Genomic DNA, 81954 nt, shown 5'->3' with positions numbered 1-81954 from the left:
CTCTCTCTCTCTCTCTCTCTCTCTCTCTCTCCTGCCTCTCAGATGCTGAACCATGCTCGCAAACGAATGGGCTGAGCCGATAAGAGTGCGCCGCCTTTTGGAGGCACCCCGAATTGCTTGCTAGGCTGCGATTTGCCGGGCTTCCCATTCATGTCGCAGATCATGACCGCAATGACCTAGCAAGACCTCGCTATATTGCCAGACCGGTGGCTTCAAGTCCGCCGGACGGATCGGACTTTTGAGCTCGTCATTCGAGGCCGGGCGAATCTAATAACGGCGTGCCGGGTCAGCAACCGGGACGGCAGATAGAAGGCGTTTGGTTTAGGGTATTGTACGTTCTCGAAAATTGCCTGCCGCGGTTCTATCTCGACAATCTCGCCAAGATACATCACCAGAACGCGGTGGCTTACGCGTTCGACGGCTGCAGTGTCATCTGAAACAAAGACATGGTGATGGAAGCTGTCGTTTCCGGTCGGGCCGACATAGGCTACGCGGATGGCCCCTCAGATCGCCCCGGCTTTCTTTTGGAAACCCGCTCGCTTGCCGCAATCGTCGCTATACGGATGGGACACAGGCTGGCCGGTCTCGAGCGGATTACCCCTCAGGATTTGGCTGGCAAACGGATCATAAAACAGGAAACAGGCACACTGTTCGCCATGCGGGTCGAGGTGGCCATTGGCGGTATCCCCCGTCGTCCCTTTCCTCGAAGTGAACTTGTCGCATGCGGCATTCAGTCTGGTCCGCGAGGGCGCGGGGATCGCAATAATCGATCCTGCCGCAGCCATCGAATTCAAAGACAGGATCGTGCTGCGGCCATTCTCGATATTTATCGATGCGGGGTTCCTCGAAGTCCGTTCAGTGAACGGTGCTACCTCTATAATCGTGGATCGTTTCGCAACTGAATTTTGGAACTTTCATGACGCCTTGATGGCACAAAGCTGTTTGGTAAGCTGACCTGTTCTAGCACTACTTTGGCGAAAAGGTTCGAATGTGTGGAACATGTCCGTCGACGTGAATTCTTCCAGACTTCGAGGGGCTGAAGCCCGCCAGGAGTGTTGCGTTACTCAGCAAGTAAGTACGGAGAAGCAAGGGGTCACTTTGTCTTTCTTGGAGCGATCAAGCATCTGACGGATTATTATCGGCCTACCTATCATCCCCACGTGTTGGCTGCCCGTGGCGATCTGGGCATCACGCTGCCGATCTCAGGGACAGGCTACGCGCTCGAATTGATTTCCTTTGTCACATTATCGATGGGCTTCTTGATCTGCTGCGTCGGCTTGGCAGTAGTCTACGGCTCGACGCCGAACGAACAAAGATTTTCGTTGATGAACTAGATGACTGCTTGAAGAGTCGGGCCATCAGCACCTTCCTGAAAGAAGCCGAAACTTTGCGCAGAATCTTGTTGCGTGGGAAAGTTCACGGGGCTCCGCTCACGAGCCTTCGTTGTATTAGCCATATCGATGCGGCCTTAGCATTTGCAATTGTCGCCTCTCTCCTTCATCTACTCATGTAGCGCTACTTACAATCGGAAATTGGATACGAGAAACAGGTAACAGGCTATTGCTGCAGGCACCGCCAGACCACGACGCCAGTCGCCGGTCCGCAGTTAGCGGGAATAGCGACCGAAGGCCCGAAACGTCTGCCCAAATCTAGCCCTTTTTTGCTAGGACTTTGAGAAAAGGTGGCAGGATATATCGAGGTGTAAAATATCATTTAGGTATTAATCATAAAGAGTTACTTGATGTTTTATTTTTCCGCTAATCGGTTCATTTTCAGTTATTCGTACCCGCTAGACTGGGTGCCGTACAGTTTTACAATAATTAATCCGAGCCCAAATCTGAGAAATTCACATACCCTACCTGGAGTTCTAGGTGCGCGGCATAAGAATCTAGCAAATTTGGAATATTCGCTTAATTTATCTAAGATTGACCTGTTTTCCGAATTATTAGAGATATGTTCTCTTAAGGGATAATCCAGTAATTGAGACTTTGTGCCAATCCATTTTGTTTTGATTGTCTTGTAAAGTTTTTCCTTTCGACCCGTTATCACGGATTGAAAAATCAACGCTTCACTCCTTTCGACTTTTTTAATGCGGTTTCTAAATTGAATTTCTAATCTTTGAAAATGGATATTTATGCTATATGACTTTATCGCCGCGAATAACTAAAGGAGATTTAGGCGGAACTTTAGGCGCTCATTTCGCGATTGGCCCACGGATGATGTAAAACACTACCTAACAAATTTGGAAAAAACACCAACCACCGACAAAGTCGGTCCAAAGTCGCATCCACTGAATTATTCACTAGTCTTTTGACGGGTGAAAATGTGCTTTAGGTCCACTAATTCCACTGTTGAGTAGGTAACGCCTCAATATATGGAAATTGCCTCCTAATTTCTCAATTCACTCTTTCGGCATTTTGAGCGGACTCCTATAAGTATTATAACCTCTGCCCTCACACTCGCCATCGAAACATCGAGCAATGAGTCATTCTTGGATAGACTTAAGGGGCAAGCCCGCCGGAAGCGTAAAAAATTTAATAGATCATCAGAAAAATTTGCTTAAGGGCACTTGGAGTAGCGAATTTCAAATTCCGGATACCAGCGAAGTTGTTGAGACAAGCGAGTTATACTTTCTATACGGGCCGAGCGAATTGCTCACAAATTTCAATGAGCAAAACGGTTCTCTCCTGATGGATGAAAAAGCGACGTGGGGGGTGTCTAACGTGGCCCCCTGGCAGTTGGAGTTAGACTTCGTGACTGCAAACCACTTCACAACCTACTTTGCGCTGTTCAAGAGCAACCTGTTCACGGCTGAGGATCACGAGTTTGTCAAACACTCGCGCTGCGCGGTCGAGGTCAGATATCCTGTCGTCGCGGTCGGGTCGCTCCCGTAACACGCGATGACAAACTCAAATCTAGGTCGCAGTACCATCAAGCGCCACCCCTCAGCAATGAATCTCTTGTTATCTAGCTTATTTACGTCATTTCGTGACTGTACCGTTTTTACTTAAATGTTGTAATGTTGCCTCCTTAATAATAATCGAATTAATAATATTTGAGTACGCCATTTTAGATATTTGCAGGTGAAGTTAATCGAAATTCCTACAGAAATATTTTGTAAAAATGTTGCGTCTTTATTATAAAAATCTAAAAATTATCCCATCGTAGATAAGTAAAGATTTTAAATTGTTAAATTGCAAGAATTAAGAAAGAAGGGCCTCCCCGATTTCGACATTGAGAAATAAATTGGTAAAATTCAAACACGAGGACAGTAAAACTGGTGAAAATGTGGAATTGAAAATTGATCTGATAATGTCCAGTATCCTCGCTTTCATCTTACACATTACGTTCGCTATTATCATCCTCTTTAGCGTAATTTGCCAGCGTGGTGTAGCATCCGCACCCCCGGCAATTGCCGATTAAATGAGACTTTTCACATCGATTTTTAGTCAATATTTGGAGGCCACTTCCCGACAAGCGTGAAAGCTTTCGGCTCGCTTTTGACATTTGTGCCAAACTTTTCTTCTGTGGGTCCCTGCCGCCACGACTTTTTGTATGTTTAAGAAGCGAAATAATGCGTGTGGGATCCACGCCGTAATTTTCACGCGGAGACGCGTTACGCAAAGTCAAGCACTCAATTATGTGTAGGGTCGGGGAGACAAGCGGTGCGTGTATATCCTTGCAATTTTCAAATTATTGGTCTTGTCCTTTTGACTTGGGGTGAACCGAACGCCTCGATATTCCCACGTAGAACTTTAATTATTCACCTGAATGATTAATGCGGCGCCGGACCCCCATTTGTTCAATTGTTTGGGAACGAGCCCTGTTAGATATTCAAGTGACAATAACTCACAACAATCCCGAGCCGTACCAATTATTGGCAGCAATCATGTGGCTCACCTTTACCACTATAAGTACGCTTCATTCTCAGGAGCCTTAAGAAATTAAGTTCTCTACCTTTGTAGAAAAAATACCACAAGTATGGGCTATACACGTCCCGTTTTCCAAATGATCGATTTGCGTGATGTAAGCGATCATGCCCTTGCAAAGTCCGCTCTAATCGGAGCGGAGGCAGTATATCGTGAATTTGTGGAGAAAACCCTAGCCAGCGCCCAAAAATCTTGGGTTGACTCGCTGAGGCGTCATGACGATCCGGACGATGCTGTTGGCATAATCCTAGCGCGATTTGCAAAAAGTCCCTGTCTGCACGGGCCGAGGCTGGAGCGGTTTGACACAATCTTTACCGATCATCCTCTCCTTTTCGTTTATGGTCCTCGCGAGAAGATTATACAATATACGAGAAATTCCCTCATCTCCGTTCATGCAACGATTGGCCTTGTGGCATGTTCCGTAGCGCCGTATGCTGAGGGTGTTACGTACCAGAGCCTACGCTATAGGCATAATCAGATATCCCCAGGTTCCTGCCTTTTTGAGGATGCTTTAGAAGCTTATATTGCTTTTTTCCCAAGCAGGTCATTTCTGGAGTTGCCCTGTCCTGTGTTTGAGGTCCACAATGGTTATGTTCATAAGTACTTCGCCCTGCAACCCGGACACCGCTTTTGGTGTGAAGTCATAGCGGTTGGTTTGGCTTTTCCTCCCGCGGGTACGGAAAGACCAGTTAACAAGGCAACCCATGCGAAAAATCGCCCTCGGGGGCGGCTGTGTTGTTGCATCAGTTAAGAAGAGATATCTGCAGCCCTACATGGGAGAGCCAAGGCGGCATTCCCGAGAATAAAGCCAGAAGGTTGACTCAAAATCAGTATCCCGATCGAAAGCATCTTATCAGAGTATATGGGGTTTGCGCTATAATATTCTTAATGCATGCCTATGTAATATCATAGACTTGTTTATTTTCTGTCTTTCTGCTGTGAACGTTGTTTTTATGTTTGAATAAATAGTCTGTAAAATATTGAATTAGTTTTAATGATGAGTATTGTTCTGATTCGGCTTAATCGTATTACTGTCTCAAGACACATAATCCAATATTTCGTAACAGGCTACAAGAATACTACACGCATGCACCAGATGTTGCAAAAAAGTCAAATAAGCCACTGTATTGTGCTCATAAAATCAAACCATTTACGTGCAAATGTCTATAAATGTAATAAGCCGATAGAAAAAAATGTGATTAGCACAAAGTAAATCGTGTATTTCTCGACATAATGGTTCCTTCAAGGCCGAACTTTGAGCCTTTTAATCTCCTATCCATTGGCGATTGTCGAGAAATGTGCTTCATAATCGGGTGTATTTGCTCGCTATATCGTATTTATATTCGAGATAATCTCCTCCTTTATCAGGAGATCTGGGTAAAATATTGGGTGAGCAAATTTAAAGAGGGCGAACTGAAGAGCGAGATCGCCGCGATGTATCTCCGTTTTCCATTTCCGCATCCGCTGGAGATTCAGTCCCCCGTTTATCCGGAGGTGATCTGTAGCAACGCGAAGCCGATTTACATCTATTCCTCAAGGGACGCCGTACTGAGCTATGTGCAATCTGGGGATGTCTGCCGATTTGGTAAGACAAATGTGCTTGCATGTACATTGGCTCCATACCAGTCAGAAGTCTCAATCAAAACAGTACGACATTTGTTCAAGTGTTTACGCCGTGAAAATTGTTTTGGGGACGACTCCGGTGAGGGCGATTTGAGTCATTTTGTGGCCATCCTTCCCACTACCTCTTTCCGGGATGGGCCGCGGTTTCACCTCGGAGGCCAAACTGTTCAATTTTTTTGGAGAGAGGGAGGTGTGGAGTTCCGCCACGACATTCTTGCGTTTGGCAAAGCGTTATTCATTGGAAAGCTGGCCGACGGATTGTCATGCGACTGGAATTGCGCGGGGGAGGATTCCTGTTTGGAACGTGGTGAGACTGCTTCATGGAGAGGCAAAATTCCAATGACCGTTCGAGAATCGAGAACACCTGATGCTTGGCGTGTAGAGGGCATGAGATACGGATTTGTCCACCCCGTGCGTCCTTCAAATATGACTCCAATGCACGATTATTCTTGCCAACCACTGCTTTCCGGAAATTTGGAGCCGAGTGTTCGTCATAAAGCTTGGAAGCGCTTCATGAAAAAGATTCAGGAAAAACGCAGATCCTTTTCAAAATTGTTTTCTCTTTGATCAGAGCAGTAGGGAATGTATTTTGTTTGAGAATGACGCTGGTTACGCTTTCGATTTTGTCAGTTTCAATAATAAGTTTGTGATATCTGAAATGTAATCAGAAGTATTAAATGAACCAGAACTTAATATTTTGAACTTTAAGTTTACTAAATTATGAAAATCACGGCATATAAAATATATGTCCCAATTAGTTTAGGATTTTTATCAACGACGCTTAAATTATTTATCGGGTCACTACGCATATTGTGATTAGAAATATCAACGATACGAAGTATTCGTAGAGCCACCGATAATTTATTTAACAGTACATAAGAAAAACAAACGTTACATGAATTTCTGAAACAACACAAACACAGATAAAGCCACACACATTTATGACATAGGCAGAGATTATTCAATATTGCGTAAGATCACGCGATTTCTGGCAGGAGCATGTCTTCAACTCAGCCCAAATGGCAGTTGAAATACTGGAACCGCCCCATATGCAGGAGCGGATCATTCATTGTTTGTTTGGTTGCCTTTGCCAACATGGGAGTCCAAGGTTTCAGGCAAGCTTCGGCAATGAGAGGGCCAACGATCTTCAGGATTTCTGGGTCTATGCCCGAAGCGTCGAAGTCCTTGGTATCAAGCACGTGAAAGCTTACCGGATAGTTTTTGGCTGCTTCCTCAAAAAAAGTCTTGACATCGAGCATGCTACCCCGGCTCCCTCCTCCTGGGACGGTGAGAATATACCGCGCCTTCGTACCAGGACGCACTGTCTCCACGACACTGTGGAAAAAGTCAGTGGCCCCAACAACATGCACGTCGAACCCGAACCTCTCCTGCAGAACGCAAAGCCCGTAAGCGTGCGGGACGAGTAGGTCAGATCCTGAGGCTATGAAATAAAGGGGGGTATCACTCTTGAAGTCTTCAGCAAATGCCTCTCCAGCCAACACACACTTCCTTGCAGCATGGAACAATGCCACCGGTAGCGCTTTCAGGGATGATGCCAGGGCTGGCATAAAGCTCCAACTTTCCTTGATTTCCAAAATACCGCCAGTAAATGACGCCATTAGCATGTGGGTAGCATGGAAAGCCTGGGTTGTTTCCCCGGTGAAAAATGCACTGTGACCATGTGAGGCGAGCGGGGTATCTTGAGACTTCGTGAAGACCACTGTTTTACAAGGCTTGTCCTTCAGGCGCTTCGCCGCTTCTACAGTTTCTGGAGTTTTCCCGGACTTTGATGACAGGATAATTAAAGTGTCTGCGGCATCAGCGATTGATGTGTTGGCTTTCAGTAGGTCCACGAATCTCGAAGCGGCGTGGCTAATGAAGCAGAGGTTTTGCGCAACCTCGTCAGTATACGCATTCAAGCTTTTTCCGATTGCCAACCCAGCACCAGCAGATACGAAGAACACCTGCCTCAGTCCATTGGCGGCGAGGCGCCGCCCGGCTTCTGCGACATTTCCAAGCTGTTTGATCGTAGGGTCAAGTTCCTCAGCGATCTTGGCTGGTTCGATCGACAGGGGTGTGTAGAGCATGTCCATCGAGATGAATTATGCAAAACAAATGCTCGTGTAATATGTTGTTGATTTGTGGGAGTATAATAGACAGCGAGGCTATTTATCCTTTTTAGAAACGCGAAAGACGTCACATTGAGCGTCACACGCATTTTTTTCTTGCTGTAACACGTTGGTTTAGTTCACTTTTGACTAGCGAGGCTTGGCGTGTCAGAGCATCTATTCAAAAGTCACTAATGGCTGCGGATCAAGGAAAAGTAAGATGGAAGGAGAATACGAGCAACATGTAGGCCCGGATAGTATGTCCCACACGCCGAAATCAACGACAAAAATGGTAGAAAAATATCAGTTAACTGAGATACTTACGTCATGGCTCACGTGCTGATTGAAAAATAATTAGTATAAACAAGGACGGCAACAACAAAAACCAAAACAACTATATTCATCAATCTTATCTAGTTCTCAAAAAAATCATATCTTCACACGTGAAAATGCCAATTTCTCAGGCCTACCTTGGCTCTGCAGAGCCCCCAAGTGGAATCAAAAGTTTTTACTTCATCCGACATGGCACGACCGACCTCAACGAGAAGGAGATGGTCGTTAACGGCGAGAAGCACTGGGGCGTGCAAGGTTCGGGAACGAACATTGGTCTTAATGAAAAAGGGGTACGCCAGGCTCTGTTGGCCGGCAATGTTCTTCGGACCCTTCCAATAAGCAAGGTTGTCTGTTCACCACTTTTACGTGCACTTCAGACTGCCTTCATCGCTAATCCGGGTTGTCCCACCTTTCAGATTGAAGATGATCTTCAAGAGCGGGATTTTGGTGAACACGAAGGCGGCTTTGGTCCGCTTCAGATGTTTGAGGACGACTATCCCGATTGTGAACCTACTGAAATCTTCTCAATCCATGTCGCCAAGGCTCTCAAGCATGCACGTAAAGAAAACGTGCTTCTCGTCGCCCATGGAGGTGTGCTGAGGGTTGTCGCGGCACTGCTCGGGGTTGCTATAACTGATGAGCATACCGACAATGGGCGTGTTCTACATTTCAGTCTGGATGCCGGAAACTGGTCTGTGCGTGTAATCCAAAGTCGTGTAGTTATGGTCACTGGCGCAACTCGCGGCATCGGCAAGGCCATCGCGCAAGAACTTATTAGGCACGGCTATCGAGTGAGTTTGGGTGCCCGCAACGTACAAGATCTGGAAGCAGTTTTTGGCGACCAGAACGAAGCTCTTCACTATGCATGTTTTGATGCACTGGATCACAGCTCAATGAAAGATTGGGTGAGCACGACCGTCGCGAAATTCAACAAGATCGATGGATTAGTCAACAATGCTGGCTGTGTCGATCATGTTGACCTCGAGAAAGAGATCAATGTCGAGATGCTTCAAAAGCAATGGGATATCAACTGCGTGGCCCCTCTAATCATGACAAAGCTATGCATGCCTTATCTGATTGAATCTGGTTCTGGCCGCATCGTTAATCTCAACTCAATGTCTCGCCAGCGTGGGTTTAATTCCTTTGTTGGCTACAATGTGACCAATCATGCATGTGGGAGCCTAACACAGATTATCAATCATATCGGATTGGACCATCGTGTAGGAGCAATTGATATATGCCTAGCTGTTTCCGCTACCAACATGAGTTCTTTGACTGATACGGTTGGGCCTGAGCATATCGCAAAACTCATCCGCGAAGAAATTGAGCGTCCCAACATTGCATTCAACTGATGAGCTTCTACTATGTTTGTGAAATAATTGCGCATTATGTGATTTGCGTTGGGCTGCAAGCAATATTGTGTGTATTTCTGATTATGTATTCCTGCCTATGTAATTGCGAAGTTTCAATTATTATATGATATTGTCTTGAATTTCAGTATTTTACGAATTCAATAATTTTAATTTCAAAATATCACTGTAGTATTGAAAATTACAAACATAAAAATTTATTTAAAATATAACAATAAATTGCAGTGTTTTATTATTTTGAAAGGTCAAGGTAAATCCTTGTGATATTCTACAAAACGCGCAGGGATAATAAAGGTCTCAGTAGTATTACTGAGCAATATTGGGGCGGTGTCAGTCCCTAGCCAACTGAAATGGTGTGATTATCTTGCATCCTTTATCCACTACGATCCCCGTGTCACCATAGCGTGCTCCGCCAACACCGTATTCATAGACTCCCGGCTCAATAGCAATCATGTCACCTTCCTTAAGTACTGTTGGGTCCCCGGCTTTGATACGAAATCCAACGCCGCCAGAACCAATTGACCGCCCAGTGCCATGCTGCATTCCTTCCTCATAGCCATATCGGACAATAACATCCAATGCGGCGTTGTGCACTTCTCCCGCCGTCACACCCGGACGGACTGATGCCCAAGCCGCCGCCGAGGCCTCACGCGCTGCTTTCAAGATTTTTTTTACAGCTTGCGGCAATTCCAGTGTGCCAACGACTACGGGTCGGTCAAAGCAAATTTCTTGCCCAAGAAATGTCGGCGTGCAGCAACAAATTTGGACTAGGTCGCCTTCCCTCATAATGCGTCCAGCAGCTACAGAATGCGCATGCGCTGAGCGCTCGGGCCCGCTACCCATAACAGTGAAGCTGGAACCGAGGGGTGAGTAGTTCACATCTCCCTTCAAAAACTTGGCCACGCACTCTGTTGCAGCGCAGTAGCCTTGGAGAGCCGCCTGCCACTCAGCGATACCTGGTGTGATCGCATCCAAGATTGCCCGAAATTTATGTACGGCAACTTCGGCAGCTTGCGACAACCGGTTCATGGCCGCTGCATCATTGAAGCGGCGAATATCTCCGACTAAGTCTGAGACATCCGAGATACCTATAGGATGAAATTTTTTAACGAGGAGATCGAGATTTAGGGCAGTGATTGTATCACAGTCGATACCAATTGTTGCTGCTTGTGGCGCCGCTTTTTTGATTCGATCGGCGATAGCATCTTCAAATGACCTGAATAATCCAGGTTCTTCCCAGTCCCCCCATTCTGCAATGACCTTCTCGGTACATTTCTTGCGTATCACAACTGCTTCGATACGAGGCGAGACAAACACTGGCTCTGAATCTGGAAGTACAATAAGGAAGACTGGCCTTACGTCTGGGAGGCCGTCCAATCCTGAAAAAAAACGATGGCTAGCCGAGCCGTGCAACAAAATAATTTCCAGCTTAATCTTTTTCATCTCGGCTTGGAGACTAGCGACGCGGTTGCGGTAGTCCACTCTAGGTGAGGAGAAACTGTTTTCGGTTGCAGTAAAACTCTCTTCGCTTAAACGGTTTGAAGATAGAGCCATGTCTTTGAGGGATATTAACAAATATAAGAGGTATTTGTAAGAAGGCAAGTTTGTTTGCTTGAGTTGGATTTGATTGCATAAATTGGTTAAGGTCTATTTATAGGTGTAGTAAAAGGCTATGGATTGTGGGCCACGTATTCTACCGCCACTCTCTAAAGTCTATGGATCTTTTTTAAACGAGTGCAAAAAAGTTTACGAAAGCGGCGTGAAAGCAGCCTATAGCTGAAGTTTGAACGCTTTGCTTTGTCATATTGGTTCTGAACGCAAGCACTGACGTATTACTTTTGGAATGGCATGCTGTAGCCGATTAATTTATTTACGTATCCATTTCACAAGCGCTTGTGTCCTTCCCTGATTGGCGCTGAGTGGCAGGATATATGACGGTGTCGTGTCCGTGCAAATGTTCGTTGATGCGAAAATTTGTCTATGCTCTTCCTGTGGATGGGAAGTTGGAATGTCCGCGGGTTTGCAAAGTAGAAATGTCCGCATGTCACCACACGCAACACCGACCAGCCCCGATCTGAGCGGCTGATCCCGCTTGCAAGATCAGATCGGGGCGGGTGATTGACACACCTCTTCGGCTTTAGCTTTGAGACGCCTCACTCCGCAGCCGGCTGTTGCGACAGTGCTTTCTTTCGCCGCGCAATCACAACCGGATCGGTCGTGAAGTCTTTCCGACGACCAGGTCCACGAGCGCGTTTGATGTATCCATTCTTATCGCTGTTGTTCTTCACGTCAGGCGCCGGGCGCTCGTCCTGACGCTCCTTGATATATGCCAGGACATCACCGAGCCGCCTGTTCTCGGTGATCGCCGCATGCGTTACCCGCTGGTCCTTGTCGAACACCTGATAGGGCAGGGAATGTCCCTTCCATCGCACATCCAGCCGACCGTCCGCATAGGCATAGGTCTCGACATAACGGCCAACCAGGCCACGCGTCACCGCGGTCTCCTCCAGCATGATCCGCTTGCGCTCGAACGAAAACGTCAGCTGCGATCCGACATAGCGCTGCTCGCGCTTGCACAGGATCTCAGTCAACCGATCCGGCGCCAGATTCAGCGGCCGATGCAGATCGTCGGGACGGGCAGGGACGATTGCAAAACGCGCGTTGTAGTCCTCTATGAAGCCCGGCAAGAACGCATTGCCCGCCTGCATGCTGTCGATGCCAGAAAGCCTGAGCTCCTTGACCAGGCGATCCTGCAGCGTCCGGTTCATCCGCTCGACCCGACCCTTGGCCTGGCTCGAATTTGCACAGAGAATCTCGATGTTTAGCTCGCAGAGCGCACGCCCGAACTGGGTCATGCCCTGACCACCCCTGGCATCCTTCTTCGCCACCCGGAACACTGAATGCTTGTCCGAATAGAAGGCAACCGGCGCGCCATGACGCTTGAGATACAGCTCCAATGCCTCGAAATAGCTGAAGGCACTTTTTCGGAGCGCACGAAGCGCAGCTGCATCAACCTGCCGGTCGCATCGTCGACAAATACCAGCAGCGAGCAAGACGGTCCGCGATCCTCGAACCAGCGATGCTCCGAGCCGTCGATCTGCACCAGTTCGCCATAGGCTTCTCGCCGTAACCGCGGCTGATGAAACGTCCGGCGCTGCTTGCGCGACAGCCAGGGGCCGGCATCAGTCATCCAGCTGCGCACCGTCTCGCGCGATACACGCAGTCCATTGCGCTCGGCCAGCTTCTCCGTCGCCAATGTCGGCCCGAAATCCGCATAGCGTTCGCGAACCAGCGTCATTGCATAATCGCGAACCCCGGCGCTGATCCGGTTGTTCGACGGCCGACCGATTGCCTTGTGCCGGATCGAAGCCGCCCCGCCAGTCCGCATGCGCTCCAGCAGCCGGCGCACCTGGCGCTCGCTCAGATCAAGCACATGCGCCGCCGATACCGTGGTCATCCGGCCGGCAACCACCTTCGACAAAATCTCGATCCGTTGCAGATCGCGCTCGCTCATCGCTATCAATCCCATCTGCAATCTCCCAGGCATCGTTAAGGCCCGGGGAGAGTGACATTCCAACTTTGAAGAATCAGGACACTTCAACTTTGCGGCTACACTTCCTGTCGACGTAATATCGATTATGAGATAGCGTTTTCCAGCCGCTTCACGTTCGGTGCAATGTAGTTTCAAATCATACGCGTTAATTTTCACTGATGGGTTGGAGGAGCAACTGGTCGTTGCCAGACCGCGCCGACGGCGTTTCGGATCATACCTGGGGAAAAATAAGTCCGGCACCGAGAACCTAATCAATCGCGATTTCCATGCAAAAGCGCCGAACCTGAAGTGGCTGACAGATATCACCGGGTTCAATATCCCAGCCGGGAACGTCTACCTTGCGCGCATCATCGACTACTTCGACGGAACGGTCATCAGTTGGTCGATTGGATCGCAACCAGACGCGGGGGAATACTATGCTTGATGCAGCCATTGAGACCATGACAGACGGCGAGGAACGACCAATCGTCCATTCCGCTCGCGGAGCTCATTATCGCTGGGTCGGCTGGCTAATGCGGATTAGCGAAGCAAACCTAATTCGCTCAATGCCCCGAAGGACTGCTCACAAGATAACTTTGCTTGTGAGGTCTTCTTCTGCCGGATGAAAACAGAGCTCTTCTATCCCCGAGACTGGAAGGCTATTAGAATCGAACAGTTCGTTGCCGAGATAGACGCTTATATCCGCTGGTACAATGAGAGGCGTATTAAGATATCCCTGGGATCACTCAGCCCGATCGAATATCGAAGAAGTCTTGGCCCTAACTTGTAAAGCTGTCCAACTTTTTATCCACACCCCCTCCGGGTCAGTTCTCAATGGCAATCAACAAACTTGCCGCAAAAGCAACGCAGTCGGCTCGAAGATCGCACGCCTGCTCAACGACAAATGCAACCCACGACAAGAACATCAACTGGCGAGGAAAGAGGTCTACTATGAACCCAGATATTTGTTGAACAGGCAGAACGTCTGACCGTCCCACCAAAGAAGTTTGACCCGATCAGCGCGCTTTTCGCGGAAACCAAAGATCGCGCCGATAGACCATCAATGCCACTCCGCATGTCGGTCACTCCGCAGGCCAGACAGACCCCACATTTCCCGATGGCCCGATCATGCCGCCTCCGCTGCTAGCGGCTACCGCCGGCGAATTCCGACGGCAGCCACATCGGCTTGGGAAGCCTAAGTTTCTTCCGCGGAGGTGTCCAAAACTCCAATCATGGTCGGAGCGCCAGCGACTCTCTTGCGCCACAGCATGACCACGATGCCGACGACGATAAAGGCGCACGTCACGCCTAGGAGAACCGCGGAAACGGCGGCGGATTCTGGACTTGTGTTGAAGCGGATCCCTTCCCACAATTTTCTCGGCAGTGTCTTGACCGAAAGGTCACTAAGAAAGATCGATGCCACCGATTCATCAAATGAAAGGAGAACGGCAATCAGTGCGCCGATTGCAAGACCAGGTAGCAACAATGGGAAGACGATCGTACGAAAAACGCTCCAAGGGTTTGCTCCGAGGCTTGCCGCCGCGAGCGAAAGCCTTGGATCGATCGAGCTATAAGTCGCCGATGCTATAAGATAAACGACGGGGAAGATCAGCACCGTGTGTGCTATGATGATACCTATTTCCGTATCCACAAGCCCAACCCGTGCGAAAGCAAGATATGCGCCAAGCGCGAATACGACGGCCGGGACGCTGAGGGGAGCTTGCACCAAGGCTTCTAACACCCCCTGAAGTATAAACTTCTGCCGACCGAATCCGAGCACGGCGAACGTGGCAAGCACCAGGCTGAGCAAGCAAGTGGCTACACCAATACGTAGGCTCGTAACTGCCGCGCTAGTCCATTCTGAACTGCTGAAGATGGTCTCGAACCAGCGCAACGAATAGCCAGGAGGCGGAAAGATGAGTACGTCGGCCGAGCTGAACGATACCGGAAAGAGAACAACGAGCGGCAGGAGAATGAAGATTGAAATCAATGTAAGATAAACTGGTTCAAACAAGCGTGCGCCGTTCGACAACAGTGTCGAAAACTGAAACCGAGCAGAGGGTAATGCCACAGGACGACGTAGAAGATCCATGTCCGCGTGCCCCGCTGACGGCTGCGATCGGTTCGCAGGCGACGAGCCTGGCCTTTGCCAACGAGAGAAGAAGCTCAAACCCCAGCTCAACAGGGCGACGACGATTGTCGCGATCAACGCGAGTGTGATGCCAAGTGCTGCGGCGAATGGCCAGTCTGCACCAGTCTCGATCTCCGACTGGATTACTTGCGCGAGCATTTGCTGGCGTTGATTGCCAAGGAAGGCCGGCGCAATGAAGCTGGCGATGGTGAAGAGGAAGATGATGATGACGCCTGATTGGATTCCACGTATCGAGAGTGGGATGACGATGCCAAACCAAGCCCGGAGCGGGTTCGCGCCAAGAGTGTTGGCTGCCAGCAGGACGCGGCCGTCGATGCGACGAAGCACTGTTACAAGGGCGAATGCCATCATAGGAATTGAAGAGTGAACCAAAGCGAGGATGACCGCAGGTTCGCTGAAGAGGAGCGGCAAGGGTTCCGAAATAAGACCAAGACTAAGCAGCGTCCCGTTGATAAGCCCACGCTGGCCTAGGATTGCCAGCCACGCGAAGGTTCGAACCAGAACGCTGCTCAAAAACGGAACAAGGACCAGCAATCCGAGAAACATCGCCTTAAATCCCGTCGCCCGGCTCAGGAGCCACGCCAGCGGAAAGGAGACAACGAGTGTTATCGCAGTCGCTTCAAGGCTGATCCGCACCGTCGTCCAAATGATTTTCAGGTATACCGGACTTTCGAAAATCTTGAGAAAACGCCCGGCGGCATTTCCGCCGAACGCAGAGGGCACGATGTAAAGCAGTGGCAGTGCGAATGCGACGAGGAGGAGGATAAACACCGGAGCAAGTAGGAAGAGTCGCTCCCAGTCTCTTGAAAAATTTCGCGTCATCGTCGTTTGCTCCTGCCTTAAACCGATCAGTTCATTATGTATGTGGACCAGCGAGCCTTCACTGCATCACGATTGTCGTTCCACCACTTTGAATCGAGGATTGCGCCAAGCTTCGCATTCTCCGGGTAGCTTGGGAGGTCTTTTGCGACCGCAGGATCGAGAAGCTTAAGCGCTTCGACATTGGTTGGACCGTAGGGGATGTTTCGTGTCAGCTCCGCCTGGTTCTCGGGCTGAACAGCAAAATTGATGAATTTCATCGCTTCATCCTTGTGCGGAGCACCTTTCACGACGACCCACCATTCCGTATCGGAGACGGACGCGTCCCAACCGTAAGCCCAGTTTGCCCCGGCCTTGATCGCGTTATTCACTCGGCCGTTCGGGATGTAGGCCAGATCGATTTCACCCTGCTGGATCAGCGCCTGGGTGTCAGCGGCACCCTTGTAGGCAACGATCTGCTCTTTGACACGGTCGATCACCTTGAGTGCTCGGTCGACGTCCAACGGGTAGAGATCGGCAGCCTTGACGCCGTCGGCGAGCAGGGCAAATTCAATCGTGTATTCGGGCTCTAGCGGAACAGCACGACGAGCTTTCACCGAGGGATCGAAAAACTGCGCCGGCGTAACGCCATTCGCAAACTTCGCCTTGTCCCAGGAAAGGTTCATGCCGAATGTGATATAGCCGATGCCGTACTTGGTGCGGAGTTCGGCGGGGACACCGTCGGCCTTGATTACGTTGTAGTCGAGCGGTTCGAGAAGGCTGTCCTTGGCCTCGTTCGCATGTGCCGAACTTTCAGCGGACACGACATCCCACGTCACATTACCGCTCTCAACCATAGCCTTGACCTTCGCGTAGGCTGAACCTGTCGTGGCAGTGACCTTTACACCCGATGCTTTGTTGTAAGGCTCGAAAAAAGCCTTTGTCTGAGCATCCTGAAAAGTGCCACCGTATGAAGCAACTACCACTTCGGCAGCGGATGCTGCGCCAGCAAGAAGAAAGACGGCCGCAGCTGCAAGCCAAATCCCAGTTTTTTGTTTGATCGTTCCCACAGTTTCTTCTCCTCTAACATTCCGCTTTAGGGTCATCCTTCAGTCGGAAGAACGGCGACGGACGCTGGAGCCCAGCGCGCGATTACGCTTTTTCCGGGCTCAAGGCTTCCGGCCAAAAGGTCTCCTCGCATGACGTTGGCAAGCAGCGATTGCCCGTCAGAAATTTGCAGTGCTACGCGCCACCCGGATCCGAGATAGGTGATGTCGCGAATTGTTGCTGGAACCGCGAAGCCTTCGTCCGAATTTGCTTCGGCGACTGAGCGGATAGAAACGCTTTCCGGTCGGACCACAATATCGAAAGGCGTCTTAGCCGGGGACGGCAGCAACTGGCGCCCCCCTGCGATCTCGTATCCTCGGCCCTCGTCCAGGTTTGTAACCCGGAGGATCGAGCAATCGCCGATGAACCGTGCAACAAAATGATTGGAAGGCGCTGCGTAAATGGTCTCAGGATCGGCTACCTGAAGTAGTTCACCGCCCGACATGATTCCAATCCGGTCAGCCATCGCCATGGCTTCCGACTGGTCGTGGGTAACATAGATGACGGTGATGCCGAGTTCGTGCTGGATGCGCTTCAGCTCGTGCTGCATCTGGTCACGAAGTCTCCGGTCGAGAGCTCCGAGCGGTTCATCCATGAGCAAAATATCAGGGCCGAAGACCAGTGAGCGAGCAAGTGCCACACGCTGCTGTTGTCCTCCAGACATCTGTATAGGATATGAAGCCCCGCGATCTGTCAGGTTGACGAGACTGAGCGCCGCTTTTACGCGCTCGTCTCGTTCACTTCGTCCGACGCCGCGCATCTTGAGCGGGTAGGCGACATTCTCGGCTGCGGTCATATGCGGGAACAAGGCGTAGTTTTGAAATACCACGCCGATGCTGCGGCGGTGCGGCGGCACCTCCGTCACGGAAGTGCCGGACATCAGCACCTTGCCTTCGCTCGGTTGGTCGAAACCCGCAAGCAACATGAGAAGCGTAGTTTTGCCGGAACCACTTGAGCCGAGCAGTGCGAAGAATTCGCCCTTTGCGATGTCGAGGGTGACGCCGCTCACCGCAGTGACCGGCCCATAGCGCCGGGTGACACGATGGAAGGAAACGGCGGGGAGCGACTGGTCTGTCATTAGATGTCCCTGCCCAATTCAAGAGGCGTGAGCGGCTCGTAGCCCGTCTCCGTTACAAGGATGGTGTCCCCAAAACGGGCGCCGCCAACGCCATCGACGTAAACACCAGGCTCGATGCCCAGCAACATGCCGGCTTCGAGAACCGTCGGATCGTTGGCCTTGATCTCAGGGAATTCGGGATCTGACAGGCCGATACCGCGCCCAGTGCGATGCTGCATAGCGCCGCCGTATCCATGGCCCTCGATAACCGCGACCGCAGCGGCGTGGACCTCGCCAGTCGTAACGCCGGCACGAACTTTCGCCAGCGCGGCTTCTTGCGCTTTGCGTGCGACATCGACAATCTTGCGAAGATCATCCGAGACTTCTTCTGACCCCACCTTCAGCGGTCGATCGAAACATATTCCGTGGCCAAAGAAGGGGCGGCCGCAATAGCAAAGCTGTACGACCTCGCCTTCGCGCATTGGGCGACCCGCAGCAACAGCGTGTGCACGACCGGAACGGATGCTACCGCAGCCCATGACGTGGATGCCCTGCAGAAGCGGCGAATGGTCTTCGTCGCCATTCCACCATTCCGCTGCGCGTTCCATCGCGGCCGTGCGCGATGCGAGCGCAACTTTCCACTCCGGAACGCCAGGCCTTACTGCATCTCGGCTTGCCAGGAACTGGTGTGCTGCGATATCGGCGCTACGGCGAACAACGTCAATCGTTGCCTGATCCTTACGTCGGCGCACCTCGCGGATGATGTCAGTAATATCGACGATTCGATCGCGACCGAGAGCATCGCGAACCAGATCCAGGCTGCGCGCGGAGGTGGCGTCAAAATCTACGCCAATCTTGCGTGCTGTTGGGGCGACCGCCTCGATATGCTTTGCCAGAGCAGCCGAAAAGGACATTGGCGTCTTGGCTGGCTCTTCCCACTCAACCCATTCGACGGCGACCGGAACGGTACACTGCGAGCGAATTTCAGGTGCTTCGATGCGTGGAGAAATGAACGCCGGGTTGCCATCCTGAGGGAAGACGAACCAGATCGGCCTCACGGATGCGATGCCGTCGAGCCCGGTAAAGAAGCGATGGTTGTCGAAGCTCGACAATGCGAGAACGTCAATGCCGTTCTCCTTCATTGCGGTTCTGGCGCGCTCTATGCGCCTGGTGTAGTCGGCTTCGTTCGGAAATGTCAGTTTGGAGTCTGCTGGGTTTTCTGTCATGGCGCTCTCACAAAGGAATATCGCGGGTGATAGGACGGGCGTGACCAAAGGCACCGCGCGTCCCGCAGATTAGCGCAGAGTATTGGGCTGCGTCTTTACCGGCTTCTACGAGTGGAACGCCGTTCAATACGCGGCATGCCAATCTGGCGACAAATGCATCGCCTGCCCCGAGGGTGTCGACGGCATCCACGGGCACTGCGGGTACGAAAAGGGCTTCACCCTTATAGGATACGGTCGCCCCTTTAGCTCCCTGCGTAATTGTTACGAGCTCGACTCCGGCAGAATGGGCGATATCGAGGACCCGGGCGATTTCAGTCTCGCTCGCACCCGAGCGCGAGAAGGCCGCAACCTTCACGTAGGGCAATACGCTCGCCGCATAATCCAGATCACGATCCGAAAAATCGAAGGAGATCGCAACCCTTTCGCGGATTTCGGGAAGCTGGCCGTCTAAGCGACTCGTCTCACCCGTATGAGCCAGATCAAAACCTGCGAGGTACTCAAGTTCAGCACTATCGAGCTGGAGCATCGACACGCCCTTTTCGCAAAGGCCCCATTTCCGATTGTTGCCGTCGTCATCCATGTGAACGGTCGCAAAGGCATTGGGGCCGTCCTTGACACGCAGATGTGTCAGATCTACGCCTTCGGCCTGGAGGCTCGACCGGATCAGATCACCATCCGAGTCCGTCCCGATAACTCCAAGGTAGGCAGCATCCATTCCGCTGCGCGCGGCATGGACGGCGAAATTCACCGCATTGCCACCGGGAAACATCAGCTTTTGATTATAATATCGGTCGACCACATTGTCGCCGACGCCACAAATACGCATGTCGCTGCCTCAGTAGGTTGTTTTGAACATGTAGCGGCGGTCTGTCAGCAGGTGCCCGGTGACAGCTTGATAATGCTCGGCGAGGCGCTTCGAGAGCGTGGACAGAAGCAGTGGAGAAATCTCACCGCGCATTGACGCGGGTACACCCGGCAAGGTGTAGTCTTTAGAGTCGACGACAAGGCAGCGCTTGGTGTTCTTGTTGAGGAACGTTTCAACACGATCGATCACAGCACGGGTGTCGTCTTCGCCCTTGAACAGCAGGACTGGCGTATCAGGCTGAACGACTTCGAAAGCACCGTGGAGAAATTCGTTCGCATTGAACCAGGATGCATGCTTCCACTGCATTTCCATCAGGTAGCACATCGCAAACCCGTAGCCCGCACCTTGATTTGGTCCAGCGGAGAGGACATAGGTGAATGGCTCGGGACCAAAGGTTTTGGCGATTTCATGCAGATGAGCCTCTGCTTCTTGGATTGCCTTCTCGAAAGCGGCCGGCACAGCGGCATAAGCCTGGTCGATTGTCGTGAAATCGAGTTTAGAACCAGCGGCCTTCAACAGCGCCGTGACCATCAGGCCGATCAGAACCTGCTTCGGAGCAAGGATCGTGCGGTCGCTGTTATAGGTGAAGACCTCATCGCATTCAGCAGCAAGGTTGGTGGTCTCGTTCTTTGTGAAGCCAATAACGTGAGCGCCGGCGGCGCGCGCCCAGCGGGCGGCTTCGATCGTCTCTCCAGTCGTGCCGTTATGGGAGGCGACCAGGACAACCGACTTTGGACCGAGCAATGCAGGGCGACGGCGATTAAACTCCTCGCTGTTGAAAATGAACGTCGGGAATTCAGCAGCACGATCTGCAAGGTATGATGCTGCCGAGAAATCGTTGTAGGAGCCACCGCAACCAACAAGGAACAGGTTGCTCATGTTCTTGGCTGCTGTCTGTGCCACGCTAGCGATACGTTCACGCTGCGCGACCGCCGCCTCTGTGATGCGGCGGAAATCGACGTCGGGCGAAACAAGGTTTGGATAGTTTGTCATGATGCTCCTCATATGGCGGCGATGTGTGATACCGCTCTCATGTGATACCGCTCCCATATTTTGCTGGCCGCTGTCAAGAGATTTGTTTAAGGTGTCTTGGTCTGATACGAGACGATCTTCCTGACCTTCGAGGCGACCATGAAATGAAAGAAAATGAACGCGTAGGCAGCCAGCCGACAATCGATGATGTGGCACGGGTTGCAGGTGTCTCTCGAGCCACTGCTGCGCGCGTCCTGGGTAGTTACGGCTATGTTGGAGCCGACACGCGCAAGAAGGTATTCGCCGCAGCGAAGAAACTGGCTTATCAGCCCAATCAACTGGCCCGAAGCATGGCGACAGGGCGTAGCAAGACGATCGGTGTCGTCATTGCCGATATCGAGAATCTCTACTTCGCCCGCGCGATCAGAGCCATTACTGACACCGCCAGTGCCAAGGGTTTCGCTGTCATTCTAGCGACGACTGATGAAGATATCGCGCTTGAACGTGAGGCGGTGCGTGTTTTGCTATCCAAGCGAGTCGATGGTCTTATCGTATCGCCGACGTCCAGCATCGATGTCGATCATCTAAAGCGTGCCAGGGACGGCGGTTGCCCGCTGGTTTTGCTTGATCGCCGCGTGCCCGTCCTCAATGCAGATACGTTTGCAATCGACAACTATGGGGCGGCCCACCAAGCGGTTGCATCGCTAATTGCAAAGGGGCACCAACGCATTGCGCTCGTCTCAAACGCTCCGTCTCACGGAGAGAAAGAATACCTGATTTCGTCCGTTCGTGAGCGCATCGACGGTTATCGTGCCGCTTTGCACGATGCAAACATCGAGATTGACCCCAACCTGGTGGTTCTCGGCGGTTGGGACATTGAGAAGTTGGCTGAGAAGGTCCGTAGGCTCTTTGATACACCGGACCGTCCCAGCGCGGTTCTTGCCACAGATAGTTCTGTGGCGCTTGTTTTGTTGAACGTTTTCAGAAATTTACGATTGGTTATCCCGGATGAAGTCTCGCTCATTTCTTTTGATGATGCTGATTGGACGGCGGCGGTAACACCTCCTCTGACCGTCGTCTCGCAACCGATCAGAGAATTGGCAGCTGCCGCCACCGAGGATCTTATCGCTCGGTTAACTGGAGAGACAACTGAAACAAGTCGGGAGACGCTGCTCCAGGCGACTCTGGTCGTGCGGGACTCTGTGAGCACCGCTTCAGCGCAGCAGCCATCGGGTAAGGTAAAACGACCCCGGAAGGCGAGCAAATAATCAGCCCTGCATTACGCATCTGCGTGTATAGGTTTAATCTTAAGCAACGTTGTCGTTTCGGCCATGATTATGTCGTCGTCTGAATTACAGGCGTGGCCTCCACTGTTTGCGCCTTCCGGTCCCTGTCTCTTCGATATGGGCGGGCAAAATGTCGCTCAAGTCGGGCTCCGAGAGCAGAGATACTCCAGCAAAGCGCGAAATAGACAACGAGAATGGCGCCATAAACGAGATAGGCGGGGCTACCTCCACGTGAGATGGTGGTCTGCTCGATGAGGATCTGGGCCGAGCGAAGCAGTTCGTTCACACCAAGTACTGATCCTAGAGAACTCGCCTGTACCAGACCTGTAACGAGGCTGACATAGGGCGGCAGAATGATGGGCATAGCCTGTGGTAATACGACGAGGAGTAGCCCTTTCCAACTGCGTAAGCCGGAAGACAATGCCGCCTCTCGCTGTCCTATGGGCACGGAGAGCAATCCGGCACGGATGATGTGCGCCCCGTTCGCGCCGCCCCAAACGGAAACACTCAGAGCGCTCGACCAGAACGGGTTCAACGAAAGCCCTGCATGTGGAAGCACGAAGTAGACCATCAGTACGGTAACCATCAGCGGGATGTCTCGAAGGCACTCCACCAGACCGTAAATCGGGCGACTGACCCATCCGGTCTTCACGGAAAGTCCGGTCGCGAAGATGACGGCGAAGAAGGTGCCGCCCAAAATCATGACACCGGAGAGAAGCAGGGTGTTGAGAATACCGTCAAGCAGGAAGGACTTGAATTCGAGAAGCAGCATTTCTTACCACCCGCCAAAGGGTCTGTTGAGGCGGCGTTCGACCATGGAACCGACGCCGGATGCGGTAAAGACGCAAAGCAGGTAGATCACGCAGATCGAGGCAAACATCTCAATCGCCCGGAAATCATAGGCGATCCTGTCGACGGCGACGAAGGTGAGTTCCACGAGGCCGATTGCCTGCAGATAAGCGGAGTTCTTGATCGTAGCGACGATCGTATTCATCGAAGATGGCAGCGCGGCGCGCGCGGCCAGCGGCAGCACGATGAAAACGCCGTAGTGCCATCGTTTAAGGCCAAGCGATGCCGATGCATCCTGCATTCCCCTGTCTACCGCCGCCAAACCTGCGCGGAAATTCTCGATCTGGAATGCACTGGCCCAAGCCGTGAGCGCGATCACGCCGGACCAGAATATGCTGAAACGCAAGCCGAGGCTGGGTAGACCATAGAATACAAAGAAGATTTGAACGAGGAATGGCGTGCCGCGTATGAACTCCACATAGGCGGTGACGGTATATTCCAGTGCCTTCACGCCACTTGTCCTCATGATCGAGCCGATCACGCCGATGATGCAAGACAGCAGGATCGCGATGAAACTGACGAGCAGCGTCATCCTGAGGCCGGACATCAGATCCGGCAAGGCTTCGAGAATATAAGCAAAATCCATAGCCACCATCCGTATTCGCGTTAACGGTGAGCGTCGGCCCCGGCCGCGATGGCTGCCGGGACCTCATCAGGCGTTCACTTCGTGGCGGGCGGATCCGACTCGAAGGACTTGATCATTTCAGCGGCGACGACCGGATCCTTGACGTAGGTCGGAACGGTCTTCGAGTAGAACTTTTCATCCTTCAGCTTCTTCAGCACGCCGTTGACGAATGCCTTCAGCTCATCTTCTCCCTTGCGGATGCCGACGCCGTTGAAGCCGAGGTCAACAGGCTCTTCGAGCGCGCGGAACTGGGGATAGCTGCTGGCAAGCGTCGCGATGGTGATGGCATCCCCGACATAACCGTCGGCGCGTCCCTGCTGAAGGGCCTGAAGATTATCGGCATTGGTGTTGAGTTGAATAAATTCGAGCGTCGGTATGCGCTCCTTGAGCCATTTCAGCTGCGAACCGCCCTTGATGATGAGCATGGATTTGCCATCAAGATCGGCCAGCTTCTGGACCTTGCTTTCCTTCGGGACGATGACGCGGCTGCTGCCCCAATAATAGATGTTGGAATAATCGATGACCTGCTCGCGCGACGGCGTTTTGCCGAGTGTCGCGATGATGAGGTCGATCTTGCCGCCGGTCAGCGACGGGATACGGGCATCCGTCGCGACGCAGCTCAATTCCGCCTTGTTGGCTGAACCGAAAGCGGCAATTCCGATTTGCTTGGCAATATCGATCTCGATGCCGGCCGGCTTGCCATCGGTGCCGGATGCGCCGAACGGCGGCGAGTCGCATTTTACGCCGATGCGGATTATGCCGGCGTCCTTGATGGCCTTGGGCAGAGTTTGGGCGGAGGCAGGTGCTGAGGCAAGCATTAGGGCGGCAATGGTCCCTAGAGCTGTTGCCGTGCGCGAAATCATACTGATTGATTTGGTCATAGCTGCGGTTCCCTTTGTTTCATCGTTGTTGATCGAACGTTTCTCGTTCTTGTATTTTTGCCGCACCTTTCCTCGGATGGGGAAAAACCTGTTGCCGACACGGCTAGTGCAGAATTTGCTTCAAGAAAGCTCTTGTTCGGCTTTCCTTCGGAGCGCTGAAAAATTCTTCCGGGGATGCGACTTCGACGATCCGGCCCGCGTCCATGAAGACGACCCGATCCGCGACCTGGCGCGCAAAGCCCATTTCATGGGTCACGCACACCATGGTCATGCCGTCGTTAGCAAGCTGCGCCATCGTGTCCAGCACCTCGCGAACAAGTTCAGGGTCGAGCGCGGATGTCGGCTCATCGAAAAGCATGATCTTCGGATTCATGCAGAGCGAGCGGGCGATTGCTGCGCGCTGCTGCTGGCCGCCGGAAAGCTGGCTTGGGTAAAAGTCGGCCTTGTCAGGAATGCGCACCCGTTCCAGATAGGAGCGGGCGACGGCCTCCGCATCTTTTCTGGAAACGCCCTTCACCCAGCGTGGCGCCAGCGTGCAGTTTTCGAGCACGGTCAGGTGCGGATAAAGATTGAAGTTCTGAAAAACCATGCCGACATCCTGCCGGACGCGATCGATATTACGCCTGTTTTCCGTCAGCTCAATGCCATTGACGACGATGCGGCCCTTCTGATGCTTTTCCAGATGATTGATGCACCGGATCATGGTCGACTTGCCGGAGCCCGAAGGCCCACAGACCACCACCTTTTCCCTGCGACTGACTGTAAGGTTGATGTCGTACAGAACCTGCAGGATGGAGAACCATTTGTCGACGCCTGAAAGCTCGACAGCAACGTCCGTATCGTTCATGCCTGGAGCACCTCCTTTGCCGCCATCCATTGGTCTAATCCTTTGCCCTCAGGAAGGCAGCGCCCGATCCTGATCCGTGAAACGGGACGGGCGAAATTTTGCCAGTAGCGGACTTGACTGCCCTGTCACGATCTCACGGGCAATCAGCTCACCGGTAATCAGGCCGAGCGTCGCTCCGCTATGGCTGAAGGCGACGAAATAGCCCGGAATGCCCTCCAGAGCGCCGATGACCGCCTCACCGTCTCCCGGCACTGGCTTGGGTCCACAATGGTAGCTTTCAAGCTCCAGCTTCGGATTGCCTTCTAGAACGCGCGAAGCTTCGGACAGGAGACGGTCGATCATGTCCTGTTTTATTTCGTAGCTGCCATTGGAATTGCGGTTGAGCGCAGCTTCCGACCATGCAGAATCGCAAACGATAGAGCCGTCAGGCGTAGGTCGCAGCGCGACATTCGGCGTATTGAGCACGGCACGAACGGCATGACTGAAAGGCTTAGATTTAACGAGAAGCGTGGTCGGCGTGCCATCCGCGATAAAATGCCCGGCGTCCTTCACCATGCTGGGCACCGCCGAGCCAGTCGCAACCAGAATTGCATCTGCTTCGACAAGCAGGCCACTGGCCGTGGATACACCCGTTGCACGGCCGCCCTTCACATCAACACTCGCCTTGCCAGCATCAGTGATCACCTTACCACCGAGCGTCTGAAATTCCTGTAACATCAGTTCGATCAGCGAAGGCAGATCGACCCAGCCCTCCCCCGGATTGAAGATAGCACCCTGACGCGAGATCGCGCCGGCATCGATGCCGGGCGTGACCTTGGCCACATCGGCTGGATCGAGAAGCTGGCAGTCGTAACCGATCGACTGTTCATATGCGAAGGCTTCGGCAATGCGGTTCGACGCATCGTCCGCATCCCACGTCAAACCGCCTTCGAAGCGCAGCCACGGAGCGCCTTCGTTGCGGCTTGCAAGAGTACGGTAACGGTCCATGCCGATGATCCGCAAACGGTGATAGTCCGCGGACCGGAACCGCGCCGAATTGAGCCAAGATAGCGAGCGCCCGGAAGCTTGGCTCGCAAAGCTCGCCTCGGTCACGAGCGTTACTCGAACGCCAAGCCGCGCAAGATGCACTGCTGAAGATACGCCGAAAATGCCACCACCTATTACGGTGACGTGTTGGCTAGAGGACAAGGCTGCCATCCGCATGTTCCTTCAACTGAGTCTTGAGACCGGTTTCATTTGTCAATGCGCGATTCTTGACGCTCATTGGCATTTTGCTTATGTGTGAGAGCATGGCGGGAAAAGTGATTTCGAAACGGCTTGTAACTGTTTCTGACGTGGCGCGGAGCGCGGGCGTCTCCAAAGCGACGGCAGCCCGGGTTCTCGGCAACTACAGCACCGTGAGTACGGAAGTTAAAGACAAGGTTCTCGAAGCTGCGAAGAAGCTCGGTTACCAGCCGAATGAACTTGCGCGCAGTATGACGACGGGTAAATCGAACACGATCGGCGTCATCGTCGGAGACATTGAGAACCCGTATTTCGGTCTGGCCGTGCGCGGCATTAGCGACGCGGCCGCCAGCGCGGGGTTCGATGTGGTCCTTTCCAATTCGGGAGAGGATCTGACGCGGGAAAAGGCTGCGGTGCGTGTGTTGCTCGGCAAGCGGGTAGACGGTCTGATCGTGGCGCCGTCGTCCTTCAAGGATGTTGAACATTTGCATGAAGTACAACAGTCCGGCAGGCCGCTTGTGCTTCTCGACAGGACCGTTCAGGGTCTCAGTGTAGATGCCGTCGTCGCTGACGATCGCCAGGCTGCTTTGACCGCTACTCGTACTCTCATTGATGCAGGGCACCGCAGGATTGCCTATATCTCAGCTACAGTTTCAGACGATCCTGTCTATCGCGGACTGCATCAAATCCATCTCAGCACCGTCATGGAGCGAATTGAGGGCGTCCTCGAGGCAAGCCGTGCGGCGGGCATTGAAAGTCCTGAGCAGTACATTCGCCTGAGTGTGGGCCGCCGTGGGAAGGGCGAAGCTATCATAGCCGACCTCCTCCAAGGTAAACAACGGCCAACCGCTATCATAGCTTCCGACAATCTGGTGGCGTTGCAGGTCTTCAAGACGTTGCATCAGCTTGGGATGAACATTCCTGACGACGTTTCACTCATCGCGTTTCACGATGCCGACTGGACGAGTGTTACCAGTCCGCCAATCACGGTCGTGTCTCAACCGGTCTACGAATTGGGCTTTGAGAGTGCCCAGGTTCTTCTGCAACGAATTACCGACCCGAGCGAGTCACCACGCTGCCGCGTTCTCTCAACCCATCTGATAATCCGGAAGTCCGTTGCAGCACCGCCATATGTCTGATTGGGACGATCGATGCTTGCGCGATTTGCAATAATCGACAAAATGATGGAGTGACCGCGCTCCAAGGACAGGGGGGCGGTCGCTCCATTTGGCATCAATTTTATTCGACTTCGACGTTCTCGACGGTGAACCCTGATTGGAATGTCAGGAAGCCAGGAATGTTGGTGAAGCCCTTAACCTTCTTGTTGAGACCAAAACTCTGGTCACGCCACATCAGGTAAACGAACGGCGACTGTTCGAGCGCACGATCGACGAACTGGCTGTAGATTTTCTCACGCTCGACGGGGTCAAGTGTAACGCGGCCTTTATCGAGCAGATTGTTGATAACCTCGTCGTCGAAATAGGCCGAATTATTGAGCCGCACAAGTTGTTGGCCACCGTAGAAGAAGTTACTTAGCCAATCTGGATCGGCGATATCGCCTGCAGTGCCGGCGACAAGGAAATCGTAGTCCCCCGCGTTGTTCTTGGCGATGCGGCCGGACCAGTCCGGCAGGTCAAGCTTGGTCTTGATCCCGATCTTTGCGAGTTCGGCCTGAACCGCAATCGCCGTGTTGTTGTGGAAGCCGTACTGCGATGTGGAAAGCAGCCTAGCTTCGAAACCGTTCGGATAGCCCGCCTTTGCCAACATCTCTTTCGCCTTGGCGGGGTCGTATTTGAAGAAGTTTGCCTTATCCTTGGAATAGCCCATGTAGCCTTCCGGAATTGCGATGCCATAGAGTGGTGTGCCGCGACCGTTGAAGGCGGTGTTGATCACCGTGGCACGGTCGATTGCATAGGAAATTGCTTGGCGCACTTCCGGCTTGGAGAACGGCTCGAACTTGGTATTGAACTGAAGCATCATAAACGGGCCGGTGGTGCTCGCCAGCTTCAAGTCGGAGCTTCCCTCGATCGATGCGGCATCCTTCCACGGAACATAGTCGATGATGTCGACGTCGCCGGATTTCAGCGCGTTCACACGTGTATTCTCGTCACCGTAGAAGACGTAGTGGACGTCATCGAGATGCGGCTTGCCCTTCTTGTAATAACTGTCGAACTTCTCAACGGTCAGTTCACGACCGCGTTCCCAGTTGACGAACTTGAAAGGACCGGCGCCAATTGGCGCGGCATTCGGATCGCTGCCATGCGCCTTGATCCAGGCGGCCGGAATAATCGCAGATTCCGGAAGAGCCAGGTAATGGACCAGCGGCACAAAGGGCTTCGAGAGCACAAGCTTAACTGTCTTGGGATCCGGCGTCTCAATCGACTGGATGACGCCGAGCTCATTTCTATAGGTCGCCTTGCTGTCCTTGGCAGTCACGCGCTCGATGGACGCCTTGACATCCGCTGACGTGACCGGAGAACCGTCGTGAAACTTTGCGTCTCGGAGCTTGAACGTATAGGTCAGCGCATCCGGGGAGACGTCATAGCTTTCCGCCAGTTCGGACGAGAGCTTTCCATCCGGACCATAGTTGAAGAGGCCGCGATGGATTGCTAGCCTTATCGTGCGCGCCGGCGCGCCGGCATTGATCGTGCTTTCAAGCGTCGACGGTTCGCCGGATAGGCCGAAATACAGCGAACCGCCATCTGCGGCAAACGCCTGTTGAGCGAAGACGCCCGATGCAAGGGCCAAAGCGACCCCGAATATCTTCCCTTTCATGCTGTACCCCTTTTTTACTTGTCTTGGTTGATGCGAGATTTCCATGTCCGTTACTCCTCCCTGAGTCGTGGATCGAGAATGTCGCGCAGCCGGTCGCCGACCACATTGATGGCGAGAACCGTCATTGCGAGAAGAAGGGAAGGCCAGATGACGTACATCGGGTTCTGGCTAAGGTAACCGCGCGCCGTCCCAATCATCTGGCCCCAGGAGGGCTCAGGAGGCACGATGCCAAGGCCGAGGAAGCTTAGGCCGGATTCCAACAGGATGGCGGCTGCTACGGTCAAAGTTGCCTGCACGACCAACGGAGACAGGATGTTTGGCAAGATCGCGGTCAAGACTACCCGCCGGGTGGAGGCGCCCATCGCGTGCTCCGCCTCCATGAACGCCATCCGTGAGACCTGGAGGGTTGCGGCATGTGCAACGCGGGCGAAATGTGGAATGTAGAGGACACCGATCACCACGGCGAGGCTCAGGACGCCGCTTTTCCAGAAACCGACCGCAAGCAGCGCGAGCAGGATCGGCGGAAAGCTCAGCATGATATCGACGCCGCGCATGATCAGAAAGGCGGTCAGGGGCCGGCCATAAGCGCCAGCGATGCCGATGAAGGTCCCAAAAAATCCGGCGATCAACGTAGCGCCAAGCGCGACCATCAGCGTCGGTTGGACACCGATGAGAAGGCGGCTCAAGAGATCGCGGCCAAATTCGTCGGTGCCCAACCAATGAGCCACCGAACTGCCTTGATTGACGCTCTCTGGATTGAGAAGGAACGGGTCTTGCGGCGCAAGCCAGTTGCCGAAGATGCCAATGAACATGACAACAACGAGAAGCAGAATACTGGCAAGGAAGGCCGGCTCGCTGCGGGTGGCGCGGAGAATTGCCTCGGGGATCAAGAGCTTTTCCTCCGTATGCGGGGATCGAGCAAACTGTAGAGCAGTTCCACGATCAGGTTGATCAGTATGAAGGCAGCGGCGATGGCGAGCATCGAACCCTGAACAAGCGGATAGTTGCGGGCCGACACCGCTCCAACAAGAAGCGTGCTCAGCCCCGGCCAATTGAACATGGCCTCGACAAGAACCGTTCCGCCCATCAGGTTGCCGAGCTGCAGGCCGATGATCGTGACGATCGGAATCGCTGCATTTCGCAAAACGTGCTGCCAGATGATCCGCCGCTCCGGCATGCCCTTGGCGCGCAACGCTCGCACGAAGTCGCGGCCGAGAATTTCCAGCACCGAAGAACGCGTCATACGGGCAATCGACGCGGCGAGGCCAAAGCCCAGGGCGAAGGCCGGCAAGGCCAACTTACGAAAATGTTCAAGTACGTTTCGCGAGATATCCGTGTAACCGCTAGCCGGAAGCCAGCCGAGCTTGACGCTGAAGAACAACACCAGAAGCGTGCCAACGATGTAAACGGGCACCGAAATGCCGATCGTTGCGATCGAAGTCAGCACCGTGTCGCGCGTGCTTCCGCGCTTCAGGGCTGCTGCAATGCCAATTGGAACGCCGATTAGCGCTGCAATGATGATCGCCGCGAAGGCGAGTTCCAGCGTGCGCGGCAGATTCTGCATCACATAGTTGGCGACCGGATATCCATTTGTCAGCGATTTGCCGAAATCGAGATGCAGCGCATTCCGCAGCCAAACGAAATACTGCGATATGACCGGCTGGTCGAGGCCAAGCTGAGCTCGCATCGAGGCGATCGCCTCTGGCGACGGGTTGCTATCAGCGCCGAGCAGCAGGAGCACAGGGTCGCCGGGCATGATGTACATGACGGAGAAAATGAGGGTGGCGACGACAAGAAGCTGAATGAAAGCCGTCAGCAACTTTCGTGCGACCAGGAGCAGAGCTCCGACCGAGGCACTCATGCGCCCTCCTTTCCACCGAGTGTCGAACCGACAGTTGGTACGGCCTCGAGCAACATGCGGGTGTAGGCATCCTGGGGATCACTGAAGACTGCGGACGTCTCGCCGGATTCGACGATCCTGCCTTTCCGCATCACCGCGACTGTATCGCTGACATATTTCACGACAGAAAGATCGTGGGAGATGAAGAGATAGGTCAGGTCGAATTCTGCCTGCAGATCTTTGAGGAGATTGAGCACCTGGGCCTGGACGGATACGTCGAGCGCGGAGACAGCTTCGTCGCAGATTACGAGCGATGGGTTGAGAGCAAGCGCACGCGCGATGGCAATTCTCTGCCGCTGGCCGCCAGAGAATTCATGGGGGTACTTTTGAGCAGCGGTTGCAGGCAAGCCAACGGCTTCGAGCAACGTCCGAACTCGCGCTTGACGCTCCGACGCATCACCGTTGGCGAATATCACCATTGGCGCCTCCACCAATTGGGCGACCGTCTGGCGCGGGTTAAGCGAACCGTACGGGTTCTGGAATACCATGGCGATCTCGCGCCGGAACGGCAGCATGTCCCTGTCAGAAAGCCCTGCTATGTCTTTTCCCTTGAACAGGATCTTCCCGGAATCAGGCTTAAAGAGCCGGATAACGGCGCGGGAGAGTGTGCTCTTTCCGCAGCCGGATTCCCCGACGAGGCCAAGCGTCGTTCGCGGCGCGACCGATAGGCTCACTCGATCGACGGCACGCATCTCGACGGGCATGGCAAGAGGCGAAGGTTTCAGCCAATAGGACTTGCAGAGATCACGGATTTCAAGAAGGGGGCGGTCAGCCTCGATCGGGATTGGTCCAGAAGATGCAGGACGGCGACGCGGTTCCGGCCGGACACTGCGCGCCTTGCCCGTTGAGTCGCGCTCGATCACTGGCAGCCGTTCGGCATCGCCACCAAGCGACGGCATAGAATCGATCAGCGCCCGGGAATAGTCGCTTTGAGGCCTGGAGAAGAGATCGGCGGTCGTCGCCTCCTCCATCTTGTCGCCTGCATACATGACGACGACACGGTCAGCCACTTCGTAGATGACACCGAGATCATGCGTGATCAACAGGATGGCAGCGCCTACATCTGCATTCAATTCGCGAAGTAGTTCGAGCACCTGCTTTTGGACCGTTACGTCGAGCGCTGTTGTCGGCTCGTCGGCGATAATGATGTGTGGCCGGCAAGCGACAGCCATCGCGATCATGATGCGCTGGCACTGACCGCCGGACAGCTCGTGAGGATAGGAGCGCATGGCGCGATCGGGATCGGGGATTAGCACTTTTTCCAGAAGTTCGCGGGCCTTGCGGCGCGCATTCCCGCGACCGATCGGCTCATGCAAAAGAATCGCCTCAACGATTTGGTCGCCGCAGGTGAAGATCGGATCGAGCGACGCTATTGGATCCTGGAAGATCATAGCAATATGGCTGCCACGCAGCCTGCGCAGCTCTGCCGACGACAGTTTCAGGATATCGACGCCGTCGACCAGAACCTCGCCACCGGTGACCGCCGCGTTCGGTGGCAGAAGGCCCATGACTGCGAGCGATGTGATGGTCTTTCCGCTGCCGCTCTCGCCCACCAGGCCGAGGATTTCGCCCGGTCGGATGGTGAAATCCATATTGCGTACGGCCGACCTCAGCCCCGTACCGGTCTTGAAAGCGATTGAGAGGTTCTTGACTTCGAGCATCCGACCTCCTCTCACACGTGTTCGTTGGTTGCGATGGGAGCGGCATGACCGAATGCTCCCTCGATCCCGCAGATCTCGGCTGCAAACTGGCTGCCTTTGTTCATCGCAATCGAGATGGCATCCGCAGAAGGTCGGACGCCTCGCGTCCAGCCGGACGCGAGTAAAGAAAGAAGTGTTGCCGTGATGAAGGCGTCGCCAGCGCCAAGTGTATCAACGATAGCGGCAGGCTTTGGCAGAACCGAAACGAATGCCTCGCCATTGTAGGCCGTGGCGCCGTCCGGCCCGAAGGTAGCCAAGGCTAGGCTGCATCCGTTGGAAACGGCTTCGCGAAGAGCTGCAATTCCGCGTTCGCGGCCTACATCGCCGGCAGAGATTGCTGCAAAATCGAGATGCGGCGTCAAGGTGCCGATCAGCTCATCCACCTGCCAGCGATAGGAAAAGTCATACGAGAGCAGAGCGCTGGCGCCATTCAATGCTCCGAGATGTGCATTCAGGTAGCTGTAACAGCTCGTATGCACGAGGTCGAAATGGGACACATAGTTGAGGTCAGTATCACACGGCGTGAAAGGGTTTTCACGCGCGACACCGCCCTTGTTTGAGAAAATGAATTCACGATTTCCGTCAACGACGTGGACGTCCGCATGCCCGTTCTCACGTTCGACAATCCGGCAGAATGACGTCTGTATCGCAAGGCCTTGAAGTGTGGCGCGAACATGCCTTCCGGCGGCGTCCGTGCCGAACGTTCCAAGAAAAGCCGCTTCGGCGCCGAGCCCGAGGACCTTGAGGCTTGAATATTTTTTCTCTTCTTTCATCTTTCCCCGACCGCCTTTTCTGTCATGCGGTTTGATTTGGATGAGACGTCCGCCGATGCATTGCTTTACTGATGCGGATTCTCGCATCGGGATCGAGCACGACATGGACGGACATCTTCGTCATCAGTAATCGACTTTCCACATGTAGCGACGAACGCTGAGCGGATGCTCGCGCAGCACCGAAAGCGTGTGGGCAAACCAGTACCAGGTGACGCCGATCACGAAAGGCGAGAGGAGCGGCGAAACGTCTTCGTAGCGGCCGGCATCGAACGTGATGATCTTGTCGGTCACGCGGCGAGTGAATTTCAACGCTCGCTGGTCGATCTTGCGGTTCTCGCCATTGTCCATCAGGAAGACGTAGGCCATGTCGGCATCCGCCACCTCGTAGGGGCCATGACGGAATTCGCCCGAATGGATGTCGGAAGCATCGAGCCACAGCATCTCGTTAAAGATACAGATCGAATACTGGTAATTGAGCGCCGAAAGAATGCCGCTGGATAGCACGTAGTAGATGTTCTCGTCCTTGTAACGGCGGGCGAGTTCCATGCCGCGCTCGCGCTCGGCATCCTTGATTTCGTGCAGCCTGGCAGGCATCGCTTCGAGATCGCGGACGAGCTGCGCGCCGACCGGATTGCCGAGATGCTGAAGTAGATGCGCGGCGAAGAGATATGCCACCAGCGTCTTCGGCATGCCCGGCAGTTCCTTGCTGTAGGGCAGCAGATAATCGCAAATCTTGGCCAATCCGCTTTCGGTTCCCGAAGTCAGCGCGACCGTGACTGCGCCTGTCGTCTTCGCCCAGCGTGCGGCAACCAGCGCGTCTTCGGTTTCGCCGTTATGCGAGGTGATCAGCACCACCGCCGTCTCATTGACAGGCTTGGGACGGCGCGTTTCGAGCTCGGTGGAGTTGATGCGCTCGATGCGCAGGTCGCAATACTTGTCGAGGATGTATTTGACCGGTTCGATGTAGGAGTTCGAACCGCCTGAGCCTACAAGATAAACGGATTCGATCTGGCGCGCGGAAAAAACGTCCTTCACCAGCTTTTCCGCGACCGGATTGCCATCCCGGAACGCCATTTCAAGGACGCCCTTCAGATAGTCCCCTTCCAAGTAATTCGGGTTGGGAGCGGACTTGATCTGTTCGTCGCTCGGCGTCAGGTTTTCGAGAGCCATAATGTTCATTCTCCGTGTGAATTCAGGACGCGCTGCCGAAGCCGCCGCCGCCCGGTGTCTGCAGGAACAGGCTGTCCCCGCGGTTCATGAGGATGTTGGTGATCGAGATGTCGTATTCCTTGACGGCGCCATCGGCCGTCGCGAACTTCAGCCGAGCGACCTCTCCCTGGCCGCCGCCGAACACGCCGTCCGCGGGGGTGCGAAGACCTTCGCAGGACGCGTTTGCCCGCACGCCGTCGGTCATGGCGACCACTTCCCGGACGATGCCCATGCCGCCGGTTTGCTGACCTTCGCCGCCGGAGCCGGTGGCAAGCGCGTAGCGACGGACCATCAGTGGATATTCGATTTCGAGCGCTTCGGCAGGCAGGTTGGAAGTGTTTGTAATGTGGACCTGAATGCCGTTCATGCCGTCGTGCTCGAGGCTGGCACCGGCACCACCGCCGACAGTTTCGAGATATACGAAGTTGCCTTCGCGTGTCTTGTGCGGACCAAAAAAGATCATCGTCGCGTTCATGTCGGCGGAAGAGGCAAAGACCTTTTCCTTCGGCAGGAGATCGGCGAATGCCTGGAAGATGGCGCGCACGACACGCTGGCAGCTCGTCGAGCGGATGCCGACCGCGGCCGGGAATTTCGGGCGAACCAGAGTGCCCTCTTCCGCGATGATCGAGACCGGAAGGGCCATGCCTTCGTTCGGCGGCAGAGACGGATCGAGCAACGCCTTGATCGTGTAGTAGCAGGTGGCGTCGAGGGCGGTCTTCGGGATGTTGACCGCGCCCCGCGCCTGAACGTCCGTGTCGGTGAAATCGAAGGTGATGCCGTCGCCTTCCACCTTGATGGCAACCTGGATGCGGCAGGGATCGAAACCGACCCCGTCGCCGTCGATGAACGCCTCACCGGTATAGATCCCATCCGGCATTTCCTGGATTCGCTTGCGCAGGCGGCTTTCCGAATAAGCGATCAGATCGTCGATCGCTTTCTCGATCGTGGCAATGCCGAACTGATCGGCGAGCGCTACTAACTTGCGCTCGCCGATCTCGTTGGTGGCGATCTGTACCTTCAGGTCCAGAATGCGCTCCAGCGGGTCGCGGCTGTTGGTGCTGATCAACCTGACGATCTGCTCGTCCAACACGCCCTCACGAGCGATTTTCAGCACCGGAATACGGATGCCCTCAGCGAAGATGCTCGTCTGGCTCGGATCGCAGGAGCCCGGAACACCGCCGCCGACATCCGAATGGTGGCCGAGATTGGCGGCGAAGAAGCAGAGCCGGCCTTGGTAGAAGACGGGTGTCAGGATCGAGATATCCGGCGTGTGCGAACCACCGGCAAGATAGGGGTCGTTGCAGATGAATGCGTCACCCGGCTTGATATCCTCGAGCCTGTAGTTTTCGAGAACCGCCGCGACGCCTCCCTGCAGGGAGCCCAGATGCACCGGGATATGCGAGGCCTGGACGATGAGGCGGCCACGGCCGTCGAAGAGGCCGACGGAGCAGTCCTTGCGCTCCTTGATATTGGTCGAGAAGGATGAGCGCACGAGGCTCAAGCCCATTTCATCCGTAATCGACATGAACCGATTGGAGTAGACCTCCATTTCGATGGTGTCGAATTCGCGCGGTGGTTTGACGTGCTGCTGCATCACGCACGGTCCTTCACAAAGCTAAGAATGATGTTGCCATAGGCATCGACGACGCCGGACTGGCCTGGGAGGATGTAGGTCGTGGAGGTGAGTTCCTCGACGATCGCCGGACCTGTGAAAGTCTCGCCCTGCGGCATGGCCGGACGTTTATAGACCGGCACAGTCTGCCATCCCGCCTGCGGATCGATATAGACCTCGCGCTCACCGACGATGGCGTCCTTCATGGAGCCTGCGGCGCCGTCGACTGTCTGGAGCGGCCGGCCGGCATGGCCAATCGCCTGGACGCGCAGGTTGACGATCTCTACCGGATGGTTTTCCAGCGCGTACCCATAAACGACACGATGGGCTTCGGCGAAACGAGTGGTGAAATCTTCCGCAGTGGACAGAATGCCCTCGACGCGGATTTCGTGGTTCTGTCCAGCATAACGGGCTTCGGCAATATGCTGGAGCGCACGCTTCTCGTCAGGGATGGTTTCTGCTTCCAGCCATTCTTTCGCCTGCAGCTCCAGGCCCTGGAGAGCCGATGCGATATCGAGCCAAGCCTCGCCCTGTGCCCACTTGATCTGCGTCGAGACGAAGTCGCGCGTTACATCCGACAGAAGCACGCCGCGGGCGCACATCGTGCCGGGAGATTCCGGGATGATGACGGTTTTCAGGCCAGTTTCCGCGGCCACGAGTGAGGAATGGAGCGGGCCAGCACCGCCGAATGCCATCAGCGCGAAGGATTTGAGGTCATGCCCCTTATCCATCGAAACCGCGCGGATCGCGCGGGCCATATTGGCGACCGCGATGCGGATGATGCCCCAGGCCGTGTCTTCGACCGACCGCCCGATCTGCGTTGCGACTGCACCGATGGCCCTGAGAGCCGCCTCGCGATCGACCGGCATGGCACCGTCGAGAAGTGCGACTGGGTTGAGCCGCTGCAGGACGATATTGGCATCCGAGATCGTCGCGTCCGTGCCCCCCTTACCATATGCGGCAGGTCCCGGCACGGCAGCCGCGCTCTGCGGGCCGACTTTCAGGCCGCCGGCATCATCGAGCCAGGCGATCGAGCCGCCGCCAGCGCCGATCACATGCACGTCGACCATCGGGCAGCGGATAGAGTAACCAGCAACATCGCGGTCGGTGGAATAGGCCGGCTTGCCATTGGCGATCAGCGCGACGTCGGTCGAGGTGCCGCCGACGTCATAGGTGATGATGTTGGGGAATGAGGCTGCCTTGCCCACCAGCGATGCACCGACGACGCCCGCGGCCGGACCGGAAAGGCAGGTACGGACCGGATAATTGCGGGCAGTCTCGGTGGACATCAGGCCACCGTTGGAATGGATGGTATAAGGCTTGGCTTTCACGCCCGCCTTGCGCGACCGGGCCATGAACCGTTCGAGATAGCCGTCCATGCGCGGCATGAGATAAGCGTTCATGACCGTGGTGGAGATGCGCTCATACTCCCGGAACTCCGGCAGAACATCGCTTGAAAGAGAGATGAAGACATCCGGAAGGTGCTGGCGAATGATCTCGGCGGCGCGTTGTTCGTGAGCTGGGTTGCGGTAAGAGTGGAGGAAGCCGATCGCGACCGCCTCTACGCCCTCTTCCTTGAACCGTTTGGCGGCCGCTTCAACACCGGCATCGTCAAGGGGCACGATGACCTCGCCGGCAGGACCGAGACGTTCGGCGACTTCAAGACGCAGCGGGCGCACGACCAGCGGATCGGGCTTGCGAACGCTCATGTCGAAAAGGTCCGGGCGGGTCTGGCGGCCGATCTCAAGCACGTCGCGAAAACCTTCGGTTGTCAACAGGCCGGTTTTGCCGCCGCGACGCTCGATAACCATGTTTGTCGCGACCGTGGTGCCATGACCGAAATGCACCACGTCGGACGATTGAAGCCCACGTTTGCCGAAACCGGTAATGCCGATCTCGATCGCTTCCGACGGATCATGCGGTGTCGAGGACACTTTGAAGTGACGCATGCCGCCCGTTTCGTCGTCGAGGACCGTAAAGTCTGTGAAGGTTCCGCCGACATCAATGCCGACCCTGATATTGCCCATGATGCTCTGGTCTTTGCGCTGTGGCCTTGGCTTCATGCCGCTGCCTTGCCTCTCATGACCACGATCTAAAAACACCTATCGCATCTAGTAAAATTCAATTATTCAAGCTTTCCATTCCAAAATGGAATATGCGAGGAGAGCGATATGAGACGGATCAAACTCAGACATCTCGACACTCTTGCCGCCTTCATGAAAACCGGCTCGGTGACGGAGGCGGCGCTCGTACTTCACACCACTCAGCCCAACGCCAGCAAGTCGCTGAAACAGCTTGAGGATTTCGCGGGTGTACGACTTTTCGAGCGGAGCGCTGGACGGCTTCGACCCACTCCCGAGGCGGAACTGCTTTTTTCACACGCAGCACGTCTCATGGACGAGCTGACCGTGTTCGAAAACCTGTCGCTTGATCTGACGGCGATGACGCAGGGCTATGTCAACATAGGTATTTTGTCGGCTTTCAGCACCGCCCTCATCCCCATGGCGATCGAGCGTTTCAACGATCTCTATCCTGGAATTCAGGTACAGGTGGACCTGCTCGATTCCGACAAGATCCACACCTATGTCAGTCGCGGGAATTACGATTTCGGTCTGGTACACCATCCCGAGCACGAATCCGACTTGATGACTCAGACGCTTAAAACCTCATCCATGGTCTGCATCATGCCGCCGGACCATCCGCTTGCGAAACACCGGATCGTTCTGTCGAGCGACATTGCCGACCAGCCATTTGTGACGTACCCACGGTCGGTACCGTTCGGCGCAGCGATCTTCCGCTCTCTGTCCGACGAGGGCGTCAAGCCATCAAATACCCTGATCTCGAACCAGAGCCAGCTCATTCGCCGCCTTGTGGAGCGTGGCCGGGGCGTGGCCCTCGTTGATCATTTCTCTGTGTGGGATGCCAACGAGCTGGACCATATCGTGGTGCGTCAGTTCGAGCCGCGCATTCCAGTCTCAGTCGGCATGATTATCCCCAAGCGCCGGCCTCTCTCGCTGGCAGCGCAAACCTTCGTTGGAATGTTAAAGGAAGTGCTGGAACAGGATCCCGGCTGAACCAGGCAGCTCTATTCTCAAACAGAATAGCCCCGCCGCCTCATGCAGCATTCATGAGCCCCACTGGCGTAGTCGGCAGAGAAACCTGTTACTGCCTGCCCATCATTTTTGCCGCCCAGTCTAAATCTCCTGCGCGAGCCAACGAACCATGTTGACCATCAGCGCGTCGTAACCGTCCCAACGCATGAATTCATCGGAAAGCCAATGCGGTGCAATGTCGGTCGTCCAAGCCAGTGTTCTTCCTGATTCATATTGGCGGACCGACAGCAGCGGAAGTTTCTGCCCACGGCTTTCGCAATGGACCAAATTTATCGAGCCATCATCCGACCGAAGCTGAACGCGGTTGAGCCCGAGAACATAGGGAATGCTTGCTGGTACCCCGGAAAGAATAGGGTGTTCGCCTTTCTCAATAATCGGGTCGAGACCTTCTGGCGCCTCCAGTCCGTCAGGGCCGGCGTGGAGCGTAACGGGAAGAGCCTCTTCAATCGGGGTACCGTGAAACATAGCCGAGCCGTCGATGCCTTGATAGGAGGTGTATCCTCCAGCCATCATTAGGCCGCCACCACGCGCAGCCCACTCGCGGAGCAGTTCCAGGCGATTGACCGATCTTTTGCCGATGCGTGTTTCGGGAGTGTATAGCAGCGAAAGCGCCCCAACATCGGAAATTATAACGGCGGCATATTTTTCGAGCTCAGAGAAAGTTTTCGGGAACTCCGCTTCGCAGCGTTCTCCTCCGATTTGAACAACCGTTATTCCGTTGTTCGTGAGGGCTTCGACAAACCTCACCGCGCCGTTCGAATAGCGGGCGGAGGCTCGCACTTCCAGCCCTTTCGATGAAAGAAAGGTTGTGTGGAATGATTCGCCGGCAAGCAACACTGGCTTCATGAGGAGGTTATCCTTAACTGGAAAGGGCGCGGGATGCTGCCCAAGTGAAGATTTGAATTGTTCTGAGAGCGGTCTCAGATTCGGGTGAAGGTGTCAAGAATCTTTGTTGACTGCAACATGATCGCACGCGGGATCACCGTCTGGTTGTCAGGCGAGGCTTGACGGCGATCTAGACCCCGAAGACGATGCCCACACCAACTACCGATATGCTCCTGGAAACACGATATCCTGATCGACAAGGACATTGAATTTGTAGCCAGGCCGGATTTCCAGTGTCGGCTGCACATCCATGTTTTTCTGTATGGTCCGATCAGCAACCCGCCCGAAGGTCTCCGCGAAATTCCGCCTCGCTGCATCTGACGCCGTGTCTTGCGTTGCGAGCGTCGAACTCTGTGGCACGGACATGTCGATCCCGGTCCCGATCAGCGCAATCATCACCGCCGAGCCGAAGGTTTTCAGATAGTGATTGTTCACCTTGTCCTTGAAGCCGCCATAGCCTTCAGCATCGGTCCCTGCCATGCCGCCGATCTGCAGTGTCGATCCATCAGGGAAGATAATATCGGACCAAACGACGAGAATGCGGCTCTGGCCAAACGAGACCTTGCTGTCGTAGCGGCCGAATAGCTTCGTGCCCTGCGGGATCAGCAGGCGATGTCCGGTCGCGCTGTCATAGACGTTCTGGCTGACCTGAGCAGTGATGCGGCCGGGCAGGTCGGAATTAATACCAGTAATCAAGGTCGCCGGGATAACCGAGCCCCGTTTGAGCTCATAGAGTGACTGCTGCGGGACAACACGGTTCGGCAGATAGCCGAGGTCCTTGAGGTCCGTGTTGAAGAAATCCTCCTTGCTCTTCTGCCCATTGGGATCAATGTTCTGGCCGCCGAGGCCGGCACGCAAGGCGGCGGCATAGAGATCGGAAGCGCCTGCCGTCGTCGAGATCGCAGTCGATGTATTGGCGGCCGAAGTATCGTCTGTTGCCGTACGTGCCTCCAGCTTGCCGCGATCGATGGTGAGCGGCGCGTCATAGGCAGCATCGTTCGCCTGGAGCCTTGCCATGCGCTGGCGCTGTCTCTCCCTGAGATATTGCTCCTGTTGCTCGCGCTCGAGACGCGCCCGCCAAACCGCCTCCGGCTCCAGTTCCTGTCCGCGACGCTGTTCCTGCCGCTGCTCCGGCGTCGGGGTGAGCGGATTGCTGACGTTTTCGTCCACCTGCTTCGTCTCGACAGGTGTCGGCTGAAACGTCGTCTGCTGCTGCGGTTCGCCGATAATACCGTCGGTGACGCCGCGCTTGATCTGATCGGCAAAGGTCGAGGCGGGATCGCCGGAACTGGTGTCCGGGCCGGCATCCTTCCCAAAATAAAGCCCGCGCGACGCGAGCCCATAAAAGATGATGCCGAGGAAGGCGAGTGCCAGCACGATGACGACGACGATCGGCAGGCGATTGATCCGGCGGATGCCCGATGCCGCCTGACTGTTCTGCGCGCCGCCGAGTTTGAGGGATTGCACCATGATCTTCTCCCTCACCCGCGCCGCAGCAGCGAAAGCGCGCTCATCGGCGTCGCTCCGGTCGACGTCACCGTGTAAGCGCGGCCGAGTTCGACGCTGTTGGTCGAGAGGCGCGCCAGCACTTGGCCCTCGAATGGCATGATCACATAGGCAAGTGGGACGACGGTCGTTCCGCTATCCGTCTTCTGGTCGGTGACGACGGCATAGCCCCATCCCTTCAGGGCCGCCTCCAGTGCCTGCCCGAAGGGTGAGGTATCCGCCTTCAGGGCAACGGTTGCCTTGCCCGGCCCGATCTGTTCGGCAAGGCGGCTGACCATGTCGCCTGCAATGGCGCTCGCCGCCGGGCTCAAGATTTCGGGCGGCGCGTTGCTGGTGACAAGACCTTCTGTGTCGATCGATTGGCACCCGGAAAGGAGGATGGCGAGGATGCAGGCGGCAGCAAGGCCGGGTATACGGTTCAGGGGGCGTCGAATGAAGGCAAGAATCTTCATCACCGCCCTCCCCTGCTGATCGTCACCTTTTGTTGTTTCCAGCCGACGCCCGAGACGAGCACGGCGCGGTCGATATTGTAATCCACCACCATCACATTGTTTTTCATGCGGTAGTTGACGATACGGTTCTGGCCGCCGGAAACGACAAAGAGAACCGGCGCGTCCTGACCCGAGATCGACCGCGGGAACTGGATGTAGGTTTTCAATCCGTCCGAATAGACCCGTGTCGGCCGCCAGCCGACACTGCCCGATATGGAATAGGAAAAGCTTAAGTGCTCCGCTGGTACCCCGGCGCCGGGGATCGTACTTGCTTCAAGCCGCGCGTTGACGTCGGCAAGTTTCGAGGAAACATCCTCGGGATATTCGAAGCCGACGCGGGCCATATATTGCGTTGGATGCGACTTGAGCTGGATATGATATGTCCGCCGGGATGTGGTCACCACCATTGAGGTGACAAGACCGGGCTCTGAGGGTTTGACGATCAGATGGATCGCCTGACCACCGGCAGCACCCGAGGTCGCCGTCTCGACCTTCCAGCGCACCGTATCGCCGACCAGCACATCGCGCACCACCTCGCCGCCCTGAAGTTCGATATCGCAGACCTGCAACGGTGAGCAGACGACCGATGGCTGGATCTCGCCGTAAAGAAAGATCACCTTGCCATCGGCGCCTTTGGTGACCAGGCCTTTCGACCCGCGCCATTGGGTCGACAGCCCAATGCCTTTCGCCTCGTTGGCGGTGACACCATCTGCGGCAAGCGCAGTCAGCGGGCCGAGGACGGTAAAGGGGGCGATCGCCAAAACCAGGAGGCCGATGGCCATGGCAGCCCGTTGTCTTCTGTGTCTGATATTCATGCTCGGGCCATGCCTTTCAAAGCTGTGCTGTCCAGTCGAAGTCGCGGAGATAGAGACCGATTGGATTGAGACGGATGACGCCCTCATCCTGGGGCGGCGTCAGCGTCACAGTGGCGATGCCGCGGAAGCGGCGTGTCGCCGTTTCCTTGCCTCGCCGATCGCGCTCGAATTCGGTCCAGTCAACCTGATAACTCTGGTTCGATAGCGCGACGATATTGTTGACCTCGATGGCCACGGTCGCGGTCTTCGCCTTTTCGAACGGCGAGTTCGAGCGGAACCAGGCATTGACTTTTTCGGTAGCCGGATCGGATGTCCGCAGCAGCCCGTAGGTCCGGTCGATATATTGTTTCTGGACGACGGCGTCGGGCGTGACGGAGCGGAAGTTCGAGACGAAACTGCCGAGCGTGGCGCGCACCACGCGCGGATCAGCATATTCGATCTGTTGCGGAAAGCCGGCATTGACGGCTGTCCCGAGCTTGTCGACCTCGACGATATAGGGGATCAGCTTCACCTGCGTGCTCTGATAGAGGGCATAGCCGAAACCGATGACGGCCACGGTCATGCCGGTGATGCCGACGATGCGCCAGGCGGCGGCCGCTTTTACGTATGAGCCGTAGCGTTCGTTCCATTCGTTGCGCGCAGCGATATAGGGGTTGTCTGGTGGAGTGGTTCCAGCCATGCGCTGTCAGCCTCTTATTTCTTGTCATTGATCGGCGGTGGTGGCGGCGGTGTACCGGGCCGGCCGGATTGCTGGTCGAGCTTGGCGTTGGCGAGGCCGAGCATCGAACCGGCATAGGCGCCGGGCGAGCCGATGGCCTTGTCCTTAGCAGCCGAGCCAACTGCGCCGGCCGCTCCCCCAATGCCGGCTTCCAACCCGCGCATGGCGGCACCTGCCAGTGACGCTCCCCCTGCCCTAGCCGCACTTGCTGCCTCAAAGCCCCGGTTGGCCGCGCCGATCGTGAGGAACCCGGCGCCGAGTGCGGCAGAGGCAGCTTGCCCACCGTGACGAATGGCTTCCATGCCGCCGCCCACCGATGCGCCCTGGACTGCGCCTTGCAGGATGGGCGGCACATACATGGCGATGACGAACACCACGACGGAGATACCCGCAATGGCAAGCGTCGTGATGAACTGTTCGGAGGTCGCCGTCGGCGCTTCGGCAAGACCGAGCAAAATATCGGAGCCGATCTTGGCGATCATCACCAGCGCCATCAGTTTCATGCCGACCGAGAAGGCATAGACCAGATATTTGACGGCAAAATCCTTGGTGTAGGATGAGCCGCCAAGCCCGAGCATGATCATGCCGGCAAGCAGACCGACATACATCTCCACCATGACGGCGACGAAGATTGCCGCAACGAGCGAGAAGGACACGACGACGACGACCATGGCGAAGACGGCGGCGATCGCCAGTGCATTGTCCTCGAAGATGCCGAACGTCGCCAGCTCCGACATTTTCGTCGCAACGCGGATTCCGGCATCAAAGATATTGGCCGGTGAGGCTGAACCGCCGCCGGCGCCGATCTGATAGAGGCTGTCGACCACGGCCTTGGCGAACGCTGGCCCTTCGTTGAGGACAAAGGCGAAGAGACCGATGAACATGATGCGCTTGACGAGTTCCGCGAACCAGCTGTCGAGCGAGGCTGCATTGATCGCCAGCCACACAGCGGCAATCCCGACCTCAATCCCGGCGAGGATCCAGAACAGCGACCGCGCCGCGTTCATCACGGTCGTTTCCCAGCCCTTGGCAGCGATGACGACGGAGTTTTCTAGGGTGGTCAGTACCTGACCCTGTTGCGCGAGGGCGGGGGTGGTTGCGATCAGCGCAACGCCGATCACTATCAAAGCAAGTTCAAACTTGCGGGAAGGAGGCGCCGCTACCATCGTGGCTTCATCTCCTGGCCGCCGCGAATATCGCGGGTGGTATCACCGCCAAAGAACTGTTCGCGATGTTGGCGCTTTTGTGCATTGGAAGAGGGACCGGTTGCGCCTGCACCTGAACCGGATACCGAGGTGGGCTGGGGCTGGATCAGCCTCCAGCTCACGGTGCCACCAGCAGCCAGGATTACTGCCACCACGAGGATTATGATCAGACGCGGGCTCACCACCGAGGCTCCATCGTTTGTCCACCGCGGATGTCATGCTCGCTTCCGCTGAAGAATTTTTCCCGGCGCGCTTGGGCGAGATCCTTTTGCGCCTGCTCCGACTGGAACCAGGTGCCCATCATGGTCATCTGCTGGGAAACGAGACCGCGAAGCTTTTGCATCTGCGCTACCTGCTGGGCGGCAATCTGGTGGCCGACCTGCAGCGCCTTCATCTGGCCGTCCGATGATTTCGACATGGAGCGCAGAGACGACATCGTGCTTTCCTCGCTGGAGAACTGCTCTGCCGTCAGGTTCGCGGCCTTCAGCGTCCCGGCGATCGTGTCGCGATTGGTGTCGGACCAGGTCTGGTAGGTCGAGGAAAAGCTCGCGCCATCCGGCAGGTTACCCTTCATCTCGGAAAAACTCTGGAAGCGCTGCTTCAGCACATCATCGATGTTGCCCATCGAGAAGGCGACGCCCTGCCCCTGGGTAACGACGTTTTGCAGGTTCTGCAGGTCGCTTTCGACCTGGCCCCAGATATGGTTGGGCAGCTGCGCCGTGTTCTGCAACATGTTCTGGTAGATCTTGAGTTGGTTCTGGATCTGCTCGGCCAGCTGTGAGATCTGCGTGATTTGGTTGTTGACTTGGTCCGCCGATTTGCCGACCAACGAGATGAGTTCGGCGTTGTTGGCGAGCTGCGTCCATTCGGTCGCCTGACCGGTCACGCCACCGGCATGGACGGGAACAGGGAGAGTCCAGGAGAACGTAGCGACCGCACTGAGTGCGACGCGCAATATCCTATTCAACCGGGAAGAGCTTATCGGCATGGGCGATCCCCCTTTGCTGGAGCCAATGAAGAGGCCAATTTGCCCCGTGTTCGGAATGCAGGGAGCGGATCCGTTTCAGGTCTTCCTTCCCGGATGCTCCGACGAAGGAGAGCGCTACCGGTCCGAGCGCCATGTCGAACAGGCGGCGGCCTTCGGGCGAGACGACATAATAGTCCCGCTTCGGAATGGCGGTTGCGACGATCTCGATCTGCCGCTCGTTGAAGCCGATGCGCTCGTAGAATTCTCGCGTGCCGGGCTCGCGGGCCGCCCCGTTCGGCAGGCAGATTTTCGTTGGGCACGACTCTTTCAGGACATCGATGATGCCGGAGCGCTCGGCATCCGAGATCGACTGTGTGGCGAGCACCACGGCGCAGTTGGCCTTGCGCAGCACTTTCAGCCATTCCCGGATCTTGTCGCGAAACACCGGATGGCCCAGCATCAGCCAGGCCTCATCGAGGATGATCAGGCTGGGCGCACCGGTCAGGCGTTTTTCGATACGGCGGAACAGATAGGTGAGAACGGGAACGAGATTGCGCTCGCCCATGTTTATCAACTCCTCGATCTCGAAGCACTGGAACGCGCCAAGCGCCAGACCGTCCTCTTCGGCGTCGAGCAACTGGCCCATCGGACCATCGACGGTATAGTGATGCAGCGCGTCCTTGATCTCGCGCATCTGCACGCCGGAAACGAAGTCCGACAGCGAGCGGCCGCGGGATTCCGCCATCAGCGCCAACTGCCTGGAGATGGCGTTGCGATAGTCCGGGGTGATTGTCACACCTTGCAGCGCCACCAGTATCTCGATCCACTCGGAGGCCCAGGCTCGGTCACCGTCGCTCGACAGTTCGGCGAGCGGGCAAAAGGCAAGCGCCCTCACCGCACGACCAGCCGACGGGCCGATATCGCCGATCTGATAGTGATCGCCGTTGAGGCCGAGCGTCAGCGGCAGCATCGAGCCGCCCTTGTCGAAGGCGAACACCTGGGCATCGGCATAACGTCGGAACTGCGCGGCAATCAGCGCCAGCAGCGTCGATTTGCCGGAACCGGTTGGGCCGAAGATCAGCGTATGTCCGACATCGTCCACATGCAGGTTCAGCCGGAATGGTGTCGAGCCGGATGCCACCTGCATCAAGGGTGGCGAGGTCGGCGGATAGAATGGGCAAGGCGCGTTCGGACTTCCGGACCAGATAGAGTTCAGCGGAATGAGGTCGGCAAGATTGCGGGTGTTGACCAGCGGCTCGCGGATATTGGCATAAGAGACGCCGGGCAGGCTGCCAAGAAACGCATCCGTGGCGTTCAACGTTTCGATCCTCGCACCAAAACCTTCGGCCTGGATCAGACGGCGGATCGCCTCGCACTTTTCCTGGAGGCGGATCGCATCTTCTTCAAAGATCACGATGACCGGCGTGTAGTAGCCATAGGCGACAAGCTGCGAGGAGGCTTCGGCAATGGCGTCCTCAGTTTCCGCCACCATCAGCATGGCGTCCTGATCGACCGAGCGTGATTGCGTCTGGAACAGCTGGTCGAAGAACGGCCGTACCTTCTGCTGCCACTTCTTGCGGGTGCGCTCAAGGCGCGCCCTTGCTTCCTCAGCATCGAGGAAAACGAAGCGGGACGACCAGCGATAGGTCAGCGGCATCAGATCGAGCGCGTTGAGAATGCCGGGCCAGCTTTCCGCAGGCAGGCCGTCGATCGCGACGACGCCAAGAAAGCGATTCTCGATGAGCGGCGTCAGCCCGTGCTGGAGTTCCGCCGTCACCAGCCAGTCGAGATACATGGGGATTTCCGGCAGGCGAACCGGATGGTTCTCACCGGTGACGCAAAAGCGGATGAACTGGAAGAGCTCGTCATATCGGGCAACACGAAAGCCACCGCGCTCCGACGTCTCGCGTGTCATCATCCGGCGGATGGATACGACATTGGCGAGATACTGCTCAACCTCCCGGATTGAGGAGAGAAAGCTGTCCAGCGCCTTGTCGGCGTGAGTTGCGGACCGGCTGGCGGTGTCCGAATAGATATAGCGGGTCAGGCCAGAGCGGCGTGGCTCCGGCGGCCGCCAGGTCAGGATCAAGGCATGCCGGCTCTCGAAATGCCCTCTTTCCTTCTGGAAATGTGCCCGTCGTTCCGCATCGATAGCGCGGGTGACGAGATCAGGAAAATGGCAGTCGGGCCGTTGCGGGTAATCCGCGGTCGGCACCCGGACGGCCTCGACCTGAATCATCCAGCCGGAGCCAAGCCGCGACAGGATCGCATTGATCTGGCGAGAGACATCGTTGCGCTCGGCGTCCGTCGAGCTTTCGCTGTCAGGGCCGGCAAAGTACCAGCCGGCCATCAGCGAGCCGTCCTTCAGCAGGATGACGCCGTTATCGACCAGACCAGCATAGGGCACGAGATCGGCGAAGGATGGCCCGGAATGACGGAAGGATTTGAGGACGACCATCTCGACCCCTTCAGAATTTGCGCCACGGCGACGATGTCGCGCGGTAGAATGTCTTGTAGGAGATGTGGCGGACATAGACGCGCCGCATCAGCGGATCGGCCTTGGCCATCATGCGAAGCGCTGCAACCGCGACCAGCCAGATCGCGATCCCGAACAGTGCTGCATACCAGGTCAGCACCACGAAGATCAGGATGATGGCGGCCAGCGCCGTCAGCAACACCAACTCACGATCGGCGCCCATCAGCAGGTTCGGACGTGATAGCGCCCGATGAACCCGCGACCGCACGAGAGCCGAGCCAGATTCAGCCACGATCCCCCTCCCCTCTTTCAATGAGCGTGGCGGAGGGTGAATAATCGAACCGGTTAGCCTGCGAATGAAGCTCGCCGATCGACGCCCCTGTCGCGCCGAACAGGGCGACGATCTGCGTGGCGCCGAGCAACACGCCACCGACCAGCGCGACGTAGCAAAGCCGTCGGGCAAAGTCGTTCAGTTCGCCGCCGAAGATCAGCATCGCACCAGCGATGGCGACGGCCGCAAGCGCGATGAAGCCGGCGACGGGACCGGTAATCGACTGCTGGATCTGCTGGAGTGGGGATTCCCATGGCAGACTGCCGCCACCGGAAGATGCCAGTGCCGCATCCATTGAGCCGAACGAAACGAGGGCCAATGCTGTGACTGTGAGAATGAGATGGGTCTTACGCGACATGGCTGTCCTCGTCGATCTGGGCGTAATGTTCGGTCTGGTAGTGGCTGTTGCGGTATCCTTCGATATGGATGACCTCGCGGACCCGCCTCCCCTTCCCCGTGCGTTCGATGGAGACGACAAGATCGACGGCCTCGCCGATCACTTCCTGCATTGGCTGCTGGCTGGCTTCCGCCGTCAGTTGCTCCAGTCGCCGTAGGGCCGACATCGCCGTGTTGGAATGGATCGTTGTGACTCCGCCGGGATGGCCGGTGTTCCAGGCCTTCAGCAGTGTGAGTGCCGCGCCATCCCGGACCTCCCCGACAATGATGCGGTCGGGACGCAGTCGCATCGTGCTTTTGAGGAGCCGCGCCATGTCGACCGTATCGCTGGTATGCAGTGAGACAGCGTTCTCGGCGGCGCACTGGATTTCGGTGGTGTCTTCGAGAATGACCATGCGATCGTTCGGAGCGGACGCGACGATCTCGCCAATGATCGCATTGGCGAGCGTCGTCTTGCCGGAGCCCGTCCCGCCTGAGATGACAATGTTCATGCGGGAATCGATCGCGCTGCGGATGGCGGAAGCCTGGCGCTCGGTCATCACTTTCGACGTCACATAATCGTCGAGCGGTATGAGGCGCGACGCCCTCCGCCGGATCGTGAATGCCGGCCCGGATACGATCGGTGGCAACAGGCCCTCGAAACGGTGTCCGCCGATCGGCAGTTCGCCAGAGATAATCGGTCGCTCGCCGTCTGCCTCCGACTGCAGGGCATGAGCGACACTGCCGATCACGACTTCGGCGGCGGCAGGCGTCATTGCGCCGGCTGATTCGACCCCATGACCGAGCCGCTCGATAAACAGTCGACCATCGGGATTGAGCATGATCTCGACGACCGTCGCGTCATCAAGGGCGACGCAAAGCTGGTCGCCGAGCGCGTCCTGGAGTTTGCGGACAAGGCGCGGATGGGAGCGAAGCTGGGTCACGCTGCGCTCCTGAACGGTCGGCCGTCGTCGTCTGCGATGATTGAACGGTATCCCGGCGGGCAGACCCGTTCGAAGCTCATTCGGTCGGCAGGCAAACGTCCGGCGATGGCGACGGTGTTGCCGATCGCGACGGGTTCGCCAAGTCGCGTCATCGGCCAACCGGCGCGCTTCAGGATGCGCTCGAAGCGGAGATCGGTGGCCGTGACGATTTCACTGTAGCCGCTCGCGATCGACCATTCGATGATACCGGCGAACAAGGTGAGCGTCGCAAGATTCAGTGTGCTCCCCTCCCTCTGTAAGACAAGTGAGGTATCGACGCAGAAGCGCGAACTCTCGATCATGCCTGAATGCCCCCCAAGCGAACCCGTATCGAGAAGCTGGGGAAAGGTTTGCTCCAGCATGGTCGGGCCAGAAGCTGGAAGAAGACGAACGCAACCTGCGACCTTTCCACCGTCGGCAATTGCCAGAAGATAAGTCGGGCTGCAATCATCGTACTGGTCACGCTCCTCTCCCACGGTGATGGAGACGTCCCAGGCGAGACGTCCGCCAAATACCGTCGCGCGAAGACGGTGCATCTGTCTCAGGAAGTCGCGATGGCGGTCGTATTTCTCGGGCGCGACGGTCAATATCCGCATGATGATCTCCGCATGAACAGGTCGTGTGAAAGGAAATCACGCCGCGACGCGTGTGCCTATGTGCAGATCTGCACCTAAGGTGATTCTAGCGAGTCGCTGGTCCGGCTCTTAGAGTGTGAGCGTGTGGTGAGCTAGGCGGAGGAGATTCATGTGCAAATCTGCATGTCGTCCCAACGAGATCGACTTGCGCAAACAGGTGTAAGTGACAGATTCAAATCAAAGAATCGGGATAGGTCTCTGACACAACGAAAACGTGTTAACTATTGATTAACTTTAAATATCTTGCAAACCGTGCTGGAATCGGTTGTGCTATCCACGATAAATAGGTGTGTTTACGAAAATTACCGTGTGTACGAGAGGAAGTCGTGGAAAATCCGGCTCAGCTTCAAAAGGCTATTCATAAACTGATCGCGGCCCACGCGCGAGACCTCTCCGGTGCGCTGCACGAACATCGTGTAAAGTTGTATCCGCCAGAGGCGCGGAAAACCTTGCGTTCCTTCTCCTCGACGGAGGCTGCGAAGCTTATCGGTGTCAATGACGGATACCTTCGTCACCTCTCGATCGAAGGGAAAGGCCCTCAGCCCGAAATTGGAAACAACAATCGTCGCTCCTATAGCGTCGAAACGATTCAGGCCCTTCGAGAATATCTTGATCTAACCGGAAAAAACGATCGGCGTTATTCCCCCAAACGTTCAGGTAAAGAGCATCTGCAGGTCATCACCGTTGTCAATTTCAAAGGTGGCAGTGGCAAGACCACGACAGCTGCGCACTTGGCGCAATATCTCGCCCTGAACGGCTATCGTGTTCTTGCCATCGATCTTGATCCACAGGCCAGTATGTCGGCACTACACGGGTTCCAGCCGGAGTTCGACGTCAAGGACAATGAGACGCTATACGGTGCGATGCGCTATGACGCTGAGCGTCGCCCGTTGAAAGACGTGATCAAGAAGACCTACTTCGCCAACCTCGACCTGGTGCCAGGAAACCTTGAGCTGATGGAGTTCGAACACGATACAGCAAAGGTCTTGGGCTCGAACGATCGGAAGAACATCTTTTTCACGCGCATGGACGATGCGATTGCTTCAGTCGCGGACGACTACGATGTCGTCGTCGTGGATTGCCCTCCACAGCTTGGCTTTCTCACCATTTCCGCTCTCTGTGCAGCGACCGCCGTTCTCGTCACGGTTCATCCGCAAATGCTGGACGTCATGTCGATGTGCCAGTTTCTTTTGATGACGTCGGAATTGCTAAGCGTCGTCGCCGATGCAGGCGGAAGCATGAATTACGACTGGATGCGGTACCTTGTCACTCGCTACGAGCCAGGTGATGGTCCTCAGAACCAGATGGTGTCGTTTATGAGGACAATGTTCGGCGACCATGTCCTAAATCATCCAATGTTGAAAAGCACAGCTATCTCCGACGCGGGGATTACAAAGCAGACCCTCTATGAAGTCAGCCGTGACCAGTTTACGCGCGCGACCTACGACAGAGCGATGGAGTCGCTGGACAATGTAAACACTGAAATCGCACAGCTCATTCAAAGCGCATGGGGGCGCAAATGAGGACGCTCGCATCTCGCGTAGAAGCGCAGAAGTTGTCAGCCGGAAACTTTCGGGAAACCGCTTATTGTGGGGCGGCAATCTCGACGCCCGAGGGGGCTACTAATGGCTAGAAAACACCTGTTATCAGATCTCGCTGGACCAAAGTTGCCAGCCGGAAACTCTGAGGATATTGCCACCCAGGACGCCGCCACTCCGCAGTATTCTCCGCGTGGTGCGATCGGTGCTGTTTCGCGTTCCATCGAGCTTTTAAAGTCTCAGTCCCTTATGGAACTCGATCCGGATCTCATTGACGCGCCGCTTGTGGCCGACCGGTTGGAAGAATCTCCCGAGCAGTTCGAAGAGTTCGCTCGAAATATAAGGGAGCACGGTCAACAGGTCCCTATTCTCGTGCGCCCTCACCCGTCTGTTGAAGGTCGTTACCAGATTGCCTACGGACGCCGCCGACTGAGAGCAGTGAAGGCTGCCGGTATCCAAGTTAAGGCCGCCGTTCGCACCCTGTCGGATGACGAGTTGGTTCTGGCCCAAGGCCAAGAAAACAGTGCCCGGCAAGATCTTTCGTTTATCGAGCGCGCCCTATACGCCGCAGAGCTTGAAGCTGGTGGATTTCAGCGGCCAGTCATCATGGCGGCCCTCGCCGTTGATAAAAGCAATCTTTCCCGCTTGATCCAAGCTGCGAAGCAACTTCCAGCAGATATTATTCGCTTGATTGGAGCTGCCCCTAAAACAGGTCGGGACCGTTGGTACGAATTGTCAGCCCGTCTGGGACAAGCTGGCGCATCGGAAACTGCCCGTACATTGCTCAATGACGATGAGGTGAGAAGATTGAATTCTGACGAGCGTTTCGCTCGGGTATTCGAAGCTGTCACCCCTAAGAAGCCAAAGGCAGTGAAGACTGAGGTAGAAGTTTGGAAAGCTGAGGACGGCACGAAGGCCGCTCGTTACAAGCAAGACAAGCGTACCCTGACGTTAATGATCGACAAAAAGGCCGCTCCGGAATTTGCGGACTACCTGATGTCGGCGCTCCCAGAAATCTACGCTTCGTTCAAAAGGTCGAAGCAGTAAGGCGAAACGGAACCAGGAAAGGAACGATAGCGCAAAGAAAAAGCCCTCCGAAACGGTGTTCCAGAAGGCCTCTCTCAGTTTGGTCGCTTAGAGAATCGCATTTTCCGGAATCCCAGTCAAGAGTCAACGCCGTCCCGGCGTAGCCTTTTCTTTGCCTTTTGAAAGGTGAGAGAGATGGAGACTAGACATGTAACGACGCCCTTCGGGCGGCGGCCGATGACGCTTGCCTTGGTTAAACGGCAAGTGGCCACAAACGAGATCAAGGCTGGCAAAACCGTTGAGAAATGGAAAGTCTTCCGTGATGCCTCGGAAGCGAGAGAAGAGCTCGGCCTGCAGTCGAACAGCCTCGCTGTGCTCGACGCTCTTCTGAGCTTCTATCCGGAAAACGAATTGCGCCAAGACGCGCAGCTCGTCGTGTTTCCGTCAAACGCTCAATTGATCCTTCGGGCTCACGGCATGGCGGGCGCTACGCTGCGTCGTCATCTAGCGCTTCTGGTCGATGCAGGCCTGATTGTCCGCAAGGATAGTGCCAACGGAAAGCGCTATGCGAGAAAGAATGGCGCCGGCGAGATTGAGAGTGCGTTTGGTTTCGACCTCTCGCCAATCCTTGCCCGGTCTGAAGAGCTTGCTGTCATCGCGCAGAAAGTCGTCGCAGCGCGCTCAGCGTTCCGCAAGGCGAAAGAGAACCTGACAATCTGCCGCCGGGATGTCCGTAAGCTCATCACTGCAGCGATAGAGGAGGGGGCTGACGGCGACTGGTTCGCCATCGAGGCTATGTACATCGACCTCGTTTCCCGCATTCCACGCCACCCGACCACCGCTGACATCGCCAATATCCTTGATGAACTCGAACTCCTGCGCGAGGAGATCCTTAATCTGTTGGATTTGCAGTCGAATTCAAAATTTAATAGCACCAATGATGCTCAAATTGAGCAGCACTTACAGAATTCAAAATCCGAATCCTTCCATGAACTTGAACCTAGCTCTGAAAAAGAGCAGGGAGAAAAGCCGAACAAGAGACGCGGATCTCAAACTGAGACGTTGAAGGCCTTCCCTCTGGGTGTTGTGTTGAAGGCATGCCCGCAGATCATCGATTATGGTCCGGCCGGCACTGTGGGTGGCTGGCGGGATCTCATGTCGGCCGCGGTTGTGGTGAGATCGATGCTGGGCGTCAGCCCGTCGGCTTATCAGGAGGCCTGCGAAACAATGGGACCTGAAAATACAGCGGTGGCAGTCGCCTGTATCCTGGAGAGGGCGGGGCATATCAAATCCGCCGGTGGCTATCTGCGTGATCTCACCAACCGGGCAGCGCGAGGGCAGTTTTCCCTGGGGCCGATGGTGATGGCACTGCTCCGGTTAAGCGGGGAAGCTGGAAAGCAGTCTGCGTGAATGACCATTGACAGAAGGTGGCTCGAAAATGGCTGAACTCGAAACGGCAAAGACGAGTGTTGTCGAATTCACGGCTCCCCCGTTCCATTCAAAGCTTTGGCGAGGTGTCTGGTTTTCAACGATGAGAGCGTGAAGCGACTGATATTACTATAATATCCCCTCTCCCGTTAAAAGTTTCCGGCTGGCAACTTTCTGGCAGAAGAGGAGCAGAAGCCATGGAACAGTCTTCGTCGAGGAAGAGAATCTAATAGAGCTGTCTCGTAAACATTGCCATTTGGGCAACATCAGAGCGCGCCAGCGAATCGAGCAGTATACCTTGAAGGGGTTAACTAGAGGATTGGTGAAGGGACTGTTCGGGCGCAGAAGCCCTAGTGGGGTTCTGCAAACAAACATCGACGATGGCGCCGCTGACTTATTGCCACTTGTCGGCCTGACCAAGCGAAGGGTGAGGGTCACCGCCGAGTAGAGGGGCTCCGCCAGAAGCTAATCTAAAGCCTGGGGCTGCCTAGTAGTTCGCTGTGTAGCGCTATCGTAGTAGCTGGAGGCCTGCTGCACCGATCTGCGCTGACACTGCTCCATGGCTTCGGGGTGCGGGCGAAGGCGGTCATCTGTTTGAGGAAGATCCGACGAGCTTGATACTGTTCGGTGAGACTGTCAGTATCCCCATCATGATCTCCGCATGAACAGGTCATGCGAATAGAAATCATGACACGACGCGTGTCCCTGCTTGCAAATCTGCACTTCGCGCCGCGTAGCACCGACAAAGGGGATCGGTCTAATTAACAGATAGGCTTTAAAGGATCGGCTTTTAATGTGATTTCTATTGAAATGCGTTTAACCTAGGAGTAACCAAAAGCGCCTTGCAACCTCACCCGCACTGGGTAATCGTCACGGATAAACGGCAATACGTGCCTCCTAACCGTGACAAGAGATTACACCGTGAGCAAAGCCGCTGCCATACTCCGAAATGATCGCCCGTCGGCAGAGGTTACCATTGGTGGGCATGCTGAGCAGCTCAGCTCTCAGCTTCACGCGATGAGCGAGGCTCTTTTTCCGCCGGCCTCGCACAAGAGCTTGCGTAAGTTCACGTCGGGTGAAGCCGCACGCTTAATGAAAATATCTGACTCAACCCTTCGGAAGATGACACTGGCAGGCGAAGGGCCGCAACCTGAGCTCGCCAGTAACGGGCGGCGCTTTTACACCCTCAGTCAGATAAACGAAATCAGGGGAATGCTTGCCGGATCGACGCGAGGTCGTGAAAGCATTGATTTTGTGCCTCATCGCCGCGGTTCTGAGCATTTGCAAGTTATTGCTGTAACCAACTTCAAAGGTGGTTCTGGGAAGACGACGACGTCCGCTCATCTTTCACAGTATCTGGCGTTGCAAGGATATAGGGTTCTCACCGTTGATCTCGATCCGCAGGCTAGTCTTTCAGCACTCCTCGGCGTTCTACCAGAATCTGATATCCGTGCGAACGAAACGCTCTATGCTGCTATTCGGTATGACGAGACACGCCGTCCGTTGCGAGATGTTATCCGACCGACGTATTTTGACGGTCTTCATCTGGTTCCTGGGAATCTCGAGCTCATGGAGTTTGAGCATGCAACGCCGAAAGCCTTGTCTGATAGAGGTACGCGGGACGGATTGTTCTTCACTCGTGTTGCCCAAGCCTTTGACGACGTCGCCGACGATTACGATGTGGTCGTTATTGACTGCCCCCCTCAGCTTGGTTTTCTGACGCTCAGCGGGTTGTGTGCTGCGACATCAATGGTAATCACCGTACATCCTCAGATGCTGGACATCGCGTCTATGAGCCAGTTTCTCCTTATGACACGCGACCTTCTGGGCGTGGTGAAAGAGGCGGGCGGAAACCTCCAGTACGATTTCATACGCTACCTCTTGACGCGCTATGAGCCTCAGAACGCGCCGCAGACGAAAGTGACGGCACTGCTCCGCAACATGTTCGAAGATCACGTCCTTACAAATCCCATGGTCAAGTCGGCAGCGGTGTCTGATGCCGGTTTGACCAAGCAGACACTCTACGAGATAGGGCGAAAAAATCTTACTCGATCAACCTACGACCGGGCGATGGAATCTTTAGATGCGGTGAACTCGGAGATTGAGGCTTTGATCAAGATGGCGTGGGGGCGGGTCTGATGGTAGCATTCGCGTTCCTCACAGATCTGTTGGGAGCTCCCAACCAAGAGCTTTTGCAATCAAAAATGCGACGGCACGACGGCAAGCCCAAGAGGATGATGTCATGAGTCGCAAAGACGCAATCGATACGTTGTTCCTAAAGAAGCAGCCTGCGACCGATAGAACATCAGTCGACAAGTCAGCCGTTCGTGTCCGTACCGGAGCGATTTCGGCCATGGGTTCGTCTTTGCAAGAAATGTCCGAGGCAGTAAAAGCTGCAGCTCGGCTGCAGGAGCAACTGGCTGCGGGCGAAGCGGTCGTGTCCCTGGATCCATCCATGATCGACGGCTCGCCGATCGCGGATCGGCTGCCCGCGGACGTGGATCCGAAGTTCGAGCTGCTTGAGGCGAGCATTTCGCAAGATGGACAGCAGGTGCCGATTCTCGTCAGGCCGCATCCTGAGGCTGCCGGTCGATATCAAATCGTATATGGAAGGCGTCGGCTGCGCGCAGCGGTAAATCTGCGGAGAGAGGTTTCTGCAATTGTCCGAAATCTCACGGACCGTGAACTGGTCGTGGCTCAAGGCCGCGAAAATCTTGACCGTGCTGACCTATCATTCATTGAGAAGGCTCTCTTCGCCCTGCGCCTTGAAGATGCAGGATTTGATCGGGCCACCATCATCGCCGCGCTTTCCACTGACAAAGCCGACCTCAGCCGCTACATAACTGTAGCGAGGGGAATACCGCTGAACCTCGCTACACAAATTGGTCCAGCGTCGAAAGCTGGTCGATCGCGTTGGGTCGCACTCGCCGAGGAGCTTGGGAAGCCCAAGGCAAGGGAAGCAATCGAAGCGGTGCTTAGTTTAGAGCACTTTAAGCACTCCGATAGCGACGCCCGCTTTACCCTCATTTTCAACGCTGTTTCAAAGCCGCCCGCTACCGCTAAGGTTCTAAAAAAAGTAAGGGCCTGGAGCACGCCAAAGGGGAAAAAGGCCGCGACGATTCGGCAAGAAGTCGGACGAACGGCGCTGATTTTCGACGAGAAATTGGTGCCAACCTTTGGCGAATATGTCGCTGACAAGTTGGATAGCCTGTATGCCCAATTCCTTGAAACAACCGGAGGAGGAAAGCTCGACCAATAGCCAAGGTTTCATCCAATTCAAAGCTTTGCTTGATTAAGATGGATTGGCTCTCACAGCAAAAGAAAAAGGCCCCCGAAACAGCGTTCCAGTAGACCTCCTCTGTAGTCTAGCAGCTAAGAGAATCGCATTTCCAGGAATCGTAGTCAAGGGACCCGTAAGGGAAAGCGTCATTTCGACGGGCGGATTTCTATTGCCTAGCAAAAGGTAAGAGGAAATGCAGACGCATATCTCAACGACGCCCTTTGGGCGGCGGCCGATGACGCTCGGCCATCTTGCAAGTCAGATGGCAGCAAGAGCGGTCGCATCAGACGTTATTGCCAACAAATGGCAGGTTTTCCAGCACATCCGTGAATCGCGGGAACTGATCGGAGCCACCGACCGCTCACTCTCGATCCTTAACGCGCTGTTGACATTTCACCCAGAGATCACCTTGACTGGTGGCGCCGAACTGGTCGTATGGCCTTCTAACGAGCAACTGATGGCTCGCGCCAACGGCATGCCCGCCACGACACTGCGCCGGCATCTTGCCGTACTGGTCGACTGCGGGCTCATCATTCGTCGCGACAGCCCCAACGGCAAACGGTTCGCTCGCAAAGGAAGGGGAGGAGAGATCAAGCAGGCCTATGGCTTCGATCTGTCGCCGATCGTGGCGCGGTCCGAAGAATTCCGAGATATGGCTCAGGAGGTACAAGTTGAAAAGACGGCCTTCCGAGTGGCGAAGGAGCGTTTGACCCTTCTTCGCCGAGACATCGTGAAAATGATCGACGCGGGCATCGACGAGAGCGTACCGGGAAATTGGGGAAGATTTTCACAGACCTATCAGGGGATCATCGGCCGGCTGCCACGTTCCGCGTCTCGCCAGATTACCGAGAGTATTGCCTTGGAGCTCGAGGAACTCTGCACTGAGATCCGTGACGTATTGGAATTGTTTACGAAATCAGTGATTCTGAACGCCAATGAGTCCCATTTCGGTCGTCACATACAGAATTCAAAGCCAGACTCTAAATTTGAATCTGAATACGGTACTAGAAAGGAAAAAGAAGCGGGCGGCAGCGTTGCGGAAACCAAAAACGGGCGGAGTTCGCCGCAACGCGAGCTGCCATTGGGAATCGTGCTGGATGCCTGCCCCGAGATGCAGGAACTGGCTCAGGGAGGGACAATCCGACATTGGCGCGATTTGCTGGCGACGGCTGAGCTTGCCCGGCCGATGCTGGGGATTAGTCCGAGCGCCTGGCAGGAGGCCCGCGAAACCATGGGCGAGCAACACGCGGCGATCACGCTGGCTTCGATCTATCAGCGGGCCGGTCAGATCAATAACGCCGGGGGCTATCTGCGCAGCCTGACGGAACGGGCCAAGGATGGGAAGTTTTCGACCTGGCCGATGGTCATGGCGTTGCGCCGGGCGAAGCTGGACGATCAGAAGAATGCAACCGGCGTTGGGAAGCCGCGAACTGTTGAGGAGGTCGAGGATGACAGCCGCCTCCACGTTTCGGAATCGCTGCACAAAAACCTGAGAAAGCCGAGATCATGGTAATCCCCTCGCTAATCAGCCGCCGAGATGTCGACGTCAGTGATCAACCCGGAACGTCGGGCGCGATCGATCAGGTTCTTGACGGATGTGGCTTTTAGCTCCCGACTTCATTTGAAGCGCTAAGCTAAAATTCCCATACCAAAAATTTCCGCTTACGACCTCATGCGGGGGAGGGAGGGGGCCGGCTAAAGCCCTGATGCCTTGGTCAAATTCACGCGGAAGCGATCACGTCGTCTCTGATATCGGCGGGTCATCTCTGCGGACGCGTGCCCCAGTTGCTTCTGGACGTACCGCTCATCGACTTCGGCAGAAGAAGCGAGGCCAGCACGAAGGGAGTGACCGGAGAACTTAAACGCACGCTCGATCTCGCTGAGATCACCGCGAACGCCGGCCGCCATCGCGGCCCGCTTCACTAGCCGAGCCACTTCCTTGTCATTCAGCCGTTCTGGCCCAACTGCTTTGCCTTGTCCCGTCACGCGACGGAAGAGGGGACCGTGCGCAAGCTTGGCGAACTTGATCCACATCTCGATCGCGGCGACCGGGCAGGTCGTATCAGACGAGCCGCGACCCACCTCAACCTCTCGCCATCCGGCTTTGCCGCGCAAGGTGACGAGCATTCCCTTGTCGAGGATTTCGATCCAGCCGCGCCCATCTTCGGTCTGGTCTGCCTTCAGATCAAGGCCAACGAGCTCGGAGCGACGAAGACCACCGGCAAAGCCGACCAGCAACATGGCGCGGTCGCGCAGGCCGCGCAGCGAACCGCGATCGAGCGTCTCGACCATAGCGATGATATCTTCAGCCATGACCGCTTCCTTCTGGACCGGTGGCTTGGCGTGGCTATTGCGAATGCCGGCCATCACGGTGGCGATATGCCGGTCTTTGCGATCGAGCGAGAGGCCACGCTGGGCATAGTTCCAAGAGAGCGAGGAGAGGCGGCGTTCGATGGTCGAGACTGAGTTCGCTTTTGCACCCCGTTCAGCCGTACCGGAGGCGCAGGCGGTAATATAGAGCCCAACGGTTTGCGGGTGTGGCGGGAGCGGAGCCAGATTGGACCGCCGACACCAGGCCGCAAAATGCTTCCAGTCCGATGCATAAGCCTTGCGGGTATTGGCGGAACTGGCGGCTTCGACATAACCCCGGGCGCGATCAGCAAGACCTGCGAGATGAGCTGGCGTCTGATCCTCGCCGACGAGAGAGGGGAGGGGGCTATCGCCAGACACCTCCGGCGCGGAAACATCAAACCCGGGCGCCATGCTGAGAGATGGCGCTGAGGTCTCCTCGACGTGAATTTCGTTGTTTTGCTCGATGATTTGGGCCATTTCTCTATAATGAGCATTATGTCCGATAATGCAAGATTATCGGACATAATAATACGCCGACATGCTGTGCGGTTTTATCCGATATGGCTGGATTAAACCGCTCTCTTGGTTTACTCTCCTCGGCATGGACTCGTTACCTATCATCACAGAACCCGCCTCAACATGGTCGCCCCGCCTGCCGCGTTGGGTCGTGGCACGCGGACAGGATCTGACCGACTCAGATGTAGCCTTCTCTGCCGGTATCGCTCTGAAATCACTCGATGATCTCATCCGCTTATCCCCGCCATGGCTCGACTGCTGGCGCGATCGCCATGCACTCAAGTCCGCCGCTGTCGCTGCCAAAATGCTCGGCCGAAGCGAAGAGGAAGACGCGCTTCGCGACGCCGTCTTGTTGACCTCTGCGGGAGACGATCCAGGCCCCGCTGGAAGGCTGTTTCTCGCCACACGAAAGCTGGCGCGCCGGTCCGGGGCCATCAACACCTCTTTCGTCAAGCAAATCGCTGACCTGTTAGCACTTCGGTGGGACGATGGCCTTGCGGCGATCCCGGATTTGACCGATACCGCCATCCAGTCCGGGCGAGCGGCACCCTTTGCTGTGGCGGACCTTATATCGGCGATCTCTGCTGTTCGCCCGGATGCAGAGGTGCTGGGGCTAGTGCTGGGTGAGGCTGTGCTCGCGCATAAGCTGAGTTGGCTGAAACCCGTACCTTTGCTGTTGCCGGAACGCTACGGTCCAGCATTCCGCTCGATTGGTGGCAGAGGCCGCGTCCATCCCGGCGAGCCGGCGTACCAGAAGGCAATTTGCCTGGCGCTGGTGAGTGGCGCTGACACAGCCCTGCGATCTGCCGCCGAGGTCGACCGACGGGCCGCACGGTTGCTCACTGTCGCGCCGAAATTGCGTACGAAGGGGGCCGAGCCCGTCATTCGTAGATTGCTGACGGAAGATTCCGTGTCGATCTCGGCACTCGGAGGCAATCTGTCGCGATGGGCGGCAACCCGACTGTTCGAGCGCCTCGAGAGTTTTGAGGCGGTGCGTGAGCTGTCGGGCCGATCATCGTTTCGGATTTATGGCCTGTGACCATGGAAGCGAGCTCACCGAAATCAGGCCGTCGTCCAGCGCAAGATCGACAGGATATTCTGTACGATCGCGAGCTGGAAGATCTACCGCCAGAACTGCGCTGGCGGGAATGGATGATGCGGGTCGAGGCGGTGATCTTTGCCTCGGCCGAGCCGGTTTCCCGCGAGACGCTGGCGCGGGTAGTCGGTAGGGACTGCAGCATTGATCTGCTGATCGACGATCTCGTCGAGGAATTGTTAGATCGTCCCTATGAATTGGTGTCGGTCGCTGGAGGATGGCAGCATCGCACGCGGCCACGCTTTGCCGAAACGATCCGGGCGTCTTATGCACCGACGCGGGGAGGAGCGGCGGTGCTGTCAGAGTTCGATGCGATGGTGTTGATGGCTGTGGGATACTTCCAGCCAATCACCCGTGGAGAGCTCAGTAAGATTTTTGGCAAGGAAGTAAGCCGCGATACCATCGGCAGTCTTCGGGGCGCGGGCCTCATAGGTTCCGGACCACGCAGTCCGACGCCCGGTGCGCCCTACACCTACGTGACGACGAAGTACTTCCTGTCAGCCTTCGATATGGAGACGTTGCGTGATCTCCCAAACATCGAAGCGCTGGAGGACGCGGGATTGCTCAGCAGATACGCCATACAAAGCGAAAGTGCGGCATCTCAAATCGCGGAAGCAGATGAGAGCCTTATGGAGTGATGCCAACGGCGTTTAACAGCTTGGTTCGGTGGCGCGACCGTGCCTCATTCCAGATTGAGCGATTGCTTGATTTCATCGATACGCTTTGATGCTTCCGCCTTTGTCAGGTCCTCGGCGTAGGTGTCAGGCTTGGGTGCCTGTTCCGACAGGGTCTTGAGATAGGACCCCTGCGCGCCGGTCACTGGCTCATCGCCGCTTACCCAGTCGTCCGGATCCTTTTGGGTGTTGGACGTGGTGTCGGTTTTAGGATTATCAGTCATAACGTTCTCCTGAATTTGTTCTCTAAACGTTCCTTCCGCGTCTTGGTTCGGTGTGCTTTTGAAGCCGAGTGCGGAACTCAGTTGCCGCTTTTTGATCCTCCAATGCCGACAAAGTGCGACCGCGGGATGGAGAGATCGAATATGCCAGTCATAGCAACTGCAGCCTGGTCTATCCCGAAAATGGTGGGCGCTCGCTTTGCCGCAGAGGGAAGTGGGTTGGCCAGATATGCGTCCGTGTTCAGTGGCGTAGAAATTAATTCGAAATTCTACCGATGGCATAAATCCTCCACCTTTGCGCTGTGGGCTGAGGCCGTGCCCGACAATTTTAAGTTCTCGGTCAAGATCCCCAAGGACATCACGCATACCCGAGCAACGAAGGATATTGAGGAACCGCTCGCCACCTTCCTTGAAGACATCGCTCCTCTTGGTCACAAAGGCGGCCCGATGCTTTGTCAGTTGCTACCGTCGTTAGCGTTCGACCCAGAGCAACTGGATCGAACATTGCAGGTGATGCGGGAGGCCGATCCGGGGCAGATCGTTATAGAGGTGCGGCATAAAAGCTGGGCATCGGTCGAAGCAAAAGATCTGCTAAAGACATACGCAATCGACAGGGTTCTTGCAGACCCCGCCACGGTTTGGCCGGCGGACGATTTCGCCGAGCCTCCGCGTTATGTCCGTCTACACGGTAAGCCAAAGATCTATTATTCAAGTTACACGGAAGACGAGATAGAAGCGTTTTCGAACTTGCTCGCCCCAAACAGTTGGTGCATTTTCGACAATACGGCCTCCGGGGCTGCGATCGAGAGCGCGCTGATCATGCTTGAGAAGCAATGAACCTATTAGGGACCGACAGCTCAGCGGATGGCGCCGCAGCATTCGGGAGGCGCAAAACAACGCATGAGTGAAGAGCCATGAACCCCGTTATCGCTCCAGCCGTACAAGAGGCGTTGCTAAACAATATGCTTCATCGACTTATGCTAGCTACTTTGTCATCTTCGTGCTACATAAAGCAATGTATTGCCGTACGAAGGTGACAAATGCCCACTCCTCATCAGCCGTCTGCAGCTGTACGGCGTTCTTTGCGAAAGCTCGGCGCGGACATTCACGACGCGCGCCGACGCCGTAAGTTGCCGATGGCTGTTGTGGCAGAGCGAGCCTTTACCTCTCGCTCGACGTTACAAAAGATCGAGGCGGGCGATTCGAATGTCAGCATCGGTATCTATGCCGGGGTCCTTCAGGCTTTGGGACTGCTCGAGGGGCTGAGCAAGGTTGCTGATATTGGTAACGACAGTGTCGGGCAAGCGCTTGCCAGTGCTGATCTGCCAAAGCGTGTCCGTTTAAAGCGCGTATCAGGATCTTCTTCCGATGGCTGATTTTGAAGTTCTTATCGATCTCGCCGCATGTACGCGGCGCGTTGGGCTGGCAAGAAGCAATCGCATTCGAGGCTCAGAAACAATCATGTTCGAGTATGATGACGCTTGGCTGAAAGACGCTGATCGTTTTTCGCTCGAACCTGCGCTTTCGCTGACCCGTGGTGCCTTCGCGCCACCGGCAGGGTTTGCGACCTTCGGGTCCATCGGCGACTCGGCTCCGGATACGTGGGGTCGGCGGTTGATGCAACGTGCCGAACGTCGTAGCGCAGAGCGTGAGGGGCGGGCCGTCCGCACCCTTTCCGAGAGCGACTACCTGCTAGGTGTCGCAGACGAGACCCGGCTTGGCGCACTCCGGTTCCGCTGGGTCGGAGATGAGGTGTTTCAGGCGCCCATCCAGACCGGGGTCCCGGCCATAATCGAACTCGGCCGGCTTGTGCAGATCACCGAACGCATCCTGCGCGATGAGGAGACCGACGAAGACCTTCAGCTCATTTTTGCACCCGGATCCTCGCTCGGTGGTGCCCGACCGAAAGCCTCTGTCGTCGATCAACATGGCCATCTGTCCATAGCCAAGTTCCCGAAGGAAACCGACGAATACAGCATCGAGACCTGGGAGGAGGTCGCACTCAGGCTGGCTGAGAAAGCCGGTATTGCAACGCCGCAACATCAGCTCGTCGAGGTCGCGGGCAAAGCCGTCATGTTGTCTCGACGCTTCGACCGCAACGGTGCCATCCGCATTCCGTTTCTATCAGCGATGGCGATGATGGGTGCCAGGGACGGGGAGCGCGGCAGCTATCCGGAAATTGTAGATGCTATTGCTGAGCACGGCGCGCGGGGCAAGGAAGACGCGCACGCTCTCTATCGGCGCGTGGTCTTCAATGTGCTAATCTCCAATGTCGATGATCACCTGCGTAATCACGGTTTTTTATGGTCGGGCAAGGCGGGGTGGTCGTTGTCACCGGCCTACGATCTCAATCCCGTTCCGACCGACGTCAAGGCGCGGGTATTGAGCACCAATATAGATCTTGATGAGAGTACCTGCTCACTCGATCTTCTGGAGGCTGCATCGGAGTATTTCGCACTCACCCTAGCTCAGGCCCGCGGCATCATCAGAGACGTAGCGACCGTCACCGCGACCTGGCGCGATACAGCCAAGGCCGTCGGTGCGCGCGGCAGCGAAATCACCCGAATGGCCAGCGCCTTCGAGCATAGCGACCTTAACCGAGCGCTCACTGTTTGATATAGTATTTATGGTGATGGATATCCATTAGAACTTAATATATTCAAGAGCTATATAATTATATATTAAATTTCCTGTAGGTTTTATATATAGTATCTACCATCGATAAGGAGTAATTAACGATGGTTATACCAACAACCCACAACCATACCATGTGATGAACTGCGATATTCCTATAGAGTTCCTATAGAAAATCATTTACCATGATTTCAATGGCTTACGATCTTGCAAAAATTAGCATGTCAGCCCTGATGCGGCCGGCTTTCGACGCGGGAACTGCTCTGACGCGTTTGGACGAGCGGATCGCCCGTTCACCGGTCGGCGCCGGCTGGATCGAACGCCAAAACTTCGCCGACGCCTGTGCTTCCCTCTGGATTGACGGCGAACTCGTCCATCTCGAAGACCTCGTCCTTCACGATGCGACCCGCGATATCCGCACACCCACCCATGAGCTGACAATCGCCCGCGACGTGCTGCGCACCCGTCGACGGATTTCCGGACAGTCGCCCGACTGGGCACTATCGCCGGAAGGCATTCGCACGCTCCGGCAGACATCGGAGAACGCCTCAACCGGCGATGAGGCGGCAAGAACCGCCAGCGTCATGCGGCCCGCGGTCCCGATCGATGAGGAAGGGGAGGGGGATGATGGTGATCAGGCGGAGAATCTCCCCGGCGTCGACTATGCCGCTATCGATGCGCTGCTGGCCCGATCGGAGGCGGCGATAGAGCACGCGAGGCGTCCCAGGCGTGCCGGCGATAACCGTGCTGCCGAAAAAGATGCGTTGGTTTACGATCTCGATTGGGACGAGGATGCCCGGCTCGACGAATGGCGCGGCGTGTTGCGCCAGGCCGAAACCCTGCCGGCGATACTGCAGGCCATCGTCGCCCTCGATGCCTGGAACGAACTGTCCGTGCTGCAGCACGCGTCCTGGCTCGGCCGCCTGTTGTCTGCGTCGATCCTTCGGGAAGCCGGCATCACCAGCGGCTCCCATCTCGCCGCCATCAATCTTGGCCTGAAAACCATTCCCGTGGATCGGCGTCGGCATCGCGACCGGGAAACGCGACTGCTGTCCATTGCTCATGGTTTGCTGGCGGCCGCAGCGCTTGGGCTGAAGGAGCACGACCGGTTTGGCGAAAATCATGATGGAGCGCAAACTGGCGGGAAAACGGACGTCGTCAAAACTACCAGAGCTGATCAAACTGGTGATGGCAAAACCATTGGTGTCGGCCGGGATGATTGCCAAGGACCTTGGCGTCACGCCGCGGGCGGCGCTGCGGATCGTCGAGGAGTCGGGCTTGCGTGAGATGACGGGGGGGGGAGGTTTCGGGCATGGGGAGTGATCTAGTGGGCCAGCCCGTTTTGTACGTCCGAATCCCATCAAATGTGGGACCTCGGGCGTTGCAAACGCAATTGCGCTCGGGTAGTCCAAAAACGTTAGAGTTATGTTCAACTTTTGTTTGCAAAACTGGTCCTATGCTGCCTCGCGATTACAGACTGCACGAGCTAAATGAGGACGAGTTCGAAAGACTCGTCGTCCGCATTTGCGTGCGTTGGCTCGGCGAGGGTATAACACCCTTTGCCCGGGGACGGGACGGCGGCCGTGACGGAAAGTTCCACGGGACCGCCAACAGCTTTCCAAGCACTGCTTCACCGCTGTCTGGGCATTTCGTCTTGCAGGCCAAGCATGTTGCTGCGCCAAACAAATCCTGCTCCGATCTCGATTTCGCAGGGCTGCTTGCGAAGGAACACGAGAAGGTCAAGCGCCTCAATGGCGAGGGCATCTGCGATCACTACCTCGTTTTCGCCAACCGAAAATATACGGGCGGCGCGGATGAGAAATATATGAAAGATCTCAAGGCGCTTGGTGTAACTTCCGCCCACATCATTGGGGTCGAGCGCCTTCATCTAGCACTCGACGATTATCCTGATATTCGCGAAACACTGCCGAATCTGCTCGATCCTTCGCCCTTTCGCTTCAATCCAGACGATCTGGCTGAGGTAATCGGCGCACTCCATTCCTACACCACGGATGACGGGCAAAGCGCCTTTGAGAGTGCATTCGACTTTGAGAAGTTGAAAATGCCGTTTAAAAACAAGCTCAACGGGGTTTCGGACGAGTATTATAGCCAAGTCATCGTCGCACAATCCATGCCGCATTTCGAGCGAGTGGCCCAATTCCTCCAAAATCCGAGGAATGACGAGTTCGCAGCGCTGTATCACGACGCCGCCGACGAGTTGAAGCAGAAGATCATCGCAAAGCGCGCCCAGTTCGGAGCGTTCGATGACATCTTCCTGTTCATGTATGAGCAAATTCAGCAGAAACGGGACGTTTTGAAGGGCAAGCGACGCCTGATTTCGATCCTGCTGCACTATATGTATTTCAATTGCGATATCGGGATCAAGCAGCTGGAGGAAAACGAAGATGTCGTCCATGCTGACGCCTAAGAAGCACCTGAACCTTGATACTTCGCTGCTACGCGTGTTCTCGCTTGTCCTAAAGGAGCTGCAAAAGCGTGGCGTTTGCGAGTTCGAGAAGCTGCGCGGTGTTGTCATCCGGCGGGTTGGCCCGGACGGCGAACTTTCCTTCCTCCCCGCTCTCGACCTGCTGTTTTTGCTGGGCAAGGCAGAGTACCACATCAAGAACGACACTCTCGAATACAAGGCTGACTGACAATGCAAATCAGTCGCCTTTACTCGAACCTTCCTGATATTCTTTCACCGATCGGGTTCAATCATGGAGCCAATGCCGATCGGCTCAATATCGTGCTCGGCGAGGTCAAGCATCCTAAGGATCGAAAGAAAGATTCGCATAATCTCGGTAAGACGACGCTCCTGCAGCTGATTGATTTCCTTATGTTGAAGGGATGGTCGCAGGACAGCTTTCTCTACAAACATCGGGACCGTTTCGCCGATTTTGTCTTTTATCTCGAGATTGCCTTGAATGGTGGTGGGTATGCCACGATTAAACGTAGCGTTGCTGCACCCACACGCGTCGCCCTTTCCCTTCATGAAGATCCCGATCAAAATTTTGATGGTGCTGCCGACGATGTCTGGGATCATCCAGATTTGCCGATCGATGAAGCGATCAAGCTTCTCGACGCATGGCTCGATCTGCGTGCTCTTCAACCTTACGACTACAGAAAGGCAATCACCTACTTCCTGCGCTCTCAGGGCGACTGGAGTGATGAACTGCAGCTGCAGAAGTTCCAAGCCGGGCGTGATCTTCATTGGAAACCGTTTGTCGCTCATCTTTTTGGCTTCAATCAGAATCCGATCACCCGAAAATACGAGCTGGACGAACGCATTGCAAAACTCCAGGAAAAGCAGTCTGAACAGCAGTCTGAGGTCCAGTTCAAAGAAGAGGACCTTCCCAAACTGACGGCGGAACTCGGCATCCTCCATCAGCATGTTGAGGATTTGGAGGGGCAGCTCGACGCGTTCCGCTTCGACGATGAAGAACGTCGGATCATGCGCGAGCTCGTCGACACCATTGAGGAAGAGATCGCCTCGCTCAATCAGCAGATCTACGATGCACGATACGATATTGGCCAGATCGACACCTCTCTCAGCCATAAGGACAAGTTCGACCTGGGCGAAGTTCAATCGATCTTCGATGAAGCAAAACTTCATTTTCCGACGCAGCTCAAAAAGCAGTATGGCGAGCTCGTGGAATTTAAGAAGAAGGTCACCCAAGAGCGAAATGCCGCTTTGCGTAAGCGCCGCAAGGAGCTTGAGGTCGCGTTATCGGCGGCCGAAGGTCAAAAGACGTTGCTTGATGCTCGGCGAGTTGAGCGTCTGAAGGTTCTTCGCTCGACGGACACCTTCGAAAAGTTCAAGGCTTTGCAGAAGGACGTCACGCACCAGAAGGCGCAGCTTGTATATCTTGGCGAGCAACGCAAAAAGCTTGAGGCTGTGGCGGAAACCGCAAGGCAGGTCCGCGAGGCAGAGCGTGACCGTGGCCGGGTCGTAGACGAGATCAAGGCTATGCTTGAAAAGCCGACGGTGATCTATGAACGCTTCGCCAGGATTTTCAACGAATACTGTCAAAAAGTGCTTAACCACGAAGGCATTTTCTTCTTTCACATCAATTCTAACAACAATCTTGACTACAAGATCAGCCTGGGTCTTGCCGGGCAAAAAGGCGTTGCCTCCAGCCAAGGTGAGGGTACCAGCTATAAGAAGTTGATCTGCGCCCTGTTCGACCTAGCGCTCCTGCGCGTTTACGAGGACATTCCGTTCTTTCATTTCGTGTATCACGATGGAATGTTTGAAGCTCTCGACGATCGAAAGAAGCTTGCCTTCCTCGAGCTTGTCCGTGAGCAGGTCAGCCACCGAAAGCTTCAGTATATCATGACAGTCATCGCGTCTGATCTACCGCGCGATTCCAAGGGTAAGCTCGTTGCCTTCGCAGATGACGAGATAGTCCTCCGACTGGACGATAGCGGGCAAGCTGGCCGGCTGTTCAAGATGGCCGAATTCTGACTTCGATCTTACGGACGATTGTAAAGGAGCCGAGAGGTACAGAAGTGTTGATTTCCACTGAGAGCTGACCCGGCGCAGCCTGATATTTCCATTGAGAATTGACCCATGTTTCAACCGTCCCTCGCATGTTTTCAGCGGGGGCCCTGGAGTGATCGACATGGCGTTACTGAGCGTGATCCGACGCTGGCATTTTAGAGAGCATTTATCGATCCGGGAGATTTGCCGCAGGACTGGCTTATCCCGGAATACCATCCGCAAATATCTGCGAGCCGGCGGCGTAGAGCCGAAGTTCAACGTGCCGGAGAGGCCGAGCAAACTTGATCCGTTCGCAGATCGGCTATCGGCCTGGCTGAAGACGGAGTCGAAGAAAGGCCGCAAGCAGAAGCGGACGATGAAGCAGCTACACGCTGATCTTGTCAGCCTCGGCTATGAGGGGTCCTACAATCGTGTGGCGGCATTTGCGCGGGAATGGCGCGATGATCGTCAGAGGGAATTGCAGACGACGGGCCGCGGGACTTTTGTGCCCCTGGCGTTCGAACCAGGCGAGGCCTTCCAGTTCGACTGGTCGGAGGACTGGGCGATCATCGGCAATGAGCGCACCAAGCTGCAGATCGCCCACACGAAGCTGAGCTACTCCAGGGCCTTCATCGTCCGGGCATACCTCCTGCAGACGCACGAGATGCTGTTCGATGCCCACAACCATGCCTTCCGTGTCTTCGGTGGCATTCCTGGTCGCGGCATCTACGACAACATGCGCACGGCGATCGACAAGGTCGGTCGTGGCAAAGAGCGCGACGTCAACGTCCGCTTCATGGCGATGGCCAGCCATTATGTGTTCGAACCCGAGTTCTGCAATCCGGCTTCCGGCTGGGAGAAGGGACAGGTCGAGAAGAACGTGCAGGATGCACGTCATCGCTTCTTTCAGCCGATCCCGCGCTTTCCATCACTCGAGGCCCTGAACGATTGGCTCGAGGAGCGTTGCAAGGAGTTCTGGGCCAAGACACCCCACGGTCAGTTGCGTGGCACTATTGCCGACATCTGGGCAGAGGAAGTTCCGGCTCTCATGCCGCTCTCCAGGCCGTTCGACGGGTTCGTCGAATATACGAAACGGGTCACGCCTACCTGCCTCGTGCATCTGGAGCGTAATCGCTACAGCGTTCCGGCATCCTTCGCCAATCGACCGGTGAGCCTCCGGGTCTATCCGGATCGGATCGTGGTTGCCGCAGAAGGCCAGATCGTCTGCGAGCACCGTCGCGTCATCGATCGTTCCCATGATCGTCCAGGACAGACCATCTATGACTGGCGTCACTATCTAGCGGTGGTGCAGCGTAAGCCCGGTGCTCTTCGCAACGGCGCACCGTTCATTGAGCTCCCCGATGCATTCCGGACCTTGCAGCAATACCTGCTCAAGAAGCCGGGTGGCGATCGAGAGATGGTCGATATCCTGGCCCTCGTCCTTCAGCACGACGAACAAGCCGTGCTGTCGGCCGTCGACATGGCGCTGAAGTCTGGCGTTCCGACCAAGACGCATGTGCTGAACCTGCTGCATCGGCTCGTTGACGGTAAATCCTTCACGCCGCCGACCCTCGATGCCCCTCAGGCACTGACGCTCACCAATGAACCCAAGGCCAATGTTGAACGATACGATACCTTGAGAAAGACGGAGGCTCGCCATGCGTCATAATCCAGCAAGCGGCGCGATCGTCATCATGCTGCGGCAGTTGAAGATGCATGGCATGGCCCAGGCAGTCGGAGAGCTTACTGAGCAGGGGTCACCCGCGTTCGAGGCTGCCCTTCCGATCCTGTCGCAGCTTCTCAAGGCAGAGACGGCGGAGCGCGAGGTTCGATCAACGGCCTATCAACTCAAGACAGCACGCTTTCCGGCCTACCGTGATCTGAACGGCTTCGACTTTACCAGCAGCGAGATCAACGAGGCTCTCGTGCAGCAACTCCATCGCTGTGACTTCCTCGATGACGCCAACAATATCGTCCTGGTCGGCGGACCTGGCACGGGCAAGACGCACATTGCCACCGCGCTCGGCATTCAGGCCATTGAGCATCACCACAAGCGAGTGAGGTTCTTCTCGACGGTCGAACTGGTCAACGCGCTTGAGCAAGAGAAGGCGCAAGGCAAGTCGGGACAGATCGCCAATCGGCTCGTTCACTCCGATCTCGTCATTCTCGACGAGCTGGGATACCTGCCATTCAGCGCCTCTGGAGGGGCGCTGCTCTTCCATCTGCTGAGCAGGCTGTACGAGCGCACCAGCGTCATCATCACCACCAACCTCAGCTTCAGTGAATGGGCGAGCGTCTTCGGCGACGCAAAGATGACCACCGCGCTGCTCGACAGGCTCACCCACCACTGCCACATCCTCGAAACCGGAAACGACAGCTTCCGCTTCAAGAACAGCTCGGCCCATCAGCCCAAAACATCAAAGGAGAAACGCAGGAGCTTGACCCCGACCAACAACGCGAACGATACCTAAAGGCGGGTCAATTCTCGGTGGAAACGCCGGGTCAGCTCTCAGTGGAAATCAACAGTACAGAAGCCTTAGCTTGGCCGAATTGTGCCGCTGCTGGAAGACTTCGTCTTACTCTTCGTTCCCGTCAATCACCATATAGGTTGTCAATGGCTGCCTCCACCGTCGTCTGACTCTTTGAACGTGCTCTGTTTGTATGATCTGAGTTCGCAGAGGCTCATTCAGATTTGCTATTCTCAAAGCTTTTAGAGTTAGCCAAAGATTCTTGTTCTGGGACCAGCCCTTCCCATGCGTCATGTACCCACCGACTAACGCTTGTGACTTTCCTGGCGAGTAACTGGTCTGCATCAGCGCAATCGGCAAACTCGCCATCGCGAAAATCGAAATTGGCTTTGTGCTCCTCGAGTTCGCGTTGAGCTCGGCGATAAATCATCCAAAGACGCTGTGGCTTTCGAAGTTGGAGCCAGCTGGTCAGTCCACCCGCCAAAACTGATAATGCTGACGGAACGCCTTTCGCCCAAAGGTCTCCTGTCCCAAGCGTAACGAAAAGTGGTGCAGTCAACGTAGAGGCGATGATAACGGAGAAGCAAAGTTGAGACTCCAGCTTGTTGTGATCTGCTTTCTCTCGATAGCCTTGGCGAACAGTAGAATAATAAGCGCTTGCCGTGGTAAACACGTCGGCTTGGATCGTTTTATCCTTGCGATACATAGTCAGAACATTCCCAATGTGTTGGTGTTGTTTCAACAAAGTATGAAACAGGCGAAGAGGATTCTCCAATCTCGTCACTCGCGTGCTGGCGCATTGCACGCTTGATGACACCCATTTCTTTGAAACTCAGTGCGCTGTATGGACTCTGCACGCGATTCGAAAGGGAAAATTATCCAGCTACGCAGTATTGAAACAAGTACACTCAAATCAAACGATTTCCGTAACGCTCTAACAACAGACGGAGAACTTGTGCACTTGAGTAAGCTGCATACCGTTGATAACCATCAGCCTTATCTGGATCAGCGAAATCACAGACACCTTTGACTGCAAGAAAGGTTGGTTGTGGTGAGGAAGCGGCGTGGGCGGCCGCATAGATTCCATAAATTTCCATCTCAACTCCAATTAATTCTTGATGCTGTCCTTTGACGCCTTGAATAATTCTTCCATCGGATAGCACTGCGGACCCAGAAGCAAGCGGACCGAGCACTATCCGGCTCGTGTCCGGTTTCGTACCTTCAAACTCGAGCCTGATTGCCTCAAGTGCAGAACTGTCTCCCCGAAGCTGCAGAATATGGTTCCGAACTTTCGCCGGAGCTGGAATATGGTGAGGTCGAAACAAAAAGCGCCCTGTCTCGCCGTCCCACTTACCGCTTTGGAAATCCCATGCAGGATCTGCAAAAAGAACGTCTCCCAACTTCACTTTTCCGCGCACCCCAGCGCAGATGCCTGTCATAGCGATAAGTTTTGGTCTTAGAGTACTAATTAGTGTGTTTGCCGCTATAGCGCTCGCCACCATGCCCATACGGGGAAGACATACGGCACATACATTGTAGCTCTTGTCGTCAACCACGAATTTTCCATCGTGAATGAATATGGTGTCGTCTAGCGGACGAGATGTCTGCCAATTCCACGGAAGTTTCAGTACTTCCGAGAGTTCAGGGTCTTCCAAAGCACATATAATGACGACCTCCGTTCCGAGGTTAGAATTCTCTGGCTTTTTGCCTCGTCCACGAATGAATGTCACGCAGTTGAGGGCGCGATGCATCCATTCGTCGGTGGAGCGAGAGTAATTTAAGACTGTCCAACACCAGTCTTCAAATTGTGCAAGAGCTGATCCCGCAGCGGCTCTATCCGCTGTAATACCAAGAATATATGGGGCTTTAGACGTTAAGTCGTTTTGTCGAATCTCAAAAAGAAGATCAATGGCGTTTTGAGGATTTTCCGAATCTTCCGGATGAAGGGGAACCAGGATATCTAACAGTAGTAAGTCATATTCTTGACCCATCAATCGAGCTCTTGCGTCATTGCACGAAGTTACAATATCCACTGAGCCACGATCTATACCCATTGCTTTAAGTTCCGCGATAAAAATATCGTAGCGCTTAGGCTGGTCATCGACGATTAGGATCTGCATATCTAGTCCTCTCTCAGGCCGAGTTTCTGAAGTGTGCTAGAAAGCGTTGTCTTCCATTCATCGTAGGTTGAGTTGTAATGCAACACAGAGCTGACAATCCCTTCGAACTCGGCTATCCACTCACGCCGTAGTTGGTCGAGATCAACTGTCAGGCCTCCGTCTTTTGCAAAACCCTCATAACCCGTAATGATAACTACAGGACACGATAGCTCCGCCATCTGCATCATTCTCAAAATCTCGGCGCCTCCAAAGCCTTGCGGCCTTCCACCGCTTTCACGGTCACCAGCATCGAAGGTTGGAAGGGACATATCGAGAAGCATTAAGTCGACTTCAGTTGTTTCCACCACATCTAGAGCCGAGTTAACTGATCGTGCCGTTACGATAGCGAGTTGAGGATTAAGTTCATGGAGAAGTCTCACAATGTGATCACGTTTTGGAGCCTCATCCTCAACAAGCAAAATTGTTGGTTTCTTAACCATTCGCGCTATCTTTTGTTTGTAACACCACGGCGTAAGTTACCTCTAGGCGGAAGCGTCCATCATTCCCAAAACCAAATTCGATCCTGCCCCGGTCTGACTGAGTTACAATTGCCGCGAGTTTCGCAAATCCACTTCCATCGTCCTTTCGAGTTTGACGTGAGTAAGTTCCGCCGGAGACCATCTGTCGGACCTCCGCGGCTCGCTTCGCTTTCTCTGGCCGCACGCTCGCTTTACAATCACTAATAATCTCAATCGACAGCGTGTGAGCCTCATCGCTCCACTTTGCTGCTATATCTATTTTAGGTGAGGGCAAGCCAGAGTGCTTCTTGGTATTACCTAGTCCGACGAACAGGACGTCATGGACAAAAACTAAGTTTGCGGCGTCCAGGGACAGACTTCCGGTTGTTGACTTGTTAATACGCGGCGAGTATCCCCTTTGAGTAGTAAGGGTCGCCTCGAGACCAACTTCCAGTATTTGCTCGAGTGTAAAAAGGTGCTGACTAGCCAAGGCTCCAGTGTGCACAAACCACTGCGAGGCCTCATCAAGCTTTCCTTGAACTTCGGCAGATCTTTTTCCAGCTTCTGCGTCAAATTCGAGAAATCCAGGGTCAAACTCTGCTATTTCTTTAACAGAAGAGCGCAATTTATCGAACTCTGCAACGAGAGCGCCTTTCAGAACAACAGAGATTAGCTGTCTGACAGCTTGAAGTGATTGCTCCAGCGATATCCAAAAAACAGTAATTAGGAAACGGAAAAACGTGGTGATGTCGAGGTCAAGGGTGAGCCAAACCCTTACAACGGAATAAAGTGCATCACTGTAAGGAATGGCGAGCATTCCTGAAGGATACTCCGCTGTCCTCACATGGAAAAATCTATCTTTCGCGTCGAGCAAAATGTCATCGAAGTGAGCGGAAAAATTTCGAAAAGCCAGCTCCATCCGTGTGCGGTCTGCAGTCTCTAACGTTTTAAATGACTCTAACCAATACCTGTTAGGATGATACTCGCTGGTTTCAGTCTCTCGAGTAGTTATCAGCCCACTGACTTCGAGTGGTCCCCTTATCAATCCGATAAATGAATGATGTCTAACATTTTTTGCTAGGTAGAAATCGAGCCCAAAAGTTGCATTTGTCAGGAATTCATCCCCTGCGCGGCGGATGACGCTCATCAAAACTGCGTCTGCTTCGTTGTCCGGCGAGAATGAATGTCGGCTCAACGCGGCCCCGTCCAACTCCCGCAGGACGTCATCGAACGTTTGCGGGGCGTCAACACTAACCGGCTCGAGGTCGCGATATCGCTCGTAATCTTCTTGTAGTTCACGTGACGCCCACCGAACGAATGCTTCATCCTCAACATGTATTCTGGTTCGATCAACTATCCAACGACCTTCATCAACCATCAGATTATGCGAGATCAACATCGCTTCAGCTGTGTAGTCGTCAGCGCTTTCGGGCCGTAGATCACTAAGCGCTAAGAAGATGTTGCGTCGTTCCTCTAAAACTTCCTTCGAGCTTGAAAACAACCTGGTGACATCAAGTATTTCTGGAACACATACATGTTTTAAAAAGTACACAAGCTCTCGATCATCAAGTAGATCGGCGCGATCTAGGAGCGCACTGGGTCTGTTCACTCCGAGCTTACGAAGTGCCAGACCCGTGGCGAACCGCAATTGCGATGCCGTTTGGCTCTCCTCAGTTCGAGACCAAAGCAAGTGAAGCGCGATCGGAGCGGCTAATGGAGATTCAACGGATTTGAAATCCTCCCAAGCGCAGTCACGAAGGCTTTCGGCAACTGGGAATAAGTTGAAGCAAGATAAATTTTTAACACTTTCAGACGCGATAAGCTCGATCTTCTTATGTCGAAAACCAAATGCATGCAGCGCGTGGAGGCGGGCAAGTTGACATAGCGCGCGAATAGCAAGTGGCGGATCTTCTACGCCAGCCAATATTTCACAGGCGCTTTCAGGATTGGCATGCGCCAGCTGATAGAGTGATCGGCCAAGGACTAAACTCGGGCTGTCGAGTTCAATAGCACTCTGACCAGTTAGGCAAATGGACCAGAATTTTTTAGTAGGAGTTTCGGGAAACGCAGCCAATCCGGTAATCTTTGGATTTACAAGATCCTCAATACCATGAGTTGGGCTATTCAAACCTATCACCCAATGTTTCCAGGCACTGTCAGGCTTGTCGCGGCGGAGTTGTGCTAAGTACTCGCCGACGCCAACCATGAAAGAGAGCCCTCGAAAATTAATGCATAGCTTTGCTGCTTGTGCGGCATAATCATTTGATTGCTCTGATGCAGCTAAGGCAGCAGCAAGCCACCTGTGCAAGGTCTTTGGGTTCAGTGAACTACGGGGAGGGCGTTGTGAACTGGCATGCGCGAAACCTGCATATATTACCTGCCAAGGATCGCTTGGTAAGCTCTTCCGGGCTGCCCTAAAGGCTTGCACACCTGATCCCGAAAAAAGAAAATCAGAAATTTTTTGGCTGCGAGGTAGAAGGGTGTTGATGTCCTGGGGAACAAAAATTGACTGAATTTTTTGTAGCCGATAATCTGAAACACCTAGATTACTTACGCACTCAATCAGAATCTGATGAAGCTCGTCGCGTCCTTCCCACTTTACGAGTTCTTGTAGCACCGCGATGAATGTTTCGTAAATGTCAATAATGCCATGACTCTGCTCAGTTCGTAAAACGTCAGCGATACCGGCATCAGTAGCAGGAAGTTCGTTTTTTAGCCGATAACGCATATAGGTCTGAGTAGCGTCATCGTAGTATGCGTGGTTTGAGATCCGCCGCTCAATCTCATCAAAGTATTTTGAGATTGTCGTCCTTTCCTCATTTCGAACGCTCGTGTGATAGGTTACATATGCAAGTAATCCCTGCTTATAGATCGATCGCACTTGCGCAGCATACTTTTTCTGTTGTTCCAAGCCACCTACAACTTGCTCAAGTGCAATTCGCAATTGCACGGACCACATGGTCGCACCGTAAGTATCAAAAATAATTTCAAGTAGATTAAGCGCTGTTGTGTAGTCTCCTCCGATCGCTGCACCTTCTACGGCCTCTTTGAGAAACAGGAACCTTGAAATCTTCTCTTTTTCTCCGTGCAACCGCGCAGTAATCCACCGCAGCTCTGTACTTAGGTCGACCGCTTCTTTCGGAATGACCCCGCTTAAATTGTCATAGCGGATAGGAATTCTATCTAATTCAGAGAGTTGGCTAGCTAACATCTCGTTAGCCCAAGCGATAAAGCCTGCGTACTGGCTGTGAGTCAATTTTATCTTCGAGCTTATATAAAGTTCGTTGAGCGCTTGCCTGAAACGTAAACTTGGCGAAAAGCGCCTCTGTTCAACGAATTCTTTTGACTTAAATTGTGAGATTATCCCTCGTAATTTATGTTGTTGCTGCAGATAGGATTGCATTAAACCATTGTTGTTTGTTTCAGCCATCTTCGCCAGCAATTCCACATCCTACAAGTATTGTTGCGCTATAAAATCACCGGTGATAGGTAGGCGCAAGCAGTGATTGTAACCATCCACCAATTCTTCGCTACTAGGGGCTATACGATCTGTGCAGTCGTTTGCCATAGGTGTTGGTCTCCGTGCGGAATTGAGCCTTATCTACCTTACCGGCTCAGTTCCGCGTGGAAGATGCAGCGGAAAGCCAGAAGCGTGTGTTTTGGCTGACCGCCGTGGCCGAGAAGGCCACAGATCGCGCTAGCGGTACGTTGTTCTACCACTCCTCTTTCACGAACTCTTCGTACGCCTTCACAATCTCCTGAAGTCGACCGCGGCGTTCTGCACGGAGGAGAAGGTCTCTTATCTTCGCCGTTTTATTCGAACCTGTGAGATCATCGGTATCCACCTGTAGTACGAAGCAAAAATTGCAGAGCTCTTCCATATTCATGGTTTTGCACATCTTTGGAAAGAACACTTCGCGCACCCATTTAGGATCGATTCCGTCGTCCTTGAGTGTGCTTGGTGCCCATGGACCCTCGGTCGGTGCGACAGGCCGTGTCGAGAGAAAATCGCTGAGGAAGCTCGCAGCCGCATGAGCCGCATATTTTTGCCAGTTATCGTTTTTGCTGTCGTCTGCAAAATCGCAAATCGAGCGCACCATAAAGAAGCCGATTCGGCGAGCGGCTGCCATAGCGCTGGCTGCGACACCTCCACCCTCCATTTCAACGGCGGCAAGCTTGGGATGAAGCAAAATGAGGCTTTTTACGTCGGCCTCTGATGCTATGACTTTATCACCCGATGCGACTGGCGCAAAGTGGACTGCAGGCACCGTCGCACTCGAGGCACAGTTGTCAGGTCTCTGCGGCAGTCGGGCTCGCCAAGCGCTTCCCAAGTGCATGTGCATAGCCCTGTCGATTAGCAGGGGGTCAGACATGTAGGAGACCGGTCTACGCTCGAGTCCGTTTTCTCGGACCTTCCCAAGTTCGTAATATACAACGTCTGTGCTGATGACGACATCGCCGAGGCGCTGTTTACCGGGGTGCAAACCGCCTGCGATTCCGCACATAACGACATATCTTGGCATCCAATGCCGAATTAGCTCTGCAGTCTCCGCGGCGGCTTGGACATTGCCCATTCTCTGAAGAAGGGCCACAACAACGCGATATTTCGTCGTTCCGTCATGAGCGACAACAATGCCTTGATAGTAAGTCCGCGACTCGCCGATAATCACTTTCTGAAGAGTGGGAAAGTACTCAAGTACGGCTGCAAGTTCCTGAGGTAGGGCGGTCACGATTGCAAAGTCTGCAGCCGATGCATCGACTTGCCTCGCGAGTTGGGTCGCCGCTATGGGTTCGAGGTGGTTTAGCGGAAATGAACCGGCGATGCGCTGGTGAATGTAAGCCTCGTGCTGAATCTTCATACCTTTGAGAACGGCCGCGGTGTACGTCGACGTGTCGCGGTCAATTAGTGCATGATGGCTGGGGCAAAGGAGAAGGAGATTGTCGAGACTTTGCCGATCTTCGGACTCTTGAGCGGGATTGAAACGCGGCCCGCCAGGGGAGTGGGCTTCGATATGCGCAACTTCAGCAATCGTGCCACCCGAATCCGGCATCAGGTCGGTGTGACAACCTGGGAACGCGCACCTACCGCCACTTAGGGCGAAAAGTCGCTTGATGGCTGAAGATGAAGTTCGTCTTTCACTCATGCGCTATTTCTCGACCCTAAAATCTGTTGCTAAGATTTGAATGACGTGCCACGCCCCCGGATATGCACGATCATGCATGGTTGTGACGCGAAGTCTCATAGTATCAAAACATTACCAACCTCTTCGTCGAGTTCACCACGTTGGCGAACCTGGATGCAACCGATATCAAATTCTATTGGAGGGTGGAGTGCACCCACCCGGCCCTTTGGGTGACCTTGGACACGCCAACTTGCCGCGGTAGCGGCCTTCGCTGCCATTGGTGAAACAGCGTTCATGAGGGTTCATGCCGGCTATGCGCTCAACATCGGCGTGTCAGAGGACGAACTTAAGGAAATCATTTAAGTCGTGACCGTGCCGGCGGGATTCCCAAAAGCGATCGCTGCCTCCCAAGCGCTCCAACAGCTTTTCGAGGAGCGAAGCCATGCAAACTGCCCCGAAGTAAGTCCTGCGACGGCGATAGGCAGGGAGGGGGCCCATGAGCAATATCTTGCTGATCACTGCCGCCATCATCATCCCCACCGCCACATGCCTGAATGCGGTGCCCCCTATCATTAAGGCAGAGGACACGATGCCCTTTCAATCTCACACCCCGACCCAGCCGCAGAAGCATTCGTATATCGGCATGTGGGTTAGACCCCAAGTCAGCTCCCCTAGCTCCGGGTGATCGATGACGGCCTCATAGTGGATTTCCGATCCCATCTGTCGCTCATCGCCCCCAACGGCGTCCCAATCAAGCTCGTCGCTTTCGATCTCGTGGATTTCGCCAGTCGCGCTATGTCTGATCCGAGCCGTCCCGCGGCAGTAGATTTCCATGCTTCCTCAATCCCCAGCAATGCTGTCGTCAGTTCCTCCAGACAGGCAACGTCCGCTCAATGGACTTTATGGGACAGCGTTAGTAACACCGCAATGGCCAAGGAGCCGAGAATAGCTGCCGTCGCGCACGTAACCCACCATCCAACGGCGAGGAAAGGATTGTTTGGTAACTGGTCCGCCCATTGCGTGAACCCCCAGGCGCCCACGATTGCCATCGCGTTCAAGCCGCAAGAAGAACCAGCCACTTAGGCAAACTTTGTGCGCTATGTCGACGACGGGAGGATCTGCATGTCGAACGAGGTCACGGAAAGAGCGCTACGAGGGGCAGCTTGGGAAAGAAAAGTCTAGCTCTTCGCCGGTTCCGACCACGGCGCAGATCGCGCTGCGATCATGCTCACCCTGATCATGCCCCCC

Annotated in this window: 66 protein-coding genes and 5 pseudogenes (1 of these 71 running past the window's edge); 27 read left to right on the top strand and 44 right to left on the bottom strand. The window is 55.1% G+C overall.

Annotated features, from left to right (window positions below; genetic code table 11):
• Positions 1–675 precede the first annotated feature (675 nt).
• From EKM04_RS22875 to EKM04_RS01675, 3 genes are all read left to right on the top strand, one after another.
• The gene (locus EKM04_RS22875; protein ID WP_272434457.1) at positions 676–954 is read left to right on the top strand and encodes a type 2 periplasmic-binding domain-containing protein; all 279 of its coding nucleotides are present in this window, start codon (positions 676–678) and stop codon (positions 952–954) included.
• 3027 nt (positions 955–3981) lie between these two features.
• Positions 3982–4680, top strand: coding sequence for a RolB family protein (locus tag EKM04_RS22995; RefSeq protein ID WP_012477971.1), 699 nt, complete (start codon positions 3982–3984; stop codon positions 4678–4680).
• A 482-nt stretch (positions 4681–5162) separates the two neighbouring features.
• A complete protein-coding gene (locus EKM04_RS01675; protein ID WP_178111691.1) occupies positions 5163–6119 on the top strand; it encodes a RolB family protein in 957 nt (318 codons plus the stop codon).
• A 443-nt stretch (positions 6120–6562) separates the two neighbouring features.
• On the opposite strand, the gene EKM04_RS01670 is transcribed toward EKM04_RS01675, so the two are convergent.
• Positions 6563–7645: an SIS domain-containing protein gene (locus tag EKM04_RS01670; RefSeq protein ID WP_065657540.1), complete on the bottom strand. Its 1083-nt coding sequence runs from the start codon at positions 7643–7645 to the stop codon at positions 6563–6565.
• Between the two features lie 464 nt (positions 7646–8109).
• Between EKM04_RS01670 and EKM04_RS01665 the strand changes: the two genes are divergently transcribed.
• On the top strand, positions 8110–9345 hold the full coding sequence (locus EKM04_RS01665) for an SDR family NAD(P)-dependent oxidoreductase (protein WP_032489938.1): 1236 nt from the start codon (positions 8110–8112) through the stop codon (positions 9343–9345).
• 348 nt (positions 9346–9693) lie between these two features.
• Here the strand turns inward: EKM04_RS01665 and EKM04_RS01660 are convergent, their stop codons facing one another.
• On the bottom strand, positions 9694–10965 hold the full coding sequence (locus tag EKM04_RS01660) for a M24 family metallopeptidase (protein ID WP_139103025.1): 1272 nt from the start codon (positions 10963–10965) through the stop codon (positions 9694–9696).
• A 551-nt stretch (positions 10966–11516) separates the two neighbouring features.
• Positions 11517–12892: pseudogene (locus EKM04_RS01655) on the bottom strand (ISNCY family transposase).
• 190 nt (positions 12893–13082) lie between these two features.
• Here EKM04_RS01655 and EKM04_RS01650 point away from each other — a divergent pair.
• Positions 13083–13685, top strand: a pseudogene (locus EKM04_RS01650) (IS3 family transposase); the annotation flags it as partial.
• Between the two features lie 159 nt (positions 13686–13844).
• Here the strand turns inward: EKM04_RS01650 and tnpB are convergent.
• The 7 genes from tnpB to EKM04_RS01620 all read right to left on the bottom strand — a co-directional run bounded on the left by tnpB (position 13845) and on the right by EKM04_RS01620 (position 21093).
• Positions 13845–13940: an IS66 family insertion sequence element accessory protein TnpB gene (tnpB, locus tag EKM04_RS22990; protein ID WP_336509839.1), complete on the bottom strand. Its 96-nt coding sequence runs from the start codon at positions 13938–13940 to the stop codon at positions 13845–13847.
• A 150-nt stretch (positions 13941–14090) separates the two neighbouring features.
• Positions 14091–15869: an ABC transporter permease subunit gene (locus EKM04_RS01645; protein ID WP_173994875.1), complete on the bottom strand. Its 1779-nt coding sequence runs from the start codon at positions 15867–15869 to the stop codon at positions 14091–14093.
• 26 nt (positions 15870–15895) lie between these two features.
• Complete coding sequence (locus EKM04_RS01640) at positions 15896–16915, bottom strand: polyamine ABC transporter substrate-binding protein (protein WP_065657545.1); 1020 nt, start codon at positions 16913–16915, stop codon at positions 15896–15898.
• A gap of 32 nt (positions 16916–16947) precedes the next feature.
• The gene (gene potA / locus EKM04_RS01635; RefSeq protein ID WP_032489944.1) at positions 16948–18030 is read right to left on the bottom strand and encodes a polyamine ABC transporter ATP-binding protein; all 1083 of its coding nucleotides are present in this window, start codon (positions 18028–18030) and stop codon (positions 16948–16950) included.
• Entirely contained in the window at positions 18030–19235 is a 1206-nt protein-coding gene (locus EKM04_RS01630; protein WP_032489945.1) for a M24 family metallopeptidase, read from the bottom strand. The genes potA and EKM04_RS01630 overlap by 1 nt, the downstream gene beginning before the upstream one ends.
• A 7-nt stretch (positions 19236–19242) precedes the next feature.
• Positions 19243–20061, bottom strand: a complete 819-nt coding sequence (locus EKM04_RS01625) for a PfkB family carbohydrate kinase (protein WP_032489946.1) — start codon at positions 20059–20061, stop codon at positions 19243–19245.
• A 9-nt stretch (positions 20062–20070) separates the two neighbouring features.
• Entirely contained in the window at positions 20071–21093 is a 1023-nt protein-coding gene (locus tag EKM04_RS01620; protein WP_065657546.1) for an SIS domain-containing protein, read from the bottom strand.
• A gap of 143 nt (positions 21094–21236) precedes the next feature.
• On the opposite strand from EKM04_RS01620, the gene EKM04_RS01615 reads away from it, so the two are divergent.
• A complete protein-coding gene (locus tag EKM04_RS01615; RefSeq protein ID WP_065657547.1) occupies positions 21237–22340 on the top strand; it encodes a LacI family DNA-binding transcriptional regulator in 1104 nt (367 codons plus the stop codon).
• Positions 22341–22407: 67 nt separating this feature from the next.
• On the opposite strand, the gene EKM04_RS01610 is transcribed toward EKM04_RS01615, so the two are convergent.
• From EKM04_RS01610 to EKM04_RS01590, 5 genes are all read right to left on the bottom strand, one after another.
• Entirely contained in the window at positions 22408–23130 is a 723-nt protein-coding gene (locus EKM04_RS01610) for an amino acid ABC transporter permease (protein WP_032489949.1), read from the bottom strand.
• Positions 23131–23133: 3 nt separating this feature from the next.
• Positions 23134–23793: an amino acid ABC transporter permease gene (locus EKM04_RS01605; protein ID WP_139103027.1), complete on the bottom strand. Its 660-nt coding sequence runs from the start codon at positions 23791–23793 to the stop codon at positions 23134–23136.
• Positions 23794–23867: 74 nt separating this feature from the next.
• A complete protein-coding gene (locus EKM04_RS01600) occupies positions 23868–24713 on the bottom strand; it encodes a cysteine ABC transporter substrate-binding protein (RefSeq protein ID WP_081307307.1) in 846 nt (281 codons plus the stop codon).
• A gap of 103 nt (positions 24714–24816) precedes the next feature.
• Entirely contained in the window at positions 24817–25560 is a 744-nt protein-coding gene (locus EKM04_RS01595; RefSeq protein WP_065657622.1) for an amino acid ABC transporter ATP-binding protein, read from the bottom strand.
• Positions 25561–25608: 48 nt separating this feature from the next.
• Positions 25609–26757 (bottom strand): NAD(P)/FAD-dependent oxidoreductase, encoded by a 1149-nt coding sequence (locus EKM04_RS01590; protein WP_173994876.1) that lies wholly within the window; start codon positions 26755–26757, stop codon positions 25609–25611.
• A 56-nt stretch (positions 26758–26813) separates the two neighbouring features.
• On the opposite strand from EKM04_RS01590, the gene EKM04_RS01585 reads away from it, so the two are divergent.
• Positions 26814–27923: a LacI family DNA-binding transcriptional regulator gene (locus EKM04_RS01585; protein WP_234911001.1), complete on the top strand. Its 1110-nt coding sequence runs from the start codon at positions 26814–26816 to the stop codon at positions 27921–27923.
• A 100-nt stretch (positions 27924–28023) separates the two neighbouring features.
• Here the strand turns inward: EKM04_RS01585 and EKM04_RS01580 are convergent, their stop codons facing one another.
• The 8 genes from EKM04_RS01580 to EKM04_RS01545 all read right to left on the bottom strand — a co-directional run bounded on the left by EKM04_RS01580 (position 28024) and on the right by EKM04_RS01545 (position 38816).
• Positions 28024–29559, bottom strand: coding sequence for an ABC transporter substrate-binding protein (locus EKM04_RS01580; protein ID WP_065657549.1), 1536 nt, complete (start codon positions 29557–29559; stop codon positions 28024–28026).
• 50 nt (positions 29560–29609) lie between these two features.
• Positions 29610–30449: an ABC transporter permease gene (locus EKM04_RS01575; RefSeq protein WP_032489956.1), complete on the bottom strand. Its 840-nt coding sequence runs from the start codon at positions 30447–30449 to the stop codon at positions 29610–29612.
• Entirely contained in the window at positions 30446–31420 is a 975-nt protein-coding gene (locus EKM04_RS01570; RefSeq protein WP_065657550.1) for an ABC transporter permease, read from the bottom strand. The genes EKM04_RS01575 and EKM04_RS01570 overlap by 4 nt, the downstream gene beginning before the upstream one ends.
• Positions 31417–33120 carry an ABC transporter ATP-binding protein gene (locus EKM04_RS01565; protein ID WP_065657551.1) on the bottom strand — a complete coding sequence of 568 codons (1704 nt, stop codon included), beginning with the start codon at positions 33118–33120 and terminating at the stop codon, positions 31417–31419. The genes EKM04_RS01570 and EKM04_RS01565 overlap by 4 nt, the downstream gene beginning before the upstream one ends.
• An 11-nt stretch (positions 33121–33131) precedes the next feature.
• Positions 33132–33932: a fructoselysine 6-kinase gene (locus tag EKM04_RS01560; protein ID WP_065657552.1), complete on the bottom strand. Its 801-nt coding sequence runs from the start codon at positions 33930–33932 to the stop codon at positions 33132–33134.
• A 123-nt stretch (positions 33933–34055) separates the two neighbouring features.
• Positions 34056–35102 (bottom strand): SIS domain-containing protein, encoded by a 1047-nt coding sequence (locus EKM04_RS01555; RefSeq protein ID WP_065657553.1) that lies wholly within the window; start codon positions 35100–35102, stop codon positions 34056–34058.
• 22 nt (positions 35103–35124) lie between these two features.
• Positions 35125–36735 (bottom strand): hydantoinase B/oxoprolinase family protein, encoded by a 1611-nt coding sequence (locus EKM04_RS01550; RefSeq protein ID WP_173994878.1) that lies wholly within the window; start codon positions 36733–36735, stop codon positions 35125–35127.
• Complete coding sequence (locus EKM04_RS01545) at positions 36735–38816, bottom strand: hydantoinase/oxoprolinase family protein (RefSeq protein ID WP_233279015.1); 2082 nt, start codon at positions 38814–38816, stop codon at positions 36735–36737. Before EKM04_RS01545 ends, EKM04_RS01550 begins: the two co-directional genes overlap by 1 nt.
• Positions 38817–38924: 108 nt before the next feature.
• Between EKM04_RS01545 and EKM04_RS01540 the strand changes: the two genes are divergently transcribed.
• Positions 38925–39827: a LysR family transcriptional regulator gene (locus EKM04_RS01540; protein WP_065657555.1), complete on the top strand. Its 903-nt coding sequence runs from the start codon at positions 38925–38927 to the stop codon at positions 39825–39827.
• Positions 39828–39947: 120 nt separating this feature from the next.
• On the opposite strand, the gene EKM04_RS01535 is transcribed toward EKM04_RS01540, so the two are convergent.
• The 13 genes from EKM04_RS01535 to traI all read right to left on the bottom strand — a co-directional run bounded on the left by EKM04_RS01535 (position 39948) and on the right by traI (position 51214).
• Positions 39948–40712 carry a glutamine amidotransferase gene (locus tag EKM04_RS01535; protein WP_065657556.1) on the bottom strand — a complete coding sequence of 255 codons (765 nt, stop codon included), beginning with the start codon at positions 40710–40712 and terminating at the stop codon, positions 39948–39950.
• A gap of 198 nt (positions 40713–40910) precedes the next feature.
• Positions 40911–42221, bottom strand: coding sequence for an IncP-type conjugal transfer protein TrbI (gene trbI, locus EKM04_RS01530; RefSeq protein ID WP_065657557.1), 1311 nt, complete (start codon positions 42219–42221; stop codon positions 40911–40913).
• A gap of 11 nt (positions 42222–42232) precedes the next feature.
• Positions 42233–42709, bottom strand: coding sequence for a conjugal transfer protein TrbH (gene trbH, locus EKM04_RS01525; RefSeq protein WP_065657558.1), 477 nt, complete (start codon positions 42707–42709; stop codon positions 42233–42235).
• On the bottom strand, positions 42709–43563 hold the full coding sequence (trbG, locus tag EKM04_RS01520) for a P-type conjugative transfer protein TrbG (protein ID WP_173994880.1): 855 nt from the start codon (positions 43561–43563) through the stop codon (positions 42709–42711). The genes trbH and trbG overlap by 1 nt, the downstream gene beginning before the upstream one ends.
• Before the next feature lie 16 nt (positions 43564–43579).
• Positions 43580–44242, bottom strand: coding sequence for a conjugal transfer protein TrbF (locus EKM04_RS01515; RefSeq protein ID WP_065657560.1), 663 nt, complete (start codon positions 44240–44242; stop codon positions 43580–43582).
• A gap of 14 nt (positions 44243–44256) precedes the next feature.
• Positions 44257–45447 (bottom strand): P-type conjugative transfer protein TrbL, encoded by a 1191-nt coding sequence (gene trbL / locus EKM04_RS01510; protein WP_173994881.1) that lies wholly within the window; start codon positions 45445–45447, stop codon positions 44257–44259.
• Complete coding sequence (gene trbK / locus EKM04_RS01505; protein WP_173994883.1) at positions 45441–45668, bottom strand: entry exclusion protein TrbK; 228 nt, start codon at positions 45666–45668, stop codon at positions 45441–45443. The genes trbL and trbK overlap by 7 nt, the downstream gene beginning before the upstream one ends.
• On the bottom strand, positions 45665–46474 hold the full coding sequence (trbJ, locus tag EKM04_RS01500) for a P-type conjugative transfer protein TrbJ (protein WP_173994884.1): 810 nt from the start codon (positions 46472–46474) through the stop codon (positions 45665–45667). The genes trbK and trbJ overlap by 4 nt, the downstream gene beginning before the upstream one ends.
• Positions 46446–48911 (bottom strand): conjugal transfer protein TrbE, encoded by a 2466-nt coding sequence (locus EKM04_RS01495; protein WP_173994886.1) that lies wholly within the window; start codon positions 48909–48911, stop codon positions 46446–46448. The genes trbJ and EKM04_RS01495 overlap by 29 nt, the downstream gene beginning before the upstream one ends.
• Before the next feature lie 10 nt (positions 48912–48921).
• Positions 48922–49221 (bottom strand): conjugal transfer protein TrbD, encoded by a 300-nt coding sequence (locus EKM04_RS01490; RefSeq protein ID WP_065657564.1) that lies wholly within the window; start codon positions 49219–49221, stop codon positions 48922–48924.
• A complete protein-coding gene (gene trbC, locus EKM04_RS01485; protein WP_065657565.1) occupies positions 49214–49618 on the bottom strand; it encodes a conjugal transfer pilin TrbC in 405 nt (134 codons plus the stop codon). The genes EKM04_RS01490 and trbC overlap by 8 nt, the downstream gene beginning before the upstream one ends.
• Positions 49608–50579 carry a P-type conjugative transfer ATPase TrbB gene (gene trbB / locus EKM04_RS01480; RefSeq protein ID WP_065657566.1) on the bottom strand — a complete coding sequence of 324 codons (972 nt, stop codon included), beginning with the start codon at positions 50577–50579 and terminating at the stop codon, positions 49608–49610. Before trbB ends, trbC begins: the two co-directional genes overlap by 11 nt.
• A complete protein-coding gene (traI, locus tag EKM04_RS01475; protein WP_173994888.1) occupies positions 50576–51214 on the bottom strand; it encodes an acyl-homoserine-lactone synthase in 639 nt (212 codons plus the stop codon). Before traI ends, trbB begins: the two co-directional genes overlap by 4 nt.
• Before the next feature lie 365 nt (positions 51215–51579).
• Here traI and repA (EKM04_RS01470) point away from each other — a divergent pair, with 365 nt between their 5' ends.
• The 6 genes from repA (EKM04_RS01470) (at position 51580) to repC (EKM04_RS01445) (ending at position 60038) form a co-directional block, all read left to right on the top strand.
• The gene (repA, locus tag EKM04_RS01470; RefSeq protein WP_012478027.1) at positions 51580–52776 is read left to right on the top strand and encodes a plasmid partitioning protein RepA; all 1197 of its coding nucleotides are present in this window, start codon (positions 51580–51582) and stop codon (positions 52774–52776) included.
• Positions 52777–52878: 102 nt separating this feature from the next.
• Positions 52879–53838 (top strand): plasmid partitioning protein RepB, encoded by a 960-nt coding sequence (gene repB / locus EKM04_RS01465; RefSeq protein WP_012478028.1) that lies wholly within the window; start codon positions 52879–52881, stop codon positions 53836–53838.
• 174 nt (positions 53839–54012) lie between these two features.
• Positions 54013–55227 (top strand): plasmid replication protein RepC, encoded by a 1215-nt coding sequence (gene repC / locus EKM04_RS01460; protein WP_012478029.1) that lies wholly within the window; start codon positions 54013–54015, stop codon positions 55225–55227.
• Between the two features lie 939 nt (positions 55228–56166).
• Positions 56167–57384, top strand: a complete 1218-nt coding sequence (gene repA, locus EKM04_RS01455) for a plasmid partitioning protein RepA (RefSeq protein WP_012478030.1) — start codon at positions 56167–56169, stop codon at positions 57382–57384.
• 103 nt (positions 57385–57487) lie between these two features.
• Positions 57488–58504 carry a plasmid partitioning protein RepB gene (gene repB, locus EKM04_RS01450; protein ID WP_012478031.1) on the top strand — a complete coding sequence of 339 codons (1017 nt, stop codon included), beginning with the start codon at positions 57488–57490 and terminating at the stop codon, positions 58502–58504.
• Positions 58505–58718: 214 nt separating this feature from the next.
• The gene (gene repC / locus EKM04_RS01445) at positions 58719–60038 is read left to right on the top strand and encodes a plasmid replication protein RepC (protein ID WP_012478032.1); all 1320 of its coding nucleotides are present in this window, start codon (positions 58719–58721) and stop codon (positions 60036–60038) included.
• A gap of 182 nt (positions 60039–60220) precedes the next feature.
• Here the strand turns inward: repC (EKM04_RS01445) and EKM04_RS01440 are convergent, their stop codons facing one another.
• A complete protein-coding gene (locus EKM04_RS01440) occupies positions 60221–61354 on the bottom strand; it encodes a site-specific integrase (protein ID WP_012478033.1) in 1134 nt (377 codons plus the stop codon).
• Between the two features lie 124 nt (positions 61355–61478).
• Here EKM04_RS01440 and EKM04_RS01435 point away from each other — a divergent pair, with 124 nt between their 5' ends.
• Positions 61479–62432, top strand: coding sequence for a DUF1403 family protein (locus EKM04_RS01435; RefSeq protein WP_065657626.1), 954 nt, complete (start codon positions 61479–61481; stop codon positions 62430–62432).
• 2 nt (positions 62433–62434) lie between these two features.
• Complete coding sequence (scpB, locus tag EKM04_RS01430; protein ID WP_012478035.1) at positions 62435–63127, top strand: SMC-Scp complex subunit ScpB; 693 nt, start codon at positions 62435–62437, stop codon at positions 63125–63127.
• A gap of 44 nt (positions 63128–63171) precedes the next feature.
• Here the strand turns inward: scpB and EKM04_RS01425 are convergent, their stop codons facing one another.
• On the bottom strand, positions 63172–63387 hold the full coding sequence (locus tag EKM04_RS01425) for a DUF3072 domain-containing protein (protein WP_035258441.1): 216 nt from the start codon (positions 63385–63387) through the stop codon (positions 63172–63174).
• Positions 63388–63528: 141 nt separating this feature from the next.
• Here EKM04_RS01425 and EKM04_RS01420 point away from each other — a divergent pair, with 141 nt between their 5' ends.
• The 9 genes and pseudogenes from EKM04_RS01420 (at position 63529) to istB (ending at position 72969) form a co-directional block, all read left to right on the top strand.
• Entirely contained in the window at positions 63529–64221 is a 693-nt protein-coding gene (locus tag EKM04_RS01420; protein ID WP_012478036.1) for a DUF72 domain-containing protein, read from the top strand.
• 203 nt (positions 64222–64424) lie between these two features.
• Positions 64425–64760, top strand: coding sequence for a helix-turn-helix domain-containing protein (locus EKM04_RS01415; protein ID WP_012478037.1), 336 nt, complete (start codon positions 64425–64427; stop codon positions 64758–64760).
• Complete coding sequence (locus EKM04_RS01410; RefSeq protein WP_012478038.1) at positions 64753–66000, top strand: type II toxin-antitoxin system HipA family toxin; 1248 nt, start codon at positions 64753–64755, stop codon at positions 65998–66000. The genes EKM04_RS01415 and EKM04_RS01410 overlap by 8 nt, the downstream gene beginning before the upstream one ends.
• 203 nt (positions 66001–66203) lie before the next feature.
• Positions 66204–67346 (top strand): annotated as a pseudogene (locus EKM04_RS01405) (RHE_PE00001 family protein).
• Positions 67346–68446, top strand: a complete 1101-nt coding sequence (locus EKM04_RS01400; protein ID WP_141682837.1) for an ABC-three component system protein — start codon at positions 67346–67348, stop codon at positions 68444–68446. Before EKM04_RS01405 ends, EKM04_RS01400 begins: the two are co-directional and overlap by 1 nt.
• On the top strand, positions 68424–68672 hold the full coding sequence (locus EKM04_RS01395) for an ABC-three component system middle component 8 (protein ID WP_012478041.1): 249 nt from the start codon (positions 68424–68426) through the stop codon (positions 68670–68672). Before EKM04_RS01400 ends, EKM04_RS01395 begins: the two co-directional genes overlap by 23 nt.
• Before the next feature lie 2 nt (positions 68673–68674).
• Positions 68675–70483: a DUF2326 domain-containing protein gene (locus EKM04_RS01390; protein ID WP_012478042.1), complete on the top strand. Its 1809-nt coding sequence runs from the start codon at positions 68675–68677 to the stop codon at positions 70481–70483.
• 157 nt (positions 70484–70640) lie between these two features.
• A complete protein-coding gene (gene istA / locus EKM04_RS01385; protein WP_173994890.1) occupies positions 70641–72167 on the top strand; it encodes an IS21 family transposase in 1527 nt (508 codons plus the stop codon).
• On the top strand, positions 72157–72969 hold the full coding sequence (gene istB, locus EKM04_RS01380) for an IS21-like element helper ATPase IstB (protein ID WP_173994891.1): 813 nt from the start codon (positions 72157–72159) through the stop codon (positions 72967–72969). Before istA ends, istB begins: the two co-directional genes overlap by 11 nt.
• Positions 72970–73180: 211 nt before the next feature.
• Here istB and EKM04_RS01375 read toward each other — a convergent pair whose 3' ends face one another.
• The 5 genes from EKM04_RS01375 to EKM04_RS01355 all read right to left on the bottom strand — a co-directional run bounded on the left by EKM04_RS01375 (position 73181) and on the right by EKM04_RS01355 (position 80727).
• Positions 73181–73672 carry a DUF4231 domain-containing protein gene (locus tag EKM04_RS01375; protein ID WP_012478043.1) on the bottom strand — a complete coding sequence of 164 codons (492 nt, stop codon included), beginning with the start codon at positions 73670–73672 and terminating at the stop codon, positions 73181–73183.
• A gap of 202 nt (positions 73673–73874) precedes the next feature.
• Positions 73875–75086: a 5'-methylthioadenosine/S-adenosylhomocysteine nucleosidase family protein gene (locus EKM04_RS01370; RefSeq protein WP_012478044.1), complete on the bottom strand. Its 1212-nt coding sequence runs from the start codon at positions 75084–75086 to the stop codon at positions 73875–73877.
• A 2-nt stretch (positions 75087–75088) separates the two neighbouring features.
• Complete coding sequence (locus EKM04_RS01365; protein WP_012478045.1) at positions 75089–75565, bottom strand: response regulator; 477 nt, start codon at positions 75563–75565, stop codon at positions 75089–75091.
• Positions 75558–79025 carry a hypothetical protein gene (locus EKM04_RS01360; protein ID WP_172691042.1) on the bottom strand — a complete coding sequence of 1156 codons (3468 nt, stop codon included), beginning with the start codon at positions 79023–79025 and terminating at the stop codon, positions 75558–75560. The genes EKM04_RS01365 and EKM04_RS01360 overlap by 8 nt, the downstream gene beginning before the upstream one ends.
• A 271-nt stretch (positions 79026–79296) precedes the next feature.
• Positions 79297–80727 (bottom strand): phosphorylase family protein, encoded by a 1431-nt coding sequence (locus EKM04_RS01355; protein ID WP_012478047.1) that lies wholly within the window; start codon positions 80725–80727, stop codon positions 79297–79299.
• A gap of 219 nt (positions 80728–80946) precedes the next feature.
• On the opposite strand from EKM04_RS01355, the pseudogene EKM04_RS01350 reads away from it, so the two are divergent.
• Positions 80947–81144 (top strand): annotated as a pseudogene (locus EKM04_RS01350) (carboxymuconolactone decarboxylase family protein); the annotation flags it as partial.
• Between the two features lie 165 nt (positions 81145–81309).
• Here EKM04_RS01350 and EKM04_RS01345 read toward each other — a convergent pair.
• The gene (locus EKM04_RS01345) at positions 81310–81540 is read right to left on the bottom strand and encodes a hypothetical protein (protein WP_035258433.1); all 231 of its coding nucleotides are present in this window, start codon (positions 81538–81540) and stop codon (positions 81310–81312) included.
• Positions 81541–81789: 249 nt separating this feature from the next.
• Here EKM04_RS01345 and EKM04_RS01340 point away from each other — a divergent pair.
• Positions 81790–81954, top strand: a pseudogene (locus EKM04_RS01340) (IS66 family transposase) (its annotated part continues 35 nt past the right edge of the window); the annotation flags it as partial.

It is taken from the genome of Rhizobium skierniewicense Ch11, assembly GCF_023757665.1.
In the GTDB taxonomy this organism is placed as follows: domain Bacteria; phylum Pseudomonadota; class Alphaproteobacteria; order Rhizobiales; family Rhizobiaceae; genus Agrobacterium; species Agrobacterium skierniewicense.
Note: the sequence above shows the minus strand (reverse complement) of the source record. Positions and strands in the feature narration are given on the sequence as shown.

Coding starts and splice junctions, on each gene's coding strand:
- EKM04_RS01620 (WP_065657546.1), bottom strand. CDS start 21,093: ATGACAAACTATCCAAACCTTGTTTCGCCCGACGTCGATTTCCGCCGC.
- istB (WP_173994891.1), top strand. CDS start 72,157: ATGCGTCATAATCCAGCAAGCGGCGCGATCGTCATCATGCTGCGGCAG.
- traI (WP_173994888.1), bottom strand. CDS start 51,214: ATGCGGATATTGACCGTCGCGCCCGAGAAATACGACCGCCATCGCGAC.
- EKM04_RS01375 (WP_012478043.1), bottom strand. CDS start 73,672: ATGTATCGCAAGGATAAAACGATCCAAGCCGACGTGTTTACCACGGCA.
- EKM04_RS01370 (WP_012478044.1), bottom strand. CDS start 75,086: ATGCAGATCCTAATCGTCGATGACCAGCCTAAGCGCTACGATATTTTT.
- EKM04_RS01605 (WP_139103027.1), bottom strand. CDS start 23,793: ATGGATTTTGCTTATATTCTCGAAGCCTTGCCGGATCTGATGTCCGGC.
- EKM04_RS01675 (WP_178111691.1), top strand. CDS start 5,163: ATGGTTCCTTCAAGGCCGAACTTTGAGCCTTTTAATCTCCTATCCATT.
- EKM04_RS22995 (WP_012477971.1), top strand. CDS start 3,982: ATGGGCTATACACGTCCCGTTTTCCAAATGATCGATTTGCGTGATGTA.
- repC (WP_012478029.1), top strand. CDS start 54,013: ATGGAGACTAGACATGTAACGACGCCCTTCGGGCGGCGGCCGATGACG.
- EKM04_RS01600 (WP_081307307.1), bottom strand. CDS start 24,713: ATGACCAAATCAATCAGTATGATTTCGCGCACGGCAACAGCTCTAGGG.
- EKM04_RS01670 (WP_065657540.1), bottom strand. CDS start 7,645: ATGGACATGCTCTACACACCCCTGTCGATCGAACCAGCCAAGATCGCT.
- EKM04_RS01535 (WP_065657556.1), bottom strand. CDS start 40,712: ATGAAGCCAGTGTTGCTTGCCGGCGAATCATTCCACACAACCTTTCTT.
- EKM04_RS01395 (WP_012478041.1), top strand. CDS start 68,424: ATGTCGTCCATGCTGACGCCTAAGAAGCACCTGAACCTTGATACTTCG.
- EKM04_RS01415 (WP_012478037.1), top strand. CDS start 64,425: ATGCCCACTCCTCATCAGCCGTCTGCAGCTGTACGGCGTTCTTTGCGA.
- EKM04_RS01515 (WP_065657560.1), bottom strand. CDS start 44,242: ATGGCTGGAACCACTCCACCAGACAACCCCTATATCGCTGCGCGCAAC.
- EKM04_RS01630 (WP_032489945.1), bottom strand. CDS start 19,235: ATGACAGAAAACCCAGCAGACTCCAAACTGACATTTCCGAACGAAGCC.
- trbG (WP_173994880.1), bottom strand. CDS start 43,563: ATGAATATCAGACACAGAAGACAACGGGCTGCCATGGCCATCGGCCTC.
- EKM04_RS01565 (WP_065657551.1), bottom strand. CDS start 33,120: ATGCTCGAAGTCAAGAACCTCTCAATCGCTTTCAAGACCGGTACGGGG.
- EKM04_RS01435 (WP_065657626.1), top strand. CDS start 61,479: ATGGACTCGTTACCTATCATCACAGAACCCGCCTCAACATGGTCGCCC.
- trbI (WP_065657557.1), bottom strand. CDS start 42,221: ATGGTGCAATCCCTCAAACTCGGCGGCGCGCAGAACAGTCAGGCGGCA.
- EKM04_RS01610 (WP_032489949.1), bottom strand. CDS start 23,130: ATGCTGCTTCTCGAATTCAAGTCCTTCCTGCTTGACGGTATTCTCAAC.
- EKM04_RS01420 (WP_012478036.1), top strand. CDS start 63,529: ATGCCAGTCATAGCAACTGCAGCCTGGTCTATCCCGAAAATGGTGGGC.
- EKM04_RS01550 (WP_173994878.1), bottom strand. CDS start 36,735: ATGCAGCAGCACGTCAAACCACCGCGCGAATTCGACACCATCGAAATG.
- EKM04_RS01665 (WP_032489938.1), top strand. CDS start 8,110: ATGCCAATTTCTCAGGCCTACCTTGGCTCTGCAGAGCCCCCAAGTGGA.
- EKM04_RS01410 (WP_012478038.1), top strand. CDS start 64,753: ATGGCTGATTTTGAAGTTCTTATCGATCTCGCCGCATGTACGCGGCGC.
- istA (WP_173994890.1), top strand. CDS start 70,641: ATGGCGTTACTGAGCGTGATCCGACGCTGGCATTTTAGAGAGCATTTA.
- EKM04_RS01560 (WP_065657552.1), bottom strand. CDS start 33,932: ATGAAAGAAGAGAAAAAATATTCAAGCCTCAAGGTCCTCGGGCTCGGC.
- EKM04_RS01390 (WP_012478042.1), top strand. CDS start 68,675: ATGCAAATCAGTCGCCTTTACTCGAACCTTCCTGATATTCTTTCACCG.
- EKM04_RS01625 (WP_032489946.1), bottom strand. CDS start 20,061: ATGCGTATTTGTGGCGTCGGCGACAATGTGGTCGACCGATATTATAAT.
- EKM04_RS01355 (WP_012478047.1), bottom strand. CDS start 80,727: ATGAGTGAAAGACGAACTTCATCTTCAGCCATCAAGCGACTTTTCGCC.
- EKM04_RS01440 (WP_012478033.1), bottom strand. CDS start 61,354: ATGGCCCAAATCATCGAGCAAAACAACGAAATTCACGTCGAGGAGACC.
- repB (WP_012478028.1), top strand. CDS start 52,879: ATGGCTAGAAAACACCTGTTATCAGATCTCGCTGGACCAAAGTTGCCA.
- potA (WP_032489944.1), bottom strand. CDS start 18,030: ATGACAGACCAGTCGCTCCCCGCCGTTTCCTTCCATCGTGTCACCCGG.
- EKM04_RS01615 (WP_065657547.1), top strand. CDS start 21,237: ATGAAAGAAAATGAACGCGTAGGCAGCCAGCCGACAATCGATGATGTG.
- EKM04_RS01345 (WP_035258433.1), bottom strand. CDS start 81,540: ATGGAAATCTACTGCCGCGGGACGGCTCGGATCAGACATAGCGCGACT.
- trbL (WP_173994881.1), bottom strand. CDS start 45,447: ATGGTAGCGGCGCCTCCTTCCCGCAAGTTTGAACTTGCTTTGATAGTG.
- repC (WP_012478032.1), top strand. CDS start 58,719: ATGCAGACGCATATCTCAACGACGCCCTTTGGGCGGCGGCCGATGACG.
- EKM04_RS01425 (WP_035258441.1), bottom strand. CDS start 63,387: ATGACTGATAATCCTAAAACCGACACCACGTCCAACACCCAAAAGGAT.
- EKM04_RS01495 (WP_173994886.1), bottom strand. CDS start 48,911: ATGGTCGTCCTCAAATCCTTCCGTCATTCCGGGCCATCCTTCGCCGAT.
- EKM04_RS01580 (WP_065657549.1), bottom strand. CDS start 29,559: ATGAAAGGGAAGATATTCGGGGTCGCTTTGGCCCTTGCATCGGGCGTC.
- trbJ (WP_173994884.1), bottom strand. CDS start 46,474: ATGCCGATAAGCTCTTCCCGGTTGAATAGGATATTGCGCGTCGCACTC.
- repB (WP_012478031.1), top strand. CDS start 57,488: ATGAGTCGCAAAGACGCAATCGATACGTTGTTCCTAAAGAAGCAGCCT.
- EKM04_RS01540 (WP_065657555.1), top strand. CDS start 38,925: ATGAGACGGATCAAACTCAGACATCTCGACACTCTTGCCGCCTTCATG.
- EKM04_RS01570 (WP_065657550.1), bottom strand. CDS start 31,420: ATGAGTGCCTCGGTCGGAGCTCTGCTCCTGGTCGCACGAAAGTTGCTG.
- trbC (WP_065657565.1), bottom strand. CDS start 49,618: ATGTCGCGTAAGACCCATCTCATTCTCACAGTCACAGCATTGGCCCTC.
- EKM04_RS01545 (WP_233279015.1), bottom strand. CDS start 38,816: ATGAAGCCAAGGCCACAGCGCAAAGACCAGAGCATCATGGGCAATATC.
- trbH (WP_065657558.1), bottom strand. CDS start 42,709: ATGAAGATTCTTGCCTTCATTCGACGCCCCCTGAACCGTATACCCGGC.
- EKM04_RS01555 (WP_065657553.1), bottom strand. CDS start 35,102: ATGGCTCTCGAAAACCTGACGCCGAGCGACGAACAGATCAAGTCCGCT.
- EKM04_RS01590 (WP_173994876.1), bottom strand. CDS start 26,757: ATGGCAGCCTTGTCCTCTAGCCAACACGTCACCGTAATAGGTGGTGGC.
- scpB (WP_012478035.1), top strand. CDS start 62,435: ATGGAAGCGAGCTCACCGAAATCAGGCCGTCGTCCAGCGCAAGATCGA.
- EKM04_RS01645 (WP_173994875.1), bottom strand. CDS start 15,869: ATGACGCGAAATTTTTCAAGAGACTGGGAGCGACTCTTCCTACTTGCT.
- EKM04_RS01595 (WP_065657622.1), bottom strand. CDS start 25,560: ATGAACGATACGGACGTTGCTGTCGAGCTTTCAGGCGTCGACAAATGG.
- EKM04_RS01365 (WP_012478045.1), bottom strand. CDS start 75,565: ATGGTTAAGAAACCAACAATTTTGCTTGTTGAGGATGAGGCTCCAAAA.